Source organism: Arthrobacter sp. P1_B3 (assembly GCF_056406615.1).
Window position 1 is genome coordinate 1 of sequence record NZ_JBFTZV010000005.1, and the last position, 113,812, is coordinate 113,812.

Sequence of the window (113,812 nt, forward strand, 5' to 3'; positions counted from 1 at the left end):
CCTTCCCCCACGGTGCGGCGCGCGGCGGACTTGCTCTCTGACAGACCGGAGGCGACCAGCAGCTCGATGATGCCCAGGGCGCCGGCGTCGACAGTGGCGGACGGCAGCTCGGAGGTGGCCGCCTTCAATGTCGCTTCATCCAGCACAGAAAGATCGCCGTTGCCGAACACCGCGGCCGATGCCGCAATGACCTTCTCCGTGGCCTCCACGCCATGGACCAGCGAGGTCACCTCGTACGCCAGTTTCCGCTGGCCTTCGCGAGCGAACGGCCGTTCAGCGACCGCGAGTTCCAGTGCCTCAATCTCTGCCCGGCTGAGGAAGGTGAACACTTTGAGGCGGTCCGCGACGTCGGCGTCCGCGGTGTTCAGCCAGAACTGGTAGAAGGCGTACGGGCTGCACATGGCCGGATCCAGCCAGATGGCGTTGCCCTCGCTCTTGCCGAACTTGGTGCCGTCAGAGTTGGTGATGAGCGGCGTTCCCAGGGCGTGGACGTGCTTGCCCTCAACCTTCCGGATGAGCTCGGTGCCACTGGTGAGGTTGCCCCACTGATCCGAGCCGCCGGTCTGCAGCATGCAACCGTAGTCGCGGAACAGCTGCAGGTAGTCCATGCCCTGCAGGATCTGGTAGCTGAACTCCGTGTAGCTGATGCCTTCCTCGGAGCTGAGGCGGGACGCGACGGCGTCCTTGCGGAGCATGGTGCCGACACGGTAGTGCTTGCCGATCTCGCGCAGGAAGTCGATGGCGCTCAGGGGCGCCGTCCAGTCCAGGTTGTTGACCATTTGGGCGGCGTTGTCGCCCTCGAAGCTCAGGAAGCGGCGGACCTGGGCCTGCAGGTAGCCCACCCATTCGGACACAGTGTCCTTGGTGTTGAGGGTGCGTTCCGCCGTCGGACGCGGATCACCGATCAGTCCTGTGGAACCGCCCACCAGTCCGAGCGGCTTGTGGCCGGCCAGCTGGATCCGGCGCATGAGCAGGAGCTGGACCAGGTTGCCCAGGTGCAGGCTCGGCGCGGTCGGATCGAAGCCGCAGTAATACGTCGCGGGCTCGCCGGCGAGGAGCTTTTCGAGCTCCGCCTCATCCGTGGAGACGTGGACAAGGCCGCGCCATTTCAGCTCCTGCCAGATATTGGCAAAGCTGGGGTCGTTCTGCTGGGCATCGAGAATATTTAGCTGGGACACGCAATCTAAGTTAGCAGGATCAACGTCACCCGCATCGCAGTTGACGCCGTGCATCCGGCAACCGGACAGCCATTGCTGCCCGGTTGCCGGCCTACTCCTCGATGCCTGCCGGGATTCCGGCGGCGGCGATGAGCCGCAGGCGCTGGGTTGGCCGGGTCATGGCCACATACAGGTCGCCCACCCGGCCGTGCTCGTGGTTGAGCATGTCTGTCGGTTCCAGGACCACGACGCCGTCAAATTCCAGTCCCTTTGCCTCGCGGGGACTGATCACCACGATGTCCTGGGCGTAACTGCCCGCTCCGGTCCCGACACGGTGGCCGTACACGGCCCGCAGCGCCGCGCTGGCCTCGGGCAGCAGCTCGCCGTCGGCGATGACCGCCAGCAGTCCGCCCTCGATGGCGTCCAGCTCCTCCGGAAGCACCTCGACAAGCTTGTTGACGATCTGGCCCCTGCCGACACTGTCGATGACCGGGGACCAGCGGCCTTCCCTGACAGCCTTGGGCGCCGAAACCACCAGTCCGGCCGCGGTAGCCATGCGTGCAGCGGCCTCGGCGATCTGGGACGGCGTGCGGTAGTTGACGGTCAGTTCCTCGAGCTGCCAGCGGTCGCCGAACATGGGGCCCAATGCGCTGTGCCAGGAGTTGGCCCCGGCAACGGAACTTGTCTGGGCGATGTCGCCCACGATCGTGAACGACTTCAGCGGGCAGCGGCGGACCAGCAGCCGCCACTGCATGGGTGACAACTCCTGGGCTTCGTCCACCACGATGTGCCCAAAGGCCCAGCTGCGGTCCGTGGTGGCACGCTCTGCAGCGGTCAGCCGCGTCTCGCGCTCCTGGTTCTGGTCCACCAGGTCTTCAGCTGTGACGAGGACGTCCACGCCGGCGGTTTCCATGTTGACCAGGGTCTGCTTGGCATTGGCAAGGTCGCGGGCACGGTCCTGTTCCTGCTGCGCCAGTCCCCGTCCGGCGGCGGCATCAAGCTCGCCGAGCAATTCGGCGGCCTCGTCGAGCAGCGGAACGTCGGACTCGGTCCACGGCGAACCGGCAGGACGGAGCAGCAGCGCGCGTTCTTCCGGGGTGAGGTTGGGGGTGCATGCCTCGAGGACGGCCGGCTTGCTCAGCAGCTCCCCCACGAGCTTCTCCGGGGTCATCGGCATCCAGCACAGGTTCAGGGCGATCCGGACATCCCGGGCGGACCGGACGTCCTCCGCCAGATAGGAGCGGTCGGCGTTGTTGCCGATGTTGCCGGCCTCCACAAGTTCCGTCATCTGCTCGGTGAGTTCGCGGAGCAGGATCTTGACGAAGGACACGCGGGCCTCGTTGTGCGGTTTGCCCGTGGCGCGCGCCCTCTCCTTGGCGCGGCGGACTTGCCGCGGCGTGAGGACCAGCTTGCGGCCGTCGACCTCAAGGATCCGGTTTCCGGCCGGAATGCGCTGCCGGTTGGCCACGGCGTTGGCGACCACGTCGGCCATGTCCAGCCGGCCCTTGATGGCGGCTACGGCGGAGTCCGGCTCGGCAACGGCGGCGATGCCCGGCATGAGCCGGCCCAGGCTCGCCATCACGACACCGGTCTCGCCGAGCGAGGGCAGCACGCGTTCGATGTAGTTCATGAAGGACGACGTCGGCCCCACCAGCAGGACGCCAGCGCTCTTGAGCCTGTCCCGGTGCGTGTAGAGCAGGTACGCGGCGCGGTGCAGGGCGACAGCGGTCTTGCCCGTGCCCGGACCGCCCTGGACCACGAGTGCGCCGGAGATGGAGGAACGGATGATCCGGTCCTGCTCGGACTGGATGGTGCCGACGATGTCTGACATCCGGCCCGTCCGCTTGGAGTTCAGGGCCGCCAGCAGGGCGCCTTCACCCTGGAGCGAATCGCTGTCGGCAAGCATGTCGGCGTCGAGCACGTCGTCCTCGATTGCCTTGACCTCGCGGCCCTGCAGGATCAGGTGACGGCGGCGGCGGACACCCTGCCGGTCGAACGCCGTGGCCTGGTAGAAGTGGCCGGCCTCGGGCGCCCGCCAGTCCACCATGAGCCGCTGCAGATCCTCGGTGGTCAGGCCGATGCGGCCGATGTACTGGGCCTCCCCGGAATCCAGGTCCAGGCGGCCGAATACGAGCCGGTCATCGACGGCGTCGAGCTGGGCGAGGCGGTCCTCGTAGAGGGCCGCGAAGGCATCGCGTTCGGAAACGTTCTGCATGGTGCCCACGGCACCGGCACGGCGCACCTGGGCCAGCTGGGTGCGCTTCTCCACCCGCAACTCATCGAGCCGGGCGTAAAGTCCGGCCACATAGTCGCGTTCATGGGCCAAATCAGCGTCGTGCATCGAACGTTCCCCTATCGAAAAAGACGGACCCACCATTCTACAGCCATTTCGGCGGACACGGCTGTTGCATGTCGCCGAAACAATGCCAAGGCAGTCTTCGTCAGGGAATTCTACCGACACGACCCGGATGGTCCAGCCCCGCAGTCCCCGTTAGATCCGCAGCAGGGAGCGGACGTTGTGGCCGGTGAGGGCCGTGCGGCCGGCAAGTTCGTCGAGTTCCATGACCACGCCGACGCCGGCGACGTGGATCCCGCACCGCTCGAACAGCCGCGCCGCGGCGCCGAGCGTACCGCCGGTGGCGAGCACGTCGTCGAGGATCAGCACCCGGCTCCCGGGCGCCAGGTCCGTGGTGTGCAGCTCAAGGGTGGCGGTGCCGTACTCCAGGGCGTAGTACTCGGAAAACACTTCGCGCGGCAGCTTGCCGGCCTTGCGGACCGTGATGACTCCGGTCCCAGTGGCGTACGCTGCGGCCGCCGCGAGCAGGAAGCCGCGGGCTTCCACTCCGGCGACGGCGTCGAACTGGCCCTGGAATGGTCCCACCAGGGCATCGACGACGGCCCCGAAGGCAGTGGCGTCGGCGAACACCGGGGTCAGGTCCTTGAAGCTGATTCCGGGTTTGGGATAGTCCGGGATGGTGGCGCACAGGCTCTCGATCAGCTCATCCACGGGCAGTGCTGTCTTGGTCTGGTTCAGCTCGCTTTGATTCACCCATCCACCTTACTGGCTGGTAGCGGGACGTTGCAGGGCCGTGGCCGCCGGCGCCGGCTGGCCCGGGGCCGGCGGCCACGCGGCAACCCATCAGTCATCCAATGTTCACGCGGGCGGCGCCGGAAACGCCGGTCCCGTCCACCCCGGCGGTGATTGAATGCTCGAATGCGACACGAAATCGTCCTCTCCGGCCATGGGGTCCGCCTGGTTCCGCTGGCTCCGCATCACGCGGCAGGCCTCTTTGATTTCGTGGATCCCGGCATGTGGGCAGGCATGGCGGCGCCCATGCCGGGGACGGGCGGCGAACTGGCAGCACTGTTCCAGTCTCGGCTGGAGGATCCCGCCACCATCCCGTTCGCCGTGACGGACGGGCGCACCGGCGCCCTGCTGGGCACGACGTCCCTCCGCGACTACGTCCCGGCCCAGCAACGCCTTGAAATCGGCGGAACTTTTTACGGGCGGCAGTTCTGGGGCAGCCACGTCAATCCGGCGAGCAAGCATATGCTCCTCGCCTACGCCTATGAGGTACTGGAAGTCCACCGGGTGGCCTTCCGCTGCGACGCCCGCAACACCCGGAGCGCGACGGCGATTGAGCGGCTCGGCGCCCAATTCGAGGGGATCCTCCGCGGCCACCGGGCGGCCCCGGGCGGAGGACGCGCGGATACCGCCGTCTTTTCGATCCTCTCGCAGGAGTGGCCGCCAGTGCGGGAAGAGCTTCGGCGGCGCCTCGCCCCCTTCGCCGTTAGCGCAGACTACGGGCTCAGCAGTTTCGCCGCCTCCTAGAAATTCCTACGCTTCTGCCGTTGGGGGCCCGGTGTCGCCGCCCGGTTCCGGCGGGCGCAGGAGTTCGTTGGCAAGCCCGTAGGAGACGACGCCCAGCGCTGTTCTGAGCGCGCGCTCGGCGTCGAACCGGCCGGCCGCCACGCTGCTCAGCCGGCTGTAGTCCTCAGCCCACCCGGACCGGCGGAACCTGTCGGCGTCACCATGCAGGAGCCGACCGTAGAGGACGTCCTCGAACAGGTCATGGTCATCCAGGGCGATTTCGGCCATCAGCGCCGGGCGGTCCCGGATCATCCCGTTCGTGAACAAGCCGGCCGCTTCTGCCGTGCCCTCGGTTATCCGGGGGTCCGCCGAGTAGTTGCACAGGCGCAGGGCCCTGACTACGAGTTTGAGCGAAACGTGTTCTTCCGGAACGATGAATTTACGCAGCAGGGCTGCACGGAAGAGCTCCACCCAGTGCCTGCGCTCTGCCTCGACGGGGTCCACCGCGATCTGCTCGCCGTCAGGGGTGAACAGTTCCACCATGCGGAAGTACTCGGTGGCCAGCTGCGCAAAGATCTGGAGCCGTTCCAGCTCGTTGCCCGGTTTTCCGCGTTTCCCCTCGCCCATAATGCTCCATCATCCCCCACCGTGGGCGCGGCATCAGGCTGATTGCAGGGTGCCTGCCGGGTGCCTGCCGAGTGCCTGCCGCGTTACGCGCCGCGGGTGGTTGCCGCCTTTGGCGCCTTTGCCGCCTTGTAGCGGGAGACGGTCGGGTCGCCGCTGAGCCAGAACCGCCAGGGGTAGTCGTGGCTGCCGCCCGCGCCGGAGACGCCAACGCGCGGACCGGAGCTGATGCCTGAAGCGACCCCTTCCGGCGGGTGCGCGGGCGGTTCCAGCCGGAACGGCGGCGCGAGGGCGTCGCGCCCGCTGTCCGCCGTCGTCAGCCCCAGTGCGGTGGCCAGCCGGGCAGGCCCGCTGGCGAGGTCGATGTCCGATTTCGACGTCGGGCGCCTGGCCCTGGCCAGTTCGTGCCCCGCAACCACCTCGCCGGCCCGCAGCAGCAGCGCCGACGCAACGCCCTCGGGCCCGCACACGATATTGGCGCAATGGTGCATCCCGTAGGTGAAATACACGTAGAGGTGGCCGGCCGGGCCGAACATCGGCGCGTTGCGGGCCGTTTGGCCGCGGAAGGTGTGGGACCCGGGGTCAGGATGGTGGGAATCATGCGGGCCGAGGTACGCCTCCACCTCGGTAATCCGCACCGAGACGGAGCCCTCGGCCCCGTCGTGCGTCAACACGGCGCCGAGGATCAGCGGCGCCACGTGCCGTGCATCGGCCGAGAGCAGCTCCCGGAGCGGCGCGGCCGCGCCTGTCACCGTGCCGGGCTGGGTACCTGTACCCGTGCCGGGCCGGGCAGGAGGCGGGCTCGACGTCATGCTCAGACTTTAACAAACGCCGCCGGAGGACCACACGGCCGTGTCCGAATTCCGCTAGCAGGTGTCCAGCGAAGCTGGCAGGATGGGGTCATGGACTTCTGGCAGCGCTACCGGGCAATCGACGCCCGGGACACCCGTTTCGACGGGCAGTTCTATACCGCTGTCCGGACCACCGGCATCTACTGCCGGCCCTCGTGCCCAGCGCGGACGCCCAAGGCGGACAACGTCACGTTCTATGAAACGTCCGCTGCCGCGCACGACGCCGGCTACCGGGCCTGCAAACGCTGCCTACCCGAGGCCGTGCCCGGCACTCCGGCCTGGAACGTGCGCTCCGATATCGCCGGCCGGGCCATGCGGCTCATCAATGACGGCGTGATCAACCGCGACGGCGTCGAGGGGCTGGCGGCCCGGCTCGGCTACTCCTCGCGCCAGCTCAACCGGATCCTAAGCCACGAGCTCGGCGCCGGTCCGCTGTCCCTGGCGCGGGCGAGCCGCGCCCAGACCGCCCGCACCCTGCTGGTCTCCACCGGCATGAAAGTCTCGGATATCGCCTTCGCCGCCGGGTTCAGCAGCGTGCGCCAGTTCAACGAGACCATCGGCGAGGTCTTTGCGATGACGCCCTCCGCGCTGCGGGCTACTGCGCGGCATCACCGCTCCCCCGCAGCGACCACCGCGCTCACGCTCAATCTTCCGTACCGCGAACCGTTCGACCCCGGCGTCTTCGACTTCCTCGCCGTCCGTGCCATCCCCGGGATCGAGGAAGGTACTTCCAGTTCCTACGCCCGGACCCTGAAGCTGACGCACGGCGATGCCCGCTTCCGGGTGGATTACGATGCCGGCGCGGCCGGGCGTCCGCTCGTGCTGACCATCGGCGCCGTCGATCTCCGGGACCTGGCCGCCCTGCTGAGCAGGGTCCGCCGCCTGCTGGACCTGGACGCCGATCCCGTCGCCATCGATGCCGCCCTCGCCGCCGATCCCCGCCTGGCCGCCACGGTGGCGCGCACACCCGGCATGCGGATGCCCGGCGCCGTGGATCCGCAGGAGCTGCTGATCCGGGCCATGATCGGCCAGCAGATCACAGTGGCCGCCGCGCGGACCGCCCTGGTCCAGCTGTCCGTGGCCGGGAGCGCGAGCCTGGTGCCCGACGACGGTCTCCACCGGCTGTTCCCGACGGCCGCCCAGATTGCGGAGACCGGCTTCGAACTGCTCCGCGGCCCGCAGCGGCGGATCGATTCCGTCCGGGGCGCCGCCGCGGCGATGGCTTCGGGCGACCTGGACTTCGGCTACGGCGATGACGTGCACGGGCTGGAGGCCAAACTCCTGCCGCTGGCCGGCGTCGGGCCGTGGACCGTGGGATACGTCGCGATGCGGGTTATCGGCGCGCCGGATGTGTTCCTGGCCAACGATGCCGCCGTCCGCAACGGCATCCGCTCACTCGCCCAGAACCCCGACGGCGCCCTGACCACTGATTTCCGTGAGGTCAGCCCATGGCGGTCCTACGCCACCATGCACCTTTGGCGCGCAGCAGCGGCTGCCCAGGCCGCAGCGCGCGCGCCGTCTCCAGCTCAAAAGCAGACTCCGAAGAAAGCGAAACCATGAAAGCCCAGCTGTTGACCATGTCCACCCCGGACGGTCCTTTCACCATCATTGCCCGCGACGGCGCCGTCCTGTCTTCGGGCTGGACCGCCGTTCCCGGTGAGCTGACCGGGCAGATCCACGCGGACCTGCTGCCTGGCGAATTCGAGACCGTTGCCGGCCTGGGCTCCATCTCTGCGGCCGTGGAGGCGTTCTACTCCGGCGATCCGGAACCGGCCATGGCCGTGCCGGTGCTGCAGAAGTCCGGACCTTTCCGCAGCCACGCCTGGGATGTGCTGCGCACGGTCGCCCCGGGGCGCCTGGTGACCTACACGGAGTATGCGGAGCTCTCCGGCAACGCCAAGGCCGTCCGGGCGGCGGCCAGTGCCTGCGCTTTCAACGCGGCGGCCCTGTTTGTTCCCTGCCACCGCGTCATCCGCACCGACGGGACCCTGGGCGGATTCCGCTGGGGGCTGGCCGTCAAGGGCAGCCTGTTGGACCGGGAACGCGAACTCGCCCTCGCAACGGCACGGCCCTAGGCCTAAGGCTGCACGGACCCGGGCACCGCGCCGGGCGGGGGATGGCCGGCCATGGACCAGGGACTTTAGTTGTTGACGGGCACTCCGGCGGGCCAGGGCAACAGTTCCGGAAGGTCAACGCCGTCGGCCGCGGCGGTAGCGCGCAGGCTGCCGAGGGTGGGTGTGCGGCCGGCGAGCCACGCGGCGATGTCCGTGAGCATGCCGTTGATCACCGTCGAGGTTCCGCCGCTCCCGATGGCCACCGCGGGCAGGCCGAGCGGCTGCAGCACAAAGCGCTGGCCCTCGGGCACCCGGGCTGAGAGGAAATCGAAGAGGTGCCCGCAGAAGGGGCGGCTCCAGGTTTCCGGTCCGTGGCCGGTGCCGAGATCGGCCGCATGGATGATGAGTTCGCGCCATAGCGCCAGGCCGCCGTCGAACACGACTCCCCCGCGGTAGGTGATGGGCTCGCGCCAGCCGGCCGCATCGAGGGAGTCGAAGGCGCGCAGGGCCCTGCCCAACGCTGAGTCGAGGTCGGCCCGGTGCTGAGCGAGGCTGTGGCCGGCCGCCATCCCGATGGCGCGGTTCCGCCCCTCGAAGCCGCCGTCGTAAAGCTCCACGCCCTCGCCGCGGGCGGCGTATTCGAGCTGGCGGCCCATCGCGTTGGCAATCCCGCAGATGTGGGCCAGCACGTGCCCGCGGCTCCAGCCGGGCAATTCCGACGGCGCTTTGATGTCCTGTTCCGTCAGTTTCGCTGCGATTCCGGCCACGACGTCGGCGGCACGGTGCAGATCTGCCCGAAGGTTCTCTGGTGTGATTGAGGTCATGGCGCCCATCCTAAACCGAGCCACCCAATTAAGTCGGATTAACTGAGTGGAACCCGGTCAGCGGGGCGCGTAGCGGTGCCGGATGTGCCGGCGGTCGTGCCGGGCCTGCCAGAATTCGATTTCGCGGGGCCGGATGGCGTAGAGCTGCCAGTCTGTGTTTTCATTTTCGCTGCCGTCGGCGCCCGGCCGGGCCTGCCAGTCCGCGGCCGAGGCCTCGGCGGACAGCTCCACGACGTCCCCGGCCACCCGCACCTGGCGGCCCTGCTGCTGCCAGAAGAAGTTCAGCGCCGCGTGCGGGTTGGCCGCGAGCTCCTGGCCCTTGCGGGATTCCCGGGAGGTCGCGAAGTGCCAGCCGTCGGCGTCGATGTCCTTCAGGATCAGCATCCGCGACGACGGCCGGCCCTGCCCATCGGCGGTGGCCAGGCTGCACGCGTTGGGCTGCGGCACCCCGGCCGCCAGCGCTTCGTCCAGCCACAGCCGGAACAGCTCTGCCGGGTCCGCGGGCGCGGAGTCCGGGTCAAAGTCCGGGAGGCGCTCCGGGAAATCGGGCAGGGCACGCAGCATTTGGCGGAACGGTTCGCTCATGTGCCTACCTTAACCGCCGCGAGGGCCCCATCCGCAGAGGGCCCCCGCGCGTAGAGACCGGTGCTACCCCGCGTACGTCCGCACGCCGGCGAGCTCGCCGTCGAGGGCCAGCAGCTGGCGTTCGACGGCGGCCGGTGCGGTGCCGCCTTGGGAGTTCCGGCTGTTGAGCGAACCCTCAGTGGACAGGACCGTGCGGACCTCTGGCGTCAGGTGCTCCGAGATGGCGGCGTATTCCTCGTCCGTCAGGTCCCAGAGCTCGACGCCGCGGCTTTCGGCCTGCTTCACCGCGGCGCCTGAGAGCTCGTGCGCCTCGCGGAACGGAACGCCCTGGCGGACCAGCCATTCGGCGATGTCCGTCGCCAGCGCGAAGCCCTGCGGTGCCAGCGCTTCCATCCGTTCGGTGTTGAACTTCAGCGTCGCGATCATGCCGGACACTGCCGGGAGCAGGACCTCCAGCGTATCGGCGGCGTCGAAGACCGGCTCCTTGTCCTCCTGCAGGTCGCGGTTGTACGCGAGCGGCAGCCCCTTCAGGGTGGCCAGCAGCCCGGTCAGGTTGCCGATCAGCCGGCCGGCTTTTCCGCGTGCCAGTTCCGCCACGTCCGGGTTCTTCTTCTGCGGCATGATCGAGGAGCCGGTGGAGTAGGAATCGTGCAGGGTGACGAAGGAGAACTCCTTCGTGGCCCACAGGATCACTTCCTCCGAGACCCGGGACAGGTCCACGCCGATCATGGCCGTGATCCAGGCGAACTCGGCGAAGACGTCGCGGGAGGCGGTGCCGTCGATCGAGTTGTGCGTCGCCGAGAAAAAGCCCAGGTCGGCTGCGACGGCCTCCGGGTCCAGGCCCAGCGAGGAGCCCGCCAGGGCACCTGAACCGTAGGGCGAAACGCCGGCGCGCTTGTCCCAGTCCTGGAGCCGCTGCACGTCACGCAGCAACGCCCAGGCGTGAGCGAGCAGGTGGTGGCTGAGCAGGACCGGCTGGGCGTGCTGCAGGTGGGTGCGGCCGGGCATGGCCACCCCCTGGTGCGCCTTGGCCTGGTCCACCAGTGCGTCGATCGTTGAGAGCACGCCGCGGGCGATAATCCGGGCGTGGTCGCGCAGGAACATCCGGCCCAGCGTGGCCACCTGGTCGTTGCGGGACCGGCCGGCGCGGAGCTTGCCGCCGAGCTGGGTGCCGGCGCGCTCGATCAGGCCGCGCTCGAGTGAACCGTGCACGTCCTCATCCGACTCCGCCGGCAGGTAGGCGCCGGAGGCGACGTCCTCATCCAGCCGGGTCAGTGCGGCAAGCATGCCCTCAAGTTCGGCGTCATCCAGCAGCCCGGCCTTGTGCAGCACGCGGGCGTGCGCCTTGGACCCGGCGATGTCGTAGCGGGCCAGCCGCCAGTCGAAGTGCGTGGACTTGCTCAGCGCGGCGAGGGCGTCCGCGGGGCCGCCGGCGAACCGGCCGCCCCACAGCGCGCCTTCATTGGTGGCGGACGCCATTACTGACCTGCGACGCGGATGTCGCGGCCGGAGGCAACCTTGGCGGACATGCCCCACAGCTCGATGAAGCCGCGCGCCATCGACTGGTCGAACGTGTCGCCGGTGTCGTACGTGGCGAGGTCGAAGTCGTAGAGCGAGGTCTCGGAGCGGCGTCCGTTGACGATCGCCTGGCCGCCGTGGAGCACCATGCGGATGTCGCCGGTGACGTAGCGCTGGGTGTCCTCGATGAAGGCGTCGAGGGAGCGCTTGAGCGGGGAGAACCACTGGCCGTCGTAGACCAGCTCGGCCCAGCGCTGGCCGACGGTCGCCTTGAAGCGGGCCTGCTCGCGCTCGATCGTGATGTCCTCGAGGTGCTTGTGCGCGGTGATGAGCGCCATGGCACCGGGGGCCTCGTAGATCTCGCGGGACTTGATGCCCACGAGGCGGTCCTCGACGACGTCGATGCGGCCGACGCCCTGGGCGCCGGCGCGCCGGTTGAGTTCCTTGATGGCCTGCAGCGGGGTGACCTTGACGCCGTCGATCGCGACCGGCACGCCGGCCTCGAAGGAGATAGTGACCTCATCCGGCGCCGGCGGGAATTCCGGGGTGGCGGTGTAGTCGTAGATGTCCTTGGTGGGGGCGTTCCAGATGTCTTCGAGGTAGCCGGTTTCAACGGCGCGGCCCCAGACGTTCTGGTCGATCGAGTACGGGTTCTTCTTGGTGGTCTCGATCGGCAGTCCCTTTTCCTCGGCGAACGCGATGGCCTTGTCGCGGGTCAGGGCGAGGTCACGGACCGGTGCGATGCACTTCAGGTCCGGGCCGAGGGTCTGGATGCCGACTTCGAAGCGGACCTGGTCGTTGCCCTTGCCGGTGCAGCCGTGGGCGACGGTGGTGGCGCCGAATTCGCGGGCGGCCTTGACCAGGTGCTTGACGATCACCGGGCGGGAGATGGCCGAGACCAGCGGGTAGTGGCCCTGGTAGAGGGCGTTGGCCTTCAGCGTGGGCACGCAGTACTCGTTGGCGAACTCGTCGCTGGCGTCGGCGACGTAGGCTTCGACGGCGCCGCAGCCCAGCGCGCGCTGGCGGATGGTCTCCAGCGATTCGCCGCCCTGTCCGACGTCGACCGCCACGGCGATGACCTCGGCGCCGGTGGCTTCACCGATCCAGCCGATGGCTACGGAAGTATCCAGGCCACCGGAGTAGGCCAGAACAATACGCTCAGTCACGGAAATGCTCCTTAGTTGTTTGGTGATGCTGTAAGTGTGGGAAAAATCTCTCTGCTGCAAGCCTGTCACAAGCCCGGTTGTGCCCGGGGCGTTGCGCGGCTTATTGGCCGGCTTCCTCGGCGAACTGCAGGAAGCGTGCGGCGATGTCGGCGCCGCCCAGGGGGTCCCGGGTGACAAGCAGGACGGTGTCGTCCCCAGCGATGGTGCCCAGGATCGAGGGCATCACGGAGTGGTCGATGGCGAGGGCAAGGAAGTTTGCGGCGCCCGGCGGGGTCCGGAGCACCACGAGGTTGGCCGAGGCCTCGGCGGTGACGAGCAGTTCCCCGCACAACCGGGTCAGCCGGGCGTCGAGGATTTCCTGCGTGACGCCGCTCTTGGCCGCCCGTTCGCCGCCCTCCCCCGGGACGGCGTAGACCAGCACGCCGTCCTTGCCGCGGACCCGGACGGCGCCGAGTTCCACGAGGTCGCGGGAGAGCGTGGCCTGGGTGACCTGGACGCCGTCGTCCGCGAGCAGCGCCGCGAGCTCAGCCTGGGAACGGACCGACTCGCCCGTCAGAATCGCTGTGATCCGCGCCTGCCGGGCTGTCTTGGTGGCCGGGCTGGCCCCCGGAGAGGCTGGCTGGACGGACATCAGGCCAAGCCGTCCACCGGTGCCAGCCCATCAACTGGCGCGAGCCCGTCAACAACAGCCAGGCCGGAGCGGTGCATGAGCCAGGCCATCAGCGCCTTCTGGGCATGGAGCCGGTTTTCAGCCTCGTCCCAGACCACCGACTGCGGGCCGTCAATGACGTCCGCGGCGATCTCGTAGCCCCGGTAGGCCGGCAGGCAGTGCAGCACGACGGCGTCCGGCGCCGCGAGCTTCATCGCGTCGGCGTCCACGGAGTAGTCGCGGAACAGTTTCATCCGCGCTTCCTTCTCCGCCTCCTGGCCCATGGACACCCACGTGTCGGTGGCGACGACGTCGGCGCCCAGGAGGGCCTCCACGGCGTCGACCGTCACCAGCACGGAGCCGCCGGTCTCCGCGGCACGGTCCTCGGCGGCGGCGATGATCTCCGGAGACGGCAGGTACCCTGCCGGTCCCGCGATGCGGACGTTCATGCCGGCCGTGACGCCGGCCAGCAGGTAGGAGTTGGCCATGTTGTTGGCCGAGTCGCCCAGGTACGCCATGGTCAGGCCCTTGAGCGAGCCCTTGTGCTCCTTGACGGTCAAGAGGTCGGCCAGCAGCTGGCACGGGTGGTAGTCATCGCACAGGGCGTTGATGACCGGAACGCGGGAGTTCGCGGCCATGGCGACAAGCCCGGCATGCGCGCCGGTGCGCCACACGATGGTGGACACCATGCGTTCGAGCACCTTGGCGGTGTCCTCGACCGATTCCTTGTGCCCGATCTGCGCCTCGCCGGGGTTGATGATGAGCGCGTTGCCGCCCATGTCCGCGATGCCGGTGGCGAAGGAGACCCTGGTCCGGGTGGAGGTCTTGTCGAAGATGACGGCCACGGTCTGGCGGCCGCTGCCTGCCGCGGCGAAGGGCTGCACACTGTAGGGCGCGGCCTTCATCCGGACGGCGAGCTCGAGGACCTCGGCCTGTTCGGCCGGGGTGAGGTCCGTGTCCTTGAGGAAGTGGCGGGTGGGCACTGATGCGGTCACGACGGCGGTCACTTGGCGTCCTTTGCGGCGTTGTTACTTGAAGTGGCGGGCTGTTCGGCGGACTTTTCGGCAGTGGACTTTGCGGTCTCGAGCAACGCGGGCAGTGCCGCCAGGAAGCGGTCGGCCTGTTCGGTGGTCAGGATCAGCGGCGGTGCCAGCCGGATGGTGCGCGGGCCCGGGCTGTTGACGATGAAACCGGCGTCAAGCCCGGCGGTGACGACGCCCGGGGCGACGTCGGCGTCGAGGTCGAAGCCGATCAGCAGCCCCTCCCCGCGGACCTCGGTGACGCCGGCGATTCCGGCGAGGCCGGCGCGCAGGTGCTCCCCCACGCCCCGGACGTGGGCCAGGATGTCCTGGTTTTCGAGGACGTGCAGCGTGGCGAGGGCGGCCGCAGTGGCCACCGGGTTGCCGCCAAAGGTGGTGCCGTGCTGGCCGGCGGTCAGCAGCTCGGACGTTTCCGGTCCGAACGTCACGAGCGCGCCGACCGGGAAGCCGCCGCCCAGGCCCTTGGCGAGGGTCACGGCGTCGGGCACGATCCCGGCGTCCTCACTGGCCAGCCACTTGCCGGTGCGGCCGATGCCGGTCTGGACCTCGTCGAGGATCAGCAGGGCGCCGGCGGCGCTGGTGGCCTCGCGGGCGGCCAACAGGTAGCCGGCGGGCAGCGGCCGGACGCCGGCCTCGCCCTGGATCGGTTCGAGGAAGACGGCGGCGGTGGTGTCGTCCACGGCGGCGCGGAGGGCATCGATGTCACCGAACGGGACATGCACGACGCCGCCTGGCAGCGGCGCGAACGGCGCCCGGTAAGCTTCCTTCGCCGTCAGCGCGAGGGCGCCCATGGTGCGCCCGTGGAAGGCGCCTTCGAGCGCGATGATCTTGGTGCGCGGCGTCTCGTCCGGGCCTGTGTTCCGGCGCGCCAGCTTGAAGGCCGCCTCAACGGCCTCGGTACCGGAGTTGGCGAAGAACACTTTGGACCCGGCAGGTGCCTTGGACAGTTCCAGCAGCTTCTCCGCCAGGGCGATCTGGGTGGGGCTCGTGAAGAAGTTGGAGACATGGCCCAGGGTGGCCAGCTGGCTGGAGATCACCGAGGTGACGAACGGGTGGGCGTGGCCGAGGGCGTTCACGGCGATGCCGCCGAGCAGGTCCAGGTACTCCTTGCCGTCGGCGTCCCACACGAGGCAGCCGGCGCCGCGGACCAGGACCCGCTGCGGGGTGCCGAAGACGCCCAGCAGGGAGGAGGAGTAGCGGGAGAGCCACTGCGCGCCGGTGGCGCGCGAGTGGACCAGGTCGGCTACCGGAGAGTGTTCGAGATCCGTGGAAGGTGCAGTTTCGATCTGGTTCATTTGCTTTCCTCGTCGGGGACGACCTGGGTGCCGATGCCGGCGGTCGTGAATGTTTCCAGGAGCATCGAGTGCGGCAGGCGGCCGTCCACGATGTGGGCGCGCTCGACGCCGTCGTCAATCGCTTTCAGGCAGGCCGCCATCTTCGGGATCATGCCGGACTCAAGGCGCGGCAGCATCTCTCGCAGCTCCGAAGCCGTCAGCGACGAGATGAGCGATGACCTGTCCGGCCAGTTGGCGTAGAGGCCTTCGACATCGGTCAGGATGACCAGCTTGGATGCCCCCAGGGCCGAGGCGACCGCCGCCGCCGCCGTGTCCGCGTTGACATTAAGTACCTGCCCGGTGGTGGATCCGTCTGCGGAGATCTCCGGGGCAACGGTGGAGACTACCGGGATCCGGCCGGCCGCGAGGATGTCCACGATCCCTTCCGGGTTGACGCCCACCACTTCCCCGACGAGGCCCAGGTCCACCTCCTCGCCGTCCACCACGGTGCCGGTGCGGACGGCGCGGAGCAGTCCGCCGTCCTCGCCGGACATGCCGACGGCGTACGGGCCGTGGGAGTTGATCAGGCCCACGAGTTCGCGTCCCACCTGGCCGGTGAGGACCATCCGGACCACGTCCATGGCCTCGGGTGTGGTGACGCGGAGCCCGCCCTTGAATTCGGATTCGATCCCGAGCCGGCTGAGCATGGCGTTGATCTGCGGGCCGCCGCCGTGAACCACCACGGGGTGGATGCCGACGTGGTGCAGGAACACGACGTCTTCGGCGAAGGCGCGGCGGAGCTCGTCGTTGACCATGGCGTTGCCGCCGTACTTGATCACCATGGTGCTGCCGGCAAAGCGCTGGATCCAAGGCAACGCCTCGATCAACGTGGCGGCTTTGTCCCGGGCGTCGGACTGGGATGTCGTCTCGCGGGTCTGGGTGTTCATGCTGTTCGTCCTTACTGCTCGTCCTTCCAGGCGGATTAGCTGGAGTAGGCGCTGTTTTCGTGGACGTAGTCGTGGGTGAGGTCGTTCGTGAGGATCGTGGCCTCGGCCCCGCCGGCCTGCAGGTCGATTTCGACCAGGACCTCACGCGGTTCGAGATCCACCAGGTTCCGGTCATCGCCGATGCTGCCGTTGCGGCAGATCTGCACGCCGTTCATGGACACGTTCAGCTGGTCCGGATCGAACGCCGCGTCGGTGGTACCGACGGCGGACAGCACGCGGCCCCAGTTGGGGTCCTTGCCGAAAATCGCCGTCTTGAACAGGTTGGAGCGGGCGACAGCGCGGCTGACGATTTCGGCGTCCCCCTCGCTCGCGGCGTTGAAGGTCCGGATCGCGATGTCGTGGCTGGCACCCTCGGCGTCGCCGATCAGCTTGCGGGCCAGCTCGGCGCAGACCTGGGTCAGGCCCGTGCGGAAGTCGACGGCGGACGGCACGGCGCCGGAGGCCCCGGACGCCAGCAGCACCACGGTGTCGTTGGTGGACATGCAGCCGTCGGAGTCCGCGCGGTCGAAGGTGACCCGGGTGGCGTTGCGGAGTTCCGCGTCGAGCATGCCCGGCTGGACGTCGGCGTCCGTGGTCAGGACCACCAGCATGGTGGCCAGGCCCGGGGCCAGCATGCCGGCGCCCTTGGCCATGCCGCCAATGGTGAACGGTGTGCCTTCGGCGTCGGTGCCGGAGAAGACGGCCTGCTTGGAGACGGAGTCCGTGGTCATGATCGCGGTGGCTGCCGCGGGGCCGCCGTCGGCGGCCAGAGCGGCGGTGGCGGAACCGATCCCGGCCAGGATTTTTTCCATGGGGAGCTGTTCGCCGATCAGTCCGGTGGAGCAGACGACGACGTCGGTGGCGGAGACGCCGAGGGCTTCGGCGGTCTTCTCCGCGGTGGTGTGGGTGTTTTGGAAGCCCTGGGGCCCGGTGCAGGCGTTCGCTCCGCCGGAGTTGAGGAAAACGGCGTCCACGCGGCCGTCCTTGACCACCTCGCGGGACCAGTGCACGGGGGCCGCGGCGACGCGGTTGGACGTGAAGACCGCCGCGGCGGCCTTGGACGGACCGTCGTTGACCACGAGGGCAACGTCCGGCTTGCCGGAAGCCTTGAGCCCTGCCGTCACGCCGGCGGCGCGGAATCCCTGCGGTGCGGTGATGCTCACGGTGCGACTCCCTGGAGGTTGAGGCCGGCGGATTCCGCCAGGCCGAGGGCGATATTCATGGACTGCACGGCCCCGCCGGCGGTCCCCTTGGTCAGGTTGTCGATGGCGCAGCACACGATCACGCGGCCGGTGTGCTCATCGAAGGCCAGCTGCATGACCGTGTGGTTCGAGCCCTGGACCGACTTGGTGGAGGGCCACTGCCCCTCCGGGAGCAGGTGGACGAACGGTTCGTCGTCGTAGGCCTCGGACCAGGCCGCGCGCAGCTCCGCGGCAGTGACGCTGCGTCCTGGCTGCTGCCGGACCTTGGCTGTCGCCGTGGTGAGGATCCCCCGGCTCATTGGCGCCAGGGTGGGCGTGAAGGAGACGGTGACCGGAGCGCCAAGCGCCTTGGAGAGTCCTTGCTCGATCTCCGGGGTGTGCCGGTGTCCCCCGCCTACCCCGTAGGGACTCATGGAGCCCATGACTTCGGCGCCGATCAGGTTGACCTTGGCGGCCTTGCCGGCCCCTGAGGTGCCGGATGCGGAGACGATCACGACGTCGTCGCCTTCCAGCAGCTGGTTGCTGAAGCCGGGCATGAGGGCCAGCAGGGCCGAGGTCGGGTAGCAGCCGGGGACGGCGATCCGGGTGGCGCTGCGGAGGGCGTCGCGCTGACCGGGCAGTTCCGGGAGACCGTAGGGCCAGGTTCCGGCGTGCGCGGAACCGTAGAACTTCTCCCAGGCCGCCGGGTCCTCGAGGCGGTGGTCCGCGCCGGCGTCGATAACCAGGGTCCCGGCGGGCAGCTGCGCCGCGATCTCCGCGGACGCTCCGTGCGGAAGCGCCAGGAACACGACGTCGTGCCCGGCCAGGTTATCCACGGTGGTGTCCTCGAGGATCCGATCCGCCAGACCATGGAGATGCGGCTGCAATTCCCCTAGTCTGGAACCGGCGTTGCTGTGGGCCGTGATGGCGCCGATGGTGACGTCGGGATGGCCGGCGAGGAGCCGCAGGACCTCGCCGCCGGCATAACCGCTCGCCCCGGAAACGGCAACAGAAATAGTCATAAGCACGACTATACAGCAAGAGTATGCATAGATGCCGATATTTATGCATGGATGCGGCCGTGTCCGGGAACCCCCGGGGCGTATGCTTGGTAAAGGGTGATCCAGACCGTGCAGCTGCAAATGTCAGCTGCAACGTTGCCCGTAAACAGCAACGAGGCAGGCTCCCTATGACCACTACGCTCACTCCTCCTCCTCTAGATTCAGTACGCCCCAAATCGCGAGTCAGGCAACCCAACGCCGTCGTTCTCAGCTATTCGGAACTGCTCAAAACCGTGAAGGCTGCCGGTCTCCTGGAACGCCGAGTCGGCTTCTACGTCACCGTGTTTTCGGTGCTTGCCCTCCTGATGGCCGCGACATGGTTCGGGTTCGCGCTGATCGGTGACAGCTGGTTCCAGCTCCTGATCGCCGCCGCCCTGGGCATCCTGTGCACGCAGCTGAGCTTCCTGGCCCACGAGGCCGGGCACCGGCAGATCTTCGCGTCCCGCCGCGCCAACGACTGGGCAGCACGGCTGCTCGCCACGTCCGTGGCCGGGATCAGCTACTCCTGGTGGGAGCAGAAGCACGGCGCGCACCACAACCACCCGAACGTCATTTCCAAGGACCCGGACATCGCGCCCGGCCCCATCGCCTTCCACCCCGAAGCCGTAGCCGACCGCCAGGGGCGCCTCGCGTTCCTGACGCGCAAGCAGGGCTGGTTCTTCTTCCCGCTCCTGTTCCTGGTGGGCCTGGGACTCCAGATCGACTCCGTGAAATTCATCGTCCGCCGCGCCAAGGTCACGCACCGCTGGGTTGAAATTCCGATCCTCGCCGTCCGGCTCAGCCTGCTGCCCGTTCTCGCGTTCTCCTTCCTGCCGCTGGGCATGGCGTTCGCCTTCATCGGCGTCCAGCTGGCCGTGTTCGGCTTCTACATGGGCGCGTCGTTCGCGCCGAACCACAAGGGCATGCCGGTGCTGCCGGCGGACAGCCGGGTGGACTTCTTCAGCCGCCAGGTCCTGACGTCCCGGAATATCTCGGGCGGCCGCTTCATGGACATCCTGCTCGGCGGCCTTAACCGCCAGGCAGAACACCACCTGTTCCCGGACATGGCCCGCCCCCAGCTGGACAAGGCCGCCAAGATCGTCCGCGAGTACTGCGCCAAGCACCAGGTCCCGTACACGGAAACCACCCTGATGCAGTCGTACGCCATCATCGTCCGCTACCTCAACGATGTCGGACTCGCCGCGGGCCGGCACTTCGAATGCCCGATGGCAACGGTCACCCGCCGCTACTAAGGGACGCATCAGGCGGCGTCCGCGCAGGACCCGCCACGTCCGGACGCTGGCACGTGAAGCATCACGTGACGGTCGGTTACGGAACGCCCCTTCATGGTTACCGCCGGTGTCCCTAGGATGGACCCAGGGACCGGGACAGACTTTCCCGCCCGGAAAAGGAGCCACATGATGCACGCAATCGTCGCCCGCCAGGCCGGGGGCCCCGAGGTCCTGGAGCTCGACAAAACAGCTCGTCCCGTTCCCGGGCCCGGCCAGCTGCTCGTCAAGGTCGCCGCCGCGGGCGTGAACTTTATCGACACCTACAAGCGCAGCGGCATCTACAAGGTCAGCTACCCCTTCACGCCCGGCTCCGAGGCCGCAGGCACCGTGGAGGAGGTCGGCGATGCCGTCACCGGGTTCGCTCCCGGCGACCGGGTGGCCACGGCCGAGGGCGCTGACTGCTACGCCGGCTATGCACTCGTCGACGAGGACAAGGCCCTCCCGGTTCCCGACGGCCTGGACGATTTCACCGCCGCGGCCCTGCCGCTGCAGGGGGTGACCGCCCACTACCTGATCAACTCCACCTTCAAGGTCGAGTCCGGCCACACGGTCCTGCTCCACGCCGGCGCCGGCGGCGTCGGACTCCTAATGATCCAGCTGCTCAAGGCCAGGGGCGCCCGTGTCATCACCACCGTTTCGACGGACGAGAAAGAGCAGCTGGCCCGCGACGCCGGCGCCGACCATGTGCTGCGCTATGAAGGTTTCGCGGGGCGCGTCCGGGATCTGACCAACGGCACCGGCGCGGACGTCGTGTACGACGGCGTCGGAAAAGACACCTTCGACGCCTCCCTGGCGTCGCTGCGCATCCGGGGCATGCTGGTGCTCTTCGGCGGAGCCTCCGGCCCGGTCCCGCCGTTCGACCCGCAGCGGCTCAACACCGGCGGCTCGCTCTACCTCACGCGGCCGACCATGGCCCACTACCTGCGCGACGCCCGGGAACGCCGCTGGCGCTCCGACGAAGTCTTTGCCGCCGCTGCCGAAGGCAGCCTCAAGGTCAGGATCGGCGCCCGCTACTCCCTCGCCGAGGCAGCGCGTGCACACGACGACCTTGAACAGCGCCGCACCACCGGCAAAGTCATCCTGGTCCCCTAAGCCGTACGGTCTCCTAGGCCGCACAGCAACACCATCCGTTCATCTCCTGCAGGGACAATGCGCCAGTGACCGAGCAACGACTGACCCCGAGTGAAGCCCCCGACGCCGGTACGGTGCAGAGTCTTCCGGCTGCCAGCGCCACCGTCTACGAGCCGCAGCTGCCGGGCGCACGCTCCGCCCCGGCGGAGCGGACGCTCATCGACATCCTCCGCGATACCGCCGCCCGGTTCCCGGACGCTTCCGCCCTCGACGACGGGCACCGCTCGCTCAGTTACGCCCAGCTTATGGGCGAAGTCCGGGCAACCGCGCGGAAACTGCACCTCGCCGGGCTGGGCGCCGGAGACAAGATCGGCGTCCGGATACCGTCGGGCACCAACGAACTCTACGTCTCGATCCTGGCGGTAATGCTGGTCGGTGCGGCCTACGTCCCGGTGGACGCCGACGATCCGGATGAGCGGGCCAAACTGGTCTTCGGCGAGGCCAGGGTGGCCGCCATCCTCCGCGCCGGCGGGAAGATCGTCACGGACAGCAACCACCCCCGGCCGTTCCCCGATGCCAGGCCGCCAGGCCCCGACGACGACGCGTGGGTCATCTTCACCTCCGGCTCCACCGGCACACCCAAAGGCGTCGCGGTCCAGCACCGCTCGGCCGCCGCGTTCGTGGACGCCGAGGCCCGCATCTTCCTGCAGGGCGATCCGGTGGGCCCGCAGGACCGGGTGCTGGCCGGCCTGTCCGTTGCCTTCGATGCCTCCTGCGAGGAAATGTGGCTCGCGTGGCGCCACGGTGCCTGCCTTGTTCCGGCACCCCGGGCGCTGGTCCGGACCGGGATGGACCTCGGCCCGTGGCTGATCAGCCACGGCATCACTGTGGTCTCCACCGTCCCCACGCTCGCCGCGCTCTGGCCCGTGGAATCGCTGGAAAGTGTCCGGCTGCTCATCTTCGGCGGGGAAGCGTGTCCGCCGGACCTTGCCGAGCGGCTCGCCGTCGAAGGACGCGAGGTGTGGAATACCTACGGGCCCACCGAGGCCACCGTGGTCGCCTGTGCCGCGCGGCTCGGCGCGCCCGGCCCCGTCCGGATCGGCCTGCCGCTGGACGGCTGGGACCTCGCCGTCGTCGACGCCTCTTCGCTGCCCGTCGCCGAAGGCGAGGTGGGCGAACTGATCATCGGCGGCGTCGGGCTGGCCCGGTACCTTGACCCGGTCAAGGACGCCGAAAAATACGCCCCCATGCCGTCCCTGGGCTGGCCGCGCGCCTACCGCTCCGGCGACCTCGTGAAGTACGAAACAGAGGGCCTCATTTTCCAGGGCCGCGCCGATGAACAGGTCAAGCTTGGCGGCCGCCGGATCGAGCTCGGCGAAATCGACGCCGCCCTGCAGTCGCTGCCGGACGTCGCCGGCGCCGCGGCGGCGGTGCAGACCACCGCTGCCGGCAACCAGATCCTGGTCGGCTACCTTGCCGCCGTTTCGGGCCGGGACATCGACCTCGCGGCCGCGCGCGAACTGCTGGGCGAGAGCCTGCCGGCGCCCCTCATCCCGTTGCTGACGCTCGTCGATTCGCTGCCGACCAAGACCAGCGGCAAAGTGGACCGCCACGCCTTGCCCTGGCCGCTGAGCGGAACCGGAGCTGTCGAGGCCGATGGCGCCCCGCTGAACCTGCCCGATGACGCGCAGTGGATCGTGGAGCAGTGGAGCGCGGTACTGGGAAGCCCAGTCACCAGCCTCGACGCCGATTTCTTCGCCTACGGCGGCGGATCGCTGGCCGCTGCACAGCTCGTGTCAGCCCTGCGCGTCCGCTACCCCACCATCACGGTGGCCGATATCTACGCGACGCCCCGGGTGGGCGCCCTGGTGGACGAGGCACGGCAGTCGCTGCCGGAGGGCGGAATGGTCGCCGCCCAGGAGCGCACCGTCCGGCCCACCGCGCGCAAGTCCCAGGCCTTCCAGACGCTCCTGGGCGTTCCCTTGCACATCCTCGTCGGCATGCGCTGGCTGACCTACCTGATGGCCGCGAACAATCTTCTGGCCGCCTTCGCCGGATTCAGCGCCGCGCCAACGGTCTCGTGGTGGTGGGTGGGCGCTTCCTGGCTGGTCTTTGTCAGCCCCGCCGGGCGGATGCTGCTCTCCGTTGCCGCCGCGCGCCTCCTGCTCCGCAACGTCGTGCCCGGCACGTATCCGCGGTCCGGGCGGGTGCACCTCCGGCTCTGGCTCGCGGAACAGATCCAGGACCTCGCCGGCGCCATCAGCCTGGCCAGCGCGCCCTGGGTGCCCTACTACGCGAAGGCGCTGGGCGCGAAGATCGGCGAGAACGTCCAGCTGCACTCGCTGCCGCCCGTCACGGGTCTGCTGTCCCTCGGCGCCGGATCCAACATCGAGCCTGAAGTCGATCTGTCCGGCTGGTGGATCGACGGCGACCGTGTCCACATCGGCGCGATCCGGATCGGCCCCGGCGCAAGCGTCGGCGCCCGCAGCACGCTCATGCCGGGCGCCACCGTGGGTGCCGGCGCGCAGGTGGAGCCGGGCTCCGCGGTGATCGGGAAGGTCAAGGCAGGGCAGCTGGTAGCCGGGTCACCGGCCGAGCGCCGCGGCAAGGCGCGGCACTCGTGGCCGGACTCCGCGCCCGAGCACCGGCTGATGGGCCGGCTGTGGTTTGCCGGCTTCGCCGCGGCATCCGCCATGCTGGCGCTCATCCCCTATGTCTCCGCCGCCGTCGCGGCCTTCGTGATCTTCGCCTTCATCCAGGGCAGCTCCTCCCTGCCCGCAGCCCTCCCCGGCATTGTGCTCTCGATCCCCCTGGCAGCGCTGGCATGGTTCCTGACCAACCTGCTGCTGATCCTGGCCACGACCAGGCTCCTCAGCGTCGGCCTCGCAGAAGGCTACTACCGGGTCAGGAGCCGGATCGGATGGCAGGTCTGGGCGACCGAGAGGGTTCTGGACCTGGCCCGGGATCTGCTGTTCCCGGTCTACGCCAGCCTCTTTACGCCGGTCTGGCTGCGGCTCCTCGGCGCGAAGGTCGGCCGCAACGTGGAAGCCTCGACAGTGCTGCTGATCCCGAGCATGACCACCGTGGGCGAAGGCGCGTTCCTGGCCGACGACACCATGGTGGCGTCCTACGAACTCGACGGCGGATGGATGCGGATTGCCCCGGCCAAGATCGGCAAACGGTCCTTCCTGGGCAACTCGGGCATGACGGCGGCCGGGCGCAACGTGCCCAAGAACTCGCTCGTGGCGGTCCTCTCCGCGACGCCGGCCAAGGCGAAGGCCGGCACATCGTGGCTCGGCAGCCCGCCCGTGCGGTTGCGGCGCACCGCCATCGCCTCCGACGACACCCGGACCTACCAGCCGCCCCGGAGGCTGAAGGTCGCGCGCGCCCTGTGGGAGCTGTGCCGGTTCGTCCCGGTCATGCTGACAGTCGCGATCGCCGTCGGCGTGATGCTCGCGTTCGACGCGATGGCGACAGTCTTCAATTATGGAATCGCCGCCGTCCTGAGCGGGGTGGTGGTCCTGCTTGCCGGGGCCACAGCCGCGGGCAGTGCCGTAGCGGCCAAGTGGCTGCTGGTGGGCCGCATCCGCCCCGGCGAGCACCCGCTGTGGAGCTCCTTCATTTGGCGGAACGAGGTGGTGGACACCTTCATTGAGATGGTCAGCGCCCCGTGGTTCGCGCGGGCGGCCACCGGGACTCCGGCGCTCGTGTGGTGGCTGCGGGCACTCGGCGCGAAAATCGGTGCGGGGACCTGGTGCGAAAGCTACTGGCTGCCCGAGGCGGACCTGGTCACCCTTGGCAGGAACTCAACCGTCAACCGCGGGTGCGTCGTCCAGACCCATCTGTTCCATGACCGTGTCATGAGCATCGACACTGTTACGCTCGATGACGGAGCCACCATGGGGCCGCACGGCGTCATCCTGCCGCAGGCCAGGATCGGCAGCGGCGGCACGGTGGGTCCCGCGTCCCTCGTCATGCGGGGCGAAACCGTCCCCGCCGGGACGTACTGGATGGGCAATCCGGTCAGCCCGTGGGACGGGCCCGCGCCGCCCGCCGGGCCCCGGTAGGCCCGGCCTGCGCACGTCCACCCGCACCACAACCCGAAGGTCCGTCCATTGAGCACCAGCGCACCAAGCAGCGGCGCCGCCGCCACAGGCGGGGAAATCAGCCGGGAAATCAGCCGCGAGATCAGCCGGGCAACCGGCCCGGCAGCCGGCGCACCGGACCCCTATATGCCGGGCCACGGGACCAACGCCTACCGCGTCACCCGTTATGAACTCGATCTGGACTACCGGGTCAGCAGCAACCGTCTTGCCGGGCGCGCCGTCCTGCACGCCGTCACCCAGCTCCCGACGTCGGCGATCGTCCTGGACTTGGCCGGACTGCGGGCCACGAAGATCCAGCTCGACGGACGCAGGGTGCGCAGGTTCACCCAGCGGGCCGAGCAGCTCGTCATCTACCCCGACGGTCCGCTGCTCGCCAACGAGGCCTTCACCCTGGACATCCGCTACGAGGGCTACCCTGCGCCGCGCCGCGGCCTGTGGGGCGAAGTCGGCTGGGAAGAGCTCTCCGATGGTGTGCTGGTCGCCGGCCAGCCCAACGGCGCCGCCTCCTGGTTCCCCTGCAATGACCACCCGCGGGACAAGGCGAGCTACCTCATCACGGTGACCACCGACGCGAACTACCGGGCCGTGTGCAACGGCGTGCTGCTCTCCCGCACCAGCCGGGCCAGCCGCGAGAGCTGGGTGTACGAGCAGGCCGAACCCATGGCCACGTACCTCGCAACGGTGCAGATCGGTCGCTACGAACTCCTGACGCTCAACGCCGAGCGGCCGTCGGGGCATGTGCCGCAGTACGTGGCCGTTCCGGCGGCGCTGGCGGCGGGCGCCCGGGCCGCCTTGGCCCGCCAGCCTGACATGATGCGGACCTTCACCAACTGCTTTGGCCCGTATCCGTTCCCGGAGTACACCGTGGTGGTCACTTCAGACGTGCTGGAGATCCCGCTGGAAGCGCAGACACTGTCCATCCTGGGCCCAAATCATTTGCGGCAGGACTGGGATTCGCAGCGGATGGTCGCCCACGAACTTGCCCACCAGTGGTTCGGGAATTCGCTCACCACTGCGACGTGGAAAGACATCTGGCTGCACGAGGGCTTTGCCTGCTACGCGGAATGGCTCTGGTCTGAAGAGGCCGGCATCATGTCGGTGGCGGCCCGCGCCCGCGCCGCCTGGCGCAAGCTCGCCGCTGCCCCGCAGGACCTGATGGTGGGCGATCCCGGCCCGGAGCTGATGTTTGACGACCGGGTCTACAAACGCGGAGCCCTGGCCCTGCACGCACTGCGGGTTCGCTGCGGCGACCTCGCATTCTTCGCCCTGCTGCACGACTGGACGGACCGCTTCCGCCACGGCACCGTGACCACTGCCGACTTCATCGTCGCGGCCGCCCACACGACAGGCCTCGACGCAGAGGCCCTGCTGCACCCGTGGCTGTTTGACCACACCCTCCCGCCGCTCCCGCAGGCAGCACCGCCCAGGCTCTGAGGGAAGGACTAGGGAAGGACCGCGGCGGCGACGGCGGCCACGAGGTCCGCGGGCAGTCCTGTCTCGGCCGGCGGCAGGTCCCGGAGCCCGGCACGGCCGTCCACGGTCGGGGCGAGCACGTCGAGGGTGTCCGGCGCCGTCTGCAGCCCCGTGCCCAGCATCTTGAGCCACGCCTCCTTGCGCGCCCAGAGCCGTGCCCGGCCGCGCAGCAGAGCGATGCCGTCCAGGCCGGCGAGGTGCAGTTGTTCGGCCGGGGTCAACACGACATCGTCGAACCCATCGAAGTCCGCCCGGGCCGGATCCTCGACGTCGATGCCCAGGCGCTGGCCCGGATCCGGGTCCACGAGCCCGGCCAGAAGCGTCCAGCCGGCCGCGCGGGACAGGCTCAGCAGCAGCGGCACGGCCTCGCCGCGGAGCTGGTAGCCGGGCTTGCCGTGTGAGATGTTCGAGCCCGTGCCGCAGCGTGGACAGCTGTACCAGGCTGTGAGGTCCGACGCCGGGACGCCGAGCAGGCCGGCGGCGAACCGCCGCTGCGCGAGCCGGCCGGCGAGGAAGTCCTGCCGGGTCCGCGGGGTCATGGCCCGGGCCCGCTCGAGCTCGGCCCCGTCCAGCAGGGAACGCGAGTCGCGTTCCAGCTCCGACGCAGCCGGGGATTCCGCAGGAGGCCGCGGCACACCGCGGTCTCCTGGAACGCCAAAGGGCGGGCAGGCACGCACAACAAGGTGTGGTGCCATGACCCGCCCCTTTCAGAAAGCCAGCGCTGTCACCAGCGCAGTCCTCAGCGCTGCACCGCTCCGAAGCGTTCGTGGGCAGCGGCAACGGCACCTTCACGCGCCGCCGAGGCCTCGTCGGCCGTCAGGGTGCGGTCGTTGGCGCGGAAGCGCAGGCTGAAGGCCAGCGACTTCTTGCCCTCCTCGATGCCCTTGCCCGCGTAGACGTCGAACAGTGCAACGTCTTCGAGCAGCTCGCCGGCGCCTTCACGCAGGGCCGCCAGCACCTCTTCCGCCGGGACGTCCTGCGGCACCACGAGGGCCACGTCCTGGGTGGCCACGGGGTACGTCGAGATGTGCCGGGCCACGATCACGTCGGCAGCCGCCTCGAAGAGGGCGTCGGCGTTCAGTTCCAGCGCCACGGAACGGGCCGGCATGTCATGTGCCGCCAGCAGCTTCGGGTGCAGCTCGCCGGCGTAGCCCACGACTTCGCCGGTGCGCAGTTCAAGCTGCGCTGCCCGGCCCGGGTGGAAGGCCTGGTGCCGGCCCTGCGTGACCAGGAGTTCGACGCCGAGCACGTCCCCGGCGATCCGGGCGATGTCCACCGCGTCCGCCCAGTCCCACGCCCGCGGGCTGTGGGCCGGGGCGGCAGGAGAGTCGTGCCCCGTGAGCACAGCGGCGAGGTGCAGCGGCTGGTCCGGGACGCCGTCGTACAAGCCGTCCAGTACCTCGTCGCTGGGCTTGACGCCGAGCGGCGGAATCGCGGCGGTGCCAAGCTGGTCCCCGGGCAGGAACACGAGACCGGCCTCGAAGAGGGCGAGATCGCGGAAACCGCGGGAGTGGTTGCGCTTGGCAACCTCGATCAGGCCCGGCAGGACGGAGGTCCGCAGGAAGCCGCGCTCCTCGCTGATCGGGTTGGCCAGCTTGAGAGCCTTGCGCTCCGCGCCCTCGACGGGGACGCCAAAGGTGTCATTGGCGGCCTTGGAGACGAACGGGTAGGCCAGCACCTCGGTGAGTCCGGCGTCGGCGAGGGCCTGGATCAGGCGGCGGCGCTGCTGCTGGACGCGGGTCAGGCCACGGCCCGGGGGCGCCACCGGCAGGGTGGCCGGGATCTTGTCGTAGCCGACCAGCCGGGCGATTTCCTCGGTGAGGTCGTCCTTCGTCTCGAGGTCGTGGCGCCAGCTCGGGGCCGTCACCGTGTAGCCGTTGCCGGTCTTGGCAACCACGGCGCCGAGGTCTTCGAGCGAGGTCAGGATCTGTTCCTCGGTGAAGTCGATCCCGATCCGGGCTGCCGCGTACTCTGCCGACAGTTCGATGGTGACGGCGTCCGGCGCGGTCCCGACGTCGGTCCCGGCTTCGTCGGCCGTTCCGCCGGCGAGGTCGACCAGCAGGTCCACCACACGCTGGGCGGCGACATCGGCCACCTGCCAGTCCACGCCGCGTTCGAAGCGCTTTGACGCCTCGGATGGCAGCTTGTGGCGGCGGCGGGCGCGGGCGATCGAGACTTCGTCGAAGTGCGCGGCCTCAACCAGGACGTTCGTGGTGGCATCGGACACCTCGGTGTGGGCACCGCCCATGACGCCGGCGATTCCGATCGGCCCGGATTCGTCCGTGATCAGCAGATCCTCGACGTCGAGCGTGCGCTCCTTCTCGTCCAGGGTGGTGATCTTCTCCCCTGCCGTGGCGCGCCGGACGACGATGTCGCCGGCCAGCTTGTCCAGGTCATAGCAGTGGTTCGGCTGCCCGAGCTCGAGCATGACGTAGTTGGAGATATCCACCGGCAAGGAGATGGACCGGATGCCGGCGAGCCGGAGACGGGAGGTCATCCACGGCGGGGTGGGCCGGGTGGCATCGACACCGCGCACGGTGCGGGCCACAAAACGGTCGCAGCCGGGCTTGCCGTAGATGGGGGCGTCGTCGTTGAGCTTGACGCCGTAGCCGCCGGACAGCGCCTCCGGGACCCGGACCTTGGAGACCGGGTCCGTGAATGCGGTGCCGGTGGCGTGCGCGTATTCACGGGCCGCACCGCGGATGGAGAAGCAGTAGCTGCGGTCCGGGGTGACGTTGATTTCCGCGGCCTGGTCGTAAAGGCCCAGCAGTTCCATGGCGTCGGTGCCGATTTCGGGATCCAGCCCGATCCTCGACAGCACCAGGATGCCGTCGTGGTCCTCGCCGATGCCGAGCTCACGCACGGAGGCGATCATGCCGGCGGAGAGGTGTCCGTAGGTCTTGCGCGCGGAAATGTGGAAGTCGCCCGGCAGCACCGCGCCCGGGAGGGTGACCACCACCTTGTCGCCTTCGACGAAGTTGTGGGCGCCGCAGATGATGCCCTGCACGCCGGAGGGGTCGATGCCGTCGCCGGTCAGGGTCTGCTGCTGGCCCTCGGGGACAACCCGGACCTGGCACCAGTTGATGGTCTTGCCGTTGGTCTGGGGTTCCTTGACGATGCTCAGCACCTGGCCCACCACGATCGGACCCTGGAGGGTGTCCGTGGGGCGGTGGACTGCTTCTTCTTCGAGTCCGACCTTGACGAGCTCGGCCATGACGTCTTCGGCCGTTGCTTCGGCCGGTACCTGCGCGAATTCGCGCAGCCAGGAAAGTGGGATACGCACTGTTTAGATCTCCATCCCGAAGTGCTCGCTGAAACGTACGTCGCCTTCAATCATGTCGCGCATGTCGCCAACCTCGTTGCGGAACATGAGGGTGCGTTCGATGCCCATGCCGAAGGCAAAACCGGAATAGACGTCCGGATCGATGCCCGCGGCGCGCAAGACGTTGGCGTTGACCATGCCGCAGCCGCCCCACTCGATCCAGCTGGGGCCGCCTTTGGCGCCCGGGTGCCAGATATCGAGCTCTGCGGACGGCTCGGTGAACGGGAAATAGTTGGGGCGCAGCCGGATCTGGGCTTCCGCACCGAACATCTGGCGTGCGAAGTGCTCCAGGGTGCCGCGGAGGTCCGCCATGCTCAGCTTCTTGTCGATGGCCAGGCCCTCGAACTGGTGGAACACGGGAGTGTGCGTCGCGTCGAGCTCGTCCGTGCGGAACACCTTGCCCGGGCACAGCACGTAGATGGGCAGCTCCCGTTCCAGCATGGAGCGGACCTGCACCGGGGAGGTGTGCGTGCGCATGAGCAGGTGGGCTTCGGGCGGCTCGACGAAGAACGTGTCCTGCATGTCGCGGGCGGGGTGGTCCGGCTTGAAGTTCAGAGCATCGAAGTTGAACCACTCGGACTCGACCTCGGGCCCTTCGGCGATTTCCCAGCCCATGCCGACAAAGATGTCCGCCACCCGGTCCTGCAGCGTGGACAGCGGGTGGCGTGCACCGGCACGGCGCCGGCGCGGTGCCGCCGTGACATCCACAGTCTCTTCGACGAGGATCCGCGCGTCGTTCTCGGCCTCGAGCTCTACCGTCCGGTCCGCGAGGGCCTTGTTGACGCGTCCCCTGGAGGCGCCCATGAGCTTGCCGGCGGCGGCCTTCTGGTCCTTGGGAAGCGCCCCGATCTCACGGTTGGCGAGGCTCAGCGCGGACTTTTCGCCCGTGTGCGCGAGGCGCACGGCCTTGAGTTCATCGAGGGTCGCGGCAGCGGCGATGGCGGCAACGGCCTGGTCTACGGCAGCGGTAATGGCGGCTTCATCCAAAGGATTCGGGACGGCGGCGCCCGGCAAAGTTTCAGTCATCTACTGTTCTTAGCTACGAGTCGGATCATGCCACAGCACACGGCACGGGCACAGGGCACGGCGCGGGTTCTCGGCAAGGCTTAGGGTCACTGTCCCCAGTCTAGTAGACGGGCGTCGGCCCCAAGGCAATGTCGCTTCAGGAGCCCGCGCCACCCTCGTCCGCGCCTTGGCCGTCCCCAGCCGTCAGCGGAGCCGGTAGATGGTCCGGTGCCAGTCCTTGTGGGCGATTCCGGTGATGTCGAACATGACGTGTTTGATCTGGGTGTATTCGTCGAACGAGTAGGCGGACATGTCTTTCCCGAAGCCTGACTCCTTCACGCCGCCGTGGGGCATTTCACTGATGATCGGGATGTGGTCGTTGATCCATACGCAGCCGGCCTTGATCTCGCGGCTGGCCCGCAGGGAGCGGTACACGTCGCGGGTCCAGGCCGAAGCCGCGAGCCCGTACGGGGTGTCGTTGGCCAAGGCGATGGCGTCGTCGTCGGTGGCGAAGGGCAGCACCGTCAGTACGGGACCGAAGACCTCATTGCGGACAATTTCGCTGTCCGGCGCGGCGTCGATGATCAGCGTGGGGGTGTAGAAGGCGCCCGCGGCCAGGTCTCCGCCGGGGATTACGCCGCCGGTGACCACTGTGGCGTAACCCCGGGCGCGGTCCACGATCGAGGCCACCCGGTCCCGGTGGGCGTAGGAGACCATGGGCCCGATGTCGGTCTCCTCGTCCGCCGGCGCTCCCACCCGGATTCCCCGGTAGAGCTCAGCGACCTTGGTAACAAACTCCTCGTAGACACTGTGGTGCACGATGGCCCGCGTCGCGGCCGTGCAGTCCTGTCCGGTGTTGATCAGGCTTCCGGCGACGGCACCGTGGGCGGCTGCCTCGAGGTCGGCGTCCTCGAAAACGACGAACGGCGCCTTCCCGCCGAGCTCCAGATGGACCCGTTTGGAGTTGGTGGAGGCGGCTTCCAGGACGGTCCGGCCTACGCTGGTGGAACCGGTAAAGGAGACCATGTCGACCTCCGGGTGGCGCATGAGTGCTGCGCCGGCTTCGGGCCCGTCACCGACGATGATGTTCACCACACCGTCCGGCAGGCCCGCCTGCTGCAGGGTCCGGGCGAACATCAGGGTAGTCAGTGGAGTGATTTCGGCCGGTTTAAGGACGATGGTGTTTCCGGCGGCGATGGCAGGAAGGATCTTCCACGCCGCCATCTGCAGCGGATAGTTCCACGGCGAGATCGATCCGATCACGCCGATGGGTTCGCGGCGGATGCTGGACGTGTGGTCCGGGGAGTACTCCGCGGTGGCTTTGCCTTCAAGGCTCCTGGCGGCCCCGGCGAAAAAGTCCGCGTTGTCGATGGTCCCCGGGATATCGAACTCGCGGGCAAGACGAAGCGGCTTGCCGGTCTGACGGCTTTCCGCCAGGGCGTAGTCCTCCGCCTGGTCCTCCAGCAGCCGGGCGAAACGGGAAAGCACCGCTGAGCGCTCACCCGGGGTGGTGGTGGACCATGCCGGGAATGCGGCCCGCGCGGCAGCCACGGCGAGGTCGACGTCGGCGGCACTCGCGAGGGTGACCGTTTCCACCACTGCACCGGTGGACGGATCGACAATATCCAGTTTGCGGCCGGAGGTGCCGGTCTGGGATTGCCCGGAGATGAACTGGTGCATGTGTGTCTTCCTTTTCTTGTTTGACGTCGGCGAAGCGCCTGCGCGGCGGAGGCGCTCTTGGCCGACAAGAGGTCGTTCAGAGCGGGGCGGTGGGAACCGTCCCCGTTGCCGGGCTAGAGCAGGGCTTCGGCGGCCGTCAACGTGTGCCGCAGGATCTGCTCCATTTCGTCGAACTCGGACTGCCCGACGATCAACGGCGGGGAGAGCTGGATGACGGGGTCCCCCCTGTCGTCGGCCCTGCAGTACAGGCCGTTTTCGAAGAGCTCTTTGGAGAGGAAGGTCTTGAGGATCCGGTGGCTTTCCTCCGGGGTGAACGTTTCCTTGGTCGCCTTGTCCTTGACCAGTTCGATGCCATAGAAGTAGCCGCTGCCGCGCACGTCCCCCACGACCGGCAGGTCAAGGAGCTTTTCGAGGGTGTTGCGGAAGGCATCCTCGTTCCCCAGGACGTGCTGGTTGAGGCCCTCGCGCTCGAAGATGTCCAGATTGGCCAGCGCCACGGCGGCGGCAACGGGATGGCCGCCGAACGTGTAGCCGTGTTTGAAGAAGGCATCGCCCTTTGCGAAGGGCTCGAAGAGGCGGTCCGAGGAGATCATGGCACCCATGGGCACGTAGCCGCTGGTAAGGCCCTTGGCGCAGGTGATGATGTCCGGAACGTAGTTGAATTTCTCGGCACCGAAGTAGGTGCCGAGCCGCCCGAACGCACAAATGACCTCATCGCTGACCAGCAGGACGTCGTACTGGTCGCAGATTTCGCGCACCCGCTGGAAGTAGCCCGGCGGGGGCGGAAAGCAGCCGCCGGCGTTCTGCACCGGCTCCAGGAAGACGGCGGCAATGGTTTCCGGGCCTTCGGCCAGGATGGCGGCCTCGATTTCGTTGGCAGCCCACAGCCCATAGGCAGCAGGGTCGTTTGGGTGCTGCGCGGCCCGGTAGAAGTTGGTGTTGGGGACACGGTGCGTGGAGGGCACCAGCGGCTCGAAATCAACCTTCAGATCCGTGATCCCGGTGATGGACAGGGCGCCGTGCGTGGTGCCGTGGTACGCCGTGGACCTCGAGATGACCTTGTGCTTCTGCGGCCGTCCGGTCAGCCGGAAGTACTGCTTCGCCAGCTTCCATGCCGACTCCACCGACTCGGAGCCGCTGTTCGTGAAGAACACCTTGTTCAGGCCCTGAGGGGCGAGCTGCGCCAGGCGTTCGGCCAGTTCCGTGGCGGGCTTGTTGGCGAACGACCACAGGGGGAAGAACGCGAGTTCGGAGCCCTGGCGGGCCATGACGTCGGCCAGTTCCGTGCGGCCGTGGCCCACCTGTACTGTGAACAGGCCCGCGAGTCCGTCGAGGTACTTGCGCCCTTTGTCGTCGTAAATGTAGGCGCCCTCGCCGCGCACGATCATCGGCAGCTCGTCGTTCGTCTGGGGGTGGGCGGAAAAGTGCAGCCAGAGATTGTCCCGCGCTGCGGCCTTCAAATCGGTCCGGTTCCGCTGCTCAGCTAGCTTGGTCACGGATATCACCTTTTCTTCAATCAGTGGTTGAGCTGGATTACAAGAGTGTGTGGGTCGCTAGGGGCTGAGGTAGACCTTGCGCAGGCGTTCGTGGACGGTCCAGGTGGTGCGCATGCCCGCGCCCAGGCGCATCAGTGTTCCTGGCGAGAGGGCCGCGCTGCCCGCCCCGCGGTCGTCCCCGTGGATTTCCACGGTGGCCCTCCCTGCGATGACGATGAAGAGTTCCTCCGCCTCGACGTCGTACATGCCGCCGGCAGACATTTCCCAGACACCGAGTGCCAGGTCTGCAAAGCTGCCCAGTGCATGGGTGGCCGTGGTCGGTGCGCCGGAGGCTACCTTCCCGGGTTGCACTTCTTCGTGCAGCAAGGAAAGCGCTGTCGTGTCCACCGGAGCGCCGGGAATCAGTTCGAGTCTCATCAGGAGTCAAACCCCATTCCAACCGCGTCCATGAGTTTCAGCCACGGCCCGCGCCGGCCCTGGTTCCGGTCTGCGCGGACCATCGCCGCGGTGGTGATCTTGACGCCGAGCCAGGCCAGCGGCTCGGGCGGGAAGGGCAGCGGGCGCTTCCGGACCATGCGGAGCCGGGTGCGTTCGGTGGTGGATCCGGAGAGCAGGTCCAGCATGACGCTGGCCCCGAAGCGAGTGGCCCCGACGCCCAGTCCGGTGTAACCCGCGGAGTAAGCGACACGTCCGCCGTGCGCGGTGGTGAAGAAGGAGAAGAAGCGGCTGCAAGTATCGATGGCTCCGCCCCACTTGTGGGTGAAGCTGACGCCGTCGAGCTGCGGGAACGTCGCGAAAAAATGTGCCGCAAGCCGTTCGAAGGTCTGCTCGCGCTGGTCATATTCCGGTTTGACGGTGCGGCCGAAGTAGTAGACCGCGTCGTAACCGCCAAAGAGGATGCGGTTGTCCTCGGTGAGCCGGTAGTAGTGGAAGCGGTTGTTCAGGTCGGACAGTCCCTGCCGGTTGGACCAGCCGATGGCGGCCAGCTGTTCGGCGCTGAGCGGCTCGGTCATCAGCACGTAGTCGTAGACCGGGACGGTGTGCAGGCGGGTCCGTTTGAGCAGGGAGGGGAAGACGTTGGTGGCCAGCGCCACGTCGGCGGCCGTGACCGTTCCGGCGTCCGTTGCAAGCCGGACGCCGTGGGGGGTGCGGGTGAGGCCGCGGACGGGCGTGTGTTCGTAGATTTCGACGCCGAGTTCCAGGCAGGCGCGTTGCAGGCCCCAGGCAAGCCGGGCGGGGTTGAGCATGGCGCTGCCCTTTTTGTCCCAGAGCCCGGCCCTGTAGACGGGAGAGTCCACTTCGGCGCGGATGGCCGTTTCATCCAGGAATAGGACGTCCGGGTTCTTGCCTTTCTCGGCCCGCAGCCACGCGACCTGGTGGTCTTCTGTGGCGACGTTGAGAGTCCCCGTCCATTCGAAGCCGCAGTCGATGCCGTACTTCTTGATCGCGTCTGAGATTTCCTGCAGGTTCTCCATCCCCAGTTCATGGAGGCGTGCTGATTCGTCGGGGAGGTGCTTTTCCCCGTTGGCCTCGCCGTGGGTCAGGCTGGCGTCGCAGAAGCCGCCGTTCCGGCCGGACGCGGCCCAACCGATACGGTTTCCTTCCAGCAGCACCACCCGGCGGCCGGGGTCACGTTCTTTGGCCATGAGTGCCGTCCAGAGCCCGGTGTAGCCGCCTCCGACGACGGCCAGATCCGTGGTGGTGTCCGAAGCCAGTGCGGCCAGGGGCTGGGGACGGGCCGGGTCATCAAGCCAGTAGGGCGCCCGGGAGGCGCCGTCGAGCGCCGTTGTGATTTGTTGCCGGCTGGTCGATGATTCGGCGGTGTCGTAAGTGGTCATGGCGTCGCTCCGATGGTGTGTGGTGGGGGTGGACCGTCCGGCAGCAGAGGGGCGGGCCTACGGACATGGCTTTGGGGATCCGGGCTGGAGCCTCACCGTGCAATGGCATCGAGGCTCCAGCCGGGTTTCGGGATGGAGTCGATCAGGAGCCGCGTGTAAGGGTGCCGGGGGTGTTCGAGCAACTCAGCCGTTGCGCCGGATTCGACCACGGCGCCTTGACGCATCACGGCAGTTGTTTCGCACACGCGCCGGACGACGGCGAGGTCATGGCTGACGAACACAAGGGTCAGCCCCCGTTCGCGCCTGATTTCGTCGATGAGGTCGAGAACCTGGGCCTGGACCGAGACGTCGAGGGCGCTGGTGGCCTCGTCCAGCACGAGGACCTCCGGTGAGGCTGCCAGGGCCCGGGCGATAGCGACCCGCTGGCGCTGCCCGCCGGAGAGCGTGCGCGGCCGGGCCTGGGCGTGCTTTGCGGCGAGCCCGACCTGATCGAGCAGCGTCAGCACACGCGCCCGGGCGTCGGCGTGGCGCGAGGGCGAGTGCAGGCGGACGGCATCCTCGATCGCGGACCCGGCCGAAATACGGGGGTCGAGGGACAGATACGGGTCCTGGAAGACGATCTGCACGGCCCGGGCGCGTCCCAGCCTTTCCTCGCGGCCGCCGGGGCGCTGGGACCGCGAGACCCCGTCGACAAGGATGTCACCCGCATCGGGACGCTCCAGCCCCACGAGCATTCTCGCCAGTGTGGACTTGCCCGAGCCTGATTCGCCGACGAGCGCCAGGGCTGCGCCCCGGTCCACCGAGAAGGACACGTCGTCGACGGCGCGGAGGTCCTCCGCGCCGCGAATCGAGTATGTCTTGGTCAGCCCGCGGGCCTCGAGCGCCGGAGTGCGCGGGTCGGGGGCGTCAACGCGTGCGTCCAAGGGGTTCGGGCCGTTCGCATCGGCCAACACCGGCCGGGCAACGGCGGAGGTGATGCTCGGCGTCGCCGCAATCAGCCGCTTCGTGTACTCGGCCTGAGGGTTCGCGAAGACGGCCCGCGCGTTGCCGTGCTCGACGATCAGCCCCGCGTGGATCACGTAGACCCGATCGCACAGCGCCGAGGCGAGGTTCAGGTCATGCGTAATGAACAGCATTCCCATGCCGCGCGTTTCCTGTTGCTGCCTGAGTACGGCGATGATTTCCGCTTGGGTCGTTACATCGAGCGCCGACGTCGGCTCATCGCAGACGAGCAGGCGGGGCGAAGTAGTGAGAGCGCCGGCGATCATGACCCGCTGCAGCATCCCGCCGGAGAGCTCGTGCGGGAACTGCGAAAGGTGCGACTCCGGCCGCGGCAAACCGACCGAACGGAGCAGATCGAGCGCCCTCTTGTCCGCATCGGGCCTCGACCAGCCGTGACACAGCCGGAGCGATTCGGTGAGGAAGTCACCGATGCGCCGGACCGGGTTCACCCCCGAACGCGGATCCTGGAACACCATCGAGACGGTGCCGCGTCGCCGCGCGAGGGCCTCCCCCGGGGAACAGCGGAGCATGTCCGTTCCGTCGAGAAGCACGGATCCACCGGTGCGGGCGCCCGCCGGCAGGAGACCGAGCACGGTCCGGGCGGTCAGCGACTTGCCTGACCCGGACTCCCCGACGAGCCCCACAGTCTCTCCCGCTTCAACGCGCAGGGACATGCCGTCCAGCAGGCGGGAAGCCGATCCGCCCGCCAAATCGATGGTCAGCTCGGAAATCTCCAGCAAAGTCATGAGGGCAGCCTTCCGCCGATTCGATCGGAGAGCTCTTCCCCGATGACGTTCACAGCAATCACGACCAGCACGACGGCGATCGCCGGCACCAAGGCGGGCAGCGCCTGGCCGCTCAGCAACGCACCCCGGCTGTCGTTGATCATTGAGCCCCAGTCGGCCGTCGGTGGCTGCACACCGAGGCCAAGGAATGACAGGGCCGCGAGGTCAGCGAGCACATACCCGAAGTTCAGGGTGGACTGTGCCCCGACGGTCGGCATGACATTGGGAAGTACCCGCCGGACGGCGATCCACCCACCGGAGAATCCCTGCACCCGGTAGGCCGCAACATAGGGCCGGGCGCGTTCGGAGATGACGAGCGATCGGACGAATCTCGCTACATACGGGGTGTAGGCGATGATCATCGCGATCACCGGCGCCGTGAGCCCCTTGCCGAAGAGCGCGACCGCAAGGATGGCGAGCAGCAGGGCGGGGAACGCGAAAAGCAGGTCGAAGACCCGGCCCAGGACCGAATCGATCCAGCCGCCGAACCAACCGGCCAGGAGCCCAAGCGCGATGCCGAGGAGCGTCGAGAGCCCCACGACCAGAAGCGGGCCCAGCAGCGAGGTCCGCGCGCCGAACATCATCCGGCTCAGGGTGTCACGGCCGGCGGCGTCGGTGCCGAGCCAGTGCGCGGCCGTGGGGTCGGACAGGACGTTTCCGAGGTCGACGAAGTCGGGGTCGTAGGGAGCGATGATCGACGCGGCTGCCGCGGCGGCGACCATGATGCCCACCATGACGATGCTGGTTAGGAAAAGGGCGTTGCCTGCCGGGAGGCGGAACGGGCGGAGCCCGGTACGGGTGAACGTTGACGTGGTCATCGTGCTGCTGCACCTGCCTTGCTGCGGGGGTCGATGGCGGAAGCGAGCAGGTCGACGGCCGTATTCACGGTCACGAAGATCAGCACAATGAGCAGCACGATGACCTGGACGACGGGGAAGTCGAGCCGGTCAACGGACTGGACCAGCAGGGAGCCGATGCCGGAGAGCCCGAAGGCCTGTTCCACCACGGCACTGGCGACGAGCAGGCCGGCGACGAGGACGCCGCTCACCGTGAGGATGGGCCCGAGCGCATTGCGCAGCACGTGCCGGCGCACGACGGCGCCGCGGGCGACGCCGCGGCTCACCGCGACCTCCACGTGCTCCCGGCCGAGCTGATCCAGCATCGAGGATCTGGTGACCCGTGCCACGAGCGCCACAAAGGCGAGAGCGAGGGCGAGGGCCGGGAGCACGAGGTGATAAAGCGTGTCCAGAAACCCTGTTCCGCTGCCGAATGAGGGGAACCAGCCGAGCTGCACGGCGAAGAGCGCGATGAGCACGATGGCGCCGACGAAGGAAGGGATCGCCGCGAGCCCCGTCAACGCGGTGAGGATGATCCGGTCCGCGGCCTTCCCGCGAGCGAGGGCCGAGACGATACCGGCCGCGAGACCGAGCACTGCGATCATGAGCCCGGCCAGGACGATCAGCCCAAGTGTCGTCGGTGCGCGGGAGGCGAGCAGGGTGCTGACGTCCTCGCGGTACTGGAAGGACCGGCCGAAGTTCCCGTGCAGGACATTGACCAGCCAGTCGACGTACTGCGCCAGGACCGGCTTGTCGAGCCCGTACTGTGCGGTCACCGCGGCGATGGCCTCCGGGCTAGGGCTGCGCCCGCGCAGGAGGAAACCGAGGGGGTCACCGGGCACGAGGTACATGGAGAAGAAGACCAGGACCGAGGCCACGAAGACGGTCAGGACAAGCGCGCCGAGCTTTTTCAGGATGAGGGCGATGGTCATGTCTGCGCACCGATGGTGGCCGCCCACGGGAAGTACATGTAATTGATCGACGGCGACACCCCGGTGATCCGGGAGCCCAGCCACACGGTCGTCGGCACCTCATAGAGCGGCAGCCACGGCAGCTCGTCGTTGACGATGTGCTGGGCCTTGTCGGCTTCCCGGGCGCGGTCGCTGGGATCGGCGATGCCAACCGCCTTGTTGACGACGGCGTCGTATTCCGGGTTCGACCATCCACCGTAGTTGCTGAACTGGCCGGTGCGCAGGACACCGAACATGTCGAGCGGGTCCGCGGTCGAGAGATACCACTGGGTGTACAGCAGGTCGATGCCCTTCCGGGCGGCCGCGTCGGAGAACAGTGTCGTGTACTTGGCGGGCGAAATCGAGTCGATGCGCGGTTTGAGGCCGATCGAGGTCGCGGCGGACGAGACGGCCTGGGCGATGACGTCAGCTCCGGCGGAGAGCGGGGAGGTGGCGATGACGATTTCCTTGCCGGTCGCCCCGGCGTCGCTGACAAGCTTTGTGGCGGCGGCGACATCCAGCGGGTAGCTCTCCAGGCCGGCGTATGCCCCGTCAGAGACCTCCTTCCGGGCCCCGTTCCAGACCGAGCGGGAGGTCAGGGCGTCCGTCACCTTGGCATGGCCCTGTTCCGCCGCGGCAACCAGTCCTGGGCGGTCGATCGCCATCATGAGTGCCTTCCGGACGCGCACATCGCCGAGCGGGCCGGACATGTCCGTGACGATCTCGCTCGCGATCGCGGTGCTGGTGCCGAAGTAGATCTTGCCGTTCGGCGAGGACTTAAGGCCTCCGATGGCGTTCGACGGGATCATCCAGCCGCCGTCGACCTCACCGGATTTGAAGGCGTTGACGCGTGTGTTCGGGTCGGACAGGAACACGAACTTCACCTGCTGGGACTTGGCCACGAGGTTCTTGTCCCAGTAGGCGTCGTAGCGCTCGAGCGTTATGGCCTCGCCCGAGTCCCACTTCCCGAGCGAGAACGGGCCGGTGCAGTTGACGCCGGCGGTGGAGTTGCCGTAGTCGGCGCCGTCCCGGGCGAGTGTGGCGGCGGACTCCACGGTGCCGGGGCTGGCTGCCATGGAGAGATTGAACTGTGAATCGGGAATCGTGGTGGTGACGGTGACCTGCATCTCGCCGGTCTGCTCGATGGAGGACACGTTGGTGTACGAGCTGTTCCAATATGAGCCGACTGCAGGGTCAAGATGGCGCTGGAGGGATGCGACTACGTCCGCCGCCGTGAGGGGCGTGCCGTCGTGGAAGGTGACGCCCGGCCTGATGGAGTACACCCAGGTGGTCGGCGTCGGGTTGTCCCACTTCTCCGCGAGGCCTGGCGAGACACTGAGGTCCGCGTTCCAGCGCAACAGGGACTCGCACACGTTGCTGAGCACCTGATTGTCCGGGTAGTCGAAGGCGTGCGCGTAGTCGAGGGAGGCGGGCTCCGCATAGATCGACCAGGTGAAGGAGCCCAGTTCCCCCGCCGGTGCCGGCGTCGTGGCGGTCAGCTCGTAGTTCGCCGCTCCGCTCACTGGGGTCTTCGCGCCGCCCGTGCAGGCGGCCAACGCCAGCAAACCCGTGAGGAGGACGGCGGTGGCGGCGAGGGAACGCCGGGCCGGAACGCCACGGGGACGGCGCGCGGCGGAGAGGGGTGGTTGAGGTTCTATGGTCATGACGTCCTCCAGTGCTATCGATTGGTGTTGCTGGCGGCCGCGTAGACCTGTTCGCCGCGCACCCAGGTCGAGGTGACGGCGGTCGTGTGGAGATCCTGCGGGGCCAGCTCGAAGGGGTTCGGCCGGAGCACGGCGAGGTCGGCGAGGTAGCCGGGCGCGATCATGCCCGTGTCGTGGTCCCGGTGGTTCACATAGGCACTGCCGGCCGTGTACGCGGTCAGTGCTGTGGCAAGGTCGAGCCGTTGGCTGGGGTCGCCGAGGGGGCCGGAGGGAGAGTGCGGTGCCACCCGGTTGACTGCGACGTGGATCGCCTCGATGGGGTTTGCGCTCGATACCGGCCAGTCGCTGCCGGCGGCCAGGCGCGCCCCGCTGGCGAGGAGTTCGCCGAAGGGATAGTGGCGCGATTCGGCGTCGGCCGGCAGGAAGGGCAGGGTGAGCTCGTCCAGCTGGCTTTCGTGGCAGGCCCACAAGGCCTGCATGTTGACGACGACGTCGAGTTCGGCGAACCGCGGCGCATCCGCCTCGCTGACTACCTGCAGGTGCGCCAGGTGGTGCCGGTTACCACTGGGGCCGTTGACCCGGCGGGCGGCCTCGACTGCGTCCAGGGCCTCGCGGACGGCACGGTCGCCGAGTGCATGGAAATGTACCTGGAAACCGGCCGCGTCGAGTGCCGTCACGTACTCCTTGAGCCGCTCCGGGTCGATGAAGGAGAGCCCGGCGTTGTCCGTGCAGTGGCCGTGATTGTCCAGGTAGGGGGTCGTCATGGCGGCCGTGAAGTTCTCCGCTACCCCGTCCACCATGATCTTGACAGTCCCGGCCGAAAACGCGTCGCCCGGAAGCCGCGCGGCGACGTCTGCCCGGCGTTCGGTCAGGCGGGGCAGCTGCTCAAGGCCGGAATCGCGCTCCCACCACTGGGCTCCACGGACGTGAGCGCGCAGCGTCTTCTCGGAGACGGCCGCGCTGTAAGTTTCGAGCGTGTCGGATGCGCCGAACAGGGCGCCGACGGCGGCGTCCTGCCAGCCAGTTATGCCGAATCCGAACAGCTCCTCCTGGGCGCGGAGCAGCCCGGCGTAGACGAGATCGGGGTGCGCGGCGGGCCGCACGTGGTCAAACAGGTTCATCGCGCCTTCGTGAACCGTACCTGCCGGGCTGCCGTCGGACTCGCGCTCAATTCGGCCGTCTGCAGGATCCGCGGTCCCCGCGTGGATGCCGGCGAGTTCAAAGGCCCGGGTGTTGGCCCAAGCGCCGTGATGGTCGCGGTTGAAGAGCAGCACAGGGCGGTCCGGCACGAGCCGATCGAGCGCCTGCCGGGTCGGCGTGCCGCCCGGAAAATGGTCCATCGACCAGCCACCGCCGAGGATCCACTCCGCGCCCGGGTATTTTGCGGCATACGCGGCGATCGTTTCAAGCGCGTCGGCCGCGCTCTCCGCACCACTGAGATTGCACTGCAGAAGTTCCATTCCGGCGGACGCCGGGTGAACGTGCGCATCTTGGAAGCCCGGAATCAGGAGGGCGCCGTCCAGGTCGACGACCCGGGTCTGCTCCGTGGCCGCCGCGAGAATCTCGACGTCGGGCCCGATCGCCTTGATGCGGCCGTCGGATACTGCGACTCCCAGCCGTTCCGGCGTGTTCGATGCGGCGGTGAAGGTCCATCCGCCCGTAAAGATCAAGTCTGTCTTTGTCGCCAAGTGAGCCTCCTGGGTTGCGGTGCGTCGTTGCACCTCTGGTCGATCCCCAGTGACATTAGTCACGAATCAGCAACCATGTCAACGGTGTTGACTACAAAGTTGACTTCGTTGGGGACCGCGCCATACTGGTAGCTGGGGGACGGTGAATTCGCGTTTCCCGGCGCGGAGAAACATCCGCCGCCAGTGATTGTGATGTACTGCTGTCAGCCGACAGCAAGAAGGAGTGGGTCAAGTGGCGAATCCTCTCGCTGAGCGGCGCGCGACGGCGCGGGCTAAGCCGCGGCTCGACGCCGAGACGATCATTGCTGCCGGGCTGCAGATCGCGGCGAGGCCGGGCGCTACGGCCGTCACGGTGCGGGAATTGGGTGCGCTGCTCGGCGCTGATCCGACGGCGATCTACCGGCATTTCCGCAGCAAGGACAACCTCATGGGGTCGCTCCTGGACCGGCTGTTCGCGATGAGCCTTGAGCGCGTGACGGCCCCGCGTGAGCAGTGGCGCACGCGCCTGACGCAGCTGGCCACTGCCACGATCGACCTGTTCACCGAATATCCGGCGATCGGTGCCGAGGCGATCGTGCTGAGCACGGGGGGTCCCGCGGAGCTCGAAATCGTCGAACTCATCCTCGATGGGCTCAGCGTCGCCGGACTTGAGGGTGAGGACATCGTGCGGCATTACGCGGCCCAGTCGACCTACGTCCTCTCTTATGCGGCCGGTATCGCCCGCGGGCTGAGCATGCGTGAGGGCGTGGCGGCCGAGGAGCACGGATCGTGGATGGGTCGCTCTCTGGCCGTGACGTCGGCATCGCATCCGCAGATCAATGCGCTGCGGGAGCAGCTGCTCGCGCTGCGTGACCGCGAGGTCTTCTTCCTGGGCGTTGACGCCCTGCTCGACGCGGTTGACGCAACCGTCGAGCGCCGCAAACGGTAGCTGGCACACCAGGGCCTTGTCCCGCAATAGCGCCGCTGCCGGCTGACTGCTGACGCCAACGGCGTGCCCACGGACAAAGTGCGTGCAGGTACCGCCGGAAACTAAGGCGCGTTGGAGAAGTTGCGACTAATGATGTGATCGAGGAGCGTGTTCCGGTCGAGGCCCAGAAGGGCCGAAGCAAGACTGGCGACCAGGTCGAGCACATCATCGCTGCTGGCGGTGCCGGCGAGAACATCCATGACCAGACCGTCTTCCTGGGCCACAAGGGTACGCGCAATCTTCGCCGGTTCAAGGACAGGAAAGAACTCACCGGCCTGCGTTCCATCGGCAATGATCCGTTCATAAATCAGCTGCTGGGTGCGGGTGAGTTCCTCTTGGATCCGTCGGTGCTCCGCGTCCCTGAGCGAATGGGTCCAGTACTCGTAAAGAATCCGGAAGGCATCATCCTCCAGCCCTGCCGTCGTGCCTGCGCTGATGACGGCGGCGAGCCTGACGGTCGGACTCATGCCGGTGTCCGCTGCCTCCGATAGCCGCGTGAGAAATCTGGCGGAAGAGGCGTGGACGGCTGCCGCGGTGATCTCGGCCAGGCTTCCGTAGTAATACAGCACGGCGTTTGGGGCCATGCCTGCCTCCGCCGCAATCGCGCGCAACGTCGCAGCTTCTGCGCCGTCACGGGCGGCGACGGCCTGTGCTGCCGCCGCAATCTCCCTGCGGCGCCCTTCCCTCTTGCTGAGGTTTGCCATTGCCACTCCCCCTTTGGCCCGATGCCTATTGACAACGAGTCTAGACCCGTATTGAATGGCATTCAAATTTGAATGTGATTCAAATAACTTTGATTCGATGAGGAGTCTCCGTGTCACATCCCCTTCCACCCCCCACCGTCCCACCCCCCGCCGTTCCGGTTGCCGCTGCGAGCAAGGGATTGAAGGCCGGATCGATCGGTATCGGCCCGACGGTGGCATTGGGTCTTGCCGCTGTGGCCCCGGCGTACAGCCTCGCGGTGACCCTGGGTTTCGTTGTCCTGGCGGTCGGGTCGAGCACACCCGCGGCGTTCCTTCTGGGATTCGTGCCGATCCTGTTCACGGCCTTCGCCTTCCGGGATCTCAACCGGGAAATGCCTGATTGTGGCGGGGTATTCGTGTGGATCTCGCGTGTCTTCGGCCCGGGGACGGGCTGGTTTTTCGGTGGCTGGGTCCCCCAGATTGCCACCTTCATCTCCAGCGCGGCCCTGGCGCAGGTTGCCACGACGTATCTTCTGACCTTCCTGGGGCTCGGCTGGGCAGCTTCCCAACCGGTCATCATCGCCGCCATCGCGTGCGGGCTGATCGCGCTGAGCGGCGTTGTGGCGGCCCGGGGAATTGAACTCTCCGCGTGGCTCCAATACGCGCTGATTGCCTTGCAGCTGATTGCCCTGGGCGGCTTCTGCATCGGGGCCTTTACTGCCATGGCCGCCGGCACCGCGGCGGAAGGTGCGGAGCAGCCAAGGCTGGACTGGTTCAATCCCTTTGCCTCCGGCGATCTCTCCGGCCTGGTCCACGGCGTCATCCTGTGTCTGTTCATCTACTGGGGCTGGGACGCGCTGATCGCGGTCAATGAGGAAACGACCGACCGCAAAGGAACACCCGGGCGGGCCGTGGTCATCACCACCGTGATACTTCTGTTCTTCTACGTCGTGACCGCGACGGCCGCCGTCGGCTTTGCCGGGATCGCAGGCATCACGGACCCCGCAACCGTCTCGGACGTCCTGTCTGTGCTCGGCCCCCAAGCCACCGGCGGCTTCTTCGGGCAGATCATCATCCTCGCCGTCGGCATCTCGGCCTTGGCGGCCCTAATGACGGTCGCGGTTAGCAACCCCCGGTCCTGGCTCAGCATGGGAACTTACGGCGCACTGCCCGCGGCCACCACGAAGATGCATACGTCCAGGGGGACACCCACCACGTCAATCCTCTGGTGGGCGCTCCTGAGCATTGCCGTGACATTGCTTCTGACAGCGATCAGCGCCGACTTCATCGGCCTGGCCATACTTTCAGTCGGCCTGATGATCGCCGCCTACTACGCCGCGACGGCCTTGGCCTGCGTCGTGTATTTTGCTCCCCAGATGCGCACGTCCGCCTCAGCCCTTGTCCTGAAGGGCATCCTTCCGGGTCTGGGCGCCCTTCTGATGACGGGAGCGTTTGCGTACAGCGCCGTCGACATGATGTCCCCCGAATACGCCGGGCTCTCCTGGCTTGGCATCGGAACCGTGTTCTGGCTCGGAATCGGCGCCCTGGCGCTAGGTGTTCTGGTCATTGCCATCATCCGCCCCAGACTCCGGCCCTACTTTTACGGGCAAACGATCCCCCGGGGAACTTTCTCCACCCGCAACGAACTGCAATCCATCCTGAGCAGCGAAACCGAGGCATAAATGCGCGTCCTATCCATTGCAGCAATCCAAACGAAACCCGTTCCCTACGACGTCGAAGCAACCTGGGAACGCTTCGCCGCCCAGGCCGAAACCGCCAAAGAGCTCGGACCTGACGTCGACATCATCGTCGCACCCGAACTTCTGCTCGCAGCACCCGGGGAATTCCTGATCCCGGACCCTGAGGGCGAAACCCGCTCGGCCGGCCCCATCCCCAGCGCGCTCACCGACCGGATCGCGGAGCTGGCCCGCCGCCTGGGGGTCTGGCTCGTGCCCGGATCCCTGCTGGAAACCGACGGCGGAAACACCTACAACACGGCAATCGCTGTCTCCCCCGAAGGCGAGATCGTGGCCCGGTACCGGAAGCTCTTTCCCTGGCGTCCGTTCGAAACAACGACGCCGGGCGGTTCGTTCGTGACCTTCGACATCCCGGACCGGGGACGCGTAGGCCTCGCCATCTGCTTCGATGGAAGCTTTCCCGAGGTCGCCCGGCAACTGGCATGGCTCGGAGCGGAAGTCATCATCCAGCCCACCCTGACCACGACCCGGGACAGGGAAATGGAAATCGTGATGTCACGTGCCAATGCCTTCGCAAACCAGGTCTACGTCGTCAACGTCAACGGCGCTGACCCATCAGCAGTCGGGGAAAGCGTCATCGTGGACCCGGAAGGCACCATCATGCAGCACGCCAGAGGAGGCGAGGAAATCCTCTACGGAGTCCTTGATCTCGACCGGGTCACACAGGTCCGCCGCTACGGAACCCACGGCATCAACCGGCCCTGGGCACAGCTCCACGACCAGCAGGGGATCCTGTCATACCCGATGTACGGCGGAGCGCATTTCCAACCCCCGGCCTGGAGCACTTCGGACCCCGACGCTTCACGCGCGAAACAATTCAGCGCCTCGAGGTTCTGACACCCGCATAAGGCAGCGCCCCTACAACGCCCGGTGCGTACCTCCGGCCCCCTCCGGAGGTACGCACCCCTGATCCCGTCAACAGTCGTCGGCAAACACGCTCAATACTCAAAATCATGGGAAGTCTGATGCCATCTAACCTCAGAACCGCGGACACTGTCATCGTCAATGCCAAGGTGCACACACTCGATCCAAGGCAGCCATCTGCCAGCACAATCGTCATCGCGAACGGCAGGATCCTCGCCGCTGGTGGCAAACACCTTCTTGGCGAACATCGCGGTCCACGCACCCAAGTGCACGATGCGAACGGCCAGACAATCACGCCGGGGCTCATTGACGGGCACATCCATCCCATCCAAGGGTCGGAAATCACGGTCGGCGTCGATCTCGGCTCAGTGTCTACTTTCGACGGTTTCCTCGCCGCCCTGCGCACCGAAGCAGCCAGAGTGCTTTCGGAGAACTCAGCGGGGTGGGTCCGGGGATGGAACCTTGACTACGGCGTCTTTGCAGGAAGGCGAATATCCGCTGACCTGATTGAGGAATCGGTCTACGGCCTGCCGACGTACATTCTCCTGTTTGATCTTCATACCGCGCTGGCGAGCAAAGAAGCTCTGAGATTGAGTGGCATCACGGGTGGGCGCCGGTTTTGCGACATGTCAGAGATTGTTGTTGACGAGGCAGGCAACCCAACCGGAGAGTTGCGGGAATCCACTGCCTACGAATTGGTGGGATCCACCGCGCCGGCTCTTTCTGCAGTGCAGGCCGTTGAGAGGGCACGGGAGCTGATCTCTTGCCTGTCGAGAACCGGCATTACCTCGGGAACGATCATGGATGGCGATACTGCTTCGCTCGATTTCATCGACAAGATCGATAGCACCGGACCGGGTCTGCCGGTCAGGCTGGTTTGCGCACTCGAGCACAGCCCTGGCCTGGCTGCCGAGGAAGCGCGGTCATACCTTTTGTCGAAGGATCGACAGGGTCGCCGCTGGCGCGGTGGGCTCGTCAAACTCTTGCTTGATGGTGTTATCGATACGGGAACCGGTTGGCTCTATGAACCGGACACGTTGGGCGGCGGACTGAAATCATTCTGGCCCGACCCGGCGGACTATGCTGCAACCGTCAAACAATATGGCGATGCAGGATTTCAAGTCGCGACGCACGCTATCGGTGATCGAGCCATCGGTGCTGCGATCGACGCCTATGTCTCGGCCGGCGTGCGGTCCCGCCGAGGAGCTCCGCACCGCATTGAGCACCTGGAATGCCTTGCGGATAGGGATCTTGCACGTCTTTCCGCGGCGGGCATCACAGCATCAATGCAGCCCCTGCACATGCAGTGGCGAAAGGCGGACGGATCCGATTCATGGTCCAGTCGTTTGGGGGTCGAGCGATCGAAACGGGCCTGGAGGATCCGCGACGTCATAGATTCAGGCGCTCCGGTTGCGCTGGGCTCGGATTGGCCAGTGGCTCAGTACGACGCGCGCATCGGCATGGCATGGGCCCGCCTGCGTCGGATCCCGGGCCGGACCGATGCGCCCGTCTTTGAACCTTCACAGAGGTTGACAGCGCTCGAAGCGCTCAAGGGCTTCTCGGTCTGGGCCGCCGAGGCCCAAGGAGACCATGACCAAGGAACCATCCGGCCCGGCAACAAGGCCGACCTCGCGGTATGGGCCGACGATCCACTCTTGGTTTCCGCCGACGACATCATCGGGCTCCCGATCGAGTCGACCTGGGTGGATGGAGAAATTGTCTTTAGCCGGCAAGACTAAGCGGACGTCGCGGCCCAAGGCGTGCCAACGCGACGGTTCCAGCGGGATTCCACGTCCCGCGGCCGCCCCACCCACCCGGCGTCCTGGCGTCCCTGGCCGTTTAGTCTCTGCGGCTCCCTGACCGTCGGGCACACCCCCGGCTACCATGGCCTCATGACGTCCGGACAACGGCTGCGCCAGATCGCCAACTTGCTGAACGGGTCCACCCTTCTGGGCCTGCTGCTGGCAGCCGGCGCCCGGACGCCCGTCAGCTCCGGTCCGCGCGGACTGCTGATCGCGAGCCGCTACCGCTGGCGGCTTCCGTTTGCCGCGGCCTTCACCGTGGGCAACGTGATCGTGTTCCGCGCCGGCCCGGAATCCGCCCGCGCCAATCCGGCGCTGTTGGATCACGAGGAGCGCCACAGTACCCAGTACGCCTGGTGCCTTGGGTGGCCCTTCCTTCCGCTGTACTTCATCGCCGCGGGCTGGTCCCTCTGGCGGACGGGCAATCCGGGCAGCGCCAACTTCTTCGAGCGCCACGCCGGTCTGGAAGCAGGCGGCTACCCCCGGCCCGGCATGCCCGGGACCGCTCCACGGATCCAACGAAGAAAACGCAGTATCGGCGTTTCTGCCCCCGAACGTTATGAGGCCTGACATGACAGAGACCCCCAGAACCATCTCGGTCACAGGAACCGGCAGTGCCGAGGCGGTGCCGGACCTCCTGACCGTGTCGATCGGCGTTGAATGCCGCCGCGAGACCGTGGTCGAGGCCTACGCCGAGGCCGGCACACGATCGGCCGCCATCACGGCGGAGCTCCGGCAACATGGGGTGGACAGCGCTGACATGTCTACCTCCGGGCTGAACGTCCGGGCCGAGCTGAACTGGCAGGATGGCCAGGGCCAGACCGTGACCGGCTATCTGGCCTCCAGCACGCTCACCGTCAGGATCCGAGCGTTGTCCGCGTCCTCGCAGATCCTTGCCGCTGCCGTTACGGCCGGCGGCGACTCCGTCCGGCTGAACGGGCTGAGCCTCGGCTTCGCGGACTCCGCCGCCGTCGAGGCGCGTGCCCGGGAGGCCGCCTGGCAGGACGCCCGCAACACCGCCGCCCACTACGCCGCACTCTCCGGCGCTGGCCTGGGCAGGGTCCTTTCCCTTACCCAGCACACCGGTTTCCAGGCGCCGGTCCCGGTGGCGAAGATGCAGCGGGCGGTGGCGTCCGACTCGCTCACCGTTGAGGCCGGCGAGTCGAGCGTCACCGCCACGATCGGCGTCGTCTGGGAACTGCTCGAGTAATTGTTTGAGTAACTGCTCGTGTCGCCGACGGCGGCCGCTGCCCGCTTGATCCCTCGGATGGCACGCCGCTAGTGCGTTGCGCCGGCGGCGAGCCTGAGATCCGCCGTCGTCGCAAGCGCGGTGCGGACGACGACGGCGAGCGCCGCCGCCATCTGGTGCGCTGGCAGCGACGGGGTGCTGCTCCCGGCCGGAAGCTGGGTGTCCGCGTAGGGAGCGTGGACAAACCCTCCCCTGGTCCCCGGACGGAGCCGCAGGGCGTGCATGAGCGCGTAGAAGACGTGGTTGCAGACGTAGGTCCCGGCGCTCTGGGACACTTCCGCCGGGATCTGCTCGGCCGTCAACGCCGCGAGCGCCGGTTTGACGGGCAGCGACGTGAAATAAGCCGCCGGCCCGTCGCGCACCACGGGTTCGTCCACGGGCCGGTTGCCGGCGTTATCCGGGATCCGGGCGTCATCGCAGTTGATGGCCACCCGCTCCAGCGAGATGCGCGCCCTCCCGCCAGCCTGGCCGGCGCACAGCACAAGCTCCGCACGGAAGCGCTCGAGGGTCTCGGTCAATACCTTGGCCGAGGCGCCAAAGACGCAAGGCAGTTCCACCGCCTGGACATCCAGCCCTTCGGACTGGAGCAGCCGTGCCGCCGCACCGGCTGCGGCCCACGACGGATTGGCCGTCTCGCCGCCGAACGGCTCGAACCCGGTCAGGAGAATCATCGCCCCAGCCTAGCAACGCGCCCTAAGGCTGCGCGCGGCGACCAGGCGGCATCCTTGACATTTAGTCGAACATACATTCGAATATAGGCATGAGATGGGACGCACAAGCACTTGAGCGCGGCGATTCCCCGGCCGCCCTTTCCGCCGATTCGCCAGCCGCACCGGCCCTGCTGCCGCTGGCCGGGCTGGTGCGGTCCGTGTCCACCCCGGAGTTTGCCGGGATCACCTTCCATGAGGTCACCGCCAAATCGGTGCTCAACAAGGTGGTTGCCGGTTCGCGGATGCCTTTCGAATGGACCATCAACCCGTACCGCGGTTGCAGCCATGCCTGCGTCTACTGCTTCGCGCGCAAGAGCCACACCTATCTGGACTTCGACGCCGGCCTGGACTTTGACAGCCAGGTTGTGGTCAAAATCAACGCCGCCGAGATCCTGCGCAAGGAGCTGGCCAAGCCCTCCTGGCAGCACGAGCATGTGGCCCTCGGCACCAACACGGACCCGTACCAGCGCGCCGAGGGCCGCTATCAGCTCATGCCCGGCATCATCGGTGCCCTCGCCGATTCCGGCACTCCCCTGTCCATACTCACCAAGGGCACGCTCCTGGCCCGGGACATTCCACTGCTGAAGCATGCCGCGGCCCAGGTGCCGGTGGGGGTGGGCATTTCGCTGGCCATGACCAACGAAGAACTGTCCGAGGCCGTGGAACCGGGCACGCCCGGGCCGCGGGCACGGTTGAAGCTCATCTCCCGGCTGCGGGAGGCCGGCCTTCCCTGCGGGGTCATGGCCATGCCCATCCTGCCGTGGCTATCGGACAGCGACGACGCCCTCGACTCCCTCTTCGGCGCCCTGGCGGCGGCCGGCGCCACCGGTGTCACGGCCGGCGCACTGTATCTGAAACCGGGCACCCGTGAATGGTTCATGCAGTGGATCGCCCGCGAACATCCGCAACTGGCCGGCAAGTACCGCCGGCTGTACGGCAGCGGGTCCTATGCGTCCAAGGAATACCGGGCCTGGCTGGCCGGCCGCATCCGCTATTTCAAGGGCCTGCACGGCTTTTCCGGCTCGCAGGGATTCAGCCACAGGGATCTGGACGGCGGCACCGACGACGACGCCCGCCAGGAAGAGGCCCAGTACCCGGCGGGAAGCATCCCGGACACGGCCGGGCACGCAGGCGCCCGGCATGCTGGCCTCACCAGCTCAGCCCAGGCCAACACAGCCCAGCCCACATTGTTTTGAAGCCCGCCCCACCGCAGCGCGTCTTGCCTCGAGCGCAGTGAACCTGAAGCCACTTGACCTAGAGCGCAGTGAACCTAGAGCGCAGTGAACCTAGAGCGCTTTGACCGCGCCCAGCACCCTGGCGAGCGAATCCTTGGCATCCCCGAACAGGAGCGTGGTCTTGGGATCATGCAGGAGCTCGTTCTCGATGCCGGCAAATCCCGGGCGCATCGACCGCTTCAGGAACACGATCTGCTGGGCCTGCACCACTTCCAGGATCGGCATCCCGTAAATCGGCGAACCCGGAGAGGACTTGGCCGCCGGGTTGACGACGTCATTAGCGCCGACCACCAGCGCGATATCCGTGTTCGCGAACTCGGGATTGACTTCGGCCAGCTCCCGCAGCGACTCGTACGGCACGTTGGCCTCGGCCAGCAGCACGTTCATGTGGCCCGGCATGCGTCCGGCCACGGGGTGGATGGCGAAGACCACCTCCACGCCACGGGCAGCCAGCGCCGTGGCAAGTTCCGCCACGGTGTGCTGGCCCTGCGCCACGGCGAGTCCGTAGCCGGGAACGATCACCACCCGCTGGGCGTAACCGAGCTGGACGGCAACGTCCTCCGGCGACGAGCAACGTACGGGCCGGTCACTCAGGGCGGTGGAACCCGCCGTCGAGCCGCCCTTGAACGCCCCGAAGAGGATGCCGGCGACTCCGCGGCCCATGGCCGAGGCCATGACCTTCGTCAGGATTGTGCCGCTGGCGCCAACAAGCGTCCCGGCGACGAGCAGCAGGACATTGCCCAGGACCACACCGGACGCTGCCACCGCCAGTCCCGTGAAGGCGTTCAGCAGGGAGATCACGATCGGCACGTCCGCCCCGCCGACGGGCAACACCAGGAGCAGCCCGGCAGCGAGTCCCAGGCCCAGCAGCGCGAGCGAGAAGCCGAGCGACCCGGTCAGGACCACGAGCCCACCCGAGATGACTGCCCCCAGCAGGACGGCCCCCATGACCCAGGGCATGCCGGGAAACAGCAGCGGGCGGGTGCTGATGAGTTCCTGCAGCTTGCCCACAGTCACCGCGGAGCCGGCGAAGGACACCGCGCCCACCAGCATGGTGAAGACCACGGCCAGGCGGACCCATGGATCCTCGTTGTGGCCAAGTTCCAGTACGGCCACGAGTGCGGCGGCCCCGCCTCCGACGCCGTTGAAGAGCGCCACCAGTTGGGGCATCTGGGTCATCTGCACCCGCCGGGCCACGGGGACGGCGATCGCGGAGCCGACGGCAATGGCCACGAGGATGAGCGGAATATTTTCCAGCCGCGCCGAGAAGAACACGGTGACGACGGCGAGGAGCGCCCCGGCGGCACCGATGGCGTTGCCGCGGCGAGCTGTCCGCGGCGAGCTGAGGCCTTTGAGCGCCAGGATGAAGCAGACGGCAGCCGCAAGGTAGAGCAGGGCCGTCCATTCGGGGGTCAGGAGACTCATCGGCCCTCCCCCGCCACGCCGCCGCCGGAGCCCCCGTCACCGGGGTGTCCTGCTCCCGCGGTTCCGCCGGCTGTGGCGGCGCCGGTTGAGGCGGGTGTGCGTGCCCGCTTGTGTCCGCTGAACATCTCAAGCATCCGGTCCGTGACCACGAAGCCGCCCACCAGGTTGACGGTTGCCAGGACCACGGCCAGGAGCGCGATGCCAAGCACCCACGGGTCGCTGGCCTGTCCGGCCACAATGATGGCGCCGACCAGGATGATGCCGTGGATGGCGTTGGCGCCGGACATGAGAGGTGTGTGCAGCTTGCTGGTGACCTTGGAGACGACTTCGAAGCCGACGAACACCGCGAGCACCACCACTGTCAGCACCGCGACCGGGCCCATCATGCCTCCGTTTCCAGTGCTGCAGCGCTGGGGGCATGCCGCACGGCGCCGCCGTGGGTCAGGCACGTTCCGGCGACCACGTCGTCGTCGAAGTCCGGAGCCACTGCACCGCCTTCGGTCATGAGGGCGAGGAAGTTGCTGACGTTCCGGGCGAAAAGCCGGGACGCGTCGGACGGCATGGCGGATGCAGCGTCCTGCAGGCCCACGAGCGTGACCGACCCGCCGTCGACCGGCACCTGGACGTCCTGGCCGGCGATCACGCCTTCGACGTTGCCTCCGGACTCCGCGGCGAGGTCGACGACGACCGATCCGGCCCGCATGCTGGCCACCATAGCGGTGGTCACCAGCAAGGGAGCGGCCCGGCCCGGGATGGCCGCTGTCGTGATCAGGATGTCCGCTGCAGCGACGTGCGGGGCGAGGAGGCTGCGCTGGCGTTGCGCCCGGTCCTCGCCGAGGGCGCGGGCGTAGCCTCCGGTTCCTTCGGCCGCCGCATCGACGTCCAGGTTGATGAAAGTGCCCCCCATCGAGGCGACCTCGTCGGCGGAGGCGGCCCGGATGTCGTTGGCCGACACCCGGGCGCCGAGCCGTTTCGCCGTGCCGATCGCCTGCAGACCGGCGACACCGGCCCCGAGGACCAGCACCCTCGCCGGCGGGATGGTCCCCGCGGCGGTCATATAGAGCGGGAAGAACCGCGGGTACCGGACGGCGGCTTCGAGCACTGCGCGGTAGCCGGTCACCAGGGACTGCGAGCTGAGCGCATCCATGGACTGTGCCCGGGAAATCCGCGGAAGCAGTTCCAGGGCGAACGAGGTGATCCCGGCGGCGGCCAGCGCGCGGACAGTCGGCAGTTCCGAGGCCGGCGACCCCAGGCCGATGGTGACCGTGCCGGGCCGAAGCCGGGCCGCGGTCTCCGGGGTGAGCGGGCGCACATGGAGGAGGACGTCGAGGGCCTCGAACGGGAGGTCGGAGATCACCGTGGCGCCAGCCTCTTTGAAGGCGGCGTCCACGAACCCTGCTTCGGTGCCGGCGCCGCTCTCCACCAGGAGATGGAGCCCGAGGGCTGTCAGTTGCTGGACCGTCTCCGGTGTGGCCGCAACGCGGCGTTCCCCGGCTCGCTGCTCTCGTCCGACACCGACCTGCACGGCCACTCCTCTCGATTGCGTTCAGAGTAGGCACATGCCTGACGGTTTGGCGAGAGGCGGGCATCCAAAACCCGTCGGCGCGTCCGGGTCAGCTGCTAATCCCGGCTCCCACTCCGCGCGGCCCGGTGGCCCGGACTGCGGCCAGGAGGGCTTCTACGATGGGGAAGTCCGCCGGGATCCACGGCAGGCCCAGGACCTCCGCCGGGTTGCGGAGATCGAGCCAACGCAGTTCGTCGTGGTCTTCCAGCGGCCGGGGCTCTCCCTCAGCGAGTTCGGCGAACCAGACCCTCATCGCCGCCTTTTCGTTGAGCGGCCAGCCCGTGGCGGCCTCCGCCGGCAGCTCGGACCCGAGCCGCACCAGCACGCCCAGTTCTTCCCGGAGCTCGCGGTGCAGGGCGTCTTCGGCTGCTTCGCCTGGCTCCACCTTTCCGCCCGGGAACTCCCACATTCCGGCAAACTGCGGCGGCGCCGTGCGCCGGGCCACCAGGAGCATGCCCGGTTCGGCCAGGGAGTCCACTACTGCGCCGCCAACAACGCCAATGAGTCCAGTCACGCCCCCCAGTCTAAGACGGGCGCCGGGTCCGGCGTCGCGAGCACGGGGAACGGGTCGGAAGCGGGGAAACGGGGACGGGGACCGCGAGCGGCCGGGTAGGGGACAATGGTGGAGGCGGCCGCCCGAACCAGTTGCGGAATATTCGGCGCCCCCTCCCCGTTCTTTAAAGCATATTTATCTGTCCGATCCCCTCCGGACCCTTCCCGGAAAATCTCCCCGAAAAGACGAATGACAACCACCACATACGCCCCGGCGCCGTCCAAGACCGGCACCCGCCATGTTGCCCTGGCCATTATTGCCCTGGCGATGGGCGGATTTGGCATCGGCACCACAGAATTCACCATGATGGGCCTGCTCAAGGAGATCGAACAGGGCCTGAACATCAGCACGCCCGAGGCCGGTCACCTTATTTCGGCCTACGCCCTCGGCGTCGTGATCGGCGCGCCCGTGCTGGCCGCCGTCGGGGCCAAACTCCCGCGGAAGTACCTGGCCCTGGGACTCATGCTCTTCTTCAGCATCGCCAACCTCAGTTCCTTCCTCGCCCCGGACTACGGCTCCATGCTGGTGTCCCGGTTCGCCGCGGGTCTGCCCCACGGCGCCTTCTTCGGGGTCGCGGCCGTGATTGCCGCCTCCCTGGTGGCGCCGACCAAGCGTGGTTGGGCCATTTCGATGGTCATGGCGGGGCTGACGGTGTCCAACGTCATCGGCGTCCCCTTCGCAACCTGGCTTGGCCAGAGCTACGGATGGCGGCTCCTGTTCCTGCTGGTCGGCCTGATCGGCATCATTACGCTCGCCATGCTGTGGAAGTTCGTCCCGTTCCAGAAACCGCACGCAGACGCCAGCTTCCGCCGTGAGCTCGGCGCGCTCAAGCGGCTCCAGGTGTGGCTTGCGATCCTGGTCGGCATCGTCGGCTTCGGCGGTTTCTTCGCGACCTACACCTACATTGCGCACACCATGACCTCCGTGGCCGGTCTCCCAGCGCCTTGGCTGCCGCTGGTCGTGGCACTGTACGGCGTGGGCATGGTGGTGGGCAACATCGTTGGCGGCAGGATCGCCGACAAGTCCGTCATGGGCACGATTTACTGGGTGCTGCCCGCCACGGCGGTGGCACTCGTGGTCTATGCCGTTGGCGTCCATTGGGCCTGGTCCGCTCTGGTCATGGTGTTCGTGGTTGGCGCCGCCGGGTCCATGCTGGTGCCGGCCCTGCAGACCAGGCTTCTGGATGCCTCCCCCGACGCGCCGTCGCTGGCCTCCTCGCTCAACCATGCGGCGCTCAACGTCGCTAACGCCCTGGGCGCCTTCCTGGGCGGCCTTGTGATCGCCTGGGGCTGGGGCTACGTCGCGCCCGCGCTCGTAGGTGCGGTCCTTGCCGTGCTGGGGCTCGGGGTCGCTGCCATCAGCGGCGCCGTGGAACGCAGGCGGCCGCTGGCCTCCTAGCCGGCCCCTTGGCCCAGGCACGACGGTAGGGCAAAGGCGGACATGCTCGAAAAGAACGGCAGTCCTGTCCAGTGGTGAACTGGACAGGACTGCCGTTTTCTTTAGGGACTGCCGTTGTCTTTAGGGCCGTTGTCTTATTTGGGGCCGGGCTGGACCGCCATGCGGCTCAGGGGGCGCTGACGCGCTGCACGTCCGGTTCCAGGTAGATGACCCGGGCAATCGGGACGGCTTCGCGGATCCGGACCTCTGCGTCATCAATCGCCTTCGCAATGTCCTGGCCCGAGTCCGAGCGGCCGATGCTGATCTTGGCCGCCACCAGCAGCTCCTCAGGGCCAAGGTGCATGGTCTTGAGGTGAATGATGGTGGTGCCGCCGCCTTCGATCGCGCTGCGGATCTTGGCGACGTCATCGCGGGTGGCCGACTCGCCCAGCAGCAGGGACTTGGTTTCCATGGCCAGCACCACAGCGATCGCCACGAGCAGCAGACCGATCATCGCGGTGCCGAGGGCGTCCCAGATGCCATTCCCGGTCAGGAGCGTCAGGCCCACGCCGAAGAGCGCGAACACCAGGCCCACGAGGGCGCCGAAATCCTCCAGCAGGATCACCGGGAGTTCCGGCTGCTTGGCATTGCGGATGAACTTGATCCAGCCTTGCTTTCCCCTGAGGTGGTTGGATTCGATGATCGCTGTCCGGAACGAGAAGGACTCGGCAATGATCGCGCCAATCAGGACGGCAAGCGGCACCCACCAGAAGTCCCCTTCAATGGCGTGCGGGTGCTGGATCTTTCCCCAGGCCTCATAGAGTGCGAACAGGCCGCCGACGCTGAAAAGCACAATCGAGACGATGAAGGCGTAGATGTAACGCTCGCGGCCGTAGCCGAACGGGTGCTCGGGGCTGGCTTGCCGCTGCGCGCGCTTGCCGCCGACCAAGAGCAGCAGCTGGTTGCCGGAGTCTGCGAGCGAGTGAATCGCCTCGGCCAGCATGGACGAGGACAGCGTCAGAAAGTAGGCGACGAACTTCAAAACGGCGATGGTCAGGTTTGCGGCCAGTGCCGCGAGAATCGCCTTGGTACCGCCATTTGCAGCCACGTGAGCTTCTCCTTGTGGGGTTCTTCGGGGGTGTATGCGAACACCGGAAGAACCCAGCGCCCACAAGGAATACCGTACCCGTTTCCAGGCTGCCGCCGAACCGCGACAGTGACCAACGCAGCCACGTAACGATTGGGTAGTCCCCTGCTGACAAGCAATCGGCCCTATGTTAGCTTGAAGCCATATTCGGGATTCACAATTTGGATGCCGACGAATATGTAGGAGGAGACATGGGCTTTCTTGGCTGGATCATTCTCGGACTCATAGTAGGTGCAATCGTCAAGGCAGTCGTGCCCGGCAGGGTCGGCGGCGGCTGGGTTACCAGCCTCGCGCTCGGCGTCGTCGGCGCAGTTGTCGGCGGCTGGATCGGGGACCTGCTGTTCGGCGGCGGCACGATGGAATTCTGGAATCTCGGTTCCTGGCTGCTGGCCATTGTCGGTGGCATAGCGGCTGCCCTCATCTACGGCGCCATCACAGGACGCAACAAGACCACCACATAATTCTTCAAGGCACTGACTGCACACTGTGTGTGGAGCGGCAGTGACAGCACGACGGCGGGGCCCACCATTCGGTGGGCCCCGCCGTCGTTTACACCACCGTTGGTCACACTGCCGTTGCTTGCCCTGCCGTTGGTTGCCCTGCCGGCTGCCGGACGTGCTTGCTCCCTGCTGAACCCTGGGCCGACCCCTAGCGCGCCTGCTGGGAACGGGCGCTGGCGTACAGGCAGACGGTGGCTGCAGTGCCGAGGTTCAGGCTTTCCGCTCCCCCGTAGACCGGCACGGCCACTCTGTGGTCCGCCAGCGCGATCTCTTCCTCGGACAGACCCTGCGCCTCATTGCCGAAGAGCCAGGCCGTGGGGTTCTCCAGCGCGTAGACCGACTCGGCCGCGGCGGCTCCCAGGCGGCGGGCCGCGTTCTCGTCCTGGAGACGGTCCAGGTTCAGCTGGCCCTGGCCGTCCGCCGCGAGGATTCCGATGCCGCGTTCCTTGCAGCGGGCCACCAGTTCCGCCACGTCAGCGCCGAGCACCACGGGCAGATGGAAGAGGGATCCCGCCGTCGAGCGCACGGCCTTGGGGTTGTAGATGTCGACGCTGGATGCGGTCAGGATGACAGCGTCGGCGCCGGCGGCGTCGGCCGCGCGCAGGACGGTGCCGGCGTTGCCGGGGTCGCGGACCTGGCACAGGACCGCGATGAGCCGCGGCGCGGCGTCAAGCACCCGCTCGAGGCTCACGTCCAGGAAACCGCAGACCGCGAGAATGCCCTGCGGGGTGACCGTGTCCGCCATCGCGGCGAGCACCTCGTCGGTGGCGAGGTACGCGGTGGTGCCCTCCGCGAGGGCCTCCAGATCCGGGTGCCGGTCGAGGCAGGCCTCGCTCGCGTAGACCTCATAAACAATGCCGGGCTCGCCCGCGGCAATCCTTTTCTGGTGCAGCGTCAGGGCCTCGCGCACGGCCTGCGGCCCCTCCGCAAGGAACTCGCTGCGCTTTAAACGGGCCGGGCGCCCGGCAAGTTGTGCCACCTTCCTCACTCGATCAGCTCGAGGATTGGAAAGTGGAAAGTCTTGCGGGCGCCCGGTTTCGTTCATATAAGAACCTTAGTTGCTTTCGCAGCCGGTTCTCGAACGGCGCAGTTTTCAACGGCGGCAGGAACTACTTTGCGGCCTCGGCGTCAGCCTTCTTGGCAGCAGGCTTCTTCGCGGGAGCCTTCTTGGCAGCCTTCGGAGCCGGAGCGGCCTCAGCCTGGACGGCCGGAGCGGACGTGTCGGCGGGCAGCGAGTCCTTGGCGACCTTGACCAGCGCAGCAAAGGCGTTGGCGTCGGAAACGGCAAGCTCGGCCAGCATGCGGCGGTCAACCTCAACCTCAGCGGCCTTCAGGCCCTGGATCAGTCGGTTATAGGTCAGGCCGTTGGCGCGCGATGCGGCGTTGATACGCTGGATCCAAAGACGGCGGAAGTCGCCCTTCTTCTTCTTGCGGTCACCGTAGCTGTACACAAACGAGTGCAGCAGCTGCTCTTTTGCCTTGCGGTACAGGCGTGAACGCTGTCCACGGTAGCCCTTTGCGCGTTCGAGGATAACCCGGCGCTTCTTGTGGGCGTTAACCGCCCTCTTCACACGTGCCACGTGCGTACTCCTTAGAAAATTCTGATCCCAAGCGTCTACTGCCGGATCGGTCCGGCTGGCCTGAGAAGCCTTTTTGGTAGTTGACTGCTGCCAGGTGGCGAACAGTCAGAGAACTTGGAACTTAGATGCCGAGCATCTTCCGGATGACCTTGGCGTCGCCCTTGAAGACGATCTTGTCGCCGGCAAGGCGACGGGTCAGCCGGGAGGACTTGTGCTCGAGGTAGTGGCGGCGGTTGGCCTGCTGGCGGCGCAGCTTGCCGCTACCGGTCAGCTTGAAGCGCTTCTTAGCACCACTGTGGGTCTTCATCTTCGGCATGGGAACCGATCTCCTTACGTATCCGCAGAAAAGTCTGCAGCTCTTTCGTGCAGCCGCCCCTGCGGGCGGCATGCTGGTTGCCTGCTGCCGGACATTTCTGTCCGGCAGCCGTGAACTAGTTGGTTTTCTTGCTGCCAGGCTTGGCGGCAGCCCGGGGGGCGGCCGGCCGTGCGGCGGGCTTCGGCGCTGAAGGCCTCGGCACCGGCTTCGGAGCAGCAACCGGCTTCGGTGCCGCCGCCGGAGCCGGAGCGGCTGCCTTTTCCTCAGGAGCCTTGGCCGGAGCGGCCTTCGGAGCCTCGGGAGCCTTGGCTACCGCCGGCTTCTCGGCTGCCTTCGGAGCCTCGGGAGCCTTGGCTTCCACCGGCTTCTCGGCTGCCTTCGGAGCCACGGGAGCCTTGGCTTCCACCGGCTTCTCGGTTGCCTTCGGAGCAGGCGTCTTCGGTGCTTCCTGGGCAGGAGCCTCTTCGACCTTGGTCTCTTCGGCCTTGGCTTCTTCAACCGGGGCCTCTTCGACCTTGGCTTCTGCAACCGGGGCTTCTTCGACCTTGGTTTCCTCGACGGGAGCCTCCGTTGCGGGAGCCTCCGGCGATACGACGTAGCCTTCCGGCAGGAGGTCGGAGAGTGTCTGGGTCAGCGGGGCGTTGCCACCGGAGACATCGACGCGTCCCGAAGCCTTGGCTTCGTTCTCAGCCTTGGCTTCTGCGCGCTGCGTTGCGCGGCGCGCCTCCGCCTTGGCTTCAGCCTTGTTCTTCAGCGGGCCAACCACCATGACCATGTTGCGGCCATCGATCCGCGGGCTTGACTCCACCACACCAACTTCGGCGACGTCGTCGGCGAAACGCTGGAGCAGGCGGATGCCCATCTCGGGGCGCTGCTGCTCACGGCCACGGAACTGGATCATGGCCTTGACCTTGTCGCCGGCACCGAGGAAGCGGAGCGCGTGGCCGCGCTTGGTCTCGTAGTCGTGAGTATCGATCTTCAGGCGGAAGCGGATTTCCTTCAGGACCGTGTTGGTCTGGTTCTTCCGGGCCTCGCGTGCCTTGACAGCGGCTTCGTACTTGTACTTGCCGAAGTCCATCAGCTTGCACACCGGAGGCTTCGCCTGCGGTGCAACTTCAACGAGATCAAGATCGGACTCGGCAGCCAAACGCAGGGCATCCTCAATACGGACAATTCCTACTTGTTCGCCTGCAGGGCCGACCAGCCGCACCTCGGGGACGCGGATACGCTCATTGATTCTTGGCTCGCTAATGTTAAAGCTCCTGTGTTCGTGAGGGGTATTCCACCGGCAAAAAGAGAAGGCCCCCAATTGCCAGAGCAATCGAAGGCCTCGAGATCGGAGTGCCGCCCTCAGCGGGGCGACATGCACTTCCTGCGGACCGGAGTCCGAGGTAGTGCCCGACCAGGTACCCGGCAACCTTGTCTCCTGTGAGGGAGGGGCTTCCCTAAGGAAGTTTCGCGGCTGACGCGGGTGGGAGAGAACTCCGCTTGCAAACTAAAGTCAACTCTACAGAAAGATACCCGTTCAACGCACATGTGCGTCGCCGGGCGCCATCTTCGGGCTCGAACTTCAGCCAGAAGCACAACCTGAATCACTGCAAAATAACGACATTTAGTCGGTCTGTGACAAGCTTACCAGCATGAGCACTTCAGACAGCAATTCCCACGTCTTCGAGCCCGCAGCCCCCCAGGCCGACGTCTCGCAGCAGATCCGCGACATTTCGGAAGTCCCCGCGATCGAGGTCATCACCACGGCCGCCGTGCACCTGATGAGCGCCTCCGCGGTAAAGCTCGGCCTGGCCGCCGAGGAAAATGCCCAGGACCTCAAGGACCTGGACGAGGCCCGCAAACTGATCACCGCCCTCGCCGGCCTGGTGACCGCGGCGGCGCCGGAAATCGGCTCCCAGCACGCGGGACCGTTGCGCGATGGACTTCGCTCGCTCCAGCTGGCCTTCCGCGAGGAATCAATCATCCCGGATGCTCCGGGCAAGGGCCCGGGCGAGAAGTACACCGGCCCGGTCAACTAAGTACTTTCGTCACTATGAAGCGGCGGCGGGCGGACCACTGAGGTTCGTTTGCGGTGCCGCACGCGGCGTCAGCGGACGGTCAGGCGTGGGCCAGGCGGCGGCGCCGCACGTGCTGCAGGACGAGTCCCACCAGGCAGAGGGCCACTCCTGCCAGCCCCACGGACACGAAGCCGGCCGAGGGGCCGATGAGGTCGATGAACAGCCCGGCGAGCGGCGCACCCAGCGCCACTCCGCCGGTGAGCGATGAGCCGTACCAGCCCATCGCCTCGCCGCGCCGGCTTTCGTCAACCAGTTCGGCCACCTTTTCCGAGGCCGCCGACAACACCGGCGCGCACAGCAGGCCCGGCAGCAGCGCGAGCAGGCTGAGCGTCCAGACGTCGGTCGCGAAGGCCATCGGGATGGTCAGCGCCGACATCCCCAGCAGCAAGAGGATCGGGGAGATGGGCCGGTGCATGGCGCCGTAGAGGATGCCGCCCACCACCGAGGCCGCGCACCAGAAGAGGAACACGATACCGATTTCGGCCTCGTGGCCGCCGGTCTGTAGGGCTGCAACGATGCCGACGTCGGTGCCGCTGAGGACCATGCCGGCACCGGCGGCGACAGCAAATACGGCGGCGACGGCGGCGGTGAACCAGCTGAAGTTGTGGATGACCCTGTGTCGCAGGCCGGAGCCCCGCTGGCGCCGTTCCTCGGCGGCGGCTGCCAGGGGTGCCAGTTCGGCTGCGGCCTCCTGCAGATGGGCCGGCGCGGCGGCGACGACGGCGGCTTCCGCGCATTCCAGTTCCTGCGCCTCGAGCGCGGCGTCGGGGGAAGCGCTCCGGGTGGGCGGGTTGAACCACATGAGGAAGAGTCCCGAGACGGACGTGGCTACTCCCACTACAGTCAGGCCCAGGACGGAGTGCCCGCTGGTGGCGACGACGGCTCCGACAGCGGGGCCAATCATGAAGACCAGTTCGGTGGCGATGGCGTCCAGGGTAAAGGCCGTGCGGCGCTGTTCACCGGGGGCCAGCACGCCCAGCGACTGCCGCACCACGCTGAAGATGGGGAGGGTCAGCAGGCCTCCGACGAACACCAAGGGAAGCAAGGCCTCGTAGGACACGTGCGGCACGATCGACCAGATCACGGTCTCGGAGATGACGGACGGAATCAGCGCCTTACGCAGCCCCACGGTGTCGACCCGGCGCCCGCGCCACGGCGCGCCGACAGCGATTCCGATCGTCATCACGGCGGCGGCTGCGCCGGCGGCCGCGTAGCCCTGGCCGAGGGTCAGGACGATGTGCAGGGTCAGCAGGACGCCGGCCGCCGAATGCGGTATGCGGGCGATCATGCCGACCAGCAGGAGCCGCCTGATGGGCCGGACGGCCAGCAACTGACGGTAAAGCGCGAAGTTCACGGACTACATCCTTCTGGTACTGCCACGGCAGCACCGGGAAGTCCCCCCGTTGGGCCGTCAGCTATGGTGCTGCGCGCTGCAGCTTGACCTCGATCGAATCAACCCGCTCGGCAAAGATTTCATTCCGGGCCCAGGCGTTGTTGAGGCCAGCGACGATGGACTGCACGCCGGCGGCGTCGAGCCCGTCTTCAAGGTAGAGGACCACACGGAGTTCCGGGCCGGCTCCCCCACCGGGGAGCCGCCTGCCATCGGCCGTGGCCGAGGCAACTCCACCCCCAGGATGAATTTCAACACGGCGGACCGCCGGAAAGCTAACTGCGCCCTCCCCGAGGGCCCCTGCGAGGTCCGGATCGGCGTACGACGGCGTCCAGGTCTGCTGCTGGGCGAGGGCCCAAACCGCCGGCCTGCGCACCACGAACGTCAGGTCGGAGCCGGGATCGAGCACCAGCAGCTCGGCGCCTTCCGCGACCGCGGACAGGGCGGCGCGGGCCGCGTACACGGCGACCGGCCTGGCTTCCGGGTGCCACGCCTTCAGTGCCGCCGCCGACGTGAACACCGGCATGGCGGTCCGCCCGTCCGGCGCCTTGAGCGTCACGAGGGCCATGTCGGCCTGTTTGTCCGAGTGCAGCTGGTCCCCGTGGGGCCCGGCCGCGGCCTCGCCCTCTTCGGCGAGCTGGGCGAGGATTGGCACGAACACCCGGGCGGTGGCAAGCGCGGCCACCACGGCCGCCTCGTCGCCCGTGCCCGCGGCGAGGCCGGCCAGCGCCGCCAGGTAGCCGGCGTCGGCGGTGCCGTCGTCGTCCTCGAAATTGTGGATCTTTGCGTCATCGCCGGACAGACTGCGGCCCGCCCAGGGTTGGCCGGCGGAGTCCGTGGCCCCGCCGGCGCCGGCAAGGGCGGCCGCGATGTGTCCGGGCAGATGCCGGACCGGACCGGCCCCGGTGCCCGGCTGCGCTGCGTCATGGGAGTCGTGGGGATCGTGGGTGTGCGTCATGGGCACTGACCGCCTAGCGGCGGCCGGCTGCGTCGAGGGCCTCAGGCAGGGTGAAGTTGCCGTTGTAGAGGGCCTTGCCGATGATGGCGCCTTCGACGCCGAGCGGCACCAGGGAACGCAGGACCAAGAGGTCCTCAAGGCTGGAAATGCCGCCGGAAGCGACCACCGGTTTGCCGGTCTTCTCGACCATCTGGCGCAGGAGTTCGACGTTGGGGCCCTGGAGCGTGCCGTCCTTGGTCACGTCGGTGACGACGTACCGGGCGCAGCCGGCGTCCTCGAGGCGGCCGAGCACCTCCCAGAGGTCCCCGCCTTCCTTGGTCCAGCCCCGGCCGGCGAGGGTGGTGCCGCGGACATCCAGGCCGACGGCGATCTTGTCGCCGAAGCGTTCGATCACCCGGGCCGTCCACTCCGGGTTCTCCAGTGCCGCGGTGCCCAGGTTCACGCGGGCAACGCCGAGGTCGAGGGCTTTCTCGAGGGATTCGTCGTCGCGCAGGCCGCCGGAGAGCTCCACCTTGATATCGAGCCGGCCGACGACCTCGCGCAGGAGCTCGGCGTTGGAGCCGCGCCCGAACGCGGCATCCAGGTCAACCAGATGCACCCACTCAGCCCCCTGCTGCTGCCAGTTGAGGGCGGCCTCCAGCGGGGTACCGTAGCTCGTCTCGCTGCCGGCTTCGCCCTGCACGAGCCGGACGGCCTGGCCGTTGACGACGTCGACGGCGGGCAGCAGCTCAAGTACGGGCAGCGGGGTTTCGGTGGTCATCGTGGAGTCCTCAGCTTGGGGATGGTAGTTGGGAGCGGGGCCGTCAGGCCGCCGGCAGGGTCAGGAGGTAGGCAGCCAGCAGCGACATTCCGGCCAGGATGTAGAAAACGATCTGCACCCAGAGCGGACTTTTCTGCTGCCGGAAGGAGATCGCGCCGCCAACCAGCAGGCCGGCGACGCCCATGAGCACCAGGGACCACATCTAGGCGGTCCGTTCCGGGGCTGCGGTTTGTTCCGGGGACGTGGGGCGCAGGCCCTGGACCCAGTTGCGCAGCAAGCGGGCGCCGGCGTCGCCGGACTTCTCCGGGTGGAACTGGGTGGCGCACAGCGGGCCGTTTTCCACAGCCGCGATGAACGGGGCACCGTGGTCGGACCAGGTCACCAGGGGCGCCGCCATCCTCGGCTGGATGACGTCGAAGTCCCAGTGCTGGACACCGTAGGAGTGCACGAAGTAGAAGCGCTCGCCCTCGACCCCGGCGAACAGCTTGGACCCCTCCGGGACGGAGACGGTGTTCCAGCCCATGTGGGGCACGACGTCGGCCGGCAACAGCTCCACCTTGCCAGGCCACTCCCCCATGCCCTCGGCTTCCGTGCCGTGCTCGACGCCGGCCTCGAACAGCACCTGCAGTCCGACACAGATGGCCAGCACGGGGCGGCCTCCGGCGACACGGCGGCCGATCATGCGGATGGCGTCAACGGCTTTGAGTTCGCGCATGACGGTTTCGAAGGCGCCGACACCGGGGACAACGAGGCCGTCGGCGTTGAGGACGTCTTCGGGCTTGGAGCTGAGGATGACCTCGGCGCCGGCCCGCTCAAGCGCGCGGACGGCGGACCGGACGTTCCCGGAGCCGTAGTCCAGCACCGTGACGGTGGGCTTGCCCTCCGGGGACACCGGCTTGGTCGCGGCGGCGGGGTCGATGATGGCCCCGTCGCGAAGCAGCGGGCCGGTCACAAAGCACCCTTTGTGGACGGAATGCCCTCGACGCGGGGATCCGGTTCGACGGCTGCGCGCAGCGCCCGGGCAAAGGCTTTGAACTGGGCCTCGACGATGTGGTGGGGGTCGCGCCCGGCAGTGACGTTCATGTGCAGGCAGATCCCGGCGTGCAGCGTGATCGCCTCGAAGACGTGGCGGGTCAGGGAGCCCGTAAAGTGGCCGCCGATCAGGTGGTATTCCTGGCCTGCCGGCTCACCGGCGTGGACCAGGTACGGACGGCCGGAGACGTCTACGACGGCCTGTGCGAGGGCCTCGTCCAGGGGCACGGTCGCCTCGCCGAACCGGCGGATCCCGGCCTTGTTCCCCAGGGCGGTCCGCAGAACCTCGCCGAAGGTGATGGCCACGTCCTCGACAGTGTGGTGGACATCGATGTGGGTGTCGCCGGTGGCCTTGACGGTCATGTCAATCAAGGAGTGCTTGCTGAGGGCGGTCAGCATGTGGTCGTAGAACGGGACCGACGTGCTGATGTCTGAAACGCCGGTGCCGTCCAGGTTGATCTCGACCAGGACCGAGGACTCACTGGTGGTCCGTTCCATGCGTGCGGTCCGGCCCTCGGCGGCGGTGGATCCCGTGTTGCTCATGTAGATGTGTCCTTTGGAAGAAGGCAGGGTGTTGGGCAGTCTGGCGGGGCGCTCGGGCTCCCCACCAAGTCTAGGCCTGCGGCTTTGCGGAGCCGTTCAGGATGCGTTCAAGCGCCTCAAGGAAGGCTGTGGTTTCTGTCTCAGTGCCGGCGGTCACGCGAAGGTGCCCCGGGATGCCGACGTCGCGGATCAGGACACCGGCGTCCAGCATGTCCTGCCAGACCGCGTGGGGGTTTTCCAGGCCGCCGAAGAACACGTAGTTGGAATCGGAGGCGGCCGGGCTCAGGCCCAGCCGCGTCAGTTCCGCCACGATCCGGTCGCGCTGGCGCTTGATGTCCTCGACGTCGGCCATGAGCGCTCCCCGGTGGCGCAGGGCGGCCAGGGCCGCGGCCTGGGTGATGGCGGAGAGATGGTACGGGAGACGGACCAGGCGCAGGGCGTCCGCGACTTCCGGTGCGGCGGCCATGTAGCCAAGCCTTGCGCCGGCGAGGGCGAAGGCCTTGCTCATGGTGCGCGAGACGATGAGCCGCTCCCGGCCAGGCAGCAGGGTGAGCGCGCTGGGCGTGCCGTCGTGGGCGAACTCGTGGTAGGCCTCGTCAACGATCACGATGGTTTGACTGGCTTCGCCGGCGTCATAAACGGCCTCGACGACATCAAGCCCCAGCCCCGTACCGGTCGGGTTGTTCGGGGAGCACAGGAAAACAATGTTGGGCTGAAGCTCGCGCACCTGCCGGGCCGCCGATTCCGCGCTGAGCCCATAGTCCGCGGCGCGGGCACCGACGATGTACTCCGTATCCGTGCCGGAAGCCAGCAGCGGGTACATCGAATACGTCGGAGGGAACCCGAGGGCCGTCCGGCCGGGGCCGCCGAATGCCTGGAGAATTTGCTGAAGGACTTCGTTGGATCCGTTCGCGGCCCAGATATTCTCCGCGTCCAGGCCGTGGCCAAGGTATTCGGCGAGGGCCTCGCGCAATTCGGTGAACTCGCGGTCCGGATAGCGGTTCAGCCCGGCAGCGGCGGAGCTGACGGCCTCGGTGATCGCCGCGCGGACATCGGCCGGGACACCATGGGTGTTCTCGTTGACGTTGAGCAGGATGGGGACGTCCAGCTGCGGCGCACCATACGGACGCAGGCCACGCAGATTGGTTCGGAGGGGCAGTCGGTTGAGGCGCTCAAGCTGGTCAGTCACGTGACCAGTTTAAGTGGTAGCGGGACGGGCACTGAAACTGTGACGTCCGCGACTGCACTTGGGGGATGTCGCTTGGCTTGGCGGGTACTACTTGGACGGGACGAACAGCTGCTGGCCCGGCATCACACGGGCGGCGTCCAGGTTGTTCAGCTGCGCGATATCGGCCACGACGTCGCGGGGATCGCGCTCCGGAGCCAACGACCCTGCAATGGCCCAGAGGGACTCCCCCGGCTGCACCGTCACGGTGACAGTCGGCGTCAGCGAGAGCTGGTCAGCGGAATCCGCTGCTTTCGCGGGAGCGTTGAGGAATCCGCTGAGCGACAGGATGAACGCCGCCAGAAGGATCAGCGGGACACCGAAGAAGACGAAGCGTCCGCGCTGGGTAAGCCGCAGCGGCGGCTGCTTCGGCCGGCGGCCGGAAACCGCGGCCCCCGCCCCGCTGCGGTTGTGATTCGTGACGCCCTGAACAAAGACGCCCTGAACAAAAGTGTCTTGAAACGCGCTTGAAGCTGACATGAACTGAGCCCTCCTGGACCATACGGTGCCGCCCGGCGTACTCCACGTACTCGCCGCCAACCGGCCGAACCTTCGAACATAGAACCGAACAGCGGATCCGAAGTGGAAACCTCGAAATCGAACACATATTCGAACCTTGCTCGTTCTGTTTTAGCACTTACTAACGAACGATGTCGAGACTCGCTAGAACAAATGTTTGAAAAAGCCCTGCGGCTGGCCTATTTTTGAGGGACAGGACAACCACTAACGAACTCCCTGTGTGAATTCGTTAGTAGTTGATCAGCAGGGTCTGACATTTCAGGCCGGAAGGTCCCGGTGACAGCAGCCACGGCAGCCGGGCGGAACGGAAAGGCGTTGGCGAACATGGCAGCACAAGCCACCGGCGGCAGGGCCACCTCACGGAGCCCGCAGCCCGCCCGGGCCCCCAAGAGCCTCACCGTCCGGCAAAAGAAAATCCTGGAGACCATCCAGCGGTCCGTCACGGACAAGGGCTACCCGCCCTCCATGCGCGAGATCGGCGACACCGTCGGCCTCGCCAGCCTGTCGAGCGTGACCCATCAGCTCTCCCAGCTTGAAAAGCTCGGCTACCTGCGGCGCGATCCGAAGCGCCCGCGGGCCATGGAAGTGCTCATGCCGCTGACCCTGGACGAGGGGACCACACCGATTTCGGGTGTCGGGAAGTCCAGCGGCCTGCGGGCCGTCGGCGGCCTCTCGGTGTCTGAGCTCGCCAGCGCCACCGACACGGCAATGGTGCCGTTCGTCGGACGCATCGCCGCCGGCGGACCCATCCTCGCGGACCAGGTAGTGGAGGACGTCATGCCGCTGCCCCGCCAGCTCGTGGGCCATGGCGAACTCTTCATGCTCAAGGTGGCTGGCGACTCGATGATTGATGCCGCGATCTGCGACGGTGACTGGGTGGTTGTCCGCCGCCAGGGTGACGCCGTGAACGGCGACATCGTTGCCGCCCTGCTGGACGACGAAGCCACGGTCAAGACATTCCGCCAGCGGGACGGCCACACCTGGCTGCTGCCGCAAAACACCCAGTACGAACCCATCCTCGGCGACCACGCCGTCATCATGGGCAAGGTCGTCTCGGTACTCCGCTCCCTCTAACCATCCCCGGCGAGGCCGCCGGCTTCAGTCCCGGCCAGCTCCCGCTTCAACGTGGGACTCAGCCGTTCGCGGAGTCCTTCGCCAGGCGCTCCAGGGCAGCCATGGCTATCGATGAATCGGTGGTGGGCCAGAACGGCGGAAGCGCGGCGCGGAGGAATCCGCCGTAGCGCTCCGTGGACAGCCGCGAATCCAGCACTGCCACCACGCCCTTGTCCGACGTCGAACGGATCAGCCGTCCGGCGCCCTGCGCGAGCCGAATGGCGGCGTGCGTGGCCGAGACGGACATGAAGCCATTGCCGCCCGCCTGGGCGACGGCCCGCGAGCGTGCCGTCATCAGCGGGTCGTCCGGCCGCGGGAAGGGAATCCGGTCTATAACCACCAGCCGGCAGGACACCCCAGGAACGTCGACGCCCTGCCAGAGGGACATTGTGCCGAACAAACAGGTGTCCGGCTCGTCGGCAAATTGCCGCACGAGCGCCGTCATGGTCGACTCCCCCTGGCACAGGATGCTGAGGCCCAGCCGGGGCCGCATGGCCTCGGCGGCTTCCTCCGCCGCGCGCCGCGAGGAAAACAGGCACAAGGCACCGCCACGGGAAGCGCGGATCAGCTTCTCCAGCTCATCCAAGGCCTCGGGGGAAGTCCCGCGGCCGGGTTTGGGCAGGTGCCGGGCGACATAGAGGATACCCTGCTTCGGATAGTCGAACGGGGACCCGACGTCGACTCCGGTCCAGCTCGGGGCGCCATTGCCAACGAGGCCGAGGCCTCCGGCTGCAGGCTCGAAGGCAGCGCCAATGGCCAGTGTGGCCGAGGTCAGGATGACGGTGTGGTCCGCGAACAAACCCTCGCGCAAACGCCCCGCGACGCTCAACGGGGCAACATTGATCAGGGCCGGCGCGCTCTCGTCCGGCTGGGAGTAGCCCTGCACCGGGTCGAAGCTGCTGTTGCGGGAGAACCACACTACTTCGCGGTTTTCGCGCGCGGCCAGGAGGCGCTCACAGAGTTCCAGGATGACCATCAGGCGTGAGCGCGCCAGCTGGCGTCCGCCGTCGGCCGTCGTGGAGCTGTCGCCCTTGGAATCGGACAGGGCGGCGCGGCACGCGTCGCGCAGCTGGTCGATGCAGTCCAACTGCCCGCTGTTCAGGCCGTTGGGCATCAGCCCGCTGGGGACCCCGTCGATGGCCAGCTCCAGGTGGGCCGCGGCATTGTTCAGCGCGTCCACGGTGATGCCCGTATGTTTCCGGGCCCCGGACGCGGCGGCGTGCACCATCGCCACGGAGAGCTGACCTGAGACCGCGCCCGTGACGCGGTCCTGAAGTTCGTGCGCCTCGTCCACCACCACGACGTCGTACTCGGGCAGCACCGCCAGACCCTCGAAGGCGCTGACGGCGAGCATGGCGTGGTTGGTGACCACGACGTCGGCGTCGGCGGCGTTCTGCCGTGCCAGCTCGCTGAAACATTCGGCCGCGAGCGGGCACTTCTGCGCGCCGAGGCACTCCATGGAGGTAACCGAGACCTGGCGCCAGGCCCGGTCCGTGACGCCGGGCATGAGCTCGTCGCGGTCCCCCGTCGCGGTCTCCTCGGCCCATTCGCGGAGGCGGACGACTTCCTTGCCCAGCTGGGAGGACGGCCCGCCAAGCGCGGCAGCGAAATGCGGCACGCTCGTGTCCTCGCCAAGGGAAAACAGCTGTCCCTCGGAAGGTTCTTCGGACGGGAAACCGCCCTCGAGTTTGTGCCGGCACACGTAGTTGGACCGGCCTTTCACCAGGGCGACCTTGACGGGCCGTTCCAAGGCAGGGGTGATGGTCTTGAGCAGCCTGGGCAGGTCCCGGCCCACGATCTGCGTCTGCAGCGCCAAGGTTGCGGTGGACACCAGGGTGGGCTTGTTGCTGGTCAGCGAATGGGCGATCAGCGGAATCAGGTAAGCCAGCGATTTGCCGGTGCCGGTGCCGGCCTGGACCAACAGGTGGTCGCCGCTGTCTATCGCGCGCGCCACCTGCCGGGCCATTTCGTGCTGGCCATCGCGGCTCTGGCCGCCCATGCCGGACACGGCACGGTCGAGAAGTTTCACCACGAACTCCTCGCCGGCCGCACCGGCAACCGAATCGGCGTCTGCAGTTCCCGCGTCCGCGGGTTCAGCGTCGGGCAATTCAACGTCCGCAGGTTCAACGTCCGAAGGTTCGGCCTCAGCCCTGGTCACCGCTGCCTCAGTCATTGCTGATGAAGGGATCCAGTTCAGCGGCGAGTCCTTCACGCACCATCACCACGGCACGGGTTCCGGTTTCCTCATGGTCGAGGCTGAGGATCTCGGCGTCGGTCTCGTGAAGCTTGCTGAGCAGGTCCCCGCGGTTGTACGGGATCAGCAGTTCCAGCTTCACGCTCGGCCGAGGAATGCCGTCGCTGATGGCCTTGAGCAGCTCCGGAATGCCTTCACCGGTGCGGGCCGAGACCACCACGTGCCGCGGCTCCCGCTGCTTGAGCCGCTCCACCACGAACGGGTCTGCGGCGTCGGCCTTGTTCAGGACAATGATTTCCGGAACCTTGCGCGCGTCGACTTCGCTGAAGACCGTACGGACAGCGGCGATCTGGCCTTCGGGGTCCGGGTGCGAGACGTCCACGACGTGCAGGATCAGGTCCGAGTCGGCCACCTCTTCCAGCGTGGAGCGGAATGCTTCCACGAGCTGGGTGGGCAGGGACCGGACAAATCCCACGGTGTCCGCCAGGGTGTATCCCAGCCCGTCAGCGGTTTCGGCCTTGCGGACGGTCGGATCCAGGGTGGCGAACAGGGCGTTTTCTACCAGGACCCCGGCGTCGGTGAGCCGGTTCAGCAGCGAGGACTTCCCGGCGTTGGTGTATCCGGCGATCGCCACCGAGGGCACCGCATTACGACGGCGGTTGGCCCGCTTCGTTTCCCGGGCAGGCTTCATGGCGGCGATTTCGCGGCGCAGCTTGGCCATCCGGGTGCGGATCCGGCGGCGGTCCAGTTCGATCTTGGTTTCACCGGGACCACGCGAGCCCATGCCGGCGCCGGCGCCGCCCACCTGGCCACCGGCCTGGCGGGACATCGACTCGCCCCAGCCACGCAGGCGCGGCAGCAGGTATTCCAGCTGGGCCAGTTCCACCTGCGCCTTGCCTTCACGGCTCTTCGCGTGCTGCGCGAAGATGTCCAGGATCAGGGCCGTGCGGTCAATGACCTTGACCTTGACGATGTCCTCCAGTCCGCGCCGCTGGGACGGGGCCAGTTCGGCGTCGACCACTACGGTGTCGGCGCCGGTGGACATCACGATGGCTTTCAGTTCCTGCGCCTTGCCGGAGCCGAGGAAGGTTCCGGGATCCGGCTTGGCCCGCCGCTGGACGAGCCCGTCGAGGACCTCGGAGCCTGCTGTCTCAGCGAGAGCCGCAAGTTCGCGCAGGGAGTTCTCGGCATCCGCGAGGGTGCCTTCGGTCCAGAGGCCGGCCAGGACGACGCGTTCAAGGCGCAGCTGCCGGTATTCGACCTCGGTGACGTCTTCGAGTTCGGTGGACAGGCCAGCCTTGCGGCGCAGCGCGTGGCGTTCCTCAAGATCCTGCTGGTCGCCGTCGAAGTTGGTGTACACCTCGTCCAGGCGGGAGATGGCCTGTGCCTTGCCGAGCACCGACGTCGGGCCGCCGGCCGCACCGGCGCCTCCGTTGGTGCCGGCTCCGGAGCCGCTGCCACGGCCTGCGCCCGGGGCGGGGGTGTCCTTGGAAAGGATCCGGTCGATTACAGCCTGGATCTCCTCAGGACTCATGTCCTGGGCTGCTGAATCGGGTCCGGTGTTGGGGTGGCTGGTCATGGTCTCCTTCAAGGGTTCGGCACTTTCAGAATAGTGCCGATTGTTGCTCTGTGGGGCGGTATTCGCGCTGGGCTGACGGCGGGGGGTCATGCAGGCCTCCTGGAATGCCCGCGGCAACGGTGCCGGGGCAGGGCTGGCTCCGTCCGGAGCGGTGGCTGGGTGAAGGTAGAGGCGGCAAATGCGCCTGGCTGTGGGAAACGCTGCCTGTGGAAACACAGTGAGGTAGGTGCCGTCCGCCGAGCCGGGCCCGGGAGCGGGCCAAGCAGCACGGTGCCAGCAAAACACGGTGCTGGAAAACAAGGTGCTCAGCAAAGCGGCTGGATTCCAAGTGGTGCGGGGCGCCCGCGGGTGAGAAGACTCACCCTTGCGATGGCGCACTCAGCGGAAGGCGTTTACCTGCGTCGCTACAGAGTCGCTACAAGACGGGACAAGACCCGTGCCGGCTACTTGGAGATCAAGATCATGTTTTTTAGCCTAGCAGACGCCAACGCTCCCTCCCGGTTTCCCATTGGGCCGGGCCGCCAACTAATCTGGCCCATTATGGAGTCTGCACACTATTTCAGCGCCCAGCCGGCCGGGCCCTTCACCCGCAAACCGCTCACCGTGGATCTTGCCGGTGAGACGCGCCGGCTGCAGACGTCCTCAGGGATCTTCAGCCCGGACGGGATCGACAAGGGAACGGCCGTGCTGCTCGCCGACGTCCCGGCTCCGGCGCCGCAGGGCAACCTGCTGGATATCGGCTGCGGCTGGGGGCCGATCGCCCTGACCATGGCCCTGCGGGCGCCGCACGCACACGTCTACGCAGTGGACGTGAACGAACGCTGCGTGACCCTCACCAACGAAAACGCCGGGCTGTTGGGGCTGAGCAACGTCACCGCCAGCACGCCGGACGCCGTGGACCCCGAAGTGCGCTTTGACACGATCTGGTCCAACCCGCCGATCCGGATCGGCAAGGATGAGCTTCATGCCCTCCTGCGCCTGTGGATTCCCAGGCTGGCACCGGGTGGATCGGCCTGGCTCGTGGTCCAGAAGAACCTCGGTTCGGACTCGCTGCAGCGCTGGCTGGCGGCTGAGCTCGACTCCAGCTTCAACGTGACCCGGGAGAGCACGTCGAAGTCATTCCGGATCCTTCGGGTCAGGAAAGCGTCCCGCTAGCGACGATCACGGCCGGGCCGCTGAGTTCGACGTGTTCGTGCCCCTCCGGGCCCAGGAAGAATTTCACGCCGACGACGCCGCCGGGAACGTGGACGTTCCACGCGTCCGGTGCGCCCTGGCCGGCCCAGTGGCGAATCGCGACGGCGGCGGCGCAGGCGCCGGTGCCGCAGGACTGGGTCTCCCCCACTCCCCGCTCGTGGACACGCATGGTGATGGTGCCGGTGCCGTCGTGGACCAGCGGTTCGGACGGTACAACGAATTCGACGTTGGTGCCGTGCGGCGGAGTCGGGTCCACCCGGGGGGCCGTGAACAGCTGTGTGGCCTCGAGTTCGGCCGTTTCGGCCAGGGCCACCACTGTGTGCGGGTTGCCCATGCTGACGGAAAGGGCCGGACGTGCGACTTCGAGCCCCTCGGCGCTGACGAGCGAATCCATGGCCCGTGCGGTCGCCTCGCCCGGGAAAATGAACTCCCAGGGGCCCATGTCCACGGCGTAGCCCGCAGCGGTCCGGACGATTGTCTTGGCACCGCCCCGGGTTCCAATGACGAGGGACTCGCCGGCGGGAAGGTCCACGAGGCCTTCGGCGATGAGGAAGTGCACGAAGACGCGGACTCCGTTGCCGCACATCTCGGACAGCGAACCGTCGCCGTTGCGGTAGTCCATGAACCACTCGGCGTCCGGGTGCGCGGTCAACAGTTCCTGCCCCTCGGGCAGGAGCCTGGAAGGTACGGCGCGGATCAGGCCGTCGCCGCCGATGCCGCGGTGCCGGTCGCAGAGCGCCGCGACGTGCTCTGGGCTGAGCGAGAGTGTGCCGTTGGGGTCGGCGATCAGGACAAAATCATTGCCCGTTCCGTGGCCTTTGGAAAACTTCAGACCGCTGAGGGGTTCGGTATCGCCGGCAGTACGGTCAGCGGCTCCGGCTTGGGATTCGTCCATGGTCCAAGGTTACCGTTCCGCCCTGACCGCTCCGGCACCGAGACCCGAACGCTACGCCGGCGGCAGGACGGGCGTCGCCCGGCACAGTGCGGCGGCCTCGGCCACCAGGTCAGGATCGTGCCAGCCCAGCCAGGTGACCCGGGGATCCGCGCGGAACCAGGTCAGCTGGCGGCGCGCGAACTGCCGGGTCGCGATGATTGTTTCGTCCGCGGCCCGCTCCAGGCTGGAGTCACCGTCGAGGACCCTGAGGAACTGGGCATAGCCGAGGGCCCGTGGCGCGGTCCTGCCGTTGCGCAGGCCTGCGGCGTCCAGCCGGCGGACTTCGTCCAGCAGCCCCTGGTCCACCATCGCGTGGACGCGGCGGGCCAGGCGCTCCCGGAGCAGTTCCCGGTCAACGTCGAGGCCGATCTGGATGGCAGGCTGGAAGTACTCGCGGTCCGGCATGAAGGAGCTGAACGGGCGGCCGGTGAGTTCGAAGACTTCCAGGGCGCGGATGATTCTGCGGTCGTCACCCAGCCTGCCCGCAGACACCGGGTCCACGGCCTCCAGGCGTTCCCGCAGCGGCGCGGGTCCCGCCGTGGCCAGTTCCATCTCGAGCCGGTGTCGGATGTCCGGATCCGTGCCGGGGAATTCCAGAACGTCGAGCGCGGCGCGGACGTACAGTCCCGAGCCGCCGGCCAGGATGGCCCGTTTTCCCCGGCCGTGGATATCGTCGATCAAGGCACGGGCCTGCTGTTGGAAGTCCGAGACGGACGCTTCCTCGGTCACGTCCAGAATGTCCAGGAGGTGATGGGGCACGCCCCGGCGTTCGGCGTCGGTGATCTTGGCGGTGCCGATATCCATGCCACGGTAGAACTGCATCGAGTCGGCGTTGATGACTTCCCCGTCGAGCTCGAGGGCAAGGGCGACGGCCAGGTCTGATTTGCCGGAGCCCGTGGGACCGACGACGGCGATCACCGGCGGCGCAGCCGGCCGTGCAGCCTGTTGCGGCACCGTGGCTTCCGCGGTGGCCGCCGCGGTGGCCTGGGCGGTGCCCTGCGGGCCCGGCACGGCGCTAACGGCCGCGGACCGGGAGGCTGGGCATGCCCAGCGACACGCCGAAGGTACCCTTCGCGCTGGCCGGAGCCGGGGCGCCGCAGGAATCGGCTTGGGAACGGTCCCAGGCGTCACCGGCACGGGACCGGCGCAGGCTGTAGTCCTCCGCCGAGGCAGGATCGGAGATGAGGTGGAACGCCGCCGCCTCCGTGATGGTGACCGTCACCAGGTCGCCGGGCCGGGGCACCTCAGCGCCGGCGGGCACGGAGAAGTGCACCAGCCGCTGGTCCTGGGACCGGCCGGAGAGCCGGTGGGTTTCCTGAGCCTTACGGCCCGACTGGGCTGTCACCATGACCTCGACGCGGCGGCCAAGCTGCCGGGCGTTTTCCTCTGCGGCAATGCGGTCCTGCAGGGCCGTGAGGCGCTCAAAGCGTTCCTGGACCACGGCCTTGGGCAGCTGGTCCGGGAGGTCCGCGGCAGGCGTGCCTGGCCGCTTGGAGTACTGGAAGGTGAAGGCGGTGGCGAACCGGGACTTCTCCACGACGTCGAGCGTGGCCTGGAAGTCCTCTTCCGTCTCGCCGGGGAACCCGACGATGATGTCCGTGGAGATGGCGGCGTGCGGGATCTTCTCACGGACCTTGTCCAGGATGCCGAGGAACTTGGTGGAGCGGTAGGACCTCTTCATATCCTTGAGGACCTTGTCCGAGCCGGACTGCAGGGGCATGTGCAGCTGCGGCATGACGTTGGGGGTCTCGGCCATGGCGTCGATGACGTCGTCGGTAAAGGCGGCCGGGTGCGGACTGGTGAAGCGGACGCGCTCCAGGCCCGGGATGTCACCGCACGCGCGCAGAAGTTTGGAGAAGGCCTGCCGGTCGCCGAATTCGACGCCGTAGGAATTCACGTTTTGGCCCAGCAGTGTCACTTCGATGGCGCCGTCGTCCACGAGCGCCTGGATTTCGGCCAGGATCTCACCGGGGCGACGGTCCTTTTCCTTGCCCCGCAGCGCCGGGACGATGCAGAAGGTGCACGTGTTGTTGCAGCCTACGGAGATCGATACCCAGCCCGAATAGACGGAGTCCCGCTTGGTGGGGAGAGTCGAGGGAAAGACATCCAGCGATTCGAGGATCTCCAGCTGGGCCTCGTTGTTGTGGCGGGCCCGATCCAGCAGCGCCGGCAGGGCACCGACGTTGTGGGTCCCGAACACGGCGTCCACCCACGGCGCCTTCTTGAGGATGGTCTCCCGGTCCTTCTGGGCGAGACATCCGCCGACGGCGATCTGCATTCCCGGGTTGGCTGCCTTGACCGGGGCGAGGATGCCGAGGTTGCCGTACAGCTTGTTGTCGGCATTCTCCCGGACCGCGCAGGTGTTGAAGACCACGACGTCGGCCAGCTCGCCGGCGGACGGAACGTAGCCTGCGGCTTCGAGCATGCCGGCCATCCGCTCGGAATCGTGCACGTTCATCTGGCAGCCGAAGGTGCGCACCTGGTAAGTGCGGGGCTGGGCCGGTCCGGAACTTTCCGTTGCGGCAGCCGGGTCTGCATCGAATGTCGCAGGCGCCGCTGGCGGCACTGCCGGAGGCGTTGTTGGAGAAGTCGTGCTGGCCGCTGGGGAAGGAATGGTAAAACTCACTTGTTAAGGGTAACGGGTAAGGGGCGGTGGCCAGGCCTGCGCAGACCCCGGACCGGTGGCCCTAATCCCCGCCCCTGGCACGGGCGGTAACGGCGTCGAGCACCTCGCCCACAATCCGGAAGGCAAGCGAAGGCTGGTATCCCTTGCGGGCGAGCATCGACGCGAGGCGGCGCGTGATCTTGTCGCGCTCCGCACGGTCCTCACCGCCGGTGAATCCCCGCAGTTTGCGCTCCACGAGCTCACGGGCCGCCGATTCTTCGTCGGCGTCGCTGAGCTGATCCAGCGCGCCGGCGGCAATCTCCGGGTCGATGCCCTTGTCCGCCAGTTCGCGCCGCAAGGCCCCCTTGGCGAGCTTGCGCGTTTGGGACCTGCTGCGGACCCACATGTCGGCAAACTCGGCGTCGTCAACCAGCCGTACTTCCTCGAAGCGGTCCAGCACGGCCTCGGCGACGTCCTCGGGAACGTTGCGCTCGGCCAGCTTGCGCGAGAGCTGCAGCCGGCTCTTGGGCGAATTCGTCAGCTGCCGCAGCACGATGGCGCGAGCGACCGCTGCGGGGTCCGCGTCCGGATCCAGTTCCGCAGACGGTGCATTTGAGCCGGACGACCTGCGGAACCCACGGGAACCGTGGGAATCGGCATGCGGGTCGGCAGCGCCGTCCGGGTCAGGGTTCCTCTGACGGAACCCTGACCCACGGTTCGCTCCTGCGTTAGAAGCCGTCAACGGCCTTCAGCTTCGGCGACTCTTCGGTTTCGGCCGGGGCCTTCACGCCGACGCCGAGCTTTTCCTTGATCAGGCGTTCGAGTTCGGCCGCCAGTTCCGGGTTGTCGCGCAGGAAGCGGCGGGAGTTCTCCATGCCCTGGCCCAGCTGGTCGCCGTCGTAGGTGAACCAGGAGCCCGACTTCTTGATCAGGCCGTGCTCAACGCCCATGTCGATAATGCCGCCCTCGCGGGAAATGCCCTGGCCGTAAATGATGTCGAACTCGGCGATCTTGAAGGGCGGGGCCATCTTGTTCTTGACGATTTTGGCCTTGGTGCGGTTACCGACTGAATCCGCGCCCTCTTTCAGGGTCTGGATCCGGCGGACGTCGATGCGGATGGAGGCGTAGAACTTCAGCGCCTTACCACCGGTGGTGGTTTCCGGGGAGCCGAAGAAGACACCGATCTTTTCGCGCAGCTGGTTGATGAAGATGGCCGTGGTTTTCGTCTGGCTCAGGCGGCCGGTGATTTTCCGGAGGGCCTGGCTCATCAGGCGGGCCTGCAGGCCCACGTGGCTGTCTCCCATGTCGCCTTCGATTTCCGCGCGGGGAACGAGGGCGGCCACCGAGTCAATGACGATGACATCAAGGGAACCGGAACCGATGAGCATGTCCATGATTTCCAGTGCCTGCTCGCCGGTGTCCGGCTGGGAGACCAGAAGCGCGTCGGTGTCGACGCCCAGCTTCGCGGCGTATTCCGGATCGAGGGCGTGTTCGGCGTCGATGAAGGCGGCGATGCCACCCTGGCGCTGGGCGTTGGCTACCGCGTGCAACGCAACCGTGGTCTTACCGGACGATTCCGGACCGTAAATTTCCACGACGCGGCCGCGGGGCAGGCCGCCAATTCCCAGGGCGACGTCCAATGCGATGGAGCCGGTCGGGATGACTTCGATGGGCGCACGGACTTCATCGCCGAGGCGCATGACCGAGCCTTTGCCGAACTGCTTGTCAATCTGGGCAAGCGCTGCGTCGAGCGCCTTCTGGCGATCCGGGGCTGCGGCCATGATTCACACCTCTAATACTTTCTCGCTGTGGAGTGGCCCTGTGGGCCCTTCGTCTGTCATCACTGACGCTACTGGCACCCTCCGACAAAGTTGTCGAGGCACCCACTTATGTGGAAAACGCTCTGAAAAAAAGCATATCGCTATCCGAACAGATATTCGAACAAGCGGGCGGCGTGTCAGGCGTCGGCCCACGCCAGCGGCGTGTCGGCCGTCAGCGCGGTCCGGTGGTGTCGCGGGGTTTGACGTCCCGGCCCAGGCGGCGCTCCGGCGGGACGTCCTGGACGTCGCACAGGGCAAGCCACACCTGGCGGGGAGGAACGCCGGCACTGAGGGCCTGGTCCGCTGTGCGTCCGCCGACCCCAGCCAGGACCAGCGAGCTGCTCAGGACACGGGAGTACCCGGCCCCGAACTCGTCGTCCATAAGCCGCCAAAAGTCACTGATTCGCACGGGTAAAGTCTCTCACGGCCCAGGACTCTAGAATGGTTGCCATGAGCAACCCAACTGAGTCCGCGGGAGATTCCTCTCCCGGAAACGCCGGCACGGACGCCGCACTGGACGCCGTCGAGAACCAGCTGAGTCTGCTCTGGCGCCGGGGCCGGTCGATTTCCCACCAGCTCTCGCGCCAGGTCCACCCGGACATGGAACCGGCCGCCTACGGGCTGCTCAGCGTGATCCGCAAGCAGGGCCCCATCAGGCTGACTGACCTCGCATCCTGCATCGGCGTCGGCAAGCCTTCGGTGAGCCGGCAGATCGCCTTCCTCGAGGGCCTCGGCCTGGTGTCGAAGGAGGCGGACCCCCTGGACGGCCGGGCGCAGTCCATCCGTCTGACGCCTGAAGGCGAGGAAAGGATGCACCAGGTCCAGGACGCCCGCCGTGAGGTGTTTCGGGAACGTCTGGCAGAGTGGCCGGCCGAGGACCTGCAGGCCCTTGCCATGTATATGGCGAAACTCAATGCCACCTACGAACGCGACGGGTTCCCCCGGGACGAACACATCAAAGGACCCCCGGCCTGAGCCGGAGGTCCTTTTCTTGCGTCTTGGGTGAGTTGGCGTTTAGCGGGCTCCGGAAAGGAGGCCCTTCGCCAGCTCGTCGTTGAGGTCGGAGTTGAGCTCTCGGTCGAGGTCGCGGCCGTAGCGCTGCGCGAACTCCTGGGGGACGGTGTCCGGAACCGCGACGCCCTCGGCGACCGCAACACGGTCGCTGACTTCGCGGAGCATGCTCGAAAGCGGAACATCGAGGGCCGAGCAGATCGAGGACAGCAACTCCGAGGAGGCTTCCTTCTGGCCGCGTTCCACTTCGCTCAGGTAGCCCAGGGAAACACGGGCGCTGTGCGAGACTTCGCGGAGCGTGCGGCCTTGGCGCTGGCGGACATCGCGCAGGACATCACCGATTTCGTGACGAAGTACAACCATCTTGCGCTCCTTCTGTTCGCTCTTGGCCTGATCGGCGAGGCCCACATCCTTCCAGCGGACAACGCCGTTAACGGATACGGGCTGCTTTACCATCTGTATCGCCTTGCTCCTCGTACTGTCGAGTCCGCCGGTGGGGGCGGACTCTGCTGATGACTTCATCCTAGGCGCCTCCCTTATTTGGAAGCGACACAATGTAACAACTATTCGGAATCAACTTTTGTTCCCGGCAACTTTACGCCCGGTAGCCTTCGGAAGATAGGGCCTCCAGCAGACGTTCCAGTGCGGCACCGCACGCGAGTGCGCGGATCTCGGCGCGACTGCCTTCAAACGAATAGGGGTACGACGTCGATCCCCCCGCTGTGGCGATGCCGATGAAGACCGTGCCCACCGCTTTGCCGTCGTGCGGTTCGGGCCCGGCCACGCCCGTGGTGGACACACCGATATCGGCGCCGCAGATGCGGCGCGCACCGTCGGCCATGGCCGCGGCGACTTGGCCGTCCACGGAGCCGACGGCGTCGAGCAGTTCGCCGGGGACGCCCAGGACGTCGGCCTTGACCTTGTTGGCATAGGACACCACACCGCCCTGCAGCATCCCGGAGGCGCCGGGCGTGTCGGCCAGCACGGCGGTGACCATCCCGGCGGTGAGGGATTCGGCGGTGGCGGCAGTCATGCCGCGGCCGAGGGCGCCGGTGACGGCCTGTTCCGCCAGGCGGTGCAGGTTCGGGTGCAGGTTGGGATGACTGGGCTCCGGATAGTTCATTGCTCGTTTTCCCTTACCCGTTCTTTCTCTGCCCTGATGCCGGCGGCCCGCAGCTTGAGGGCCTCAATGACGTATTCGCCCCCGGTCCACAGTGTGATGGCCAGTGCAGCCATCATCACGACGAACGCCACAACGCTCAGCCACGGGGCCATGGATGCCAGCGGAAGGACGTACAGGAAGATGGCCACTGTCTGCACCACCGTCTTAAGCTTCCCGCCGCGCGAGGCCGGAATGACGCCGTAGCGGATAACGAAGAACCGCAGCGCGGTGATGCCCCACTCCCGGACCAGGATCAGGATGGTGACCCACCACGGCAGTTCCTGGAGCAGCGAGAGCATGACCAGCGCGGAGCCGATCAGGAGCTTGTCGGCGATCGGGTCGGCAATCTTGCCAAAGTCGGTGACGAGGCCGCGGGAGCGGGCGATGTCGCCGTCGAGCTTGTCCGTGTAGATGGCCACGGCGAAAACGAAGGCGGCGGCCCAGCGCCAGACGCCGTTCTGCGCCTGCAGTCCCGGGGCGTCGAGGATGAGGAACCAGACGAAGACCGGCACCAGCACAATCCGCAGCATCGTGAGGATATTCGGCAGGTTCCAGATCCGCGAGGCGGATCCGGCGTTGGCTTCGGCGCTATTCACCTTCCTAGGCTACCGTCTCTGCACCCTACCGGCCGGTGAGCGACCAGGCGTCCTCTGAACCGTCCTCGTCATTGGAGCCGCCGTCGGCGCCGTCGTGGTAGTCGATCGCCTGGGTGCGGTTCTCCAGGTCAGCCGCCACGAGGTCCTCCGCGTAGCCACCCTGGCCGATGTTCGCGTTGGCGTTATCGCTCAGGGCCGCGGTCTGCGAGTCAGCGGCCACCGGGCCGTCCTGGCCCTTCATCGCGGCCAGCACGGCGGCGAGGTCGTCCGGCTTGACCAGCACGTCGCGCGCCTTGGAACCCTCGGAGGGTCCCACCACTCCCCTGGACTCGAGCAGGTCCATGAGGCGCCCGGCCTTCGCGAAGCCGACCCGGAGCTTGCGCTGCAGCATCGATGTGGAACCGAACTGGGTGGTGACCACGAGCTCGGTGGCCTGGAGCAGGACCTCGAGGTCGTCCCCGATGTCGTCGTCGATCTGCTTCTTCTGCGCCTCGGGAGCGACGTCGTCGCGGTAGACGGCCTTGAGCTGGCCCTTGACGTGCTCGACCACCTTGTGGATCTCGGACTCGGTGACCCAGGCGCCCTGGACGCGCATCGCCTTCGAGGCTCCCATCGGCAGGAAGAGGGCATCGCCCTGGCCGATGAGTTTTTCGGCGCCCGGCTGGTCCAGGACCACCCGGGAGTCGGTGACGGAGGAGGTCGCGAAGGCCATGCGGGAGGGCACGTTCGCCTTGATCAGGCCGGTCACGACGTCCACTGACGGGCGCTGGGTGGCCAGGACCAGGTGGATGCCGGCCGCGCGGGCCAGCTGGGTGATGCGGACAATCGAGTCCTCGACGTCGCGCGGGGCCACCATCATGAGGTCAGCGAGTTCGTCCACGATCACCAGCAGGTACGGGTACGGCTTGATGACGCGCTTGGAATCGACCGGCGGGTGGACCTTGCCGGCCCGGACGGCCTTGTTGAAGTCGTCAATGTGCTTGAAGCCGTAATTGGCGAGGTCGTCATAGCGGGCGTCCATTTCCCGGACCACCCACTGCAGGGCCTCGGCGGCCTTTTTCGGGTTGGTGATGATCGGCGTGATGAGGTGCGGGACCCCTTCGTAGGCCGTAAGTTCCACGCGCTTCGGGTCCACCATGACCATGCGGACCTCGTCCGGGGTGGCCCGCATCAGGATCGAGGTGATCATCGAGTTCACGAACGAGGACTTGCCGGCTCCGGTGGCACCTGCGACGAGCAAGTGCGGCATCTTGGCCAGGTTGGCCACGACGTACCCGCCCTCGACGTCCTTGCCGACGCCCATGACCATGGGGTGGTCGGTGCGGCGGGCGTTCTGGCTGCGGAGCACGTCGCCCAGGGACACGGTTTCGCGGTCTGTGTTGGGGATTTCGATGCCGATGGCGGACTTGCCCGGGATGGGGCTGAGGATGCGCACATCCGAGCTGGCGACCGCATAGGAGATGTTCTTGGACAGGGCGGTGACCCGCTCCACCTTGGTGCCCGGGGACAGTTCGATTTCGTAGCGGGTCACGGTCGGGCCGCGGCTGAAGCCGGTGACCTGGGCTTCCACGTTGAACTGGTTGAGGGTCTCGGTGAGCGAGGCGACAATCGCGTCGTTGGCCTCGGTGCGTTCCTTGGGGATGGAACCGGGCGTGAGCACGTCCGACGCCGGCAGGGTGTAGGTGACGTCGCCGGCCAGGGAGAGCTGTTCGGTGCGCTGCGGAATCGGGGTGGGCAGCGGTGCCGGCGCCACCGGGTTGGAGGGGACCTTCGCGGCGGCCGCGGCGGCGGTGGGATTGAGCGATCCTGCGGCCACCATCCCCGGAGTGACCAGGGGGATGGCCTCGGTGGCGTTCTCGCCAATGGACCCTGCGGTGCCGAGGCCCTGGGCGGCCTTGATCTTTTCGACGGCGATCTCGGCCTGGGTGGGACGGCGCACACCGGGCGCGACACCGGCGCCCGCCTTGGCGCCCTTCGCCCCCTTGGCAGAAGGCGCCTCGCCGGCTGCTTCCTCATCTGCGATGACCGCCCGCTCGAACGCTTCGTCGCCGACGTAGCCTTCCAGGCCGGACTCGTCGTCGTGGTCCTTGCCGAAGAGGCGCTTGCGCTTCTTCTTGGCCGGTGCCGGGGCGTCGTTCTCGTACAGGTAGCTGCGGTCGTGGCGGTCGCCGGCGTCGTCGTCCTGCAGGTCGATGCCCATCAGGTGCTCGTAGGCGTCCCGCAGGCGGCCGGGGATGGCGCCGAAGGGGGTCGCGGTGACGATCAGCAGCGAAGTGAAGGCCAGCAGGCCATACACCGCGACCGGGACTGCGGTGTGCAGGGCAGCGAGCGGGGCGGCGGCGAGGTAACCGAGCATGCCGCCGGCCCTGCGCAGGCCGTCGAAGCCGTCGGCGACCGTCGGCTGGCCGCCGATGATGTGGGCCAGGCCGGATCCGGCGAACGTCATGATGAGGAAGCCGATGCCGATCCTGTTGTTGCCGCGGCCGTCGTCGGGCTGGCGGAACAGGCGGAAGGCGCACACGAACAGCATGAGCGGCAGCAGCAGGGACATCCAGCCGAAAGTGCCGTTGACGATCGCAAAGATGGCATCGGGCAACCAGCCCTGGAACCCCCACCACGCGAAGGTGGCAACGAAGACTCCCAAGGCCAGGTTGAACAGGGCGGCACCGTCGCGGCGGTCCTCGGGAGCGAGGTCGCTGACGTCGTGGCCGACGCGCCTGATGCCGGCGCCGATCACGTGGGCGATGCCCAGCCATGCACCGGCCAACACCCGGACAACCCAGGGCTGGTGCGGCTCTACTACGGCCAACTGCCGGGTCCGCGCGGTGGCTGCGGTTCTACCTGCGGTGCCCCGCGGCCGGGCGGATTTGGATGCGGCGGGACTGGACCCCCGGCCGGGAGAACTGCCTGATTTGCCGCTTGAGTTTCCTCTAGGCGCGGAAGAAGTACGAGTCGCCATACCCGCCACGGTACCGGATGCCGGGCCGAAAACCCCGAATTTCCGGGGCATCCTGGATCATGTTGCCGCCGGCCGCAACGGAAAAACGGCCTCCCCGGCCTCCCGCGGCGCTCACGCTGCGGGTTGGCCGGGAAGGCCGTTCACCAGGCATGCGCCCGGTAGGTGTGAAGGATCTACGCCCGGTGAACCAACTGAGGCTTACGCCTCAAGGACCACCGGGATGATCATGGGCTTGCGGCGCAGCTTGCGGTTGACCCACGTGCCTACGACCCGGCGGACGACCTGCTGCAGCTGGTGCGTCGTGTGGTCCGTGCGGTTCAGTACGGCCTCTTCGAGGGCCTCGTTGATCTTGGGGATGATCTCGTCGAAGACGGAGTCGTCCTCCGCCACGCCGCGGGCGTGGATCTCCGGCCCGGACACCACCTTGCCGGTGGCACGGTGGATGACGGTGATGATGGAGATGAAACCCTCGTCGCCCAGAGTCTGGCGGTCCTTGAGGTCCGCTTCCGTGACTTCGCCGACGCTGGAGCCGTCGACGTAGACGAATCCGACCTCGACCTGGCCCACGATGTCGGCCTGGTGATCGCGAAGGTCGATCACGGTGCCGTTGTCCGCGAGCAGGATGCTTTCCTCCGGCACGCCGGATTCGAGGGCGATCTTGCCGTTGGCGATGAGGTGGCGGGTTTCGCCGTGCACCGGCATGGCGTTGAGCGGCTCAAGGATGTTGTAGCAGTACAGCAGCTCGCCGGCGGCGGCGTGGCCGGAGACGTGCACCTTGGCGTTGCCCTTGTGGATGACGTCGGCGCCGAGCTTCAGCAGGCCGTTGATGATGCGGAACACGGCGTTTTCGTTGCCCGGAATCAGGCTCGAGGCAAGGATGACGGTGTCGCCCTCGCCGACGACGACGCGGTGGTCGCCGTTGGCCATGCGGGACAGGGCCGCCATCGGCTCACCCTGGGAGCCGGTGGACATCAGCACGACCCGGTTGTCCGGCAGGTTGTCGATGTTCTTGATGTCGACCAGGATTCCGGCCGGCACCTCCAGGTAGCCCAGTTTCGCGGCGATGGCCATGTTCCGGACCATGGAGCGGCCCACAAAAGCAACCTTGCGGTTGTGGTTGGCGGCGGCGTCGAGGACCTGCTGGACGCGGTGCACATGGGAGGAGAAGGAGGCGACGATGATGCGCTTGGAGGCCTGCCCGAACAGCCGGTCCAGGGTGGGTCCGATTTCCTTCTCGGCGGTGGTGAAGCCCGGGACGTCGGCGTTGGTCGAATCCGACATGAACAGGTCCACGCCCTCTTCGCCCAGCTTGGCGAAGTGCCGGAGGTCGGTGATGCGGCCATCCAGCGGCAGCTGGTCCATCTTGAAGTCACCGGTGTGCAGGACGGTGCCGCCCGAGGTGCGCAGGAACACGGCCAGGGCGTCCGGGATGGAGTGGTTGACGGCGACGAACTCGCATTCGAAGGGCCCGTACTTCTCGACCTGGCCCTCGACGACAATCTTCGTGTTGGGCTTGATCCGGTGTTCCTGCAGCTTGGCCTCGATGAGGGCCAAAGTGAGCTGTGAACCGACAATGGGAATGTCGGCGCGCAGGCGCAGGAGGTAGGGGACGGCGCCGATGTGGTCTTCGTGACCGTGGGTCAGGACGACGGCGACGATGTCCTGGAGACGGTTCTCGATGTAGGAGAAATCCGGCAGGATCAGGTCGACGCCGGGCTGGGTCTCCTCGGGGAAGAGTACGCCGCAGTCAACGATGAGGAGCTTGCCATCGATCTCGAAGACGGTCATGTTGCGACCGATTTCCCCGAGTCCGCCGAGCGGAACGATCCGCAGGGTGTTCTTCGGGAGGCGGGGCGGCGTGGTCAGGCCGGGAAGGGCGGTTTGGGTCATAGTGCACTACTTTCCAGGCGGAGGCCGGGCTGGCTCTTAACGATCAGGAGTGGCTCCGGATCAGGAAAAGACCATGCCCGCTTCCGCCAAATCCTCGCGGATGGTTGCGATCTCGGCCTCGCCCGGCTCCACGAGGGGCAAACGGACAACCGAGTTGGGCAGGACTCCCTGCCACTTAAGAACCTGCTTGGCAGCGACAGCACCCTGAATGTGGGTCATCACTGCGCGGACCACGGGGTCCAGTTCGAAATGTATGGTGCGGGCGGTAGCAAAATCGCCTGCAAGTGCGGCATCGATCAGTGCACGGAATTGCCGCGTCGCGACGTGCGCGGAGACGCTGACCAGCCCGACGGCGCCGGCGGCCATCCACGGCAGCGTGAGGCCGTCATCGCCGGAGTAGACATCAAGATCGGTGTTGGCCAGAACGCGCGTGACCGCGGCGAAATCTGCCTTCGCATCTTTGAGGGCAACGATCTTGGGGTGGTCGGCGAGCCGGATCATGGTCTCGGGCAGGATGGGCACGCCGGCGCGGCCGGGGATGTCGTAGACCATGACGGGGAGGTCGGCGGCGTCGGCCACGGCCTCGACGTGCGCCTGAATGCCGGCCTGGCTTGGCTTGTTGTAATACGGCGTGACGATCAGCTGGCCGTGTGCTCCGGCCTTGGCGGCGCGCTTGGCCATCTCGATCGAGTGCGAGGTGTGGTTGGTTCCGGTTCCGGCGATGACTTTGGCGCGGTCGCCGACGGCCTCGACGATGACGCGGAAGAGCTTCTCTTTTTCGTCGTCTTCCAGCGTGGAGGTCTCCCCCGTGGTGCCGGAGATAACGAGGGCATCATTGCCGTCGTCGACGAGCTTGCTCGCCAGTTCCGCCGACTGCCGGTAGTCGACCTCACCGTCCGTTGTGAATGGCGTGACCATGGCAGTCACGAGGGTCCCGAACGTGTAAGAGCGAATATCAGAGTCAGCCATATGAAAAACGTTACCTTGTCCGCGGCATGTTAGGACAATGGCGATGGTGTGACGAACGTCAAAGTCGCCGGCCCACACGTCACGTTTAGGCCCTCCGGCCGGAGTCAGTGCCGCCGAAACCGCGCCAGGACGCTGTACTGGAGGCTCGCGGTCAACACCTCGGTGCCGGTGCCGGCCGCCTGCCGGAACGGAAGCCCGTCAGGGCCCCAAAAGCCGCTCAGACCGCAGGAGGCTCCGAGCGGCGTGGCGCCTGCCAGGTTCGCCAGGACGGAGAACATCCGGTTGTCCATGGCGCGGGCGCCAAGGTGCAGCCCCAGCCTGTGGTCTTCTCCGGCAGTATAGAGAGCCGAGACGGCATAGATGTCCGCACCGGCTTCCGCGGCCCATTCCGCGTGGCCGGGGCGGTCGGCGTCGAAACAGATTGCCAAGGCGACCTTCCAGCCGTCGATCTCAAGGACGGCGGGGTGGCTGCCGGCCACGAAGAGACCTTGCTCCGGACCGTGCAGGTGCGTCTTAAAACTGGTCTCGATGGTGCCTCCAGGGTGGACTGCGAGGGAAGCCAACCGCGGCGTGCCGTCCTCCTCCTGGAACGCGGCTCCGACCACGGCGGTTATTCCGGTGCGCCGGCAGATTTCCCGGATGCCGTCCAGCCTCCCGTCTGCAGCACTCAGCCACTCCCCCGGCCCCTCCAGCAGGTCCAGCCGGTAACCCGTCAGTGAGAGCTCGGGAAAGATTACCAGCCGGGCTCCGTGCGACTCGGCGTCTTCGATCAGCCGGATGTGTTCGGGCACGTTGGCGGCAATGCCGCCCTCCAGGGCCTCGTATTGGACGGCGGACAGCGTCAGCGCAGTAATCGAGCCAGTGGTCACCCTGCCATCCTAAGCACCTCCTCTTTCGATGATCAGCCCTTGCCCCTCAGGTCCCGCCGGCGGCCAGGACGGCAGGTCATACAGGCGGCCTGGATGGCAGTCAGGTGGACGCGGCGGCGCCGCCGGAGGGTGCCGATGATGCCGAGCAGTAACGCCCGACGGCGGTTTCCCGAAGTTCCTCCGCCCAAGCGGCAAGGCGCTGGGCCGCCCGCACGTAGTGGAACAACTCTGTTGGAGTGAGGGCGTCGATGTCGGTCTCGGCCAGCCGGCGGGCAAGCTCCGCTCCCGGCGGTTGCACAGCCAACGCCGTGCCTTCCCTGCCCCACTGAACGTCCTCGGCCGGCTCGCCGGCGACCAAGCGCCGGAAGAGGAAGTCCACGACGCCGGGGCTCATAGCTTTGAGGACACCGGCCCCCGACTCACCACCGCAGGTCCGTCCGCCGGGCGGGGTGCTGGCCCGATCAGGGCCTGACGGGCGAGGGCCCGAAGGGCCGGGGCCCGGAAATTGTCGGCCTGTAACTTCCCGGCCTAGGAAATCTGGGCCTGTGAATTCTCGGTCCCCAAATTCCGGGTTCAGGAAGGCAGACTCTGAGGCGTTGTTCATGCGCCCATCGTATTCGAACATATATTCGAATACAAGACCCTTTCGTAGAAGGGCTGGAGCTGTGGTCCGGCCGAACATGAGACGATCAGATGATGACCGCGCGCGGAACGACCACTGCTTCCCGGACAGTCAAGGGCCCCTCCTCCGGCGCCCGGCTGGCCGGCATTGACGCCGCACGCGGGCTGGCGTTGCTGGCCATGATGGCCACGCACGTGCTGGCGACCTTTGAGTCGGACCCGCAGCTCACGCCCACCTGGATCGGGCTTGCGTTTTCCGGACGGGCAGCCGCACTGTTCGCGGTGCTGGCCGGAGTCGGCCTCGCCTTGTCCACCGGGAAGCAGCAGCCGCTCCAGGGCCCCGAGCTTTGGGCGGCCCGCCGGGGCATCGCCCTACGGGCGCTCGTGATCGGCGCCGTCGGGCTCTCCCTGGGCGGGCTGGAAGTCAACATCGCCATAATTTTGGTGCACTATGCCCTCCTGTTCGTGTGCGTACTGCCCTTCATCGGGCTCGGGGTGAGACGCCTGATCGCACTCGCGGCCCTCTGGATCCTGGCAGCCCCTGTCCTGGCCTACCTGCTGCGGCCCTGGCTGCTGTCCGCCGATCCGCCCCTGCGGCTGGGGCATAACCCCAGCTGGGAGGACCTGCCCACACCGGCAAGACTGCTTGGCGACCTCTTCCTCACGGGCTACTACCCTGTCCTGCAGTGGATCGCCTATCTCCTCGTGGGGCTGGTGATCGGCCGGATGGCGCTGTCCAAAGCAGCCGTGCCGTTCCTGCTGCTGGCCGCCGGAACCGCGGTGGCCGTCATTTCCAAGTGGCTGGGGATAGTCATGATGGAGGACTGGGGCGGCAGGCAGGCGCTCGAGGCGCAGATTGGCGATCCCGCCTACCCGCTGGAGAGCCTGCTGCAGGTCAACCTTGCCGGCGTCGAACAGTCAGGCTCAGCGTGGTGGCTGGCCACCAGTGCACCGCACGCCGGCACCACACTGGATTTGTTGCACACCTCGGGGACAGCTGCCGCCGTGATCGGCGTGTGTCTTCTGCTGGGCCGGCTGGGCAACTGGCTGGAACTCGATCTGCTGCTCCCGCTGCGCGGAGCCGGGGCCATGACGTTGAGCCTCTACACAGCTCATCTGTGCATCATGGCGGCCCTGCACGATCAGCCGCTGCTGCCCGGCTGGACCGTGGAGGGTGTGTACTGGGCGCAGGCCGTGGGGGTGCTGGTGACTGGCGCGGTCTTCGCGTCACTGGCGTGGCGCGGGCCGCTGGAGTGGGTGACCCATGCGGCCAACCAGGTGGGCAGCTACCGGCCGGCCCTGGCCCGCCAGCCGACGCGCTTGCGCTAAATTCGGCTAGGGCTTCTGCACTCCGGCGCGGAACATCCGTACGGCGTCGCGCATCGAAGCGCGGGCCCGCTTGCGGTCTCCGGCGGCATCGTAGGCACAGCTGAGCCGGAACCAGGAACGCCAGTCCTCGGGGGCGGCTTCGGCCTCGGCGCGGTACTTCTCAAATTCGAGGTCGGCGGCTTCGCGGATGATCCGGCCGGCGGGCGTGCGGGGCAGAGTGTCCTCCGGCAGGCCACCCTCGGCTTCGAGGATCTTCGCCAACCTCTCGGTGCGGGCGCCAAACAGCAGCTCCCGGATCAGTGCCCAGGCGCCGATGACCGGCAGCACCAGGTAAGCGACGCCGATCGCCTTCGCTACGAGGCTGGGGTCCGACATCAGGAGCACGGAACGCTGAAGTGACACCACCAGGTAGAACACAAGCAGCAGGGTGACGGCCCCCACCCAGATCTTGGTGCGGTTGGCTTTCAGGGCTGTCAAGGCGGCGGACATCGGACTCAGAGTCCCAGGTCCAGGTAGCCGTCGAGTCCCACCGTGAGACCGGGGTGTGCGGCGACGTTGCGGATCCCCAGCAGCACTCCGGGCATGAAGGAGGCGCGGTCGAAGGAGTCGTGGCGGATGGTCAGCTGCTCCCCCGGCCCGCCCATCAGGACCTCCTGATGCGCGACCAGGCCGCTGAGCCGGACACTGTGGACGCGGACACCGTCGACGTCGCTGCCGCGGGCGCCATCGAGCTCCGTGGCGGTGGCGTCCGGGCTGGAAGGCACGCCAGCGGCTGCGCGCTCGGCCGAGATCAGCTGCGCCGTGCGCACAGCCGTGCCGGAGGGGGCATCCACCTTGTCAGGGTGGTGCAGTTCAATGATTTCAACGGACTCGAAGTACTTGGAAGCCTTGGCGGCGAAGGCGGAGGCCAGGACCGAGCCGAGGGCGAAGTTGGGGGCGATGAGCACGCCGACGCCGGGCCGGGCGGCGAGGAGCTCCTCCAGCCCCGTGAGCCGGTCGGCATCCCAGCCGGTGGTGCCCACCACGGCGTGCATGCCGTGTTCGACGGCGAACCGGACGTTCGCCTCGGTGCTATCAGGGACAGTCAGGTCCACCACGATCTGTGCGCCGGAGCTGACAAGCGTGTCGAGGGAGTCGTTGCGGCCAAGGGCCGCGACGAGGGTCAGGTCCGCGGCGGCATCGATGGCCTTCACGGCCTCTGCGCCCATGCGCCCGTTGGCGCCCAGCACGGCGACTGAGAGTTGTTCGGTCATGCCATCAACCCTACCGCCGGGGCCGCTGCGTTCCGGAACCGGCGGCCTTGGGTTACAAGCCCGCCGACCCGACGGTTCACACCAGCCCCTCACTTGTCAGGCTGGATTGACGCGCCCACTGACCATCTGCTGCTAGGGGCGCTTCACGATCCCGGTCCGGCCGGCATTCTTGGGGTCACACTCGATCAGGCAAGGGCAGCGGCAGCGGCGCTTGACCGCACGGCACTCGCGTCAATCGGAATAGATGCCCAAGGCTTTGAACGCGTCACTATGCCTGGCCGGGGAAAAAAGCCGCCCTTCAGCTCCGGTGCCCGGTCCGTGATGGAAGGCATGCTTCGGTACACCATTGACCAGAAGTCACGACAGATCACCACCGCGAATCTTCTGCTGTCGCTGCTGGACCGCGAGGAACATGACCCTGCGGCTGCGCTCCTCAATGAACTGGGGGTGGACCGGGCCGAGGTCCGGCGCAGGGTCCTTTCCTCCTGATCGCGAGCTAACTTGCTGCCGGTCACCACCCTCGGCTGAGAGGCAACCCCCAACGCGTGCTTACTCCCCCGCTCCGACCCATTCCACCGTGCCGTCGGCGAAAAACTGTTCTTTCCAGATCGGCACCTGGGCCTTGATCCGGTCCACGAGTTCGGCACAGACCTCGAAGGCCTGGCCGCGGTGGGCTGCCGAGACGGCGCAGACCAGGGCCGGATCGCCGATCTCCAGCATGCCGATCCTGTGGGCCGCCCAGATCCGCACCGGCTGGTGCCGCCGTTCGTCGGCGCCGGCGGCACCGGCAGCCGGGGATCCGTCGAGCGCCTGGTTGCCGGCCGGGACCGAGTGCTCCGCCACGAGCGCGGCGACGACGTCAGCCATCACTTGGTGCGCCGTCGGGTGGGCGCTGTAGCTGAGCCGGGAAACCTGCTTGCCGCCGTCGTGGTTGCGGACGACGCCGCTGAAGCTGACCACCGCCCCTGCGGTGTCCGACTCGACCGCCGCGATGGCCTGCTCCACGGAAATCGGCTCGGCACTCAGCACGGCGTGCACGATTTCAAATCCAGTTTCAGTGCCCATGACTGCCTTCCAGCTGGTCGCAAAGATGTCCAAGAATGGGATCGAGCACGCCCAGGCCGTCCATCACGCCCTTCGGCGATCCGGGGAGGTTCACGATGAACGTCTGTCCGGCCGCGCCCGCGTGGCCCCGGCTGAGCATGGCCATCGGCGTCTTGGCCGCCCCGGCGCTGCGGATGCCTTCCATGATGCCGGGGATTTCCCGGTCCAGCAGGGGCAGGGTCTGCTCAGGTGTTGCGTCAGTGGGGCTCAGTCCTGTGCCGCCGCTGGTGATGATGACGGCCGGCTGCTGGCTCAGCAGGGCGCGGAGCGCGGCCCCCACCGGCGCCCCGTCAGGCACCACCATGGCAGGAAACGGCTCAAAGCCGTGTTCGGTAAGCCAATCGATGATCACAGGACCCGTGAGGTCCTCATAGACACCGGCGGCCGCCCGGGTGGAGGCGATCACGACGCCGGCCTTCCGGCCGGTGGCTTCGCCGTGGCGGTGCGGTTCGGGCATGTTCATAGGGTCCAGTCCCCGCTCTTGCCGCCGCTTTTGGCGAGCACTTTGATATCGGTCAGGACCGCGTGCTTGTCCACGGCCTTGATCATGTCGTACACGCTCAGTGCCGCGACCGACGCCGCGGTCAGCGCTTCCATCTCGACCCCGGTGACGCCGCGGGTCTTGACCGTGGCAAACACCGTCACGGAGTCGGTGTCGAGCTCAAAGTCAACGGTGACCTTGGCGATGGGCAGCGGGTGGCACAGCGGGATCAGGTCCGGCGTCTTCTTGGCCGCCATAATCCCGGCGATGCGGGCAACGGCCAGGGCGTCGCCCTTCGGGAGCTCGCCGCCGCCGAGGAGGGCAAGGACCTCGGCCGTGCTGCGGACAGTCGCGGTGGCCGTGGCCTCCCGCGTGGACTCTGCCTTGTTGGACACATCCACCATCTGGGCAGTGCCGTCGTGGCGGAGGTGGGTCAGGCGGGTGATATCCGACGTGGGGTGGTCCGCTGGTGCGGCATCCGCTTCAGGGTATTCTGCTTCATTCACAGGATCCATACTTCCACTTCGTCGCCCGCTGCGAGCGCCGCTGTCCCCTCGGGAACATGGACCAGGGCATTGGAACGGGCCAGGGCGTGGACCAGGTGTGAGCCCGCACCGCCCTCCAACCGGACGGTGCCGTCCGGGGCCAGTGTGCCGCGCCGGACCTGGTGCTTGCCCGGCGGGGAGGTCAGCGGTTCGGCGAGGCGCGCGCGGACCGCGGGCCGGAGCGCCGGAGCGCCGAAAAGCTCCGTGAGAACCGGGCGCAGGAACATTTCAAAGGACACGAGGCAGCTCACCGGATTACCGGGGAACCCCAGCACGGGGACACCGTCGAAAGTGCCGATCCCCTGCGGACCGCCGGGCTGCATCGCCACGGCGCCGAACTCGACGTCGTGTCCGGCCATCGCCTGCCGGACCACCTCATAGGCACCTTTACTGACGCCGCCTGTTGTGACGATCAGGTCCACGGCGGGCACATGCCGGCGCAGCAACGCGGCGAGCTCATCCGGTCGGTCCGTGGAAACCCCGGTCCGTGTGACCTGAAGCCCGGCTTGGCGCATGGAGGACTCGAGCAGGGTGCCGTTGGAGTCAAAGATCTTGCCCGGTCCCAGCGGATTGCCCGGTTCCACGACTTCGTCGCCGGTGGTGACCAGGAGAACCCGCAGGAAGGGACGGACGGGCACATCCGTGTAGCCCAGTGCCGCCAGCAGTCCCAGCTGGCCGGGGCCAAGGAAGGTCCCCGCCCCGAGGGCGAGCTCACCGGAGCGGATGTCGCTGCCGGCACCGCGCACAAACGTTCCGGCAGCCGCGGCGGGCAGGTGGACCGTGGCGGGCTCCCCGGGCGCGGGGAAGGAATCGGGCACGGCCTGCTCAATGGGTACGACGGCGTCGGCCCCGGCCGGCATCATCGCGCCGGTCATGATTGGGGCGGCCGTGCCGGCGGCCAGTTCTGCCGGTGCGGCACCGGCCGGGACGGGCGCGACGACGCGCAGTTCGGTGCCGCCGTGGGGCACGTCGGCGCTGCGGATCGCGAAGCCGTCCATCTGCGAGTTGGCAAAGGGGGGAAGATCCAGCGGCGCCAGGATGTCGGCGGCAAGTCCCCGGCCCAAGGCCTCGAGCAGCGGGAGCCGTTCCACCCGTTCCTCGGTGCGGAGCGGGGCGAGCAGTGCGCGCACCTTGTCCCGGTGCGCTTGAACGCTGACGTGCCTTGTCTCGGTGCGGTGCATGCGTTTCCTGACCTTTACTCGGCTCGCTAGGACTTCACATCCACTCTAACCGTGTGGTAGCCGGTGGCTCCGCTCGGCGCGACGGGGGCCGACTCCTCGACTTGCGGTACGCCGTCGAGGGTGGTGGCCCGGACCTGGATCTCGTATTGTCCCGGCGTCAGCGGCAGACCCAGCTTCCACTGGTACCACGTGTCCTTGGAGATTCCCGGGGCCAGCTCGGCCTGGCGCCAGTCGCCGCGGTTGACCCGCAGCTCCACCTTCCCAATGCCCGTGTGCTGGGCCCACGCGACTCCCCCGAACACCACCGTCCCGGCCGTCACGCTGGTCCCGTCTCGCGGCACGTCAATCCGGGACGAGGTCTTGATGGGCCCGCGCGCGCTCCAGCCGCGGGGCGTCCAGTAGGCAACGTCGTCAGCGTAACGGGTCACTTTCAGCTCGGTGACCCATTTCGTGGCCGAGACGTAGCCGTACAGCCCGGGCACGATCAGCCGGACGGGGAATCCATGTTCCAGCGGGAGCGGTTCACCGTTCATTCCCACCACCAGCAGGGCGTCGCGGCTGTCCGTGAGGGCCTCGAACGGAGTCCCGGCTGTCCAGCCGTCCGTGCTGCGGGAGAGCACCATGTCCGCCCCGGCCTTGGGGCCGGCCATGGCAAGCAGTTCGCGCACGGGCCAGCCGAGCCAGCGGGCGTTGCCGATCAGGTCCCCGCCCACCTGGTTGGAGACGCAGGCGATGGTCACGTGGCGTTCCGTCATAGGTTTGGCCAGGAGAGTGGCGAAGTCGAGCTCGATTTCGCGTTCCACCAGGCCCGTGACCTTCAGGGTCCATGCCTCCGGGTCAACCAGCGGGACGCGCAGGGCAGTGTCGATCCTGTAGAACTCCCTGTTCGGCGTCACGAGCGGGCTCAGGCCGCGGAGCCTGATCTCGGCTCCCGCCGGTACGGGCGGCGCGGGAGCGGCGGGTCCCGGGAGGACCAGCTTGCTGCGCACATCACTGACGACGGCGGCCGCTCCCCTGAGGGTGGAGGCGAGCACACCGGCGACGGCGGCAACCCCGGCGGTCCCGCCAAGGGCCAGCAGGAATCGGCGCCGCGCGGGCCCGGCGTCATTGGCTGCAGCGTCCTCATGCTGCGAGGCGGCTGGGGTTTCCGATGAGGCCGGCTCCGCCGCCGGGGTTCCGTCCCCGTCGGGTTTCCACTCCAACAGTTTCCGGATGAGCCACCGCAACAGTGCGATTCCCACCAGTGCCACGAGCACCGGAACGGGGATGGCGTTGGCGGTCAGGTCGGCCCGGCTCATCACCGCCACGAGGCCCACCGCGCCGAACACCGCGATGAGAATCACTCCGGCGAAACGGCGCCGCACTTCAAGGACACCGGACAGGGCCGCGAGTGCGGCGATGACCAACGACATGCCGACCAGGAGTGCCACCTTGTCCGCCGTGCCGAACACAGAGATAACCCACTCTTTGACGCCCGGCGGGACGGTATCGATTACGGCACCTCCCACAGCCGTCACGGGAGAAACCGTGGGGCTCACCAGGCTGGCCGCGAGCTCACCGAGCACCACCGCGGTCCCCACGGCCACGAGTCCGGCCCCGGCGGCCCACAGGTCCCGCGCCCGCCGGTCCCGGGTGCGCGGCTGTTGGGTGCGCAGTTGTTGGGCTTGCGGTTGCCCGGTCGGTCCTGGCTGCCCCTGCGTTCCCCCTTGTTGCTGTTCCCTGCCGGCGACTGTCCCGTCCATTTCCTTCCCCTGCCCGTCAAAGCCAACGCCGCTGCTCACTGTGCCCGTCCCGCCCGGAGTTGTTCGTCCGCCGCGTCGCGCGGACTCCCGTCCTTTGCTCCCTCAGTAGCCGCTCTCGGTGCAGGTGCCACGCCGGCAGCTGGTGCGTCCGCAGCTGACTCTTGGCCGGCAGATCCCTGGCCCGGGAGCAGCAGCGAGAACCGGCATCCGCCGTCGACGTTTTCCACGGTGACGGTGCCCTGATGGGCACTGACTATTCCGGCGACAATGCTCAGGCCAAGCCCGGCGCCGCTGTAGCGCATGGCGCCTGCCGGCTCAGCCGGCCCGGGCACCAGGTCGCCGCCCATCGCCGCACTGTCCCCCACAGCACCGTCCGCCACAACACCATCCACCACAACACCATCCACCACAACACCATCCACCACAGCACCGTCCCCCACAGCACCGTCGTCCCCGGCGGCCCAACGGCCGGGCCGCTTCCGGGCCGGATCCTTCTGCCAGCCGGTCTCGAACACATGCGGCAGGTCTACCTCGGGGATCCCGCCGCAGCCGTCGGTGACCGCGACCACGGCCCGGTCCCCCTGCCGGCCGACTTCCACGGTGACGCGGGAACCTGGGGCGCTGTGGACGATCGCGTTAAGCACCACATTCCGGATGGCGCGCCCCATCGACGGGCCGTCGGCCAGGGCCAGGCTTTCCCGCCGGCCGCCGCCGTCGAGCGTAATGCCGTGCTGCTGCGCCAGCGCGGCGAGATCGGCAATGGCGTCGCTGGCGAGGTCGTACAGGTCCAACGGCTCGGCCTTGAGCCGCATGGTTCCGGCGTGGATTTTCGACAGCTCCAGGAGGTCGTTGACCATGCCGGCCATGAGGTCGGTCTGGGCAATGATCTTGCGGTAATAGGCGGGAACGTCCGCCGCCATGCCGTCCTCCAGGGCTTCGGTCATGGCCCGCATGCTCGCCAGCGGCGTCCGCAGGTCGTGGGAAATCCAGCTGACCAGCTCGCGGCGGGCGTTCTCGACGGCGGCCTCACGCTGCCGGGATGCTTCCAGCATTCGGCTGCTGGATTCGAGCTCGGCGGCGAGGGCGGCAAGTTCGTGGCTCATCACCGGGGATTGGATCCCGGGGCTCTCCCCGCGGCCGATGCTCCGGGCGGCGTCGGCCAGCGCCTTGGCGTTCCGGGAGACCCTTGATCCCAGCACGAGGGCGATCGAAACGGCAACCGCCGAGGCCACGGCCAGGACGTACCACATGACCTCGAGGTCCCGTGCCGAGATGAACATGGCGTTGAAGGCGCTGACCATTCCGGCCGTCAGGACCGCCACGGCGGCGAGCACCACCACGCAGATCTGGACCGCGAAGGATGCCCTGCGCAGCGATTTCAGGATGAGCAATGAGGCGGCCCCGATCACGGCTCCCCATGCCACGGCCCAGCCGATGATGGTCAGGAGCTCAGAGGTCTGCACGGGCGGACTCTTCCTCGTCGCTGGGGTCCAGCCGGTAGCCCACGCCCCACACCGTTTTCAGCACGGAGGGGCGGGTGGGGTCGTCCTCGATCTTCTCCCGCAGCCTGCGCACGTGGACCGTCACCGTGGACAGGTCCCCGTAGTCCCAGCCCCAGACGGCCTTCATGAGTTCCTCTCGGCTGAAGACCTGCCGGGGACGGCGGAGCATGAAGGCCAGCAGATCGAACTCCCGGGCCGTCAGCGCCAAGGGCCTGCCATGGCGGGAAACCGTGCGCGCAGCCGGGCTGAGGTCGAAGCCGCCCACTTCGACGGAGGGCTCCGGGCTGAATTCGGGAATGCTCCGGCGCAGGACCGAGCGGACCCGCAGCACGAGCTCACGGGGCGAGAACGGCTTGGTGACGTAGTCGTCCGCGCCGGCTTCCAGGCCAAGGATGCGGTCATCCTCCGTCCCCAGCGCCGTGAGCATGATGACCGGGACACTGTGTGCCGCACGGAGCCGCCGGCAGACTTCCACGCCGTCCAGGCCCGGCAGCATCCGGTCCAGCAGCACCAGGTCCGGGCGGCGTTCGGCTGCGAGGCGCAGGGCCGTGAACCCATCGGCGGCGAGGACCACCTGGAATCCCGCCTGGACGAGGTAGTCGCGAACCACTCCGGCGATGGTCGGCTCGTCTTCGACGAGGAGGATGCGTCGGTGTTCCGTTGCGTCCGGGGCCGGCTGGGTGTTGTTCACGCTTCAAGCATAGGTTCGCGGCCGCGCCGCGGGCAGGGCTCCGGATCCCCGCAGGACATCCTTCCCGAACACGTAAGATTCGTGCCGTCATGCGGCTGTGACGTGGGCCGCGAGGTGGCGTAGCCTGACTCTATGACAGTTCAACTGGGTATGCCCCAGCCCCGCGCGGCAGGCAGTCCCGGAGCGGGGATGCCTCCTGCAACCGCACTGTCCGGGCGCCCGGAGGGCCTGCCTGCCGGGCTGGTGGATCGCTACGGCCGCCGCGCCACGGACATGCGCCTCTCACTGACGGACAAGTGCAATCTGCGCTGCACCTATTGCATGCCGGCCGAGGGCCTGGAGTGGTTGTCCAAGCAGGCGGTGATGTCCGCGGAGGAAATCGTCCGGATCGTGCGGATCGGCGTCGACATGCTCGGCGTACGTGAATTGCGGCTGACCGGCGGCGAGCCCCTGGTGCGCGCGGACCTGCTGGAGATCATCGGCGCGCTCCGCCAGGCCCACCCCGGGCTGCCGATCTCAATGACCACCAACGGCGTCGGCCTGGACAAGAAGGCCGCCGGACTCAAGGCTGCGGGACTCTCCAGGATCAACGTCTCACTGGATTCCCTGCACGAGGAAACTTTTGCGAAGCTGACCCGCCGCCCCTTCCTGAACAAGGTCCTCGCCGGCGTCGACGCCGCCTGGGCTGCGGGCCTGGGCCCGGTCAAGCTCAACGCTGTGCTCATGCGCGGGATCAACGACACCGAGTCCCCTGCCCTGCTGGCCTGGGCACTGGACCGCGGCTATGAACTGCGCTTCATCGAGCAGATGCCGCTGGACGCGGACCACGGCTGGACCCGACGGAACATGATCACCGCCGCGGAGATCCGGGAACTTCTCTCCGCCGACTACGTGCTCAGATCCGACCCGCGGGACCGCGACGGCGCCCCGGCGGAACGGTTCGAGGTCAGGGCCCGTGTTCCCGGCACCGACCAGGCCACCGGCCCCGTGCTCGGCACCGTGGGCATCATCGCCTCCGTCACGGAGCCGTTCTGTTCCGACTGCCGCCGCACGCGCATCACCGCCGAGGGCAAGATCATGAGCTGCCTTTTCTCACGCGAGGAAGTGGACTTGCTGGGCCTGCTGCGCGAGGGCGCAAGCGACGAACAGCTTGCCGAACGCTGGCAGGATGCCATGTGGATCAAGCCCAAGGCCCACGGGATGGACCACGTGGGCCTCGGCTCCCCCGACTTCGTCCAGCCGGACCGCAGCATGAGCGCCATCGGAGGCTGATTTTTTCGTGAACGTACGCTACTTCGCTGCGGCGCGCGCTGCCGCCGGCGTGGATGAGGAACGCTACGACCTCGCCGACGGCGACACCCTCGCTTCGCTGCTCGAGGCGATCCTCGCCGTCGAGCGCCCCGAACCGCCCGCCGGTACGCCGCCGCTGGCCCGCATCCTGTCCCGCTCCAGCTTCCTGCTCAACGAAGTTGCCGTGCGGGACCACGCCGCGGCGCTCAAGCCGGCCGACGTCGTGGACGTGCTGCCGCCGTTCGCCGGCGGGTAGGCGCAGCACGCCCAGGCTTTTCTGGGGTGTCGCGCGGGCCTGACCGGTCCTAGAGTGTGGCATATCCCCCGCGGGCGGCAAACACCAGTCAGGAGAGTGCCATGTTTACCTTGCAGATTGAGCATCAGGTCAAGGATTTCGGGATGTGGAAAGCGGCTTTCGACCGCGACCCGGTGAACCGCGCAGCATCTGGAGTCACTGCCTACCGCATCAGCCGCCCGGTGGACGACCCGCTCTATGTGGTGGTCGAGCTGGATTTCGAGCAGCGCGGTCAGGCAGAAGCCCTGTTAGCCAATCTTCGGGCGAAGGTCTGGAACTCCGACGACGCCGCCCCGGCCCTTCAGGGGGCTCCCAAGGCCCGGATCCTCGAGGCCGCATCCTGAAGGTGCGGACCGGAGAACCCCCGGCCGCGAACCGGCCCTGAATAACCCACCCTAAAATCTGGCGCGGGGCCCGGTGCCGCAGCCCGGGTTCTCACGCCGGGATGGACGCGCCCTCAGCGACGCGACGGCACACGGTGGTCATGAAGGGGGTGAAGTCGCTCGCCCTGCCCAGGCGGAGACCTGCAGCGTGCGTCAGTTCGCCGTCCTCCACCCGGAAGGTGTGCCGCGCGGTGCCGCGGTCACTGCGCCGTTCCACGGTCAACGTGCCGCCTTCCACGCTGGCGCGAGCCGGCGCCTCGGGCGGCAGCCCCAGGCTGTTGACGTGGTACCAGAAGGTGTCGGGGTGGTCCGGATCCGACGTGAAGACACCGTGGCCTTCGGAACGGGTCCCGTCCGCATCCGTATGCCGGTAGCTCTGGGTGACGGCAAGCCCGGCAGCCGCCCGGGAAAAGATGATCTCGGTGTCCGCGCTCCGCGTCGGACCCCACGCGGTTGCCTCCCAGTGCGTGGTCCCCGTCCAATGGCCCAGGAACGCCTCAAGCGCCTCGCATGCACTGCCTGGCAGTGGCCGGTCCACAGTTTCTCCCATATGGAGTTCCTCCCGAGTGACCCCGCCACCATCATGACGCCGCGCCTGCTGTGGTGTAAAGACCGCCCGCGCCCCGACCGGCCGTGCCCAGTCGGGCTATACAGGGCCCACAGTGCAGCTATCGGCCCGGAATTACCTAGAGCCCAAACGTCTCGGTTTCCTCGAACGGGCCGACCACCGTGACGGTCCGCGGGGCGGCCGCGAGCTCACGGGCGAGCTCCTGGACCTCCGCTGCCGTGACGGCCTTGATCTGGCGGAGGGTTTCATCGATGTCCTGGTACTCGCCGGAGACCAGTTCCGCGCGGCCCAGCCGGGACATCCGGGAACCGGTGTCCTCCAGCGCCAGCACGATTCCGCCGCACAGCTGACCCACGGCCTTCCGGAGCTCCTCGTCGGAGATGCCGTTGGCAGCCAGCTTGTCCAGTTCGGCGCCGAGCAGCTCAATGACCTGCCGGACCTTCGACGGCGTGCATCCGGCGTACATGCCGAAGTAGCCGGCGTCGGCGTAGGAGGACGCGAACGAGTAGGTCGAGTAGACGAGGCCGCGCTTTTCCCGGACCTCCTGGAAGAGCCGGGAGGACATGCCGCCGCCCAGGACGGCGTTGAGCACGCTCATGACAAAGCGGCGGTCGTCCGTGGCGACAAGCGAGGGGCAACCCATGATGATGTTGGCCTGCTCCACCGGGCGCTTGACCACATGCAGGCCGGCCGTGCCGGTGATCGCAGCGCGCTCGGTGGAGCGGCGCTGCACGGGCGCGGCAGCGGCCTCAAGGTTCCAGCCGGCAGAGTGGAGGGCATCCACCACGAGCCCGCAGACGACGTCGTGGTCCAGCCCGCCGGCCGCGGTGACCACGAGCTCGTCGGGACGGTAGTAGCGGCGGTAGTGGTCCCACACCGAGTCGCGCGCCACGGCCCGGATCGCTGCCGGGGTGCCGCCGATGGGGCGTCCGAGCGGGTGCGTTCCCAGCACGGCGGCGACGAAGTTCTCGTGCGCGACGTCAGTGGGATCGTCGCTGTCCATGGCGATTTCCTCGAGGATGACGTCCCGCTCCTGCTCCATCTCCTGCGGGTCCAGGACGGCGCCGGTGATCATGTCAGCGATGACGTCGATCGCCATGGGAAGGTCCGTGTCCAGCACGCGGGCGAAGTAGCAGGTGCTCTCCTTCGCGGTGGCGGCGTTCGATTCCCCGCCGACCTCGTCGAAGGCCGACGCGATCTCCAGCGCGGTGCGGCGCTTGGTGCCTTTGAAGAGCAGATGCTCCAAAAAGTGCGTGGAGCCGTGCTGGCCGGGGGCCTCGTCGCGGGAGCCCACTCCGACCCAGAAACCGATCGTGGCAGAGCGCTGGCCGGGCATCGCTTCGGTGAGCACGCGGACGCCGCCCGGCAGGACCGAGCGTCGCACTTCGGAACCGCCGTCGGCTCCGTGGATCAGGGTGTCAGCGTGCTGGTTCTGCTCTAGCGGCAGGGGGACGACAGTCATCAAGGCCTTTCATTGAACACGTGCCAAATCTGCCTGCAATCCTACCTTTAACAGCAGCGGGGCCGGTGGATGATCCACCGGCCCCGCTGTTTGGCTCAGGAGAGACTACTCTGCGGCGTCCGCGGAGACCTCAGCGTTGTCTGCGTCCGCACCCTCAGCCACGACGGGTGAGAGGGAGAGCTTGCCGCGGTCGTCGATCTTGGTGATTTCCACCTGGATCTTCTGGCCCACGGAGACGACGTCCTCGACGTTGTCCACGCGCTTGCCGCCGGCGATCTTGCGCAGCTCGGAGATGTGCAGGAGGCCGTCCTTACCCGGGGTCAGGGAAACGAAGGCGCCGAAGGTGGTGGTCTTGACGACCGTGCCCAGGTAGCGCTCACCGATTTCCGGGATCTGCGGGTTGGCGATGGCGTTGATCGCGGACCGTGCTGCGTCGGCAGACGGGCCGTTGGTGGCGCCGATGTAGACAGTTCCGTCGTCCTCGATCGAGATGTCGGCTCCGGTGTCTTCCTGGATCTGGTTGATCATCTTGCCCTTCGGGCCGATGACCTCGCCGATCTTGTCTACCGGGATCTTGACCGCGATGACGCGCGGCGCGAATTCGGAGAGCTCGTCCGGGGTGTCGATCGCGGAGTTCAGGACGTCCAGGATGTGCAGGCGCGCTTCGCGGGCCTGCTTCAGGGCGGCGGCCAGGACCGAGGCGGGGATGCCGTCGAGCTTCGTGTCAAGCTGGATGGCCGTGACGAACTCGGAGGTACCGGCAACCTTGAAGTCCATGTCGCCGAAGGCATCTTCGGCGCCGAGGATATCGGTCAGGGCGGCGTAGCGGGTCTGGCCGTCAACCTGGTCAGAGACCAGGCCCATGGCGATACCGGCAACGGCAGCCTTCAGCGGCACGCCTGCGTTGAGCAGGGACAGCGTGGAGGCGCAGACGGAACCCATCGACGTCGAACCGTTGGAGCTGAGAGCCTCAGACACCTGGCGGATGGCGTAGGGGAATTCCTCGCGGGAGGGCAGCACCGGCATGATGGCGCGCTCTGCGAGGGCACCGTGGCCGATTTCGCGGCGCTTCGGGGAACCGACGCGGCCGGTCTCGCCGGTGGAGTACGGCGGGAAGTTGTAGTTGTGCATGTAGCGCTTGCGCGTCACGGGAGACAGCGAGTCGATCTGCTGTTCCATCTTGAGCATGTTCAGCGTGGTGACACCCATGATCTGGGTCTCGCCGCGTTCGAAGATGGCCGAGCCGTGGACGCGGGGCAGAACCTCAACCTCGGCGGTGAGCTGGCGGATGTCCGTCAGGCCACGGCCGTCGATGCGGATCTGGTCCTTGAGGATGCGCTGGCGCACAACCTGCTTGGTGACGGAGCGGAAGGCTGCGGACAGCTCCTTCTCGCGGCCTTCGAACTGGCCGGCCAGGGAAGAGGTGACCTCGTCCTTGAGCTCGTCCGAAGCGGTGTCGCGTTCCTGCTTGTCGGCGATCTGGAAGACAGCGGCCAGCTTCTCGGCGGCAGCGGACTCCACAGCGGCGTAGACGTCGTCCTGGTAGTCCAGGAAGACCGGGAACTCGACGGTCGGCTTGGCGGCGCGTGCTGCCAGGTCGGACTGTGCTTCGCAGAGGGCCTTGATGAACGGCTTGGCAGCCTCGAGGCCTTCGGAGACAACCTCTTCGGTCGGGGCGGTGGCGCCCTGTTCCTTGATGAGGTTCCAGGAGTTGTCGGTGGCTTCGGCTTCAACCATCATGATGGCGACGTCGTCACCGGCGATGCGGCCGGCAACGACCATGTTGAAGACGGCGTTCTCGAGCTGGGAGTGCTTCGGGAACGCAACCCACTGCGAGCCGTTCTCGTCGGCAACGAGGGCAACGCGGACGCCGCCGATCGGGCCGGAGAAGGGCAGGCCGGAAAGCTGGGTGGACATCGAGGACGCGTTGATCGCGACGACGTCGTAGAGCTCGTCCGGGTTGATGGACAGCACGGTGACGACGATCTGGACCTCGTTGCGCAGGCCCTTGACGAACGCGGGGCGCAGCGGGCGGTCCATGAGGCGGCAGGCCAGGATGGCTTCCGTGGAGGGACGGCCTTCGCGGCGGAAGAACGAGCCCGGGATGCGGCCGGCGGCGTACATACGCTCTTCGACGTCGACAGTCAGCGGGAAGAAGTCGAAACCTTCACGCGGGTGCTTGCCGGCGGTGGTTGCGGACAGCAGCGCGGTCTCTTCGTCGATGTAGACCATCGCTGCGCCGGCTGCCTGCTTCGCAAGGCGGCCGGTTTCAAAGCGGATTACACGCTTGCCGAAGCGGCCATTGTCAATGACTGCTTCTGAGAACTGGATTTCGGGACCCTCCATAGAGAGTCACCTCCGTTTCATGGTTCACGGAGCCCAGCCGCATCAACCCAGTCCAGCATCTGTCTACTGGCCTGCACTGCACCCGGTCATCGATCGAGACCCACGGGCCGGGCCTCATTCCTTGAGGCCGTTCCCGGGGATCACTACCGAGGACCGCGAATGCGTGATGCGGTTGATCCTCCTGTTTAGTTTTTTCCTGAAGAAGGCGGCCCTTTCCGGTCCGGAAGGGGCCGCCCCTTAAAGCTGACTAGCGACGCAGGCCGAGGCGCTCGATGAGCTGACGGTAGCGGGTGATGTCAGTGTTCTTGAGGTAGGTGAGCATGCGCTTGCGACGACCAACCATGGCCAGCAGACCGCGCTGGGTGTGGTAATCGTGCTTGTGCTCCTTCATGTGCTCAGTGAGATCCTTGATCCGCTGAGTCAGGACTGCAACCTGGACCTCCGGCGAACCGGTGTCGCCCTCGGACGTTGCGAAATCCTTGATGATGGACTGCTTTACAGCGGCTTCAAGTGCCACAATAACTCCTAGAGATGTGCCGTGAGGCCCGAATCAGTAATTCACTGCCGGGGGTGCCGTCCCGGAATCCCCCGCCGAAGCCGGGCATTCCGTACACAACAGGAGCCAGCCGCCACGGACTGCAGCCGGATCCAACGTTCAGTTTAGTGGCACGTCCGTGGTCTTGTCGAAACTGCCAGCCGCGCCGGCCGCGCCGCCCTGGGATGCGACTCCGCTTTCCTGGCCCGAAAGCAGCTCCCGGATGGCGGCGACGCCGCGGTACACCTCCGCATAGGAGGTGCTCAGGGGTGACAGCCCGATCCTGATGCCCTGCGGGGCACGGAAATCGGGAATCACATCCTGATCCCACAAGACGGCCGTCATTTCACGGAAGGCAGGGTGGTCCACCGTCACGTGGCTGCCGCGCAGTGCCGGGTCCCGCGGAGTGGACAGCTGCACACCGGCCGGTGCCAGCCAGGCGTCGAAGAGTTCGAGGGCATAGGCCGTGAGCAGCTGTGACTTCTCCCGGAGGGCGGCCATCCCCGCTTCCTCGATCAGGTCCAGGGTGCCGCGCATGGCGACCATGCCGAAAATGGCCGGGGTGCCGCTGAGGAAGCCCCGGATGCCGGGGGCGGCCTCGTAGCCGGGACCCATTTCGAACGCGTCCTTGCGTCCCATCCAGCCCCAGATCGGCTGCTGAAGTCCGGCCAGGTGCCGGGTGTTGACGTAGGCGAACGCGGGCGATCCCGGTCCCCCGTTCAGGTACTTGTACGTGCAGCCGGCCGCGAAGTCGACGTCGGCGTCGTCCAAAGCGATCTCCACCGACCCGGCGGAGTGGCACAGGTCCCACACCACCAGGGCGCCGGCGTCGTGGACTGCCGCGGTGATAGCCGGAAGGTCCGCAAGGAATCCGGAGCGGTAGGCAATCTGGCTCAGGACCACGACGGCGGTGGCCGGGCCCGTGGCGGCCCGCACCTGCTCGACCGTGACACCGGAGGCGGGATCGGCGTCGATCCAGCGCAGGGTCAGGCCTTCTTCGCGCGCGATTCCCTCCACCAGGTACCGGTCGGTGGGGAAATTGTCCGTGTCCAGGACGATTTCCGTCCGCGCCGGATCCGTCACAGCTGCCAGGGCGGCGCGGATGAGCTTGTACAGCACCACGGTGGTGGAATCGGCAATGATGGTCTGCCCGGGCGCCGCGCCGAGCACTGCGCGGCCGAGCTGGTCGCCGATGGCCTGGGGCAGTTCGAGCCATTCCTCGTCCCAGCCCCGGATCAGGCGGCCGCCCCAGCTGTCCTGGATGAAGCTGCTGATGTCCGTGACGGTCCGCTTGAGCGGCCGGCCCAGGGAGTTGCCGTCAAGGTAGGACAAATCCGTGTCCGTGCCGACGAAGTGGTCGCGGTAGCCGGCCAGCGGATCGGCGGCGTCGAGATCGAGGGCGCGCTGCCACAGATTGTCCGTTGCGTCTGTGCCGGCGGAGATGCTCACTGGCCGATCTCCGTCCGCACGGCGAAGAGCTCAGGGAAAAAGGTCAGCTCGAGGGCCTTCTGCAGGAACGCGGCACCGCTGGATCCGCCGGTGCCGGCTTTCATGCCGATGGTGCGCTGGACGGTGCGCAGGTGGCGGAAACGCCACAGCTGGAAATTGTCCTCAAGGTCCACGAGTTCCTCGCAGGCCTCGTAGGCGCCCCAGTTGTCGGCGGCGTTCTCGTAGATGTACTTGAACACCGGGACCAGCTCAGGGCAGAACTCGTGGGCCTTGGTGACGTCGCGCTCCAGCACGGAGGCCGGGACGTCAAAGCCCTGGCGCTTGAGATACGCGAGGAAATCGTCATAGATGCTGGGGGCTTCGAGCAGTTCGCGCAGCATCCCGTGGGCCTCGGGGTCCGATTCGAACACCGGGAGCATCTTGGCGTTCTTGTTGCCCAGAAGGAACTCGACCGCGCGGTACTGGCTGGACTGGAATCCGGACGAGTTGCCGAGGAAGCCGCGGAACTGGGAGTACTCGGTAGGTGTCAGGGTGGCCAGCACGGACCATTGCTCGGTGAGCGTCTTCTGGATGTGCTTGACCCGGGCGATCGCCTTCAGGGCGGACCCGAGGTCGTCCGATCGCAGCCAGGCGGCGGCGCTGCGAAGCTCATGCAGTACCAGCTTCAGCCACAGCTCCGTGGTCTGGTGCTGGATGATGAACAGCATCTCGTCGTGGTGTTCCGGAGTGCTGACCGGCTGCTGGGCGCTGAGCAGGGTGGGCAACTGCAGGTACGACGCGTAGCTCATGCGCGCGCTGAAGTCCCGGACAATGTCCTGGTCCAGTTCCCTCGTGTTCTTCTCGATGGTCACGTCTCTTGCCTTCCTTGCCAAGTGGCTGTGAATCAGCGCGGCTTCAGTGCGTGGGAACACGCCAGCGCGGGGTTTGTTGTCGTTCGGTGCCGGTTGTCAGCGGGCGAACAGGATGTCGTGCGCCTGGACGACGTCCAGGCGCATCTGATCCACCAAGGCCTCAGGCCCACGGTACGCCACCATGCCCCGGAGCCTGGTGACAAATTCCACCACAACTGTCTGGTCGTACAGATCGAATTCGTCGGGGGACTCTTCCGGCCGGTCGATCACATGGGCCTCAACCTGACGGCTCACGCCGTCGAACGTGGGGTTGGAGCCCACGGAGATAGCGGCAGGCCAGCGGGTGCCCGCCTGGTCCACGAGCCAGCCGGCGTAGATCCCGTCGGCGGGAATGTACCCGCTGGCCGTCGGGGCGAGGTTTGCCGTGGGGAAGCCGAGGTCGCGGCCGCGTGCGGCACCGTGCACCACCTCGCCGCGCATCCGGTGCGGCCTGCCCAGCACCGCAGCGGCGGTGGCAACGTCGCCCTCGCGCAGGGCTTCACGGACCCACGTGGACGAGCAGCGGCGGTCTGTCCCGTCGTCGTCGTGGATGGGGAAGCCTTCAGAGCCGAACTCGCTGATGACCAGCACCTCGAAACCGAGCTTCCGCCCCAGCTCCTGCATGGTGGAGAGGTCCCCGGAATTGCCACGGCCGAACCGGGCGTCGTGGCCGACCACCACGTGGCTCGCCTTCAGGCCGTCCACCAGGACCGCGGCGACAAATTCTTCAGGGGTCAGGCTGGCGAGTTCCATCGAGTACTTCATCACCAGCACGGCATCGAGGCCGAGCTCGCCCAGGGCCACCAGCTTGTCCTCCAGCCCCATGATCAGCTCGGGAGCCGACTCGGGACGGTGCACTTGCGCCGGGTGCGGATCGAAGGTGATCGCGACGGCGCGGGCGTGGTTCAATCGGGCGGTGCGGATCAGCTGCGACAGCACCTGCTGGTGGCCGCGGTGCACGCCGTCGAAATTGCCGAAAGTGACAACCGAAGGACCAAAGTCCGCCGGGACTTCGGACAGATCGTTCCAGATGTGGACCATCAACCTCGCCTTTTGCTGCCTGCCATGAACTCCCCCGGAGCGACCGTGCCGGCTCCGGAACTCTCTAAGATTACCCGCATTCCGGGCCGCTCCCGGACGGTTCGTAGGCTTCCGGGCAGCCTCGCCCGGGGACACCCTGCGGGACCGCGATCTAGGGGCGGCAGGTCGACCGTGTCCGGGCAGGTGCTGACTATCGCCCGAGCAACAGCCTCCGCTGGCTGTCCCGGACCGCGTGATTCCGCCAGTTCCGCCAGTGCAGCAGGACGGCGGCGAGGATCAGGGGGACGTGGATTCCGGGCAGCATCCTCGCGAACCACCGCGGGAGGTAGATGTCCGTGACCGAGCCGTCGCTGTCCCCGAGGTCCTGGGCGACAGCGGTCAGCGGGCAGCGAAAGCCATTGGCGGCGAAGATCACCGTTTCGCCCGCGACCACGACGGCGGCCACGCCTGTCTTCCGGTCGGTGCGGCCCCTGACTCCGGTGTACAGGACGTAGGCCATGCAGGCCTCGATCGTGAACCAGGCAATGGTGTGAATCGACTTCACAACCCGCAGCAGCAGACGGCGATGGTCCATGTCTTCACCCTAGGCGCGCAGAGGTGTGCGTGGTTCAGAGACTTTCGGCCCGGCTGGGCCAGGGAGCGACGCCGTCACCAACCACCGCGCGTCGGCGTATGTCCCGTTCGGGCATCGTCGGGCATTGCCAATTCGGCACGCAGGCCCAGGAGTCGGATCGGACGGCCCGCCTCGATTCCGGCTGCGAGGTCCAAGGCCCGTGCGAGGATTTCGTTCCGGTCGAAGGTCTCGGGAATCTTCCTCGCGTGGGTCTTGGTGACGAACGGCGCGTACCGAACCTTGAGGGTCAGCCCAACCACGGGCCGTCCTTCGGCCACAACGTCCTCAAGGACAAGCGCTGTCAGCTCCCTCAAGGCGTCGTCCACCTGGACGGGCTCGGTGAGGTCGCGCTGGAAGGTGGTCTCCCGGCTATGCCCGCGGGCAACCCACGGGGTGTCGTCCACGACGCTGGCGCCGTCCCCGCGTCCGAGCTCCGCGTACCAAGGACCCATCTTGGGGCCGAACTCCGGGACCAGGTCCTGGGGGTCGGACGCGGCGAGCTCGGCGACTGTGTTGATGCCGAGTTTGGCCAGCCGGCCCGACACTTTGGTTCCGACGCCCCACAGGTCCTTGGTGGGCCGGCTGCCCATGACGTCGAGCCAGTTCCCGGAAGTGAGGCGGAAGACGCCGGCCGGCTTGCCGAAACCGGTGGCCACCTTGGCCCGGACCAAGGTGTCGCCGATGCCCACGCTGCAATGCAGCTGCGTTCGCTCCAGGACAGCGGCCTGCACCTGCCGGGCGTAGGCTTCCGGATTCTCTGTCTCCGTGCCTACAAAGGCTTCATCCCAACCCAGCACCTGCACGGTGGCGCCGGGCTGCGCGCGCAGGGTAGCCATCACCGTTTCAGACGCCGCCAGGTAAGCCTCGTGGTCGACGGGCAGGATCACGGCGTCGGGCACTTTCCGGGCCGCAATGCGTAAGGGCATTCCAGAACCCACACCGAACGCCCTGGCCTCGTAGGACGCGGTCGACACCACAGCTCGTTCCGTGGGGTCGCCCCGACCGCCGACAATGATCGGCTTGCCCGCAAGCTCCGGCCGCCGGAGCACTTCGACCGCCGCGATGAACTGGTCGAGATCGACGTGCAGCACCCATCGGATTCCGCTCACGCCACCAGTCTGCCCTAAACATTCCTGGCAAGCATCGGTTCTCCACCGGGCTTGGCCGCGGAGCCGGCGGCCTCCTGGCCTTCTTTGAAATCCAGCGCCGCCGACGACCTGCACCGCACCTGTGCCGAGTGTGGCGCGGTCCGCGCCAAGTACAGGGAACGGACGAGTCCAGGGTGATGGCCGCCCGGCCACTCGTACTGCATCGAGCGCGAGGGATAGGTGGGGTTTGCTTCTCGGGCTTCGAGGTTCCGGGCAACGGAGGGCGCGGTTCCTTTCACGGCAGTGGTTCGATCCATCTGCCGTGCCGCAACACGCCGGCGAGGGTTAATTCGGAATCGACGACGACAATGTCGGCCCGCATATCTTTGTGAAGGTCGCCGACATGCCCGGACAGGCCGAGAACTGATGCCGGGACGGCGCTGGCTGACCGGACCGCGTCCTGCAGTGATACTCCTGCTGCTACGGTGGCCCTGACCACGTCAAGGAGGGTTGCGGTTCCGCCGGCAATCGCGCCGGTGCTGTCGAGCCGGGCGACCCCCTCGTGTACGGTGACGGCCAGGTTTCCCAGCCGGTAACGTCCGTCCTGCAGGCCCGTGGCCGCCATGGAATCAGTGACGAGGGCAATATTCTCAGCACCGACGAGGTCGAACATCATCCGGACGGTATCCGCGGCGAGGTGGACGCCGTCGGCGATGAGTTCAATGACGGCCCTGCCGGCGTGCGCTTCGCTGAGACTGGCGGCCACCGGACCGGGTGAGCGGTGATGCAGCGCCGGCATGGCGTTGAACAGGTGCGTCACCGTGGGTCGCCGGGGAACCGGGTTCCCCTGGCGGTGTCCGGCCCGCCGCAGGCCGAGGGCCGCGCGGCCGAGGAACCCGGCCGCGGTCGCCGTGTCTGCTGCGGTGTGGCCCAGAGAGGGAACCACTCCGCTGGCCGTGAGCTGGTCGACCAGGCGCTGGGCGCCGGGAAGTTCGGCTGCGCAGGTCAGGGAGACAAGACTGGTCCCCGCCGCCGCCAGCAGTTCACCCATCAGAGCGGGATCGGGATCCCGTAGCAGGGCGGGATCGTGGGCTCCGTGGTGGTGCGGGGACAGGAAGGGGCCTTCCAGATGTGACCCGGCGATGAGTCCTTCCTCTGCCACGGGGCGTAAGGCGTCGAGATTCCGGAGCAGGTCGTGGGTGGAGGCGGTCACGAGGCTGGCCAGCAGCGTCGTGGTTCCGCGGCGGTGCAGGAATCGGGCTGCCGAGCGTGCCGCGGCCGCCGAGCCTTCGGAAAAATCGGATCCTGCGGCGCCGTG

The 113,812-nt window shown here is 67.5% G+C and carries 106 protein-coding genes (1 of these 106 cut by a window edge); 25 read left to right on the plus strand and 81 right to left on the minus strand.

Features of this window, described 5'->3' with window-relative positions:
- From tyrS to AC1D2F_RS06755, 3 genes are all read right to left on the minus strand, one after another.
- A partial coding sequence (gene tyrS / locus AC1D2F_RS06745) for a tyrosine--tRNA ligase (protein WP_476966443.1) occupies positions 1-1,178 on the minus strand: 1,178 nt, incomplete at its 3' end.
- A 91-nt stretch (positions 1,179-1,269) separates the two neighbouring features.
- Entirely contained in the window at positions 1,270-3,498 is a 2,229-nt protein-coding gene (locus AC1D2F_RS06750) for a HelD family protein (protein WP_229993918.1), read from the minus strand.
- A 150-nt stretch (positions 3,499-3,648) separates the two neighbouring features.
- On the minus strand, positions 3,649-4,206 hold the full coding sequence (locus AC1D2F_RS06755) for an adenine phosphoribosyltransferase (RefSeq protein WP_476966444.1): 558 nt from the start codon (positions 4,204-4,206) through the stop codon (positions 3,649-3,651).
- A 165-nt stretch (positions 4,207-4,371) separates the two neighbouring features.
- Here AC1D2F_RS06755 and AC1D2F_RS06760 point away from each other — a divergent pair, with 165 nt between their 5' ends.
- Complete coding sequence (locus AC1D2F_RS06760) at positions 4,372-4,989, plus strand: GNAT family N-acetyltransferase (protein ID WP_229993920.1); 618 nt, start codon at positions 4,372-4,374, stop codon at positions 4,987-4,989.
- 6 nt (positions 4,990-4,995) lie between these two features.
- On the opposite strand, the gene AC1D2F_RS06765 is transcribed toward AC1D2F_RS06760, so the two are convergent.
- Both AC1D2F_RS06765 and AC1D2F_RS06770 read right to left on the minus strand, forming a co-directional pair.
- Entirely contained in the window at positions 4,996-5,595 is a 600-nt protein-coding gene (locus AC1D2F_RS06765; protein ID WP_229993921.1) for a hypothetical protein, read from the minus strand.
- Positions 5,596-5,678: 83 nt separating this feature from the next.
- The gene (locus tag AC1D2F_RS06770) at positions 5,679-6,404 is read right to left on the minus strand and encodes a DNA-3-methyladenine glycosylase (RefSeq protein WP_229993922.1); all 726 of its coding nucleotides are present in this window, start codon (positions 6,402-6,404) and stop codon (positions 5,679-5,681) included.
- A 90-nt stretch (positions 6,405-6,494) separates the two neighbouring features.
- On the opposite strand from AC1D2F_RS06770, the gene AC1D2F_RS06775 reads away from it, so the two are divergent.
- Positions 6,495-8,003, plus strand: a complete 1,509-nt coding sequence (locus AC1D2F_RS06775; protein WP_229993923.1) for an AlkA N-terminal domain-containing protein — start codon at positions 6,495-6,497, stop codon at positions 8,001-8,003.
- Entirely contained in the window at positions 8,000-8,518 is a 519-nt protein-coding gene (locus AC1D2F_RS06780) for a methylated-DNA--[protein]-cysteine S-methyltransferase (protein ID WP_229993924.1), read from the plus strand. The genes AC1D2F_RS06775 and AC1D2F_RS06780 overlap by 4 nt, the downstream gene beginning before the upstream one ends.
- 65 nt (positions 8,519-8,583) lie before the next feature.
- Here AC1D2F_RS06780 and AC1D2F_RS06785 read toward each other — a convergent pair whose 3' ends face one another.
- The 10 genes from AC1D2F_RS06785 to argC form a co-directional block, all read right to left on the minus strand.
- Positions 8,584-9,321, minus strand: a complete 738-nt coding sequence (locus tag AC1D2F_RS06785) for a maleylpyruvate isomerase family mycothiol-dependent enzyme (protein ID WP_229993925.1) — start codon at positions 9,319-9,321, stop codon at positions 8,584-8,586.
- Between the two features lie 57 nt (positions 9,322-9,378).
- Positions 9,379-9,906 (minus strand): pyridoxine/pyridoxamine 5'-phosphate oxidase, encoded by a 528-nt coding sequence (locus AC1D2F_RS06790; RefSeq protein WP_229993926.1) that lies wholly within the window; start codon positions 9,904-9,906, stop codon positions 9,379-9,381.
- Between the two features lie 63 nt (positions 9,907-9,969).
- Positions 9,970-11,385 carry an argininosuccinate lyase gene (gene argH / locus AC1D2F_RS06795; protein WP_364747493.1) on the minus strand — a complete coding sequence of 472 codons (1,416 nt, stop codon included), beginning with the start codon at positions 11,383-11,385 and terminating at the stop codon, positions 9,970-9,972.
- Entirely contained in the window at positions 11,385-12,590 is a 1,206-nt protein-coding gene (locus AC1D2F_RS06800) for an argininosuccinate synthase (RefSeq protein ID WP_229993928.1), read from the minus strand. Before AC1D2F_RS06800 ends, argH begins: the two co-directional genes overlap by 1 nt.
- A 100-nt stretch (positions 12,591-12,690) precedes the next feature.
- Complete coding sequence (locus AC1D2F_RS06805) at positions 12,691-13,221, minus strand: arginine repressor (RefSeq protein ID WP_079551248.1); 531 nt, start codon at positions 13,219-13,221, stop codon at positions 12,691-12,693.
- On the minus strand, positions 13,221-14,246 hold the full coding sequence (gene argF / locus AC1D2F_RS06810) for an ornithine carbamoyltransferase (RefSeq protein WP_414645535.1): 1,026 nt from the start codon (positions 14,244-14,246) through the stop codon (positions 13,221-13,223). Before argF ends, AC1D2F_RS06805 begins: the two co-directional genes overlap by 1 nt.
- Positions 14,243-15,574 (minus strand): acetylornithine transaminase, encoded by a 1,332-nt coding sequence (locus tag AC1D2F_RS06815; protein ID WP_364747491.1) that lies wholly within the window; start codon positions 15,572-15,574, stop codon positions 14,243-14,245. The genes argF and AC1D2F_RS06815 overlap by 4 nt, the downstream gene beginning before the upstream one ends.
- A complete protein-coding gene (gene argB / locus AC1D2F_RS06820) occupies positions 15,571-16,500 on the minus strand; it encodes an acetylglutamate kinase (RefSeq protein WP_229993930.1) in 930 nt (309 codons plus the stop codon). Before argB ends, AC1D2F_RS06815 begins: the two co-directional genes overlap by 4 nt.
- 35 nt (positions 16,501-16,535) lie before the next feature.
- A complete protein-coding gene (argJ, locus tag AC1D2F_RS06825; RefSeq protein WP_229993931.1) occupies positions 16,536-17,702 on the minus strand; it encodes a bifunctional glutamate N-acetyltransferase/amino-acid acetyltransferase ArgJ in 1,167 nt (388 codons plus the stop codon).
- Positions 17,699-18,742, minus strand: coding sequence for an N-acetyl-gamma-glutamyl-phosphate reductase (gene argC / locus AC1D2F_RS06830; protein WP_364747488.1), 1,044 nt, complete (start codon positions 18,740-18,742; stop codon positions 17,699-17,701). The genes argJ and argC overlap by 4 nt, the downstream gene beginning before the upstream one ends.
- A 167-nt stretch (positions 18,743-18,909) precedes the next feature.
- Here argC and AC1D2F_RS06835 point away from each other — a divergent pair, with 167 nt between their 5' ends.
- The 4 genes from AC1D2F_RS06835 to AC1D2F_RS06850 all read left to right on the plus strand — a co-directional run bounded on the left by AC1D2F_RS06835 (position 18,910) and on the right by AC1D2F_RS06850 (position 26,663).
- Entirely contained in the window at positions 18,910-20,013 is a 1,104-nt protein-coding gene (locus tag AC1D2F_RS06835; protein WP_229993933.1) for a fatty acid desaturase family protein, read from the plus strand.
- Between the two features lie 165 nt (positions 20,014-20,178).
- Positions 20,179-21,144 carry a quinone oxidoreductase family protein gene (locus AC1D2F_RS06840; protein ID WP_229993934.1) on the plus strand — a complete coding sequence of 322 codons (966 nt, stop codon included), beginning with the start codon at positions 20,179-20,181 and terminating at the stop codon, positions 21,142-21,144.
- A 113-nt stretch (positions 21,145-21,257) separates the two neighbouring features.
- The gene (locus AC1D2F_RS06845) at positions 21,258-25,190 is read left to right on the plus strand and encodes a Pls/PosA family non-ribosomal peptide synthetase (RefSeq protein ID WP_229993949.1); all 3,933 of its coding nucleotides are present in this window, start codon (positions 21,258-21,260) and stop codon (positions 25,188-25,190) included.
- 48 nt (positions 25,191-25,238) lie between these two features.
- Positions 25,239-26,663, plus strand: a complete 1,425-nt coding sequence (locus tag AC1D2F_RS06850; protein WP_414645533.1) for a M1 family metallopeptidase — start codon at positions 25,239-25,241, stop codon at positions 26,661-26,663.
- An 8-nt stretch (positions 26,664-26,671) separates the two neighbouring features.
- On the opposite strand, the gene AC1D2F_RS06855 is transcribed toward AC1D2F_RS06850, so the two are convergent.
- The 12 genes from AC1D2F_RS06855 to AC1D2F_RS06910 form a co-directional block, all read right to left on the minus strand.
- Positions 26,672-27,397: a 4'-phosphopantetheinyl transferase family protein gene (locus tag AC1D2F_RS06855; RefSeq protein WP_229993935.1), complete on the minus strand. Its 726-nt coding sequence runs from the start codon at positions 27,395-27,397 to the stop codon at positions 26,672-26,674.
- Positions 27,398-27,441: 44 nt separating this feature from the next.
- The gene (gene pheT / locus AC1D2F_RS06860) at positions 27,442-29,985 is read right to left on the minus strand and encodes a phenylalanine--tRNA ligase subunit beta (protein WP_476966445.1); all 2,544 of its coding nucleotides are present in this window, start codon (positions 29,983-29,985) and stop codon (positions 27,442-27,444) included.
- A gap of 3 nt (positions 29,986-29,988) precedes the next feature.
- Positions 29,989-31,050, minus strand: coding sequence for a phenylalanine--tRNA ligase subunit alpha (gene pheS, locus AC1D2F_RS06865; RefSeq protein WP_090576206.1), 1,062 nt, complete (start codon positions 31,048-31,050; stop codon positions 29,989-29,991).
- 183 nt (positions 31,051-31,233) lie between these two features.
- A complete protein-coding gene (locus tag AC1D2F_RS06870) occupies positions 31,234-32,709 on the minus strand; it encodes a gamma-aminobutyraldehyde dehydrogenase (RefSeq protein ID WP_364747484.1) in 1,476 nt (491 codons plus the stop codon).
- Positions 32,710-32,822: 113 nt separating this feature from the next.
- Positions 32,823-34,214 (minus strand): aspartate aminotransferase family protein, encoded by a 1,392-nt coding sequence (locus AC1D2F_RS06875; protein WP_476966446.1) that lies wholly within the window; start codon positions 34,212-34,214, stop codon positions 32,823-32,825.
- Positions 34,215-34,262: 48 nt separating this feature from the next.
- A complete protein-coding gene (locus AC1D2F_RS06880; RefSeq protein WP_229993939.1) occupies positions 34,263-34,622 on the minus strand; it encodes a cupin domain-containing protein in 360 nt (119 codons plus the stop codon).
- Positions 34,622-36,043, minus strand: a complete 1,422-nt coding sequence (locus AC1D2F_RS06885; RefSeq protein WP_364747480.1) for an NAD(P)/FAD-dependent oxidoreductase — start codon at positions 36,041-36,043, stop codon at positions 34,622-34,624. Before AC1D2F_RS06885 ends, AC1D2F_RS06880 begins: the two co-directional genes overlap by 1 nt.
- Before the next feature lie 92 nt (positions 36,044-36,135).
- Positions 36,136-37,791 (minus strand): ABC transporter ATP-binding protein, encoded by a 1,656-nt coding sequence (locus AC1D2F_RS06890; RefSeq protein WP_364747478.1) that lies wholly within the window; start codon positions 37,789-37,791, stop codon positions 36,136-36,138.
- Positions 37,788-38,648: an ABC transporter permease gene (locus AC1D2F_RS06895; RefSeq protein WP_229993942.1), complete on the minus strand. Its 861-nt coding sequence runs from the start codon at positions 38,646-38,648 to the stop codon at positions 37,788-37,790. Before AC1D2F_RS06895 ends, AC1D2F_RS06890 begins: the two co-directional genes overlap by 4 nt.
- Positions 38,645-39,598, minus strand: a complete 954-nt coding sequence (locus AC1D2F_RS06900; protein ID WP_476966447.1) for an ABC transporter permease — start codon at positions 39,596-39,598, stop codon at positions 38,645-38,647. Before AC1D2F_RS06900 ends, AC1D2F_RS06895 begins: the two co-directional genes overlap by 4 nt.
- Positions 39,595-41,280, minus strand: a complete 1,686-nt coding sequence (locus tag AC1D2F_RS06905) for an ABC transporter substrate-binding protein (protein ID WP_364747474.1) — start codon at positions 41,278-41,280, stop codon at positions 39,595-39,597. Before AC1D2F_RS06905 ends, AC1D2F_RS06900 begins: the two co-directional genes overlap by 4 nt.
- A 14-nt stretch (positions 41,281-41,294) precedes the next feature.
- A complete protein-coding gene (locus AC1D2F_RS06910) occupies positions 41,295-42,968 on the minus strand; it encodes an amidohydrolase (RefSeq protein WP_364747472.1) in 1,674 nt (557 codons plus the stop codon).
- 232 nt (positions 42,969-43,200) lie between these two features.
- Between AC1D2F_RS06910 and AC1D2F_RS06915 the strand changes: the two genes are divergently transcribed.
- Entirely contained in the window at positions 43,201-43,896 is a 696-nt protein-coding gene (locus AC1D2F_RS06915; protein ID WP_229993946.1) for a TetR/AcrR family transcriptional regulator, read from the plus strand.
- 101 nt (positions 43,897-43,997) lie between these two features.
- Here AC1D2F_RS06915 and AC1D2F_RS06920 read toward each other — a convergent pair whose 3' ends face one another.
- Positions 43,998-44,639 (minus strand): TetR/AcrR family transcriptional regulator, encoded by a 642-nt coding sequence (locus tag AC1D2F_RS06920; RefSeq protein WP_364747469.1) that lies wholly within the window; start codon positions 44,637-44,639, stop codon positions 43,998-44,000.
- 110 nt (positions 44,640-44,749) lie between these two features.
- Between AC1D2F_RS06920 and AC1D2F_RS06925 the strand changes: the two genes are divergently transcribed.
- The 5 genes from AC1D2F_RS06925 (at position 44,750) to AC1D2F_RS06945 (ending at position 50,251) form a co-directional block, all read left to right on the plus strand.
- Positions 44,750-46,300, plus strand: coding sequence for an APC family permease (locus AC1D2F_RS06925; RefSeq protein WP_476966448.1), 1,551 nt, complete (start codon positions 44,750-44,752; stop codon positions 46,298-46,300).
- On the plus strand, positions 46,301-47,212 hold the full coding sequence (locus AC1D2F_RS06930) for a carbon-nitrogen hydrolase family protein (RefSeq protein WP_229996143.1): 912 nt from the start codon (positions 46,301-46,303) through the stop codon (positions 47,210-47,212).
- A gap of 116 nt (positions 47,213-47,328) precedes the next feature.
- A complete protein-coding gene (locus tag AC1D2F_RS06935; protein ID WP_229996144.1) occupies positions 47,329-48,978 on the plus strand; it encodes an amidohydrolase in 1,650 nt (549 codons plus the stop codon).
- 153 nt (positions 48,979-49,131) lie between these two features.
- A complete protein-coding gene (locus AC1D2F_RS06940; protein ID WP_476966449.1) occupies positions 49,132-49,611 on the plus strand; it encodes an eCIS core domain-containing protein in 480 nt (159 codons plus the stop codon).
- Position 49,612: 1 nt separating this feature from the next.
- Positions 49,613-50,251 (plus strand): SIMPL domain-containing protein, encoded by a 639-nt coding sequence (locus AC1D2F_RS06945; protein ID WP_229992941.1) that lies wholly within the window; start codon positions 49,613-49,615, stop codon positions 50,249-50,251.
- A gap of 68 nt (positions 50,252-50,319) precedes the next feature.
- On the opposite strand, the gene pcp is transcribed toward AC1D2F_RS06945, so the two are convergent.
- Positions 50,320-50,961 carry a pyroglutamyl-peptidase I gene (gene pcp, locus AC1D2F_RS06950; protein WP_476966450.1) on the minus strand — a complete coding sequence of 214 codons (642 nt, stop codon included), beginning with the start codon at positions 50,959-50,961 and terminating at the stop codon, positions 50,320-50,322.
- 89 nt (positions 50,962-51,050) lie between these two features.
- On the opposite strand from pcp, the gene AC1D2F_RS06955 reads away from it, so the two are divergent.
- Positions 51,051-52,196 carry an Rv2578c family radical SAM protein gene (locus AC1D2F_RS06955; protein WP_229992942.1) on the plus strand — a complete coding sequence of 382 codons (1,146 nt, stop codon included), beginning with the start codon at positions 51,051-51,053 and terminating at the stop codon, positions 52,194-52,196.
- Between the two features lie 90 nt (positions 52,197-52,286).
- Here the strand turns inward: AC1D2F_RS06955 and AC1D2F_RS06960 are convergent, their stop codons facing one another.
- From AC1D2F_RS06960 to AC1D2F_RS06975, 4 genes are all read right to left on the minus strand, one after another.
- A complete protein-coding gene (locus AC1D2F_RS06960; protein ID WP_476966451.1) occupies positions 52,287-53,660 on the minus strand; it encodes an NAD(P)(+) transhydrogenase (Re/Si-specific) subunit beta in 1,374 nt (457 codons plus the stop codon).
- Positions 53,657-54,043, minus strand: a complete 387-nt coding sequence (locus AC1D2F_RS06965; RefSeq protein ID WP_364747532.1) for an NAD(P) transhydrogenase subunit alpha part 2 — start codon at positions 54,041-54,043, stop codon at positions 53,657-53,659. Before AC1D2F_RS06965 ends, AC1D2F_RS06960 begins: the two co-directional genes overlap by 4 nt.
- Positions 54,043-55,185, minus strand: coding sequence for a Re/Si-specific NAD(P)(+) transhydrogenase subunit alpha (locus AC1D2F_RS06970; RefSeq protein ID WP_364747461.1), 1,143 nt, complete (start codon positions 55,183-55,185; stop codon positions 54,043-54,045). Before AC1D2F_RS06970 ends, AC1D2F_RS06965 begins: the two co-directional genes overlap by 1 nt.
- An 88-nt stretch (positions 55,186-55,273) precedes the next feature.
- Positions 55,274-55,738 (minus strand): (deoxy)nucleoside triphosphate pyrophosphohydrolase, encoded by a 465-nt coding sequence (locus AC1D2F_RS06975; RefSeq protein ID WP_364747459.1) that lies wholly within the window; start codon positions 55,736-55,738, stop codon positions 55,274-55,276.
- A 228-nt stretch (positions 55,739-55,966) separates the two neighbouring features.
- Here AC1D2F_RS06975 and AC1D2F_RS06980 point away from each other — a divergent pair, with 228 nt between their 5' ends.
- Complete coding sequence (locus AC1D2F_RS06980; RefSeq protein ID WP_364747457.1) at positions 55,967-57,175, plus strand: MFS transporter; 1,209 nt, start codon at positions 55,967-55,969, stop codon at positions 57,173-57,175.
- A gap of 166 nt (positions 57,176-57,341) precedes the next feature.
- Here the strand turns inward: AC1D2F_RS06980 and AC1D2F_RS06985 are convergent, their stop codons facing one another.
- Complete coding sequence (locus AC1D2F_RS06985) at positions 57,342-58,262, minus strand: cation diffusion facilitator family transporter (protein ID WP_476966452.1); 921 nt, start codon at positions 58,260-58,262, stop codon at positions 57,342-57,344.
- A gap of 230 nt (positions 58,263-58,492) precedes the next feature.
- On the opposite strand from AC1D2F_RS06985, the gene AC1D2F_RS06990 reads away from it, so the two are divergent.
- Positions 58,493-58,762, plus strand: a complete 270-nt coding sequence (locus AC1D2F_RS06990) for a GlsB/YeaQ/YmgE family stress response membrane protein (RefSeq protein ID WP_229992949.1) — start codon at positions 58,493-58,495, stop codon at positions 58,760-58,762.
- A 187-nt stretch (positions 58,763-58,949) separates the two neighbouring features.
- Here AC1D2F_RS06990 and AC1D2F_RS06995 read toward each other — a convergent pair whose 3' ends face one another.
- From AC1D2F_RS06995 to infC, 4 genes are all read right to left on the minus strand, one after another.
- Entirely contained in the window at positions 58,950-59,846 is an 897-nt protein-coding gene (locus AC1D2F_RS06995) for a TrmH family RNA methyltransferase (protein WP_476966453.1), read from the minus strand.
- A 64-nt stretch (positions 59,847-59,910) separates the two neighbouring features.
- Positions 59,911-60,381: a 50S ribosomal protein L20 gene (gene rplT, locus AC1D2F_RS07000; RefSeq protein ID WP_018774438.1), complete on the minus strand. Its 471-nt coding sequence runs from the start codon at positions 60,379-60,381 to the stop codon at positions 59,911-59,913.
- 121 nt (positions 60,382-60,502) lie between these two features.
- A complete protein-coding gene (gene rpmI, locus AC1D2F_RS07005; RefSeq protein ID WP_009358635.1) occupies positions 60,503-60,697 on the minus strand; it encodes a 50S ribosomal protein L35 in 195 nt (64 codons plus the stop codon).
- 115 nt (positions 60,698-60,812) lie between these two features.
- The gene (infC, locus tag AC1D2F_RS07010; RefSeq protein ID WP_476966454.1) at positions 60,813-61,907 is read right to left on the minus strand and encodes a translation initiation factor IF-3; all 1,095 of its coding nucleotides are present in this window, start codon (positions 61,905-61,907) and stop codon (positions 60,813-60,815) included.
- A gap of 430 nt (positions 61,908-62,337) precedes the next feature.
- Here infC and AC1D2F_RS07015 point away from each other — a divergent pair, with 430 nt between their 5' ends.
- Positions 62,338-62,724, plus strand: a complete 387-nt coding sequence (locus tag AC1D2F_RS07015; protein ID WP_229992952.1) for a DUF1844 domain-containing protein — start codon at positions 62,338-62,340, stop codon at positions 62,722-62,724.
- A 79-nt stretch (positions 62,725-62,803) separates the two neighbouring features.
- Here the strand turns inward: AC1D2F_RS07015 and AC1D2F_RS07020 are convergent, their stop codons facing one another.
- The 8 genes from AC1D2F_RS07020 to AC1D2F_RS07055 form a co-directional block, all read right to left on the minus strand.
- Positions 62,804-64,117 (minus strand): MFS transporter, encoded by a 1,314-nt coding sequence (locus AC1D2F_RS07020; protein WP_476966455.1) that lies wholly within the window; start codon positions 64,115-64,117, stop codon positions 62,804-62,806.
- Between the two features lie 61 nt (positions 64,118-64,178).
- The gene (locus tag AC1D2F_RS07025; protein ID WP_229992954.1) at positions 64,179-65,111 is read right to left on the minus strand and encodes an SseB family protein; all 933 of its coding nucleotides are present in this window, start codon (positions 65,109-65,111) and stop codon (positions 64,179-64,181) included.
- Between the two features lie 13 nt (positions 65,112-65,124).
- On the minus strand, positions 65,125-65,871 hold the full coding sequence (gene priA / locus AC1D2F_RS07030; RefSeq protein WP_229992955.1) for a bifunctional 1-(5-phosphoribosyl)-5-((5-phosphoribosylamino)methylideneamino)imidazole-4-carboxamide isomerase/phosphoribosylanthranilate isomerase PriA: 747 nt from the start codon (positions 65,869-65,871) through the stop codon (positions 65,125-65,127).
- 43 nt (positions 65,872-65,914) lie between these two features.
- Complete coding sequence (locus tag AC1D2F_RS07035; RefSeq protein WP_364747450.1) at positions 65,915-66,073, minus strand: hypothetical protein; 159 nt, start codon at positions 66,071-66,073, stop codon at positions 65,915-65,917.
- Entirely contained in the window at positions 66,074-66,823 is a 750-nt protein-coding gene (hisH, locus tag AC1D2F_RS07040; RefSeq protein WP_364747448.1) for an imidazole glycerol phosphate synthase subunit HisH, read from the minus strand.
- Positions 66,820-67,446 (minus strand): imidazoleglycerol-phosphate dehydratase HisB, encoded by a 627-nt coding sequence (hisB, locus tag AC1D2F_RS07045; RefSeq protein ID WP_091557762.1) that lies wholly within the window; start codon positions 67,444-67,446, stop codon positions 66,820-66,822. The genes hisH and hisB overlap by 4 nt, the downstream gene beginning before the upstream one ends.
- A 70-nt stretch (positions 67,447-67,516) precedes the next feature.
- Entirely contained in the window at positions 67,517-68,635 is a 1,119-nt protein-coding gene (locus AC1D2F_RS07050; protein WP_476966456.1) for a histidinol-phosphate transaminase, read from the minus strand.
- 87 nt (positions 68,636-68,722) lie between these two features.
- Positions 68,723-69,151: a LysM peptidoglycan-binding domain-containing protein gene (locus tag AC1D2F_RS07055; protein WP_476966457.1), complete on the minus strand. Its 429-nt coding sequence runs from the start codon at positions 69,149-69,151 to the stop codon at positions 68,723-68,725.
- Between the two features lie 363 nt (positions 69,152-69,514).
- On the opposite strand from AC1D2F_RS07055, the gene lexA reads away from it, so the two are divergent.
- Complete coding sequence (gene lexA / locus AC1D2F_RS07060; RefSeq protein ID WP_229992959.1) at positions 69,515-70,264, plus strand: transcriptional repressor LexA; 750 nt, start codon at positions 69,515-69,517, stop codon at positions 70,262-70,264.
- Between the two features lie 58 nt (positions 70,265-70,322).
- Here the strand turns inward: lexA and AC1D2F_RS07065 are convergent, their stop codons facing one another.
- A complete protein-coding gene (locus AC1D2F_RS07065) occupies positions 70,323-72,476 on the minus strand; it encodes an ATP-dependent DNA helicase (RefSeq protein ID WP_476966458.1) in 2,154 nt (717 codons plus the stop codon).
- The gene (gene hflX / locus AC1D2F_RS07070) at positions 72,469-74,076 is read right to left on the minus strand and encodes a GTPase HflX (RefSeq protein WP_476966459.1); all 1,608 of its coding nucleotides are present in this window, start codon (positions 74,074-74,076) and stop codon (positions 72,469-72,471) included. Before hflX ends, AC1D2F_RS07065 begins: the two co-directional genes overlap by 8 nt.
- A gap of 540 nt (positions 74,077-74,616) precedes the next feature.
- Between hflX and AC1D2F_RS07075 the strand changes: the two genes are divergently transcribed.
- Positions 74,617-75,231: a class I SAM-dependent methyltransferase gene (locus AC1D2F_RS07075; protein ID WP_229992961.1), complete on the plus strand. Its 615-nt coding sequence runs from the start codon at positions 74,617-74,619 to the stop codon at positions 75,229-75,231.
- Here AC1D2F_RS07075 and dapF read toward each other — a convergent pair.
- The 6 genes from dapF to AC1D2F_RS07105 all read right to left on the minus strand — a co-directional run bounded on the left by dapF (position 75,212) and on the right by AC1D2F_RS07105 (position 81,038).
- Complete coding sequence (dapF, locus tag AC1D2F_RS07080) at positions 75,212-76,165, minus strand: diaminopimelate epimerase (protein ID WP_476966460.1); 954 nt, start codon at positions 76,163-76,165, stop codon at positions 75,212-75,214. The genes AC1D2F_RS07075 and dapF overlap by 20 nt on opposite strands.
- Before the next feature lie 51 nt (positions 76,166-76,216).
- On the minus strand, positions 76,217-77,158 hold the full coding sequence (miaA, locus tag AC1D2F_RS07085; protein WP_476966557.1) for a tRNA (adenosine(37)-N6)-dimethylallyltransferase MiaA: 942 nt from the start codon (positions 77,156-77,158) through the stop codon (positions 76,217-76,219).
- A gap of 61 nt (positions 77,159-77,219) precedes the next feature.
- Positions 77,220-78,830: a tRNA (N6-isopentenyl adenosine(37)-C2)-methylthiotransferase MiaB gene (gene miaB, locus AC1D2F_RS07090; RefSeq protein WP_476966461.1), complete on the minus strand. Its 1,611-nt coding sequence runs from the start codon at positions 78,828-78,830 to the stop codon at positions 77,220-77,222.
- A gap of 61 nt (positions 78,831-78,891) precedes the next feature.
- Positions 78,892-79,362 carry a regulatory protein RecX gene (locus AC1D2F_RS07095; protein WP_356815698.1) on the minus strand — a complete coding sequence of 157 codons (471 nt, stop codon included), beginning with the start codon at positions 79,360-79,362 and terminating at the stop codon, positions 78,892-78,894.
- A gap of 175 nt (positions 79,363-79,537) precedes the next feature.
- Positions 79,538-80,590 carry a recombinase RecA gene (gene recA, locus AC1D2F_RS07100; protein WP_018774457.1) on the minus strand — a complete coding sequence of 351 codons (1,053 nt, stop codon included), beginning with the start codon at positions 80,588-80,590 and terminating at the stop codon, positions 79,538-79,540.
- A gap of 211 nt (positions 80,591-80,801) precedes the next feature.
- A complete protein-coding gene (locus AC1D2F_RS07105; protein ID WP_026266606.1) occupies positions 80,802-81,038 on the minus strand; it encodes a DUF3046 domain-containing protein in 237 nt (78 codons plus the stop codon).
- A 41-nt stretch (positions 81,039-81,079) separates the two neighbouring features.
- Between AC1D2F_RS07105 and AC1D2F_RS07110 the strand changes: the two genes are divergently transcribed.
- Positions 81,080-81,604, plus strand: coding sequence for a MarR family winged helix-turn-helix transcriptional regulator (locus AC1D2F_RS07110; RefSeq protein WP_229992966.1), 525 nt, complete (start codon positions 81,080-81,082; stop codon positions 81,602-81,604).
- A 39-nt stretch (positions 81,605-81,643) separates the two neighbouring features.
- Here the strand turns inward: AC1D2F_RS07110 and AC1D2F_RS07115 are convergent, their stop codons facing one another.
- From AC1D2F_RS07115 to AC1D2F_RS07150, 8 genes are all read right to left on the minus strand, one after another.
- Positions 81,644-82,096 (minus strand): helix-turn-helix domain-containing protein, encoded by a 453-nt coding sequence (locus AC1D2F_RS07115; RefSeq protein WP_066434909.1) that lies wholly within the window; start codon positions 82,094-82,096, stop codon positions 81,644-81,646.
- A 139-nt stretch (positions 82,097-82,235) separates the two neighbouring features.
- On the minus strand, positions 82,236-82,763 hold the full coding sequence (locus AC1D2F_RS07120) for a CinA family protein (protein ID WP_229992967.1): 528 nt from the start codon (positions 82,761-82,763) through the stop codon (positions 82,236-82,238).
- Positions 82,760-83,398 carry a CDP-diacylglycerol--glycerol-3-phosphate 3-phosphatidyltransferase gene (gene pgsA / locus AC1D2F_RS07125; protein ID WP_290369337.1) on the minus strand — a complete coding sequence of 213 codons (639 nt, stop codon included), beginning with the start codon at positions 83,396-83,398 and terminating at the stop codon, positions 82,760-82,762. The genes AC1D2F_RS07120 and pgsA overlap by 4 nt, the downstream gene beginning before the upstream one ends.
- A gap of 25 nt (positions 83,399-83,423) precedes the next feature.
- Positions 83,424-86,357: an FtsK/SpoIIIE family DNA translocase gene (locus AC1D2F_RS07130; RefSeq protein ID WP_229992969.1), complete on the minus strand. Its 2,934-nt coding sequence runs from the start codon at positions 86,355-86,357 to the stop codon at positions 83,424-83,426.
- Between the two features lie 198 nt (positions 86,358-86,555).
- Positions 86,556-88,247 carry a ribonuclease J gene (locus tag AC1D2F_RS07135; protein ID WP_229992971.1) on the minus strand — a complete coding sequence of 564 codons (1,692 nt, stop codon included), beginning with the start codon at positions 88,245-88,247 and terminating at the stop codon, positions 86,556-86,558.
- Positions 88,248-88,307: 60 nt separating this feature from the next.
- Complete coding sequence (gene dapA, locus AC1D2F_RS07140) at positions 88,308-89,216, minus strand: 4-hydroxy-tetrahydrodipicolinate synthase (RefSeq protein WP_229992972.1); 909 nt, start codon at positions 89,214-89,216, stop codon at positions 88,308-88,310.
- Positions 89,217-89,320: 104 nt separating this feature from the next.
- Positions 89,321-90,085 (minus strand): carbon-nitrogen hydrolase family protein, encoded by a 765-nt coding sequence (locus AC1D2F_RS07145; protein WP_229992973.1) that lies wholly within the window; start codon positions 90,083-90,085, stop codon positions 89,321-89,323.
- 100 nt (positions 90,086-90,185) lie between these two features.
- The gene (locus AC1D2F_RS07150) at positions 90,186-90,479 is read right to left on the minus strand and encodes a hypothetical protein (protein ID WP_364747437.1); all 294 of its coding nucleotides are present in this window, start codon (positions 90,477-90,479) and stop codon (positions 90,186-90,188) included.
- A gap of 302 nt (positions 90,480-90,781) precedes the next feature.
- Between AC1D2F_RS07150 and AC1D2F_RS07155 the strand changes: the two genes are divergently transcribed.
- The gene (locus AC1D2F_RS07155) at positions 90,782-92,035 is read left to right on the plus strand and encodes a heparan-alpha-glucosaminide N-acetyltransferase domain-containing protein (RefSeq protein ID WP_364747435.1); all 1,254 of its coding nucleotides are present in this window, start codon (positions 90,782-90,784) and stop codon (positions 92,033-92,035) included.
- A gap of 6 nt (positions 92,036-92,041) precedes the next feature.
- Here the strand turns inward: AC1D2F_RS07155 and AC1D2F_RS07160 are convergent, their stop codons facing one another.
- Together AC1D2F_RS07160 and dapB are read right to left on the minus strand one after the other, a co-directional pair.
- Positions 92,042-92,524 carry a hypothetical protein gene (locus tag AC1D2F_RS07160; protein WP_229992984.1) on the minus strand — a complete coding sequence of 161 codons (483 nt, stop codon included), beginning with the start codon at positions 92,522-92,524 and terminating at the stop codon, positions 92,042-92,044.
- A 5-nt stretch (positions 92,525-92,529) separates the two neighbouring features.
- Positions 92,530-93,288 carry a 4-hydroxy-tetrahydrodipicolinate reductase gene (dapB, locus tag AC1D2F_RS07165; RefSeq protein WP_364747433.1) on the minus strand — a complete coding sequence of 253 codons (759 nt, stop codon included), beginning with the start codon at positions 93,286-93,288 and terminating at the stop codon, positions 92,530-92,532.
- 330 nt (positions 93,289-93,618) lie between these two features.
- On the opposite strand from dapB, the gene AC1D2F_RS07170 reads away from it, so the two are divergent.
- Positions 93,619-93,777, plus strand: coding sequence for a hypothetical protein (locus tag AC1D2F_RS07170; RefSeq protein WP_476966462.1), 159 nt, complete (start codon positions 93,619-93,621; stop codon positions 93,775-93,777).
- Between the two features lie 60 nt (positions 93,778-93,837).
- Here the strand turns inward: AC1D2F_RS07170 and AC1D2F_RS07175 are convergent, their stop codons facing one another.
- From AC1D2F_RS07175 to AC1D2F_RS07205, 7 genes are read right to left on the minus strand one after another with little or no spacing between them, the layout of a single operon-like run.
- A complete protein-coding gene (locus AC1D2F_RS07175; RefSeq protein ID WP_229992988.1) occupies positions 93,838-94,353 on the minus strand; it encodes a molybdenum cofactor biosynthesis protein MoaE in 516 nt (171 codons plus the stop codon).
- Positions 94,343-94,855: a MogA/MoaB family molybdenum cofactor biosynthesis protein gene (locus tag AC1D2F_RS07180; protein WP_229992989.1), complete on the minus strand. Its 513-nt coding sequence runs from the start codon at positions 94,853-94,855 to the stop codon at positions 94,343-94,345. Before AC1D2F_RS07180 ends, AC1D2F_RS07175 begins: the two co-directional genes overlap by 11 nt.
- Positions 94,852-95,388 (minus strand): cyclic pyranopterin monophosphate synthase MoaC, encoded by a 537-nt coding sequence (moaC, locus tag AC1D2F_RS07185; protein ID WP_476966463.1) that lies wholly within the window; start codon positions 95,386-95,388, stop codon positions 94,852-94,854. The genes AC1D2F_RS07180 and moaC overlap by 4 nt, the downstream gene beginning before the upstream one ends.
- Positions 95,376-96,599 carry a molybdopterin molybdotransferase MoeA gene (locus AC1D2F_RS07190; protein ID WP_229992990.1) on the minus strand — a complete coding sequence of 408 codons (1,224 nt, stop codon included), beginning with the start codon at positions 96,597-96,599 and terminating at the stop codon, positions 95,376-95,378. Before AC1D2F_RS07190 ends, moaC begins: the two co-directional genes overlap by 13 nt.
- Before the next feature lie 26 nt (positions 96,600-96,625).
- Positions 96,626-98,341, minus strand: a complete 1,716-nt coding sequence (locus AC1D2F_RS07195) for a molybdopterin-dependent oxidoreductase (RefSeq protein WP_476966464.1) — start codon at positions 98,339-98,341, stop codon at positions 96,626-96,628.
- Positions 98,342-98,376: 35 nt separating this feature from the next.
- Positions 98,377-99,804: a sensor histidine kinase gene (locus tag AC1D2F_RS07200; protein ID WP_476966465.1), complete on the minus strand. Its 1,428-nt coding sequence runs from the start codon at positions 99,802-99,804 to the stop codon at positions 98,377-98,379.
- On the minus strand, positions 99,791-100,534 hold the full coding sequence (locus tag AC1D2F_RS07205; protein ID WP_476966466.1) for a response regulator transcription factor: 744 nt from the start codon (positions 100,532-100,534) through the stop codon (positions 99,791-99,793). The genes AC1D2F_RS07200 and AC1D2F_RS07205 overlap by 14 nt, the downstream gene beginning before the upstream one ends.
- Before the next feature lie 132 nt (positions 100,535-100,666).
- On the opposite strand from AC1D2F_RS07205, the gene moaA reads away from it, so the two are divergent.
- The 3 genes from moaA (at position 100,667) to AC1D2F_RS07220 (ending at position 102,463) form a co-directional block, all read left to right on the plus strand.
- Positions 100,667-101,806 carry a GTP 3',8-cyclase MoaA gene (gene moaA, locus AC1D2F_RS07210; RefSeq protein ID WP_476966467.1) on the plus strand — a complete coding sequence of 380 codons (1,140 nt, stop codon included), beginning with the start codon at positions 100,667-100,669 and terminating at the stop codon, positions 101,804-101,806.
- A gap of 7 nt (positions 101,807-101,813) precedes the next feature.
- Positions 101,814-102,080: a MoaD/ThiS family protein gene (locus AC1D2F_RS07215; protein WP_229992995.1), complete on the plus strand. Its 267-nt coding sequence runs from the start codon at positions 101,814-101,816 to the stop codon at positions 102,078-102,080.
- Between the two features lie 101 nt (positions 102,081-102,181).
- Entirely contained in the window at positions 102,182-102,463 is a 282-nt protein-coding gene (locus AC1D2F_RS07220; RefSeq protein WP_476966468.1) for a hypothetical protein, read from the plus strand.
- Positions 102,464-102,554: 91 nt separating this feature from the next.
- On the opposite strand, the gene AC1D2F_RS07225 is transcribed toward AC1D2F_RS07220, so the two are convergent.
- The 10 genes from AC1D2F_RS07225 to AC1D2F_RS07270 form a co-directional block, all read right to left on the minus strand.
- Positions 102,555-103,052 (minus strand): DUF1579 domain-containing protein, encoded by a 498-nt coding sequence (locus AC1D2F_RS07225; RefSeq protein WP_476966469.1) that lies wholly within the window; start codon positions 103,050-103,052, stop codon positions 102,555-102,557.
- 136 nt (positions 103,053-103,188) lie between these two features.
- A complete protein-coding gene (locus AC1D2F_RS07230; RefSeq protein ID WP_476966470.1) occupies positions 103,189-104,532 on the minus strand; it encodes a M16 family metallopeptidase in 1,344 nt (447 codons plus the stop codon).
- A 105-nt stretch (positions 104,533-104,637) separates the two neighbouring features.
- Positions 104,638-106,878, minus strand: coding sequence for a polyribonucleotide nucleotidyltransferase (locus AC1D2F_RS07235; RefSeq protein WP_229992999.1), 2,241 nt, complete (start codon positions 106,876-106,878; stop codon positions 104,638-104,640).
- A 247-nt stretch (positions 106,879-107,125) separates the two neighbouring features.
- Positions 107,126-107,395, minus strand: a complete 270-nt coding sequence (gene rpsO / locus AC1D2F_RS07240; RefSeq protein WP_120953920.1) for a 30S ribosomal protein S15 — start codon at positions 107,393-107,395, stop codon at positions 107,126-107,128.
- 138 nt (positions 107,396-107,533) lie between these two features.
- Positions 107,534-108,862: a kynureninase gene (gene kynU / locus AC1D2F_RS07245; protein ID WP_476966471.1), complete on the minus strand. Its 1,329-nt coding sequence runs from the start codon at positions 108,860-108,862 to the stop codon at positions 107,534-107,536.
- Positions 108,859-109,713 (minus strand): tryptophan 2,3-dioxygenase, encoded by an 855-nt coding sequence (gene kynA, locus AC1D2F_RS07250; RefSeq protein WP_476966472.1) that lies wholly within the window; start codon positions 109,711-109,713, stop codon positions 108,859-108,861. Before kynA ends, kynU begins: the two co-directional genes overlap by 4 nt.
- Before the next feature lie 96 nt (positions 109,714-109,809).
- Positions 109,810-110,793: a bifunctional riboflavin kinase/FAD synthetase gene (locus AC1D2F_RS07255; protein ID WP_476966473.1), complete on the minus strand. Its 984-nt coding sequence runs from the start codon at positions 110,791-110,793 to the stop codon at positions 109,810-109,812.
- A gap of 190 nt (positions 110,794-110,983) precedes the next feature.
- On the minus strand, positions 110,984-111,367 hold the full coding sequence (locus tag AC1D2F_RS07260; protein WP_364747422.1) for a hypothetical protein: 384 nt from the start codon (positions 111,365-111,367) through the stop codon (positions 110,984-110,986).
- Positions 111,368-111,441: 74 nt separating this feature from the next.
- Positions 111,442-112,515 carry a DNA polymerase IV gene (locus tag AC1D2F_RS07265; RefSeq protein WP_476966474.1) on the minus strand — a complete coding sequence of 358 codons (1,074 nt, stop codon included), beginning with the start codon at positions 112,513-112,515 and terminating at the stop codon, positions 111,442-111,444.
- Positions 112,516-112,789: 274 nt separating this feature from the next.
- Positions 112,790-113,812, minus strand: the 3' portion of a protein-coding gene (locus AC1D2F_RS07270; RefSeq protein WP_229993004.1) for an N-acetylglucosamine-6-phosphate deacetylase. The gene runs 204 nt beyond the window's last position; the window shows 1,023 of its 1,227 coding nt (coding positions 205-1,227); its start codon lies off the right edge, out of view — the gene reads right to left on this strand; its stop codon occupies positions 112,790-112,792.

Bases quoted from the DNA above. Each gene is read 5' to 3' on its own strand.
- AC1D2F_RS07065 (WP_476966458.1), bottom strand. From the start codon at position 72,476: ATGACTGAGGCAGCGGTGACCAGGGCTGAGGCCGAACCTTCGGACGTT.
- argB (WP_229993930.1), bottom strand. From the start codon at position 16,500: ATGAACACCCAGACCCGCGAGACGACATCCCAGTCCGACGCCCGGGAC.
- hflX (WP_476966459.1), bottom strand. From the start codon at position 74,076: ATGACCAGCCACCCCAACACCGGACCCGATTCAGCAGCCCAGGACATG.
- AC1D2F_RS06835 (WP_229993933.1), top strand. From the start codon at position 18,910: ATGACCACTACGCTCACTCCTCCTCCTCTAGATTCAGTACGCCCCAAA.
- AC1D2F_RS07025 (WP_229992954.1), bottom strand. From the start codon at position 65,111: ATGACGCACACCCACGATCCCCACGACTCCCATGACGCAGCGCAGCCG.
- AC1D2F_RS06815 (WP_364747491.1), bottom strand. From the start codon at position 15,574: ATGAACCAGATCGAAACTGCACCTTCCACGGATCTCGAACACTCTCCG.
- AC1D2F_RS07170 (WP_476966462.1), top strand. From the start codon at position 93,619: ATGCTTCGGTACACCATTGACCAGAAGTCACGACAGATCACCACCGCG.
- AC1D2F_RS06750 (WP_229993918.1), bottom strand. From the start codon at position 3,498: ATGCACGACGCTGATTTGGCCCATGAACGCGACTATGTGGCCGGACTT.
- pcp (WP_476966450.1), bottom strand. From the start codon at position 50,961: ATGATTCTCCTGACCGGGTTCGAGCCGTTCGGCGGCGAGACGGCCAAT.
- AC1D2F_RS07225 (WP_476966469.1), bottom strand. From the start codon at position 103,052: ATGGGAGAAACTGTGGACCGGCCACTGCCAGGCAGTGCATGCGAGGCG.
- AC1D2F_RS07015 (WP_229992952.1), top strand. From the start codon at position 62,338: ATGAGCACTTCAGACAGCAATTCCCACGTCTTCGAGCCCGCAGCCCCC.
- dapB (WP_364747433.1), bottom strand. From the start codon at position 93,288: ATGACCGAACAACTCTCAGTCGCCGTGCTGGGCGCCAACGGGCGCATG.
- pheS (WP_090576206.1), bottom strand. From the start codon at position 31,050: ATGACTGAAACTTTGCCGGGCGCCGCCGTCCCGAATCCTTTGGATGAA.
- AC1D2F_RS06890 (WP_364747478.1), bottom strand. From the start codon at position 37,791: ATGACTTTGCTGGAGATTTCCGAGCTGACCATCGATTTGGCGGGCGGA.
- AC1D2F_RS07150 (WP_364747437.1), bottom strand. From the start codon at position 90,479: ATGAGCCCCGGCGTCGTGGACTTCCTCTTCCGGCGCTTGGTCGCCGGC.
- AC1D2F_RS06770 (WP_229993922.1), bottom strand. From the start codon at position 6,404: ATGACGTCGAGCCCGCCTCCTGCCCGGCCCGGCACGGGTACAGGTACC.
- AC1D2F_RS07110 (WP_229992966.1), top strand. From the start codon at position 81,080: ATGAGCAACCCAACTGAGTCCGCGGGAGATTCCTCTCCCGGAAACGCC.
- AC1D2F_RS06790 (WP_229993926.1), bottom strand. From the start codon at position 9,906: ATGAGCGAACCGTTCCGCCAAATGCTGCGTGCCCTGCCCGATTTCCCG.
- AC1D2F_RS07220 (WP_476966468.1), top strand. From the start codon at position 102,182: ATGTTTACCTTGCAGATTGAGCATCAGGTCAAGGATTTCGGGATGTGG.
- AC1D2F_RS07075 (WP_229992961.1), top strand. From the start codon at position 74,617: ATGGAGTCTGCACACTATTTCAGCGCCCAGCCGGCCGGGCCCTTCACC.
- AC1D2F_RS07155 (WP_364747435.1), top strand. From the start codon at position 90,782: ATGACCGCGCGCGGAACGACCACTGCTTCCCGGACAGTCAAGGGCCCC.
- AC1D2F_RS07160 (WP_229992984.1), bottom strand. From the start codon at position 92,524: ATGTCCGCCGCCTTGACAGCCCTGAAAGCCAACCGCACCAAGATCTGG.
- hisB (WP_091557762.1), bottom strand. From the start codon at position 67,446: ATGAGCAACACGGGATCCACCGCCGCCGAGGGCCGGACCGCACGCATG.
- AC1D2F_RS07195 (WP_476966464.1), bottom strand. From the start codon at position 98,341: ATGGACGGGACAGTCGCCGGCAGGGAACAGCAACAAGGGGGAACGCAG.
- AC1D2F_RS06760 (WP_229993920.1), top strand. From the start codon at position 4,372: ATGCGACACGAAATCGTCCTCTCCGGCCATGGGGTCCGCCTGGTTCCG.
- moaC (WP_476966463.1), bottom strand. From the start codon at position 95,388: ATGGATCCTGTGAATGAAGCAGAATACCCTGAAGCGGATGCCGCACCA.
- lexA (WP_229992959.1), top strand. From the start codon at position 69,515: ATGGCAGCACAAGCCACCGGCGGCAGGGCCACCTCACGGAGCCCGCAG.
- AC1D2F_RS06965 (WP_364747532.1), bottom strand. From the start codon at position 54,043: ATGGGCCCGGTCGCGGTGCTGACAGTGGTGGTGCTCGCGGTGTTCGTC.
- AC1D2F_RS07035 (WP_364747450.1), bottom strand. From the start codon at position 66,073: ATGTGGTCCCTGGTGCTCATGGGCGTCGCCGGCCTGCTGGTTGGCGGC.
- AC1D2F_RS06785 (WP_229993925.1), bottom strand. From the start codon at position 9,321: ATGACCTCAATCACACCAGAGAACCTTCGGGCAGATCTGCACCGTGCC.
- dapA (WP_229992972.1), bottom strand. From the start codon at position 89,216: ATGGCTGACTCTGATATTCGCTCTTACACGTTCGGGACCCTCGTGACT.
- AC1D2F_RS07120 (WP_229992967.1), bottom strand. From the start codon at position 82,763: ATGAACTATCCGGAGCCCAGTCATCCCAACCTGCACCCGAACCTGCAC.
- AC1D2F_RS06955 (WP_229992942.1), top strand. From the start codon at position 51,051: ATGAGATGGGACGCACAAGCACTTGAGCGCGGCGATTCCCCGGCCGCC.
- AC1D2F_RS06990 (WP_229992949.1), top strand. From the start codon at position 58,493: ATGGGCTTTCTTGGCTGGATCATTCTCGGACTCATAGTAGGTGCAATC.
- AC1D2F_RS06935 (WP_229996144.1), top strand. From the start codon at position 47,329: ATGGGAAGTCTGATGCCATCTAACCTCAGAACCGCGGACACTGTCATC.
- AC1D2F_RS07175 (WP_229992988.1), bottom strand. From the start codon at position 94,353: ATGGGCACTGAAACTGGATTTGAAATCGTGCACGCCGTGCTGAGTGCC.
- AC1D2F_RS06945 (WP_229992941.1), top strand. From the start codon at position 49,613: ATGACAGAGACCCCCAGAACCATCTCGGTCACAGGAACCGGCAGTGCC.
- AC1D2F_RS07115 (WP_066434909.1), bottom strand. From the start codon at position 82,096: ATGGTAAAGCAGCCCGTATCCGTTAACGGCGTTGTCCGCTGGAAGGAT.
- AC1D2F_RS06780 (WP_229993924.1), top strand. From the start codon at position 8,000: ATGAAAGCCCAGCTGTTGACCATGTCCACCCCGGACGGTCCTTTCACC.
- AC1D2F_RS07055 (WP_476966457.1), bottom strand. From the start codon at position 69,151: ATGTCAGCTTCAAGCGCGTTTCAAGACACTTTTGTTCAGGGCGTCTTT.
- AC1D2F_RS06855 (WP_229993935.1), bottom strand. From the start codon at position 27,397: ATGGCACCACACCTTGTTGTGCGTGCCTGCCCGCCCTTTGGCGTTCCA.
- AC1D2F_RS06940 (WP_476966449.1), top strand. From the start codon at position 49,132: ATGACGTCCGGACAACGGCTGCGCCAGATCGCCAACTTGCTGAACGGG.
- AC1D2F_RS06920 (WP_364747469.1), bottom strand. From the start codon at position 44,639: ATGGCAAACCTCAGCAAGAGGGAAGGGCGCCGCAGGGAGATTGCGGCG.
- dapF (WP_476966460.1), bottom strand. From the start codon at position 76,165: ATGGACGAATCCCAAGCCGGAGCCGCTGACCGTACTGCCGGCGATACC.
- AC1D2F_RS06995 (WP_476966453.1), bottom strand. From the start codon at position 59,846: ATGAACGAAACCGGGCGCCCGCAAGACTTTCCACTTTCCAATCCTCGA.
- AC1D2F_RS06885 (WP_364747480.1), bottom strand. From the start codon at position 36,043: ATGACCACTTACGACACCGCCGAATCATCGACCAGCCGGCAACAAATC.
- AC1D2F_RS07255 (WP_476966473.1), bottom strand. From the start codon at position 110,793: ATGGTCCACATCTGGAACGATCTGTCCGAAGTCCCGGCGGACTTTGGT.
- AC1D2F_RS06775 (WP_229993923.1), top strand. From the start codon at position 6,495: ATGGACTTCTGGCAGCGCTACCGGGCAATCGACGCCCGGGACACCCGT.
- AC1D2F_RS06900 (WP_476966447.1), bottom strand. From the start codon at position 39,598: ATGACCATCGCCCTCATCCTGAAAAAGCTCGGCGCGCTTGTCCTGACC.
- AC1D2F_RS06765 (WP_229993921.1), bottom strand. From the start codon at position 5,595: ATGGGCGAGGGGAAACGCGGAAAACCGGGCAACGAGCTGGAACGGCTC.
- AC1D2F_RS06960 (WP_476966451.1), bottom strand. From the start codon at position 53,660: ATGAGTCTCCTGACCCCCGAATGGACGGCCCTGCTCTACCTTGCGGCT.
- argC (WP_364747488.1), bottom strand. From the start codon at position 18,742: ATGACTATTTCTGTTGCCGTTTCCGGGGCGAGCGGTTATGCCGGCGGC.
- AC1D2F_RS07190 (WP_229992990.1), bottom strand. From the start codon at position 96,599: ATGCACCGCACCGAGACAAGGCACGTCAGCGTTCAAGCGCACCGGGAC.
- AC1D2F_RS07230 (WP_476966470.1), bottom strand. From the start codon at position 104,532: ATGACTGTCGTCCCCCTGCCGCTAGAGCAGAACCAGCACGCTGACACC.
- priA (WP_229992955.1), bottom strand. From the start codon at position 65,871: ATGACCACCGAAACCCCGCTGCCCGTACTTGAGCTGCTGCCCGCCGTC.
- AC1D2F_RS06870 (WP_364747484.1), bottom strand. From the start codon at position 32,709: ATGCACCAGTTCATCTCCGGGCAATCCCAGACCGGCACCTCCGGCCGC.
- AC1D2F_RS07135 (WP_229992971.1), bottom strand. From the start codon at position 88,247: ATGACCCAAACCGCCCTTCCCGGCCTGACCACGCCGCCCCGCCTCCCG.
- rpmI (WP_009358635.1), bottom strand. From the start codon at position 60,697: ATGCCGAAGATGAAGACCCACAGTGGTGCTAAGAAGCGCTTCAAGCTG.
- AC1D2F_RS07235 (WP_229992999.1), bottom strand. From the start codon at position 106,878: ATGGAGGGTCCCGAAATCCAGTTCTCAGAAGCAGTCATTGACAATGGC.
- AC1D2F_RS06930 (WP_229996143.1), top strand. From the start codon at position 46,301: ATGCGCGTCCTATCCATTGCAGCAATCCAAACGAAACCCGTTCCCTAC.
- moaA (WP_476966467.1), top strand. From the start codon at position 100,667: ATGACAGTTCAACTGGGTATGCCCCAGCCCCGCGCGGCAGGCAGTCCC.
- AC1D2F_RS06895 (WP_229993942.1), bottom strand. From the start codon at position 38,648: ATGACCACGTCAACGTTCACCCGTACCGGGCTCCGCCCGTTCCGCCTC.
- AC1D2F_RS06805 (WP_079551248.1), bottom strand. From the start codon at position 13,221: ATGTCCGTCCAGCCAGCCTCTCCGGGGGCCAGCCCGGCCACCAAGACA.
- AC1D2F_RS06980 (WP_364747457.1), top strand. From the start codon at position 55,967: ATGACAACCACCACATACGCCCCGGCGCCGTCCAAGACCGGCACCCGC.
- argH (WP_364747493.1), bottom strand. From the start codon at position 11,385: ATGGCGTCCGCCACCAATGAAGGCGCGCTGTGGGGCGGCCGGTTCGCC.
- AC1D2F_RS07260 (WP_364747422.1), bottom strand. From the start codon at position 111,367: ATGGACCATCGCCGTCTGCTGCTGCGGGTTGTGAAGTCGATTCACACC.
- AC1D2F_RS06905 (WP_364747474.1), bottom strand. From the start codon at position 41,280: ATGACCATAGAACCTCAACCACCCCTCTCCGCCGCGCGCCGTCCCCGT.
- AC1D2F_RS07180 (WP_229992989.1), bottom strand. From the start codon at position 94,855: ATGAACATGCCCGAACCGCACCGCCACGGCGAAGCCACCGGCCGGAAG.
- recA (WP_018774457.1), bottom strand. From the start codon at position 80,590: ATGGCCGCAGCCCCGGATCGCCAGAAGGCGCTCGACGCAGCGCTTGCC.
- AC1D2F_RS06880 (WP_229993939.1), bottom strand. From the start codon at position 34,622: ATGAGACTCGAACTGATTCCCGGCGCTCCGGTGGACACGACAGCGCTT.
- AC1D2F_RS07130 (WP_229992969.1), bottom strand. From the start codon at position 86,357: ATGGCGACTCGTACTTCTTCCGCGCCTAGAGGAAACTCAAGCGGCAAA.
- AC1D2F_RS06840 (WP_229993934.1), top strand. From the start codon at position 20,179: ATGATGCACGCAATCGTCGCCCGCCAGGCCGGGGGCCCCGAGGTCCTG.